This window comes from Streptomyces sp. NBC_00536, from assembly GCF_036346295.1.
Classification (GTDB): domain Bacteria; phylum Actinomycetota; class Actinomycetes; order Streptomycetales; family Streptomycetaceae; genus Streptomyces.
This window is the reverse complement of record NZ_CP107819.1, coordinates 8,563,410-8,664,208: the sequence shown is the minus strand read 5'-3', so window position 1 is coordinate 8,664,208 and position 100,799 is coordinate 8,563,410. Positions and strand designations below refer to the sequence as shown.

At 69.3% G+C, this 100,799-nt stretch carries 86 protein-coding genes and 5 pseudogenes (1 of these 91 only partly in view); 59 read left to right on the top strand and 32 right to left on the bottom strand.

Features of this window, described 5'->3' with window-relative positions; translation table 11 throughout:
* Positions 1-797: 797 nt before the first annotated feature.
* On the top strand, positions 798-3,332 hold the full coding sequence (locus tag OHS33_RS37325) for a DEAD/DEAH box helicase (RefSeq protein ID WP_330328278.1): 2,535 nt from the start codon (positions 798-800) through the stop codon (positions 3,330-3,332).
* Between the two features lie 187 nt (positions 3,333-3,519).
* Here OHS33_RS37325 and OHS33_RS37320 read toward each other — a convergent pair whose 3' ends face one another.
* Positions 3,520-5,835, bottom strand: coding sequence for a DEAD/DEAH box helicase (locus OHS33_RS37320; protein ID WP_330328279.1), 2,316 nt, complete (start codon positions 5,833-5,835; stop codon positions 3,520-3,522).
* A gap of 202 nt (positions 5,836-6,037) precedes the next feature.
* On the opposite strand from OHS33_RS37320, the gene OHS33_RS37315 reads away from it, so the two are divergent.
* The 4 genes from OHS33_RS37315 to OHS33_RS37300 all read left to right on the top strand — a co-directional run bounded on the left by OHS33_RS37315 (position 6,038) and on the right by OHS33_RS37300 (position 11,645).
* Positions 6,038-7,159, top strand: a complete 1,122-nt coding sequence (locus tag OHS33_RS37315) for a TniQ family protein (protein WP_330328280.1) — start codon at positions 6,038-6,040, stop codon at positions 7,157-7,159.
* Between the two features lie 125 nt (positions 7,160-7,284).
* On the top strand, positions 7,285-8,046 hold the full coding sequence (locus tag OHS33_RS37310; RefSeq protein WP_330328281.1) for a TnsA-like heteromeric transposase endonuclease subunit: 762 nt from the start codon (positions 7,285-7,287) through the stop codon (positions 8,044-8,046).
* Positions 8,047-8,056: 10 nt separating this feature from the next.
* Positions 8,057-10,432 (top strand): transposase, encoded by a 2,376-nt coding sequence (locus OHS33_RS37305; RefSeq protein WP_330328282.1) that lies wholly within the window; start codon positions 8,057-8,059, stop codon positions 10,430-10,432.
* A gap of 88 nt (positions 10,433-10,520) precedes the next feature.
* Positions 10,521-11,645 (top strand): TniB family NTP-binding protein, encoded by a 1,125-nt coding sequence (locus OHS33_RS37300; protein WP_330328283.1) that lies wholly within the window; start codon positions 10,521-10,523, stop codon positions 11,643-11,645.
* 111 nt (positions 11,646-11,756) lie between these two features.
* Here OHS33_RS37300 and OHS33_RS37295 read toward each other — a convergent pair whose 3' ends face one another.
* A complete protein-coding gene (locus OHS33_RS37295; protein WP_330328284.1) occupies positions 11,757-12,626 on the bottom strand; it encodes a DUF6414 family protein in 870 nt (289 codons plus the stop codon).
* 640 nt (positions 12,627-13,266) lie between these two features.
* Positions 13,267-13,419, bottom strand: coding sequence for a hypothetical protein (locus OHS33_RS37290; protein ID WP_330334845.1), 153 nt, complete (start codon positions 13,417-13,419; stop codon positions 13,267-13,269).
* An 897-nt stretch (positions 13,420-14,316) separates the two neighbouring features.
* On the opposite strand from OHS33_RS37290, the gene OHS33_RS37285 reads away from it, so the two are divergent.
* The 4 genes and pseudogenes from OHS33_RS37285 (at position 14,317) to OHS33_RS37270 (ending at position 17,052) form a co-directional block, all read left to right on the top strand.
* Positions 14,317-15,479, top strand: a protein-coding gene (locus OHS33_RS37285; RefSeq protein WP_443065222.1) for an IS3 family transposase whose coding sequence is annotated in 2 segments (ribosomal slippage) — positions 14,317-14,601 and positions 14,604-15,479 — 1,161 coding nt in all. Because the reading frame shifts where the segments join, the coding sequence is not laid out codon by codon here.
* Positions 15,480-15,618: 139 nt separating this feature from the next.
* Positions 15,619-15,705 (top strand): annotated as a pseudogene (locus tag OHS33_RS37280) (DUF6192 family protein); the annotation flags it as partial.
* A 4-nt stretch (positions 15,706-15,709) separates the two neighbouring features.
* A complete protein-coding gene (locus tag OHS33_RS37275) occupies positions 15,710-16,138 on the top strand; it encodes a RacP protein (protein ID WP_330334844.1) in 429 nt (142 codons plus the stop codon).
* Between the two features lie 59 nt (positions 16,139-16,197).
* The gene (locus OHS33_RS37270) at positions 16,198-17,052 is read left to right on the top strand and encodes an IS5 family transposase (RefSeq protein WP_330334843.1); all 855 of its coding nucleotides are present in this window, start codon (positions 16,198-16,200) and stop codon (positions 17,050-17,052) included.
* 229 nt (positions 17,053-17,281) lie between these two features.
* Here the strand turns inward: OHS33_RS37270 and OHS33_RS37265 are convergent, their stop codons facing one another.
* Positions 17,282-17,677, bottom strand: a complete 396-nt coding sequence (locus OHS33_RS37265) for a hypothetical protein (protein ID WP_330334842.1) — start codon at positions 17,675-17,677, stop codon at positions 17,282-17,284.
* A 197-nt stretch (positions 17,678-17,874) separates the two neighbouring features.
* Positions 17,875-18,207, bottom strand: a complete 333-nt coding sequence (locus tag OHS33_RS37260; RefSeq protein WP_330334841.1) for a GreA/GreB family elongation factor — start codon at positions 18,205-18,207, stop codon at positions 17,875-17,877.
* A 264-nt stretch (positions 18,208-18,471) separates the two neighbouring features.
* Between OHS33_RS37260 and OHS33_RS37255 the strand changes: the two genes are divergently transcribed.
* Complete coding sequence (locus tag OHS33_RS37255) at positions 18,472-18,672, top strand: hypothetical protein (RefSeq protein WP_330334840.1); 201 nt, start codon at positions 18,472-18,474, stop codon at positions 18,670-18,672.
* A 201-nt stretch (positions 18,673-18,873) separates the two neighbouring features.
* On the opposite strand, the gene OHS33_RS37250 is transcribed toward OHS33_RS37255, so the two are convergent.
* Entirely contained in the window at positions 18,874-20,817 is a 1,944-nt protein-coding gene (locus OHS33_RS37250) for a protein kinase domain-containing protein (protein ID WP_330335343.1), read from the bottom strand.
* 435 nt (positions 20,818-21,252) lie between these two features.
* Here OHS33_RS37250 and OHS33_RS37245 point away from each other — a divergent pair, with 435 nt between their 5' ends.
* Positions 21,253-21,753 (top strand): hypothetical protein, encoded by a 501-nt coding sequence (locus OHS33_RS37245; RefSeq protein WP_330334839.1) that lies wholly within the window; start codon positions 21,253-21,255, stop codon positions 21,751-21,753.
* A gap of 98 nt (positions 21,754-21,851) precedes the next feature.
* Here the strand turns inward: OHS33_RS37245 and OHS33_RS37240 are convergent.
* Positions 21,852-22,595, bottom strand: a pseudogene (locus OHS33_RS37240) (transposase); the annotation flags it as partial.
* A gap of 328 nt (positions 22,596-22,923) precedes the next feature.
* On the opposite strand from OHS33_RS37240, the gene OHS33_RS37235 reads away from it, so the two are divergent.
* Positions 22,924-23,433, top strand: a complete 510-nt coding sequence (locus tag OHS33_RS37235; protein ID WP_330334838.1) for an RICIN domain-containing protein — start codon at positions 22,924-22,926, stop codon at positions 23,431-23,433.
* 613 nt (positions 23,434-24,046) lie between these two features.
* Here the strand turns inward: OHS33_RS37235 and OHS33_RS37230 are convergent.
* On the bottom strand, positions 24,047-25,357 hold the full coding sequence (locus OHS33_RS37230) for an AlbA family DNA-binding domain-containing protein (RefSeq protein ID WP_330334837.1): 1,311 nt from the start codon (positions 25,355-25,357) through the stop codon (positions 24,047-24,049).
* 626 nt (positions 25,358-25,983) lie between these two features.
* Between OHS33_RS37230 and OHS33_RS37225 the strand changes: the two genes are divergently transcribed.
* The gene (locus OHS33_RS37225) at positions 25,984-26,988 is read left to right on the top strand and encodes a hypothetical protein (protein ID WP_330334836.1); all 1,005 of its coding nucleotides are present in this window, start codon (positions 25,984-25,986) and stop codon (positions 26,986-26,988) included.
* A 210-nt stretch (positions 26,989-27,198) separates the two neighbouring features.
* On the opposite strand, the gene OHS33_RS37220 is transcribed toward OHS33_RS37225, so the two are convergent.
* Together OHS33_RS37220 and OHS33_RS37215 are read right to left on the bottom strand one after the other, a co-directional pair.
* Entirely contained in the window at positions 27,199-28,464 is a 1,266-nt protein-coding gene (locus OHS33_RS37220; protein WP_330335356.1) for a hypothetical protein, read from the bottom strand.
* Positions 28,465-28,906: 442 nt separating this feature from the next.
* On the bottom strand, positions 28,907-29,185 hold the full coding sequence (locus OHS33_RS37215) for a hypothetical protein (RefSeq protein ID WP_330334835.1): 279 nt from the start codon (positions 29,183-29,185) through the stop codon (positions 28,907-28,909).
* A 492-nt stretch (positions 29,186-29,677) separates the two neighbouring features.
* Between OHS33_RS37215 and tpg (OHS33_RS39940) the strand changes: the two genes are divergently transcribed.
* The gene (gene tpg / locus OHS33_RS39940; protein ID WP_443065396.1) at positions 29,678-30,265 is read left to right on the top strand and encodes a telomere-protecting terminal protein Tpg; all 588 of its coding nucleotides are present in this window, start codon (positions 29,678-29,680) and stop codon (positions 30,263-30,265) included.
* Positions 30,266-30,295: 30 nt separating this feature from the next.
* On the opposite strand, the gene OHS33_RS37205 is transcribed toward tpg (OHS33_RS39940), so the two are convergent.
* From OHS33_RS37205 to OHS33_RS37195, 3 genes are read right to left on the bottom strand one after another with little or no spacing between them, the layout of a single operon-like run.
* A complete protein-coding gene (locus OHS33_RS37205; RefSeq protein WP_330334833.1) occupies positions 30,296-31,405 on the bottom strand; it encodes a hypothetical protein in 1,110 nt (369 codons plus the stop codon).
* Positions 31,402-32,151 carry an ATP-binding protein gene (locus tag OHS33_RS37200; protein WP_330334832.1) on the bottom strand — a complete coding sequence of 250 codons (750 nt, stop codon included), beginning with the start codon at positions 32,149-32,151 and terminating at the stop codon, positions 31,402-31,404. Before OHS33_RS37200 ends, OHS33_RS37205 begins: the two co-directional genes overlap by 4 nt.
* Positions 32,148-33,800, bottom strand: coding sequence for a Mu transposase C-terminal domain-containing protein (locus OHS33_RS37195; protein WP_443065499.1), 1,653 nt, complete (start codon positions 33,798-33,800; stop codon positions 32,148-32,150). Before OHS33_RS37195 ends, OHS33_RS37200 begins: the two co-directional genes overlap by 4 nt.
* Positions 33,801-33,870: 70 nt before the next feature.
* Between OHS33_RS37195 and OHS33_RS37190 the strand changes: the two genes are divergently transcribed.
* Together OHS33_RS37190 and OHS33_RS37185 are read left to right on the top strand one after the other, a co-directional pair.
* Positions 33,871-34,422: a tyrosinase family protein gene (locus OHS33_RS37190; protein WP_330334830.1), complete on the top strand. Its 552-nt coding sequence runs from the start codon at positions 33,871-33,873 to the stop codon at positions 34,420-34,422.
* A 1,097-nt stretch (positions 34,423-35,519) separates the two neighbouring features.
* Complete coding sequence (locus tag OHS33_RS37185; protein ID WP_330334829.1) at positions 35,520-36,590, top strand: hypothetical protein; 1,071 nt, start codon at positions 35,520-35,522, stop codon at positions 36,588-36,590.
* Between the two features lie 37 nt (positions 36,591-36,627).
* Here OHS33_RS37185 and OHS33_RS37180 read toward each other — a convergent pair whose 3' ends face one another.
* Together OHS33_RS37180 and OHS33_RS37175 are read right to left on the bottom strand one after the other, a co-directional pair.
* On the bottom strand, positions 36,628-37,152 hold the full coding sequence (locus OHS33_RS37180; RefSeq protein ID WP_330334828.1) for a DUF6262 family protein: 525 nt from the start codon (positions 37,150-37,152) through the stop codon (positions 36,628-36,630).
* Positions 37,153-37,491: 339 nt separating this feature from the next.
* Positions 37,492-38,409, bottom strand: a complete 918-nt coding sequence (locus tag OHS33_RS37175; protein WP_330334827.1) for a tyrosine-type recombinase/integrase — start codon at positions 38,407-38,409, stop codon at positions 37,492-37,494.
* A 1,262-nt stretch (positions 38,410-39,671) separates the two neighbouring features.
* Between OHS33_RS37175 and OHS33_RS37170 the strand changes: the two genes are divergently transcribed.
* From OHS33_RS37170 to OHS33_RS37160, 3 genes are all read left to right on the top strand, one after another.
* The gene (locus OHS33_RS37170) at positions 39,672-40,004 is read left to right on the top strand and encodes a hypothetical protein (RefSeq protein ID WP_330334826.1); all 333 of its coding nucleotides are present in this window, start codon (positions 39,672-39,674) and stop codon (positions 40,002-40,004) included.
* Positions 40,005-40,446: 442 nt separating this feature from the next.
* Entirely contained in the window at positions 40,447-40,944 is a 498-nt protein-coding gene (locus OHS33_RS37165) for a hypothetical protein (protein ID WP_330334825.1), read from the top strand.
* Entirely contained in the window at positions 40,941-41,120 is a 180-nt protein-coding gene (locus tag OHS33_RS37160) for a hypothetical protein (RefSeq protein ID WP_330334824.1), read from the top strand. The genes OHS33_RS37165 and OHS33_RS37160 overlap by 4 nt, the downstream gene beginning before the upstream one ends.
* A gap of 110 nt (positions 41,121-41,230) precedes the next feature.
* Here the strand turns inward: OHS33_RS37160 and tpg (OHS33_RS37155) are convergent, their stop codons facing one another.
* Positions 41,231-41,788 (bottom strand): telomere-protecting terminal protein Tpg, encoded by a 558-nt coding sequence (tpg, locus tag OHS33_RS37155; protein WP_330334823.1) that lies wholly within the window; start codon positions 41,786-41,788, stop codon positions 41,231-41,233.
* Positions 41,789-42,092: 304 nt separating this feature from the next.
* Between tpg (OHS33_RS37155) and OHS33_RS37150 the strand changes: the two genes are divergently transcribed.
* From OHS33_RS37150 to OHS33_RS37140, 4 genes and pseudogenes are all read left to right on the top strand, one after another.
* Positions 42,093-42,485, top strand: a complete 393-nt coding sequence (locus tag OHS33_RS37150; protein ID WP_330334822.1) for a hypothetical protein — start codon at positions 42,093-42,095, stop codon at positions 42,483-42,485.
* A gap of 119 nt (positions 42,486-42,604) precedes the next feature.
* On the top strand, positions 42,605-44,920 hold the full coding sequence (gene fxsT / locus OHS33_RS37145) for an FxSxx-COOH system tetratricopeptide repeat protein (protein ID WP_330334821.1): 2,316 nt from the start codon (positions 42,605-42,607) through the stop codon (positions 44,918-44,920).
* 6 nt (positions 44,921-44,926) lie between these two features.
* A pseudogene (locus OHS33_RS39935) lies at positions 44,927-45,079 on the top strand (tetratricopeptide repeat protein); the annotation flags it as partial.
* Between the two features lie 206 nt (positions 45,080-45,285).
* Positions 45,286-45,990 carry an HNH endonuclease family protein gene (locus OHS33_RS37140; protein WP_443065498.1) on the top strand — a complete coding sequence of 235 codons (705 nt, stop codon included), beginning with the start codon at positions 45,286-45,288 and terminating at the stop codon, positions 45,988-45,990.
* A gap of 123 nt (positions 45,991-46,113) precedes the next feature.
* Here the strand turns inward: OHS33_RS37140 and OHS33_RS37135 are convergent, their stop codons facing one another.
* The 4 genes from OHS33_RS37135 to OHS33_RS37120 all read right to left on the bottom strand — a co-directional run bounded on the left by OHS33_RS37135 (position 46,114) and on the right by OHS33_RS37120 (position 49,718).
* Positions 46,114-46,719, bottom strand: coding sequence for a hypothetical protein (locus tag OHS33_RS37135; protein ID WP_330334819.1), 606 nt, complete (start codon positions 46,717-46,719; stop codon positions 46,114-46,116).
* Positions 46,720-46,936: 217 nt separating this feature from the next.
* Positions 46,937-47,797 (bottom strand): hypothetical protein, encoded by an 861-nt coding sequence (locus tag OHS33_RS37130; RefSeq protein WP_330334818.1) that lies wholly within the window; start codon positions 47,795-47,797, stop codon positions 46,937-46,939.
* A 110-nt stretch (positions 47,798-47,907) separates the two neighbouring features.
* Entirely contained in the window at positions 47,908-48,471 is a 564-nt protein-coding gene (locus OHS33_RS37125; protein WP_330334817.1) for a flavoprotein, read from the bottom strand.
* Positions 48,468-49,718, bottom strand: coding sequence for a helix-turn-helix domain-containing protein (locus OHS33_RS37120; RefSeq protein WP_330334816.1), 1,251 nt, complete (start codon positions 49,716-49,718; stop codon positions 48,468-48,470). Before OHS33_RS37120 ends, OHS33_RS37125 begins: the two co-directional genes overlap by 4 nt.
* 79 nt (positions 49,719-49,797) lie before the next feature.
* Between OHS33_RS37120 and OHS33_RS37115 the strand changes: the two genes are divergently transcribed.
* The 3 genes from OHS33_RS37115 to OHS33_RS37105 all read left to right on the top strand — a co-directional run bounded on the left by OHS33_RS37115 (position 49,798) and on the right by OHS33_RS37105 (position 52,540).
* On the top strand, positions 49,798-50,277 hold the full coding sequence (locus tag OHS33_RS37115) for a hypothetical protein (protein WP_330334815.1): 480 nt from the start codon (positions 49,798-49,800) through the stop codon (positions 50,275-50,277).
* 129 nt (positions 50,278-50,406) lie between these two features.
* On the top strand, positions 50,407-50,547 hold the full coding sequence (locus OHS33_RS37110; RefSeq protein ID WP_330334814.1) for a hypothetical protein: 141 nt from the start codon (positions 50,407-50,409) through the stop codon (positions 50,545-50,547).
* A gap of 310 nt (positions 50,548-50,857) precedes the next feature.
* Entirely contained in the window at positions 50,858-52,540 is a 1,683-nt protein-coding gene (locus tag OHS33_RS37105) for an IPT/TIG domain-containing protein (RefSeq protein ID WP_330334813.1), read from the top strand.
* Between the two features lie 411 nt (positions 52,541-52,951).
* On the opposite strand, the gene OHS33_RS37100 is transcribed toward OHS33_RS37105, so the two are convergent.
* A complete protein-coding gene (locus tag OHS33_RS37100; RefSeq protein WP_330334812.1) occupies positions 52,952-55,348 on the bottom strand; it encodes a serine/threonine-protein kinase in 2,397 nt (798 codons plus the stop codon).
* 744 nt (positions 55,349-56,092) lie between these two features.
* On the opposite strand from OHS33_RS37100, the gene OHS33_RS37095 reads away from it, so the two are divergent.
* Together OHS33_RS37095 and OHS33_RS37090 are read left to right on the top strand one after the other, a co-directional pair.
* Positions 56,093-56,308 carry a DUF397 domain-containing protein gene (locus OHS33_RS37095; RefSeq protein ID WP_330335342.1) on the top strand — a complete coding sequence of 72 codons (216 nt, stop codon included), beginning with the start codon at positions 56,093-56,095 and terminating at the stop codon, positions 56,306-56,308.
* A gap of 87 nt (positions 56,309-56,395) precedes the next feature.
* Positions 56,396-57,346: pseudogene (locus OHS33_RS37090) on the top strand (helix-turn-helix domain-containing protein); the annotation flags it as partial.
* A gap of 90 nt (positions 57,347-57,436) precedes the next feature.
* Here OHS33_RS37090 and OHS33_RS37085 read toward each other — a convergent pair.
* The 3 genes from OHS33_RS37085 to OHS33_RS37075 form a co-directional block, all read right to left on the bottom strand.
* Positions 57,437-58,201 carry an SAM-dependent methyltransferase gene (locus OHS33_RS37085; protein WP_330335341.1) on the bottom strand — a complete coding sequence of 255 codons (765 nt, stop codon included), beginning with the start codon at positions 58,199-58,201 and terminating at the stop codon, positions 57,437-57,439.
* A 263-nt stretch (positions 58,202-58,464) separates the two neighbouring features.
* The gene (locus OHS33_RS37080) at positions 58,465-58,923 is read right to left on the bottom strand and encodes a hypothetical protein (protein ID WP_330334811.1); all 459 of its coding nucleotides are present in this window, start codon (positions 58,921-58,923) and stop codon (positions 58,465-58,467) included.
* A 257-nt stretch (positions 58,924-59,180) separates the two neighbouring features.
* Positions 59,181-59,429, bottom strand: a complete 249-nt coding sequence (locus OHS33_RS37075) for a hypothetical protein (protein ID WP_330334810.1) — start codon at positions 59,427-59,429, stop codon at positions 59,181-59,183.
* Positions 59,430-59,869: 440 nt separating this feature from the next.
* On the opposite strand from OHS33_RS37075, the gene OHS33_RS37070 reads away from it, so the two are divergent.
* Positions 59,870-60,025: a hypothetical protein gene (locus OHS33_RS37070; RefSeq protein WP_330335355.1), complete on the top strand. Its 156-nt coding sequence runs from the start codon at positions 59,870-59,872 to the stop codon at positions 60,023-60,025.
* 468 nt (positions 60,026-60,493) lie between these two features.
* Here the strand turns inward: OHS33_RS37070 and OHS33_RS37065 are convergent, their stop codons facing one another.
* Positions 60,494-61,876 (bottom strand): helix-turn-helix domain-containing protein, encoded by a 1,383-nt coding sequence (locus OHS33_RS37065; RefSeq protein WP_330334809.1) that lies wholly within the window; start codon positions 61,874-61,876, stop codon positions 60,494-60,496.
* Positions 61,877-62,087: 211 nt separating this feature from the next.
* On the opposite strand from OHS33_RS37065, the gene OHS33_RS37060 reads away from it, so the two are divergent.
* The 8 genes and pseudogenes from OHS33_RS37060 (at position 62,088) to OHS33_RS37025 (ending at position 71,672) form a co-directional block, all read left to right on the top strand.
* Positions 62,088-63,386, top strand: coding sequence for an aminotransferase class III-fold pyridoxal phosphate-dependent enzyme (locus OHS33_RS37060; protein WP_330334808.1), 1,299 nt, complete (start codon positions 62,088-62,090; stop codon positions 63,384-63,386).
* A gap of 63 nt (positions 63,387-63,449) precedes the next feature.
* Positions 63,450-64,682 (top strand): hypothetical protein, encoded by a 1,233-nt coding sequence (locus tag OHS33_RS37055; protein WP_330334807.1) that lies wholly within the window; start codon positions 63,450-63,452, stop codon positions 64,680-64,682.
* 93 nt (positions 64,683-64,775) lie between these two features.
* Entirely contained in the window at positions 64,776-66,098 is a 1,323-nt protein-coding gene (locus tag OHS33_RS37050; RefSeq protein WP_330334806.1) for a UDP-glucose dehydrogenase family protein, read from the top strand.
* A 133-nt stretch (positions 66,099-66,231) separates the two neighbouring features.
* Positions 66,232-66,636 carry a GNAT family N-acetyltransferase gene (locus OHS33_RS37045; RefSeq protein WP_330334805.1) on the top strand — a complete coding sequence of 135 codons (405 nt, stop codon included), beginning with the start codon at positions 66,232-66,234 and terminating at the stop codon, positions 66,634-66,636.
* Positions 66,637-66,706: 70 nt separating this feature from the next.
* A complete protein-coding gene (locus tag OHS33_RS37040) occupies positions 66,707-67,540 on the top strand; it encodes an SDR family oxidoreductase (RefSeq protein ID WP_330334804.1) in 834 nt (277 codons plus the stop codon).
* Positions 67,541-67,876: 336 nt separating this feature from the next.
* On the top strand, positions 67,877-69,067 hold the full coding sequence (locus OHS33_RS37035; protein WP_443065493.1) for an IS110 family transposase: 1,191 nt from the start codon (positions 67,877-67,879) through the stop codon (positions 69,065-69,067).
* A gap of 979 nt (positions 69,068-70,046) precedes the next feature.
* A pseudogene (locus OHS33_RS37030) lies at positions 70,047-71,023 on the top strand (IS5 family transposase); the annotation flags it as partial.
* A 151-nt stretch (positions 71,024-71,174) separates the two neighbouring features.
* Positions 71,175-71,672 (top strand): hypothetical protein, encoded by a 498-nt coding sequence (locus OHS33_RS37025; RefSeq protein ID WP_330334803.1) that lies wholly within the window; start codon positions 71,175-71,177, stop codon positions 71,670-71,672.
* 341 nt (positions 71,673-72,013) lie between these two features.
* Here OHS33_RS37025 and OHS33_RS37020 read toward each other — a convergent pair whose 3' ends face one another.
* A complete protein-coding gene (locus tag OHS33_RS37020) occupies positions 72,014-72,247 on the bottom strand; it encodes a DUF397 domain-containing protein (protein ID WP_330334802.1) in 234 nt (77 codons plus the stop codon).
* Positions 72,244-73,104 (bottom strand): helix-turn-helix domain-containing protein, encoded by an 861-nt coding sequence (locus OHS33_RS37015; protein WP_330334801.1) that lies wholly within the window; start codon positions 73,102-73,104, stop codon positions 72,244-72,246. Before OHS33_RS37015 ends, OHS33_RS37020 begins: the two co-directional genes overlap by 4 nt.
* Before the next feature lie 339 nt (positions 73,105-73,443).
* Between OHS33_RS37015 and OHS33_RS37010 the strand changes: the two genes are divergently transcribed.
* From OHS33_RS37010 to OHS33_RS36990, 5 genes are all read left to right on the top strand, one after another.
* A complete protein-coding gene (locus OHS33_RS37010; protein WP_330334800.1) occupies positions 73,444-73,914 on the top strand; it encodes an ATP-binding protein in 471 nt (156 codons plus the stop codon).
* Complete coding sequence (locus OHS33_RS37005) at positions 73,911-74,321, top strand: DUF6415 family natural product biosynthesis protein (RefSeq protein ID WP_330334799.1); 411 nt, start codon at positions 73,911-73,913, stop codon at positions 74,319-74,321. Before OHS33_RS37010 ends, OHS33_RS37005 begins: the two co-directional genes overlap by 4 nt.
* Before the next feature lie 90 nt (positions 74,322-74,411).
* Positions 74,412-74,882, top strand: a complete 471-nt coding sequence (locus OHS33_RS37000) for a hypothetical protein (protein ID WP_330334798.1) — start codon at positions 74,412-74,414, stop codon at positions 74,880-74,882.
* Positions 74,879-75,298, top strand: coding sequence for a DUF6302 family protein (locus OHS33_RS36995; protein ID WP_330334797.1), 420 nt, complete (start codon positions 74,879-74,881; stop codon positions 75,296-75,298). The genes OHS33_RS37000 and OHS33_RS36995 overlap by 4 nt, the downstream gene beginning before the upstream one ends.
* Positions 75,295-75,963: a hypothetical protein gene (locus OHS33_RS36990; RefSeq protein WP_330334796.1), complete on the top strand. Its 669-nt coding sequence runs from the start codon at positions 75,295-75,297 to the stop codon at positions 75,961-75,963. Before OHS33_RS36995 ends, OHS33_RS36990 begins: the two co-directional genes overlap by 4 nt.
* A gap of 16 nt (positions 75,964-75,979) precedes the next feature.
* On the opposite strand, the gene OHS33_RS36985 is transcribed toward OHS33_RS36990, so the two are convergent.
* From OHS33_RS36985 to OHS33_RS36970, 4 genes are all read right to left on the bottom strand, one after another.
* On the bottom strand, positions 75,980-77,944 hold the full coding sequence (locus OHS33_RS36985) for an ABC transporter ATP-binding protein (protein ID WP_330334795.1): 1,965 nt from the start codon (positions 77,942-77,944) through the stop codon (positions 75,980-75,982).
* Positions 77,945-77,997: 53 nt separating this feature from the next.
* The gene (locus tag OHS33_RS36980) at positions 77,998-78,708 is read right to left on the bottom strand and encodes a lasso peptide biosynthesis B2 protein (RefSeq protein WP_330334794.1); all 711 of its coding nucleotides are present in this window, start codon (positions 78,706-78,708) and stop codon (positions 77,998-78,000) included.
* Positions 78,705-80,549, bottom strand: coding sequence for an asparagine synthase-related protein (locus tag OHS33_RS36975; protein ID WP_330334793.1), 1,845 nt, complete (start codon positions 80,547-80,549; stop codon positions 78,705-78,707). The genes OHS33_RS36980 and OHS33_RS36975 overlap by 4 nt, the downstream gene beginning before the upstream one ends.
* 130 nt (positions 80,550-80,679) lie before the next feature.
* Positions 80,680-80,835, bottom strand: coding sequence for a lasso RiPP family leader peptide-containing protein (locus tag OHS33_RS36970; RefSeq protein ID WP_330334792.1), 156 nt, complete (start codon positions 80,833-80,835; stop codon positions 80,680-80,682).
* A gap of 335 nt (positions 80,836-81,170) precedes the next feature.
* Between OHS33_RS36970 and OHS33_RS36965 the strand changes: the two genes are divergently transcribed.
* The 13 genes from OHS33_RS36965 to OHS33_RS36905 all read left to right on the top strand — a co-directional run bounded on the left by OHS33_RS36965 (position 81,171) and on the right by OHS33_RS36905 (position 97,210).
* Entirely contained in the window at positions 81,171-82,574 is a 1,404-nt protein-coding gene (locus OHS33_RS36965; RefSeq protein ID WP_330334791.1) for a transcriptional regulator, read from the top strand.
* Between the two features lie 220 nt (positions 82,575-82,794).
* The gene (locus OHS33_RS36960) at positions 82,795-83,529 is read left to right on the top strand and encodes a TfuA-like protein (protein WP_330334790.1); all 735 of its coding nucleotides are present in this window, start codon (positions 82,795-82,797) and stop codon (positions 83,527-83,529) included.
* Between the two features lie 236 nt (positions 83,530-83,765).
* On the top strand, positions 83,766-84,824 hold the full coding sequence (locus tag OHS33_RS36955; protein ID WP_330334789.1) for a conjugal transfer protein: 1,059 nt from the start codon (positions 83,766-83,768) through the stop codon (positions 84,822-84,824).
* Positions 84,821-85,138 (top strand): hypothetical protein, encoded by a 318-nt coding sequence (locus OHS33_RS36950; RefSeq protein WP_330334788.1) that lies wholly within the window; start codon positions 84,821-84,823, stop codon positions 85,136-85,138. The genes OHS33_RS36955 and OHS33_RS36950 overlap by 4 nt, the downstream gene beginning before the upstream one ends.
* A complete protein-coding gene (locus OHS33_RS36945; RefSeq protein ID WP_330334787.1) occupies positions 85,135-85,665 on the top strand; it encodes a hypothetical protein in 531 nt (176 codons plus the stop codon). Before OHS33_RS36950 ends, OHS33_RS36945 begins: the two co-directional genes overlap by 4 nt.
* The gene (locus tag OHS33_RS36940) at positions 85,665-88,238 is read left to right on the top strand and encodes an ATP-binding protein (RefSeq protein ID WP_330335340.1); all 2,574 of its coding nucleotides are present in this window, start codon (positions 85,665-85,667) and stop codon (positions 88,236-88,238) included. Before OHS33_RS36945 ends, OHS33_RS36940 begins: the two co-directional genes overlap by 1 nt.
* 32 nt (positions 88,239-88,270) lie before the next feature.
* Complete coding sequence (locus tag OHS33_RS36935) at positions 88,271-90,712, top strand: hypothetical protein (RefSeq protein WP_330334786.1); 2,442 nt, start codon at positions 88,271-88,273, stop codon at positions 90,710-90,712.
* Complete coding sequence (locus OHS33_RS36930; RefSeq protein ID WP_330334785.1) at positions 90,709-91,824, top strand: C40 family peptidase; 1,116 nt, start codon at positions 90,709-90,711, stop codon at positions 91,822-91,824. Before OHS33_RS36935 ends, OHS33_RS36930 begins: the two co-directional genes overlap by 4 nt.
* Positions 91,821-92,438, top strand: coding sequence for a hypothetical protein (locus OHS33_RS36925; RefSeq protein ID WP_330334784.1), 618 nt, complete (start codon positions 91,821-91,823; stop codon positions 92,436-92,438). The genes OHS33_RS36930 and OHS33_RS36925 overlap by 4 nt, the downstream gene beginning before the upstream one ends.
* A complete protein-coding gene (locus tag OHS33_RS36920; RefSeq protein ID WP_330334783.1) occupies positions 92,423-94,993 on the top strand; it encodes an ATP/GTP-binding protein in 2,571 nt (856 codons plus the stop codon). Before OHS33_RS36925 ends, OHS33_RS36920 begins: the two co-directional genes overlap by 16 nt.
* Complete coding sequence (locus tag OHS33_RS36915) at positions 94,990-95,925, top strand: replication-relaxation family protein (protein ID WP_330334782.1); 936 nt, start codon at positions 94,990-94,992, stop codon at positions 95,923-95,925. Before OHS33_RS36920 ends, OHS33_RS36915 begins: the two co-directional genes overlap by 4 nt.
* Positions 95,922-96,221: a hypothetical protein gene (locus tag OHS33_RS36910; protein ID WP_330334781.1), complete on the top strand. Its 300-nt coding sequence runs from the start codon at positions 95,922-95,924 to the stop codon at positions 96,219-96,221. Before OHS33_RS36915 ends, OHS33_RS36910 begins: the two co-directional genes overlap by 4 nt.
* Positions 96,222-96,661: 440 nt before the next feature.
* Positions 96,662-97,210: a hypothetical protein gene (locus OHS33_RS36905; protein ID WP_330334780.1), complete on the top strand. Its 549-nt coding sequence runs from the start codon at positions 96,662-96,664 to the stop codon at positions 97,208-97,210.
* A gap of 403 nt (positions 97,211-97,613) precedes the next feature.
* Here OHS33_RS36905 and OHS33_RS36900 read toward each other — a convergent pair whose 3' ends face one another.
* Positions 97,614-97,814 carry a hypothetical protein gene (locus OHS33_RS36900; RefSeq protein ID WP_330334779.1) on the bottom strand — a complete coding sequence of 67 codons (201 nt, stop codon included), beginning with the start codon at positions 97,812-97,814 and terminating at the stop codon, positions 97,614-97,616.
* Between OHS33_RS36900 and OHS33_RS36895 the strand changes: the two genes are divergently transcribed.
* The 4 genes from OHS33_RS36895 to OHS33_RS36880 form a co-directional block, all read left to right on the top strand.
* Positions 97,813-98,076, top strand: a complete 264-nt coding sequence (locus tag OHS33_RS36895) for a hypothetical protein (protein WP_330334778.1) — start codon at positions 97,813-97,815, stop codon at positions 98,074-98,076. The genes OHS33_RS36900 and OHS33_RS36895 overlap by 2 nt on opposite strands.
* Before the next feature lie 152 nt (positions 98,077-98,228).
* Entirely contained in the window at positions 98,229-98,864 is a 636-nt protein-coding gene (locus OHS33_RS36890) for an SAF domain-containing protein (protein ID WP_330334777.1), read from the top strand.
* Positions 98,864-99,685: a hypothetical protein gene (locus OHS33_RS36885; protein ID WP_330334776.1), complete on the top strand. Its 822-nt coding sequence runs from the start codon at positions 98,864-98,866 to the stop codon at positions 99,683-99,685. Before OHS33_RS36890 ends, OHS33_RS36885 begins: the two co-directional genes overlap by 1 nt.
* 22 nt (positions 99,686-99,707) lie before the next feature.
* Positions 99,708-100,799, top strand: partial view of a CpaF family protein gene (locus tag OHS33_RS36880; RefSeq protein WP_330335339.1) — the 5' portion only. Its footprint extends 435 nt past the window's final position; 1,092 of the gene's 1,527 nt are visible here — the first part of the coding sequence; it begins with the start codon at positions 99,708-99,710; the stop codon falls past the right edge of the window.

The following is a 100,799-nucleotide window of genomic DNA, read 5'->3' as shown; positions in this document are numbered from 1 at the left end:
ACCTGAGCGCTGCGCGCTCAGGAGAGAACCGCTCCGCTTCGCGGAGCAGAGCCGCCCTTTGGGCCGGGGTCCTACGCTTCGCTTCGGACTGTCCGGATTCCGCTGCGCTCCATCCGGACTGGCCCGCTGCGCGGGCCCAGAGAACTCCCTTGCTTCGCGCGGGAGCTGACCTCGTTTCACGGGGTGTAGACCTTCGGCTTGTTGGGGTGTTCGCTTCGCTCCCACCCTGGTCCTTCCGGCTTCGCCTTCAGGACCATAGGGGCCCGCTTCGCGGTCCCCTGCTGGCAGCAGCGGGAAGGCCGCGGCCTCTCTTCGGCTGACGGCCAGTGAGAGCCAACCGAGAGCAGGGACCTTGGATCCCCCACTCAGGTGCGTCCCCCCGGTAGGGCTCGTGGTTGGTTTTGGGATCCCGCTACAGTCCATGACTCTTCCAGGCCCGAGAGGCCGTCCAACCGGCCCGGGCTTCGCTCTACCCCACCTGATTCATTATAGAGCCAGGATAGATATGGGAACGGATCCGTTGCAGCGCTCCGAGTGCAGCGGCCGGGTCCCCCGTGTGCGGCGAATGCGGACACGGCCCAGTAGTGCACGGTAGTTGGGCGAATTTCACCGCATCGTGTGGATCGGCGCATCTGCGCCCCGCACCAATGGGTAGTCCCTTGGTGGCTCTTCATGGGGCCAATATGACCAGGTACCCAGGCCATCCATCGCCCTCACGTCCCATCACCTTTACGTACGGGTCGACCGTCCCCGCCTCCTCGAAATCGACCGGCCCACCCAGGAGGAGACAGGCCAAAATGCCGATCACAAACCGCGTCGACCAGCGCGAGGCCGCTCAGCGAGAAGCCATTGACGCAGTTCTCCGCGCCCTGGAACCGCCTACAAGAGCGCACGCGCCCGAGGGAGGGCTCCGGACACAGGTGATCATGGCGACCGGATCGGGAAAGACCCGGGTGGCTATCCACAGCGCGGAAAAGCTCCATGCCAGCCGTGTACTGGTCCTCGTCCCCTCGCTGGACCTGCTCGCCCAGACCGAGGCCGCATGGCGCGAGGGCGGCCGTCGAGGACCCATGATCGGGATCTCCTCGCTACGCGGTGAGGAAGTCCCCTTCCCCAACACCACGGACGTGCACGAGCTGGTGGAGTGGACGCGAAGCCTGGACAAGGTCACCGTCTACGCCACGTACGCCTCCCTCGGCCTGGGCACCCTGGAGAAGGCCCACAACGCCGGCCTCTCAGCTTGGGACCTGATCGTCGTGGACGAGGCGCACCGGACGTCCGGGCGGATCGGAAAGCCGTGGGCGGTGATCCACGACAACACCCGGATCCCGGCTTTGCGCCGACTGTACATGACGGCCACGCCGCGGATGTGGCAGCTCGGGGACGAGGAACAGGCCGGCTCGCCGGGCGAGCTGGTCGCAAGCATGGACGACGACCCGGACGGGCCCTTCGGCAGCCGCTGCTTCACCCTGACGCTCGCGGAAGCCATCGACAGGGGAATCTGCGCCCCCTACCAGGTCGTATGCGTGGACATCACCGACCCCCAGCTCCAGGCCGCACAACTCCTGGGCGCCGAAGCCCGCTCCGAGGAGATCCGCGGGGCCCGGCTCGCCGCTCTGCAGACCGCCCTGGTGAAAGCATCCTCAGAAGAGGACTTCCGCAGAACGCTCGTCTTCCACCACGTCGTCAAAGAGGCCGAAGCCTTCGCCGCAGGCCTCCCCGACGTCACCGCGCAGCTGAACGACACGGACCCCAAGCTGTACCCGGCCACGATCTGGGCGGACTGGCTCTGCGGCGAGCACAGGCCACTCCACCGGCGCCGCGTCCTCGCCGAGTTCGCGGACGGCACCGCCACGGACGGCACCGCCGTGGAGAAGGCCTACCTGTCCTCCGTAAAGGTCCTCGGGGAAGGCGTCGACACCCGCACCTGCGACTCCGTCTACTGGGCCGACGTCCGCGGCTCCATGCCCGACCTCGTCCAGGCCCTCGGCCGCGCCCTCCGCATGCAGCCCGACGAAGGGAAAGTCGCCTCCCTCGTCGTGCCGATCCTCCTCGGACCCGGCGAGACAGCGGACAACATGCTCACCAGCCGGGCGTACGACGGACTCGCCAAACTCCTCGAAGCACTCCGAGCCCACGACGCCCGGATCGTGGAGACCCTCGCCGAGCAGCAAGCGCCGAGCCGCTACAAGCCCGTCAGCGAACGCGGCAGCAGCAAGAACGGCAATGGGTCCGGCAGCGGCTCCGGGAGCGTCAGCGCCCCCGCCAAAACCCTGCTGAAGTTCTCCACACCGCGCGACCCGGCCGCGCTCGCAGCGTTCATCAACCTGCGCATCCTCAACCCCGAACACGAACACTGGCGCCGCGGGGTAGAAGCCACCGTCATCTACGCCCGCACCCACGGCAACCTCCGTGTCCCATCCACCTTCCGCGTTCCGGACGCGGACAACACGAAAGCGTCCGGTTGGCCAGCCTCGCTCGCCAACTTCCCCCTCGGGCAATGGACCGCCGACGCCAGGAAGCGCTACACCCGCGGACACATGAACGCCGAGCGCGTCACCCAGCTGGAGAAACTCGGCATGATCTGGTCCCACCACGACGTCGCGTGGGAAGAAGGCCTGGCCGCCGCACGCGGCTGGGCCGCCGAACACGGCCACCTCCTGGCCCCGCGAGACGCCACCTACCAGGGCACGGCAGTGGGAATCTGGCTGAAGAACGCCCGAGTCGCCGCCCGCAGAACGGCGGAGAACGAGCAGCGGCACTCCGAGGGACTGCCCCTCCAGCCATCGGCCTGGACGATGACACAGGACCGCCGCAAGCAGCTGGAGGACATCGACCCCTCCTGGTGCCCGGACTGGCCCGTGACATGGCAGCGCTGCTTCCACCTCGTCCGACTCCACCTCAACACCGGCCAGGCACTACCAACCGCGGCAAGCAAGGTCATGCGCCAGGGCGAGGACCTCAGCCGGTGGGTCACCTCAGTCCGGCGCGGATGGAGCCAACTCACCAACGTGCAGCAGTGGATGTGCACGCAGATCCTCGGCATCACACCCGCGACCGAGAACAAGAAACCGAAACCCCGTACCAGCCAGGCCAACAAGTGGGCGATGCACTACGAAGCCGCAACCCAGTTCTTCGAGCGCGAGGGGCACCTGGCTGTGCCCCGCAAGCACATCGAGACGATCACCATCGGCGGCGACAGCGAGGACCAGAAGCAACAAGACGTGGCGCTGAAGCTCGGCGCGTGGATCGCCAACCAACGCGCCCGGGCCGCCACCCTCGCACCGGAACGCGTCGAGCAGCTGTCCAAGGCCGGGATGCGGTGGGCGTAGCCGCGCGCAGTGGTGGATATCAGGGGGACCTCGGCCCGCAGCCAGACGCAGGGGTAGCTCAATAGCAGTTCTGTAAACAACGGCCTGTCCGCATCGCCGACCGTACTGCCGCGCAACCCCAGCACGCTGGCATCCAGAACCCCGTTGCCCGCCACCGCGGGGCGTCACCCGGGGAACACAGGAGCCATCAGCACCATCGCATGTCCAGGGCCTCCAGAGCGTTGATCTGCCGCAAAGTGAGCCGGGCGGGATCGCGGCGCCGTTCGCACAGCCAGCGGCGCAGCAGGAGCGGGTCGCCCGCATCGTCGCCGCGGTAGGCGGTGGGGACAGCGAGGTGCTGATGGGTGCGCCAGAACAGGTAGGCCTCGCGCAGCCCTCTGTGGAAGGCCCAGGCCGAGTATCCGCGAGGCCGGTCCAGCAGGTGGGCGAGGGGGTGGCGCAGAGGGATCTGGCCGAGGAGTTCGTGCTGGGTGGCGGTGAGGTGGGGCAGAGCGGCTATCTGATCGGCCAGCCAGTGGCTGTAGGGGTTGGTGGCCTGTTCGGGACCGAGGTCGGGGAAGGGAACCTTGTTCCGGCGTGCGGCACTGAGGACGGCCGCGTAGGTACGGCGCCACTGCCCGCCCGGGTCCCAAGGGCTGTTCCACCAGGGGTAGATCTCGTTGAGGGCGCGGTGATAGCAGTAGGGCAGGGTGTGGCGGTCTGCTTCGGCGCGGCGTCGGGAGAGCCACATACCCAGACGGACCCCGTGATGGGTTTCGGTGCGGGCGGGGGCAAGGTGGCCATGGCGGCCGGTGTAGTCGCGTGCGATGTCGAGAGTGAACTCGATGCTGGTGGGCGGGTGTTCCCACCGGATGCCGAGGCGTTCGAGGTCTTGGGCGCGCTGTGGCAGGAGCATGCCGTGCTGTTTCATGGAGCGCTGCCTGCCGACCCACCAGCCCAGGTAGAAGCCGTCCGGAGCCTGGTGGCGGCTGGGAACGTTCAGATGGTGGTGGGTGTCGTAGTAGGCCTGGGCGTGCTGGTAGGCGGTGTCCCAGATCTGGTTGGGAGCGGACACGTGCCGGGGGCGGAGCAGGCCGATGAGTTCGTCGGCCCGTAGCGGCCGGGCAAGGGTGTAGGGGCGCTGGGTGCGGTCGCCACTGTGGAAAATGACGCGGTCGAAGACGAGTTCGTCCCACATGCTGAGGCTGATGAGGATCTGGTGCAGCAGGTGGAAATTGGTGCCTTTGACTCCGTCTTCGATTTTCTGGTTCGGGCTGAGGTAGACGGGGACGATGATGCGGGCGATCTTGCCCTGTCCGGGGATCTGGCGAAGGGCTCGGCCGATGGCCTGGAGGATCTGGACGGGGCTGCTCTTGGGATCGGCGAACAGGACGGAGTCCAGAGCGGGGATGTCGACGCCCTCGGTGAAGCAGTTGCAGTTGCTGAGCACCGCTCTGCGCGGAAGATCCTCTCCCGCGGGGCCATGCGTGGGGGTGTCGATGAACTCCTGGAGTGCCGTGCGGCGGGTGATGGCGCGAAGGTTGCTGTGGACCACGTTGCTGGAGAGACGGCAGCGCATGTACGGGGGCATGTACTGCGCGGTCTCGGCGAGGGTTTCGGCGAAGACAGAGGCATCGGCGATGTAGGTGTGGAAGGTAAGGGTCCGCCTGAGGTCGTAGAGGTGCTGGGCCTGCAGGAGGGCGACTTGTGCGGCTGCCAGGCGCAGTCCCTCACTGGTGGCGTCGGTTCGTCCGGGATGGCGCAGGGCTCGTCTGAGGTCCTCTTCTGTGACTTCGACGGCGACGATCTCGTAGTCGGCCAGAAGGCCTTCGGCGATCGATTCGGCCAGGGAGAGACGGCAGACGACCGGCCCGTACAGGCGTGGGTCATCCATGGAGGCGATGACGTCGGTGCCCAGGGTGTCCCCGTCCGTGCCGGGGGCGAGGACGCGGGGTGTGGCGGTCATGTGCAGGCGCCTGCGGGCGGGAAAGAGGGCGTCGTCAAGGACACGGGCCCAGGGCCGGTTGCCGTCACCGGCGGTACGGTGGGCCTCGTCGCAGATGATGAGGTCCCAGCGGGCGAGGTGGTGGTCGCGGTGGGCCTCTTCGATCTTCTCCTGTGACTGGTAGGTGCAGAAGACATTCAGGGGGCCGAAGGCCGCAGCCCTGGCGGCGTGGTGGGCCAGTTCCGCGGATGATCCGACCCGCAGGACACCGGCGGGCAGGGTGCTGCCAGCCTCCTCGTGGCAGATGATCAGGTAGAGGCCCCGGCGGCCTTCACTCTGCCAGGCCTGCGCGGTCTGGTAGAGCAGTTGGATGTTGGGGGCGAAGAGCACCACGTTGCCGTGCGGGGCGATCCGGTGGGCGATGTGGAGGGCGACGAGGGTTTTGCCGGTGCCGGTGGCCATCACGACGCTGATGCGGGCGTGATGGTCGAGGAACGCGGAGACGCTGTTGTCGACGGCGACGGCCTGGTGGCCGCGCAGCGGGGTGGCGAGCTGTTCTTCGGTGACGGTTCCGGGCACCGGTGGCTCCCTTGCGATCGCATGCCTGGAACCTCATGGTCCGCGCAGGAAACCGTGCCCAGTTTCCTTTTCGCCGACCGGTTCACACTTTCGGGCATATCCGACGGGCAGGCAGGTTTCGGCGGCACGGTGCGGAGCAGCATGAGGCAGCCGTGCTCTCGACAGCGGTGTCGGCAGCGGGGCAGCTCCGGAGAGGGGAAAGGTGAACGGGCAGGGAGCGGTGCCCTGGCGGTTCGGCCCTCGCCGGCCGCTGCCGGTGCGGGTCGTGCCGGTAGAAGGCGAGTCGACGGGCAGTTTCGTCGGCCGGCTCGCACACGGCCAGGGCCTTCAGCTGGAAGAGCTGCTGGAGCGCGTGGGCTTCGGACAGGCCTCAACCGATCCGGTGCGGGTTCGGGCCTATCCCTCCACCACCGAGATGTACGTCAACGAGCAGGGACTTGAGTACCTGGCGGTACTTGCCGGGAGCACCGTGCGGGCGCTGCAGGAGGCCCTGCCCAGCACGGCGGCCGCGCACCTGCTCAAGGCCGAAAGCACACCGGTGTGGAAGTGGCCGTGGCTGGTGCGCGAGGGTCACCTGGTGCCGCTGTGCGGGGCTTGCGCCGCCGACCGCGGGGTGCGGGAGAGGGTGTGGATGCTCAGTGCGGACCGCTGGCGGGTGTGCGGGGAACATGGGCGGTTCACCGACAACGACAGCACCGGGGGCGAGCGCGGGCTGTCGCTGAAACTGCTGCCGGAGACGGCACGGGCGCACCAGGAGCGGGAAGCCCTCCAGCGTCGGTACGGGCCAGCCGGCCGGGAGCTGTTCGCCGACGCCTTCCAGATCACGGTGCACTGGTGGACACACCTCCCCGGCACCCCACGCTGGATACAGCGGGCACGGGAGGCGGACCTCACGGCGCGGGCGGTGTCTACCGCGCCGCTCGTGCTGATGCCGGAGGCCGCGGCCCTGGCGGAGCGGCTGGCCGCTTTCGAGCAGGCGGACCGGCGGGACGGGCAGGCCCGTACGCGATGGCTGGACAGGCTGCGGGACGAGATGGACCGGTGGGGCGTCGACTTCCCCGTCGGCCGGCTGGCGCTGATGGACTGGCTGCAACGACACAGCACCCCCACCGCCCGGGCGCCGGACACCACCGGCGGGCTTGCCGTGGAAACGGCACCGCCGGTGCGACCTGGTCGTGCCGGCGGACCGGCCGCCGGAGAACCACGGCAGGTGCCGGACCTGCGACTGCCAGCCGGACACACACGAGCGGCACAATCCACCGGGGTCCTTCAGGCGGCATCGTGCCTCCCCTGGCAACTGGGACAGCCCGCATGCGAGATGTGAAACCCGGCGGCGCGACGGCGTCCTCTGCGGGCGGCGATGCCGCGGAGGATACGGGAACGGGCAGTGGCGTTCCCCGGCGGTCTGGTGTGCGCAGCGGCGCGACACTTCTGCGGGAAACGGGCGGCATGAGCGCGGTGGAGAGTCCCGGCGGCCTGCCGGAGAGTGAGACGGTCCGGGGCCTGGAGCGGGATGTCGTGGCCTGGTACCGCGAACCGTACGGACCGGCGCGCGTCTGCGACGCGGCGGGGCTTCGAGAAGTGGCGCTGGAAGAGTTCGGGCCGGTGAGCGAGCCGGTGCCCTACCGGGGCCGCAAAGGCATCATCACCTACTGGCCCCTCGCGAACGGGCGGACGGTGATATGCGGGTCGCTACGCATGTGGCACATCGCGCTCGCGCTGGACTTCGACGAGCACATCGATGCGTTCAGCTGCGAGCCACTGGAACTGCGCTGGCGAGCCGGTCAGCGGTCAATGCGGTGGCGGCCCCCGTTCGTAGCCCGTACCCGGGACGGGGAGCGCCAGGTCCTGCTCCTGTCGTTCCCTGCAGGGGCGCCGTCCGCGGTGCACACCGACCGGCTGCGCGTGCTCGGCGAGGTCGCCCAGGCAGCCGGGTGGCAGATCAGGCACGTGCCAGACCCCTCCACCTTTCAGACGCAGAACCTGCGATGGCTGGCCGGCTACCGCTTCCCCTCCCCGGCAGCAGCAGGTGAACGCGAGGCGCTGCTGGGCGCCTTCGGCCAGCCCATCGGGCTGCGGCAGGGATGTGCGGCCAGTGGTCTGCCTGCACTGGCCGCGCTGGACTTGGCGTACCGGATGATCTGGCAGCGAAGGCTGCACATCGACTGGCAGCGGCTGCTGTTGCCCGATTCACTCGCCTGGGCCGGCTGAGGAGCACTCCATGGCAAAGCGTGGAGCGGACCGAGGCACGGTCGCGGTCCTGCGTCTGGGGACGCGGGTTCGGTGGGAGGGTGAGCGCTGGACGGTGGTCACGTTGGCAGGGCCCTTGGTCACGCTTGAGCCGTTCCCTGGCGCCGGTCTGCCGCAGGCGGTGCTGTACCGATGGTTGACGGGCGCGGCTGACTTTGCGTTGCTCGACACCGAGAATGAGCCGATGTCTCCCAGCAAGGTCACAGCTCCGGGGGCGTTGGAGGGACTGTCTCGTGCTGACCAGGAGCAGGCCCGGATCTGGCATGAGCGCCTGGTGGAGATCGATACCGGCTTCGCTCCGGGTGCGGCCCGGGCGCGGCCCGAGTTCGACCCGGGCACCACCAATCTGGGCCAGCGGTGCGCCGCCATGTCGGTGCGGCTTGGCGACGCCGGTGTCACCGTCTCTGCCCACACGCTGGCGGACAAGCGACGGGCCTGGAAGGCCGCCGGAGAGAACGCGGCGGTGCTGCTGCCGAAGAAACGCGGGCGCGTTCCGGGAGGCCGCACCGACCGCAGGGTCCTCGCAGCCATGCAGGAGGTGGTGAGCAGCTACGCGCGCAAGTCGGACGTGACCGAGGACGCCGTCTTCGAGAAGGTGATCCAGCTTCTGAAGGCTCGCTACCCCGGCGAAATGAAGGATCCCGTCCAGGCGAAGGCCCTGCTGGTTCCGCGCACGACTTTCTACGTGCGTATGAAGGACACCGGGCTCGCGGAGCAGCTACGCGACACCACCCGCCGGCGTACGGCGAGGGCGGCCAAGCCCGCCCTCCCCCACGGCAGCACTTTCATGCGCCCCCGACGGCCGGGCGAAGTGACGCAGATCGACACCACGCCGCTGCGGATCGTGGCCCGGGGCGACGACGGGAAGCCGGTGAGCGTGGAAATGACCACGTTGGTCTGTGTCTCCACCCGCTCCATGTGCGCCCTGATGATCACTCCGACGGCGAGGAAGGGCGAAACCGGTGGCGGCCGGGCGACGCGAGCGGTCGATCTGACGCTGCTGCTGGCGCAGTGCTATGCGCCGTGGCCGGTGCTTCCCGGATGGGACCCTCTTTCCGCGGCCGCGCTCTCCCGCCTCCCGTTCGCCTCCCTCCAGGCCGCCGACCCCCGCTTCACCGAGGCGACCGCGGCACGCCCGGTCATCCACCCCGAGATGATCGTCTACGACCAGGGAAGCCCCTATGCGAGCAGTCACTTCCATGAGGTGTGCGCCCGCCGGCGGATCGCCCTTCGCCCTGCCCGCAAGGGCACCCCGACGGACAAGCCACTGGTGGAGCGCTTCTTCACTACCCTGGCCACCCGATTCAGCCAGCACGTGACGCACGGCTGGCAAGGCCGCAGCCATCACACCCGCGGCCGGGGAGTGGAACGCAAAGCGCTGTACACCATCGACGAGCTGCAGCACATGGCCCAGGAATGGGTCGCGTTGGAGTACCAGCAGTCCTTCCACCGGGGCCTGCGCAGCCCCTTCCTGCCCAGGGTGCACCTGTCCCCCAACGACATGTATGCGGTACAGGTCGCGCGCTGCGGCTATCGGCCGCTGCCGCTGGCACCAAGGGAGAGCCGCAAGTTCCTCCTGGCAGCCTGGGTCAAGCCCAGCACAGAGGGGTTCACGGTCGGCCACCGTACTTACCAGCCCACACGGAAGGACCTGGCGCGCTACGAGGAGATCCTCCTGCGCGGCCCCTCCGGCCGCCCCGGCAAGAACGGCCGCTGGGAGTGCCGGTACAACCCGTACCGGCCCGAGCGGGCCTGGCTGTATGACCACACACGTGACGGCTGGGTCGAGACCGACTTCATCCACCGGTCCTTGCTGACCTGCCAGTGGACAGCGGACATGTGGCAGGAGGCCGCTGAACGCCACACCGGGGCTGGCGGCGATCCAGGTGAGGAGGCCGCGATCGCCCTCGCGCTGGAGCAGCGGCGACGGCGCACTCGCAAGCCGCCCCCTCAGCGCCGCACGTCCGACGAGCCGTTTCAGGGTCTGCCTCTCCAGGTCGACGATCACAGCCCTGGGGACCGGTACGTCGATCTACCCGTGATCGACCTGTCGACGCTCAGGCCGTACCCGTCCCTGCCCGTTTCCCCCGCCTCGCAGACCTCTTCGGTTCCCGCTCCATCGTCCGGCAAGGAGACCGGTGAGGGGGCGGGGGCCGACGCGCTCTCCATGCTGGATGCGCTGTTCGCCACCGAGGGGGCCGCGGACAGCGATCAGGAGGAAGCCAGCTCCCTGGATGCATCGCTCGGCTACGCCAGCGAGATCTTGGACCTGGAAGAACCGGAAGACACAGACGTGTGGGACGCCGACGTGTGGGAGGGCGAGGAGGAAACAGGAACGCCCAGCTGACCGCCCCGCCGCCACCGATCCCGCGCCGCATGCCCACCAGTGCTCGGCACGGCCGCCCCCTGCACGTGAACGCCCCGAAAGAGGAACCATGAAGGCCACCGTGGAGTCGCAGAAGAACCGCGAGCAGCGACTGCAGATGCAGATGCGCGCCACCCCGATGCGCCCGCTCAATCTCCTCTACCGCAGCGGGTGGGACGAGTTCGTCCGCGAAGAGGTCAACCGCCCGCACGACTCCCTGGCCCCTGGCGCTGACGCCCTGGCGGATTCCGAGGAAGTACGGGCAGCTCGGATCGCCTACCACCGGCACATGCGGATGGTCCTCACCACCCCAATGGAGAAGGTGATCAATGAAGTGGCACAGGCGGTCCACCTCAACAGCGGGCGCCGTGACGGACTGCTGGACCGTGTGATCGACGGCCCGCATGGGACAGGCAAGAGCGCGCTGCTTCGCGCGGTGGGCCGACGGGTGCAGCAGGACGTGGAGAAAGGCCAGCGCGGGCACGACGCGAACGTCGTTCCGGTGGTGCACATCACCGCTCCCGACGAGGCCGAGTCCAAGACGGCATGGGTCTGGGAGATCGCCTGCTTCCTCGGCCTGAACCCGGCCCCCAAGAACAAGACCGAGCTGCTCGACTGGCGCAAACACCCCGACCTGTCCCAACCGGTCAACTACGTACTGGAAGTTGTGCAGACACGGCTCCTTCTCGTCGACGGCCTGGACACCGCCACCCCCGACCAACTGATCTGCGTACTCCCGTACTTCGACTACCTGCGCAACAAGCTCGGCATCACCACGATCTTCTGCGGCACCGGTGCCAACGCCCGCATCCACCAGGCCCGCCACCGCGCCGACAACCAGGTCCGCGTCCACACAGCACCCCTGCGCGCGGCCGAAGCCCCCCGCGGCATGCCGGATACTGCGGCATACCGCTCCCCTGGCCTTCCTGTCGCGTGGATGCTCCCCCTCCCCCTGGACAAGGACGATCCGGAGACCTTCCGCCGGGTCCTGGCCGGATTCCAGGAAGACCTCAGCCTGTACAAGCTCGACGACCACGCACTCACCCGCCATGCCACACAGCTCCACGCGATCACCGACGGCCACATCGCGCTCCTGTCCCAGCTCATCTGCACCGCCGCCGTCCAGGCGATCGTGTCGGGAACGGAGAACATCACCCTCGCCGACCTCAGGGCCATCAACATCAGGGCCCGGTAACCCGCCCAACCACCCCCGGCATGCCGCCGCCACGCGAACACAACGATCCGCGAGTCCCCCCGGACGCCGAACCGCACAAGCATCCCGCAGCGGACAGCACACGACCCGGGCTCAGTACAAAGCGATGGCATTCACCACAACGGCAGGTCCGCTGATGTAGGCGTTCACATCGCCGCTCGGCAAAGCAATGCCCACATCGGCCCAGGCCCTGCGCAGCTCCGCCAAGACGTCGTCCACCTGCGTCATGACCGTCCGCCGGAACATGTACTCCCAGCCCGACAGGAGCCACTCCTCCGCGCTCAAATACCCGTCCGGGGAACCATCGATGATCCGCGACACGGTACCGAGCACTCGCAGACCGCCCTCGACACGATCCGCCGAGGCATCGTCAATGAAATGGTTCGGGTCCACGTTGACATACACCTTGCATGGCAGCCCGGAACGTTCCAGCTCAAGCAGGACCGGCACAGGCGGAAGCTCGTTGTGCAGATACACCCGCTTCATCTGCTCCTGAAGACGGGGGTCCGTCCCACTGAGCGTGGCAGGCAGGTTGCCCAAGTCCTCCAGGTTCGCGTCCTCCAGGACCCGGCGCAGGATGAAAAACAGCTTCCCGAAGTGACTCGCAGCCGTGATCCTCGTGATCCCCTCGACCTCCACGAGGTCATCCCGGGCCAGAACACCGTCCGCTCCCGGCCGGGTCCTGACCGCGCCGTCCGCGATCAGAGTGTCGATGACTCTGCTGACCTTCGCCTTGAGGCTGGGATCAAGACTGTAGGTGCTCTGCCGCTCGACATCGCTTCCCCGCGAGGCATCGACACCGGCGGCCGCCGCTCCCACACCGAGCTTGAGCTTGCCCCCGCCCGAACGCCGCCGGGTCGTCTTCTCCACGATCTCCTCGCGCTGCGGCACATCGATCTCGTGGTAGTCCGCCTCAGCGAAGAGAGTATCCGTATCCAGGTAGATCGGTGTACGCAAGGCCATATCCAGAGTGTCCCATCCCCCACTGACACCACACGCTCCTCCAGCCCAGGCCCCGCCCGTGCCGTCCCCGGGCGCTCCCACTTACCGCCCAAGGCCCGCGCCCACGACCCCTGTCAACCATCACCACCCAGCGACGGCGGACACCATCAAGCGCCGAGACGCCCACCGACAACCAGACGCCCCGTACCCGCACAGCAAGATCCAACCCAGGCTCCCCGTCCGCGCTGCAGCCCCACGCAATAGGAATCCCGATATCTCCACAACTTTCCACACCCGCACCTACACCCACAGGCCAGAGCCACCCCTCCCCCAGAACCCCCAAACCACATAGCCCCTGACAGCGCACCAGCAATCCCGAGATCCCCACAACCTCAGCAGATCAGAGACCTAGAAAGACAGCAGCAAACCCAGGAATCCACATAGGGCCCCTCAGCCCGAGGGCCGATGCATCCCGGACCATCACCCGCCCCCGAACAACCCTCCACGAGGCGGGTGAACCAGCGAGAGCCCCCACCGGCACCCCACCCCGCAACAGCCGGTCACCCGGCAGACAGGACGCCCCCCGCCCGAGCCGCGGTACGTCCTCGACACCTGCATCGACGCACAGCTGCAGACAGGCAGCCCCGATCAGCCGTCCGGTTCACACACGCGGGTATTCGTGGCCGGGCGGCGGGTACTCCTGGCCGGGGAGTTCGGCGACGCCGTAGAGGACGATCCACTCGAACTCCGACAGCTCCCCGCCCCGCCCGGACCCGTCGTCGGCGGCTTCGTCGATCGCCTTCAACAGCCGCATCGACCGGCTCCCGGTCCGCCATAGTCCGCGCCAACGACGGCCGGGGCAGACCGGCCGTGGTCTGCGGACACTCGGACCGGATGCCGGGACTGCCCGCAGACAGCCCCAAACGCCCACCGCAATTCTCAATACATTTGCGGGACTCTCATCCAACTTGCGGGACCGCAGGTCAAGACCCCTCCGACACCGGAAACAACCCATCACGGACCGCCTCATAGACCCACAGCCTCACAGGTTGTGAACGTTCTCGTTATTCGGCTCTGTCGGGGATCTTGTGGTGCTCCTTCAAGGGCAGGGGCGGCGAGTCACTTCGCAGCCCGTTCTGCCGGCACTGACTCAAGACGGAGAAGTTCTTCGGCGGAACAGTCGGAATCAGGGTCTTCTACCAAGCAGAGATTGAGTCCTCGCTCGTCCCGCCGGACCAGAGCCGACAAAAGACAGGAGTCCTTCGGATCGTCGATGCGCAGTGAGACGGTGTCGCCGCTGGTGAGCGCGTCGTCAGCGAAGGAGGAACCCGCGTCGTCCGGCGAGCTGAAGAAGCTCCAGCGTCCGGTTGCAGCGTCCGGTTGCAGCGTCCGGGCACGATGTGCCTCCCAACATCGCACTGGTCAGGCTTTCCCCCGTCATACCGCGGTCCGCCCGCAAATGAAGAAGAGCGCCGCCTGGACTACTCCACTCGCCCGCAAGCGCCGACTGATCAACGCGAGCCGCGTCTCCACCCGCAGCGGTGCAAGCAACGCAGGCCCACGCCAACGCAGCGACCAGAGCCGACCACCGTCTCACTGAAGTGCTCATCCACATCCCACCCACACCCGACTGAACGCGTTCGGGTCTGCCGCACGATCGGGTGACATCTGATCTGGCTTGCCCTGTGGGGTAGGTGGGAAGGATGTCGCTGTGCCCAAGCCTTATCCGGAAGAGTTCCGTCAGGATGTCGTGCGGGTCGCGAGGAACCGCGGCCCGGGCGTGACGGTCGAGCAAGTGGCCGCCGACTTCGGAGTCCATGCGATGACGCTGTGGAAGTGGATGCGCCGGGCGGACATCGACGACGGGGCCAAGCCCGGAACAACCAGCCAGGAGAGCGCGGAGCTGCGCGAAGCGCGTCGGCGCATCAAGCTGCTGGAGCAGGAGAACGAGGTCTTGCGCCGGGCCGCGGCCTACCTGTCCCAGGCGAACCTTCCGGGAAAAGGATCTACCCGCTCGTGAAAGAGCTGGCCGTGGACGGGGTGCCCGTCACGGTGACGTGCCGGGTCCTCAAGCTCGCCAGAGCGCCCTACTACCGGTGGCTGGAGCGGCCGGTGACCGATGCCGAGGTCGAGCGGGCCGCTCGCGCGAACGCGTTGTTCGACGCCCACCGTGAGGACCCGGAGTTCGGCTACCGCTTCCTGGCCGACGAGGCCCGCCGCGCGGGATCCGGCATGGCCGACCGGACCGCGTGGCGGATCTGCCGGGACAACCGCTGGTGGAGCGTGTTCGGCAAGAAGCGTGGCAGGAACAAGAAGGCCGGCCCACCGGTGCACGACGATCTCGTTCGCCGCGACTTCACCGCGACCGGCCCGAACCGGCTGTGGCTCACCGACATCACCGAACACACCACCGGCGAGGGGAAGCTGTATCTCTGCGCGATCAAGGACGTCTTCAGCAAGCGGATCGTGGGCTACTCCATCGACACGCGCATGAAGTCCCGCCTGGCCGTCGCCGCCCTGGACAACGCCGTGGCCCGGCGTGAACACGTCGCCGGATGCATCCTGCACAGCGACCGCGGATCGCAGTTCCGGTCCCGGAAATTCGTCCGGGCGCTCGACCGGCACCGCATGGCCGGATCGATAGGGAGGGTCGGGGCGGCCGGCGACAACGCGGCCATGGAGTCCTTCTTCAGCCTGCTGCAGAAGAACGTCCTCGACCGCCGGACGTGGACCACCCACCAGGAACTGCGGATCGCGATCGTCACCTGGATCGAGAGGACCTACCACCGCCGCCGCAGACAAGCCGCACTCGGCCGGCTGACCCCCGTCGAATTCGAGACCGTCATGACGACACCGGCCCTCCAGGCCGCGTAACCGAACCTGTCACCCAAACCTGCATCAGACCCTCAGACCCGTGTTGGCATGACGCATAGCTGCATCCTTACGCGGCGAACGCCCAGCTGCCAGCGGTTTACCCAAGGGCCAGCAGAGCAGCGATCGCTAGTTCAGAGAAGCGACGCTCGACTGGATCGAGACGGCCGTTGACACCGGAAGGGTCGACGTCGACGGCGAACTGGCCCGCCTGCTGCAAGGCGAGTAGTGGGATGCCGCCCGCCTCACGGCGCCGGTCCCCGGCAGCCCAGCGGCACGCCGACACCCTCCGGTTCGTGCTCTTCGAGGCACGGCCTGCTGGGCTGGCCTTCAAGCAGCTGGTCAGATCCAGCGAACTCTCAACCTCACAAGCCCGCTCAGGCCTGGCATGCCTGCGGGACACCATCACCGAACACGGCTGGCCACCGCTGATCTGGACCATGGCGGACGGCTACAAGTTCTGCTCCGACCCCGCCGAGCTCCAGGCCTACGAGGTCGCGGTCATCCGCGAAAAACTCACCGAGATCCGCCGGTTCATCACCGGCGTCGTCGCCCCGCACGCGGCCCTGCAGCCCAAGGGCCGCTGGGTCAGGCATCTGAACACCCAGCTCAACTCCGTCGAGTCCACCCTCGACGTGATCGCCGACTACATCGACGCATAACCCCGGTGGGGGCCGGCCGCTTCGCGGCCGGCCCCCACCACTCGTGAAGGAAGCACAAGTTGACCCGGCGCCGCTGCTACCCCTCGGACACCTACAACGACGAGTGGGCCCTGATCGAACCCCTGCTGCCGATCCCGGCCTGCGAGACCCCTCACGGCGGACGGCCGGAGAAGCACCCGCGGCGCGAGATCGTGGACGCGATTCGCTACCTCGTCGATACGGGCTGCAAGTGGAGGGCCCTGCCCAAGGACTATCCGCCATGGCGGACCTGCTACAACGCCATGGCCCGCTGGGCCGCCGCTGGAGTGATCGGCCAGATCCGTGACCAGCTCCGCAAACGCGTCCGCCGGGACATGGGGCGTTCACCGGGAGCCGTCGCCACCATCATCGACTCGCAGTCCGTCAAGGCCGCCGAGACCGTCGGCAAGGACTCGCGCGGCTATGACGCCGCGAAAAAGATCAACGGCAGGAAGCGGCACCTCGTGGTCGACACCAAAGGCCTGCCGCTGTTCGTCATGGTCACCCCGGCCGACATCACCGACCGCGACGCCGCCAAGGAAGTCCTGTTCAGGCTGCGGCTCATGCACCCCGAGATCACGATCGTATGGGCCGACTCCGCCTACGCCGGACAGCTCGTGACCTGGGCGAAGAAGTACCTGGACCTGACAGTGAAGACCGTCAGCAGGCCGAAGAACGCGGTCGGGTTCGTCGTCCTGCCCCGCCGTTGGGTGGTCGAGAGGTCGATCGCCTGGGTCATGCACGCCCGCCGGCACGCCCGCGATTACGAGCGTCTCGTCCAGCACTCCGAATCGCTGATCACCTGGGCAGCGATCACCTTGATGACCAGGCGTATCACCCGTCGGCAGTCTCGCCGGGCCAGCCAGCCAGTCTCTCGGGAACACACACGGGACTGACGCGGTCACCACCGCGACCGCCAACCGCACTTCCACACACACCCTCGGGCCGCTGGCGTTCTGCGCCCGCTGCGTGACCCGGACGCCCCGGAGCTGGACGAGGGTGGGGACGGGTCGGCCGCCAACTAAAACGTGCCCAGGGTGTGCGGGGCCCCACGGCCAGCCGGGGGTCGGCACCGGTGGGGCACCCGATCCGGTTTGTGCGACGGGTACCCCCAGGCCGGTGGGGTTACTTGGTCAGGCTGAGGGGCTTGCAGTCGGGGGCGGCACAGATCAGATCGTTCTGGTCGTCCGGAAGCCGTCGGCTCGCGATGCGCGTCGGGGCGGGGCGCGCCTCGTACTCCGCCAGGACGTTCCCGAAGCCGTCCACGACGGTGATGAGGGAGGGGACGATCGTTCCGCCGGTGAGGACGAGCGTGGGCACCAGCCCCTTGTACCGGACGCTGAACATGCCCACGTCCTCCACCTTGACGTCGGCGGGCGCGACCACGGTCAGGCTGTTGTCGGCCTCCGGGTGAATCTCGGTGACGGGGAACGAGCCCGGAGCAGGTGCTGCGAGGCTCTCTCCGGATCCGGGGATCGAGCCGAGGTCAGTGACTTCGGGATGGGGTGTGGCGTCGGACATGATCTCTCCTCACAGGAACGGCACGCTGCCTTCCTGTTCAGAGCGTTTCACAAGATCATCACCGGGAGGGCAATCCCGTGTGGTCCAGGGTTACACCCTGGGCGTCACCGCCACCCCTCTCCGTCCACCGCCGACTCCTCGACCTCTGCCAGCCGCTCGACGGCTCCGCAGCGGATCCGGCTCAGCGGGATATGAGGTCAGATGTATCGAACCTCCGTGACTTCCTTCTGGGCGGGGTCCGGGAGGGCCGCAATCATGTCGCCCACACTCTTGCCGAGCAGTGCCTTCCCCAGCGGGCTGAGGTAGCTGATGGTTCCCTTCTTGATGTCTGCCTCTTCCTGACCGACGATCTGGTAAACCACCTGCTCATCGGTCTCGGCGTTGACGAGCGTGACCGTAGCCCCGAAGCTCACAACGTCCGAGGGCGCGACCGTGCTGGGGTCGACGATATGGGCGTTCGCCAGCGTGGTCTCAATGGCAGCGATCCGGCCCTCCCTCAGGCGACGTGTCTCCTCGTCGGTCTCGGTCAAGGTCTTGAGATACGCCAGTTGGTCCCTCAAAAGCTGAGCGCTCTTGGCCGTAATTTGCGATGTCGCCATGATGCGTTGCCCTTCAGTTCGGTAGGCATGATGATTCCCGGCATTCCTGCCGCCCGGAGCGGTCGCTCTGGACGGGCGAGCCCTGGTTGACGGGCCGCCGCCAGCAGATGACCTGCTGTCACATGATCAAGATACTGAGGATGCTGCGGATGCCGCAGGCGCTTACGAGATCGCGTAAGACACCGTCATCTCCTTATGCACTACCACCCGCTCGACAGCAGCGAAGGCGTCCCCGCAACCCTGCACATCACCGCCGCGACCGCGATCCACCGCCGACTCCTTGACCTCTGCCAACCCCTTGAAGGCATCCCGGGGACCTCGGCAGTCCCGGCGCAGCGCAAGGCTCGCCGCGAGTACGAGAACCGAGTCAACGCCCTCGCGACCGACACCCTGTAGCGAACTCCCCATCCTTCAGCCGCAGTTGTCATGCATGGATCAGGATCAGGTACTGATGCTCTCTGCGCCTCGGCCGCAGATCAGTTCGCCACTCGACCCACCGCCGGCCGGACGGTCACTAGGGAGGATGCAGCTCCGCCCGGCGGCGCCCCTGGCGACCGTCCCCGGCGGAACAAACGCTCTCTTCAAGGCCACGGGCGGTCAGGTGAGTTCTTTACCCGTGTCTACATCGAGGGCATAGAGATTTCCGTCGCCACCACCCCCGACGTACACCACGCCTTTTGCCACGGCGGGTGATGAGAATCTAGCCTTATCGCTACCACTGAAGGTCCATTTCTTGATTCCGGTGGTGGCGTCGATCGCATAGAATTTGCTGCCGCCGCCGCCGAAAACTAACCCGCCGACCACAGCGGGGGTGAAAGAAGAGGCTATGCTGTAGCCGACGGAAGCAGTCCATTTCATGGCACCGGTTACGACATTTATCGCATAAAGATTTCCGTTACTGCCGTAAGCGTATGCCGCCCCGTCGATCACGGCGGCCGAGCAGAAAAGCACGTCGTCACCGGTAGGAATGTCCCACTTCTTAACGCCGCTGGCAGCGTCGATTGCAAGGAAGCGGCCTTCGCGATCGCCGACATAGACCACACCGTCGGCCACGGCCGGAGACGCCTCGATTTGCTGCTGCTCGTCGACGTGGTTGACCCACTTTCTGGCACCGCTGGCAGCGCTGATTGCGTGGACGCCGGTACCGGGCGAGCCTCCGGTGATGAACACCACGTCATTGGCAACAGCCGGACAGGTCGGGTCGTGGCTACCGTTGATGAAGTAAGTCCATTTCTTGGCACCGCTTGCGGCATCGACCGCGTGGAGGCGTTGGTCCCTGCTGCCGACGTACACCACGCCGTTGACCACGGCTGGCGTTGAATCGAAGATTGCACCGCCTGTGCTGTAAGTCCACTGCGTGGTGCCGGTGGCGGCATCGACTACGTAGAGGCGGCCGTCGGTGCTGGCCGCATATAGCCTCCCGCCGGCCAATGCGGGCCCCGCCATGAAGCCGTCGCTGATGTGGGACACCCACTTCCGGTCACAGCTGATGGCGTCGAGTGCATAGAGACTGCCGGCGCCGTCACCGACATACACCACCCCGTCAGCAACGACCGGAGTTCCGTACACCACGCCGGACGCGTGGAAGGGCCATCGTCCCTGAAGCCTCGAAACCACCGTGGCGATCCCGATGCCAGCTCCGACGGTGGCGACGGCAGCCGATCCGAGCTGGATGAACCGTCGCCGACTCGTGTCCTGCTTGCCTGAACGCTCGCCCAGGGTCACCGTGTCGGATCGCCGGTCAGGTTCGGTCCGAGGTGGGCCCGGAGCGGCAAGGGACTGCAGGCGGTGTTGGACTTCGAGGGCGGTCGCGGGCCGGTCCCGGGGATCCTTGGCGAGCAGGGCCAGGACGAGATCGTCAAGCGCTGGCGGCACGCCTCTTCGCGATTCACCAGGCCGCGCGGGGGCCTTGCCCAGGTGGGCATTCATCATGGCGACCGGTCCGCTTGCCTGGAATGGCACCTGACCTGTGAGCAGTTCGTTTAGGACGCAGCCGAGTGAGTACAGGTCGGAGCGGGCGTCGCCGGGCTGCTCCTGGAACCGCTCTGGCGGCATGTAGGCGAGGGTGCCCATGACCCGGCTGGACTTGTGAGATGTCTCGACAAACCGGGCGATTCCGAAGTCCAGGATGACCAGGCGGCCATCGACCGTCAGCATGAGGTTGGCTGGCTTCAGATCTCGGTGTACGACTCCGGCGTCGTGGGCCGCCGCCAGTGCCGCAGCGGTCTGGGCGCCCCACTCCACCGCCACCTCTACAGGAGGGACGCCTTCATGCAGAAGCAGCTTGCCCAGATCCCGGCCGTCTAGCAGCTCCATGACCAGGAAGAGCGATCCCTCCGCCGCGTCTTCGCCCAGGTCGTGAACCGTCACCACCCCCGGATGATGCAGCGCACCGGCAGTGCGGGCCTCCCGGAAGAACAGCTCGATTCCCGCACTGTTGGCGCGCTGGTACGGCAGCAGTTTGATGGCCACAGAGCGTTCGATCACGCGGTCGTGAGCCTCCCAGACCTCCCCCATCCCGCCCCGACCGACGAACCGCACCAACTCATACCGACCGGCCAGTACCCGCTCCCCCGCCAACCGCCCTCCCCTCGACAGCGACCCACACGCTCAGGCCGCGAACCAGCACCGGGCTCACACATGTGCACACTCACGATGCCACCACTGGCTGTTCCGTACAGCCGAGTTACTCAATCGCTGCCCTGGTCAGCGGAGCGACTCGCTTCCACCGTCTGACCGGCGACTGCGTTGTCCATCCGGCGCTCGGATCGCTGCCCCCTAGTGCCGTGACCGCGAACGTTCACCGGACTGGTCGCGATGACCTCGACCGCCGAATGGTTGGATAACCCAGCGCGTACGGCGATTGAGCCCTCCTCAGGTCTCCCCTCAGCGGGCCGCGCCCTCATCCGCAGGGCGCATACGGTCCGCCCTAGCGGATGAAGCGGGGCTGTCGTGTCCAGGGCCAGCATGTACGTCATGACGACAGAGACCACCCCGCTCCGCGCCGCCTCCGCACCTGCGCCCGTCTGGGCTCGCCGCGCCGCCCACGCCATCGCGCTGTGCGCCGTCCCGTCCGGCCTGTGGCGCATCGCCATGGCGTCCGGTGTCTACGTGGGCTACAGCGACCAGGTACTGCGCGACGTCTTCGACATCCCGGGCTGGGGCATCGCCTACGTCGTCGGGCTCTCCGTCCTCATCGAGCTGGGGGCCCTGTTTCCGCTGCTGCTCGTCAGCGACCGGTGGCTGCCGCTGCGCCCCAGAGTCCTCGCCCCGCTGGCCTGGACCGCCTCGGGCATCCTGGTCCTGGTGACACTGTGGCAACTCGTGGTCGCTTTCACCGTCGAGAGCCAGACGTACATGTCGAGCGGTACGGCACATACCGTCTGGGGCTTCGTATTCGCCCCGCTGTTCGCCATCCCGGCCCTGATGACCGCGGTGACATGGTCGTACGCGAAGCGGCACCGGGCACGAACGTAACCGCTATCACGCCCTCGACATCGGCTACCCGCCCAGACACCGTAAGGCACGCGATCGGACTCGTGCTGTAAACCGGGAAGGTTCGCTGGGCTGGGTGGTCAGGCTGCCATTTGTAGTGGTCTGCCGCCCCAGCGAATTCCTTTCTCGCTGCGGATGCGGGCGCGTACGCGTCGCTGTGCTGCGAGGACGTCGGGGTGGCGGGCGTTTCGGTTGCGCCAGCGCAGGTAGGCGTGCAGGGCCCGGATCTGGGCGGTGTGGTTGGGGCGGTTCGAGTTGGCGAGGGTGAACTGTCGTAGCGGCCCGAAGCGGACTTCGATGGGGTTGGCCCAGGAGGCGTAGGTCGGGGTGAAGCACAGCTCGACCTTGTTCTTGGCCACCCACCGCTTCATCCGCCAGTTCGTGTGGGCGGAGAGGTTGTCGAGGATCACGTAGATCGGGGCGCCGTCCGGGCGGGCGGCCCGGATCGTTCTCAAGGCCGCCCAGGCGTGGTCGATGCCCTTGCGGCGCCGGTTGACGCCCCACATCTGGTCGTCACCGACCGAGCAGCACCGTGGAAGTAGGTGATTCCGTAGGTGCGGCGCTAGGTGGCCGGCAGCCGGTCGGGGTGGTTTCCCTCAGCCCAGGAGCCGGCTGTCGGGCGGATGCCCAGCCGGCCGAACTCGTCGAAGGCGAACGTGCGCGCACCGCTCGTTGATCGCGTACTCGATCCGCTCCAGCTTGGCGTCGAAGTCCGGATCCGGGGACTCCTTCCAGGTCTTCGTCCTCTGGAAGGAGATCCCCCGGCGGGCCCGTAAGCACCGCAAGGCCTCGCGGCCGATCCGGATCGGGCGGGCGATGCTGCGCTCGGCCGGGGGCCCTTCGGGCCCAGGCTCGGCGCTTCGCGCCGAGCCATAGCCGGCCCTTCGGGCCGGGGTCCTGCGCTTCGCTTCGGACTGCTCTGGTTCCGCTGCGCTCCACCAAACGGGCCGGCTTCGCCGGCCTAGGAGCGCCCCTCACTTCGCTCGCGTAGGTGACCCCGTTTCACGGGGTCCGGGCCTTCGGCCCGTTGGGTGGGTCCGCTGCGCTCCCCCGCCCTGGCCTTCCGGCTCCGCCTTCAGGCCGAGGGCCCGCTCCGCGGGCAGACTCCGCTGTATGATCTTCACTTTGTCAACGATGAACAGGGGTGGGGACATGAAGGCACTGAAGGCTCTTGGCCTGGTGACCGGCGCAGTAGCGGCAATCAGCCTCGGGGCAGGCACGGCCAACGCGGCCACCGGCTCGTACCTAGTCAACTACCACACCGGGCTGTGCATCGGGGTAGGAAACAAGCCCGGCAATGGCGCACCCGTCATCCAGTGGGACTGCAACCAGCCGGCTGCAGACATGCGCTGGAACTACGAGGCCACCACGGACAGCAACGGCGCTCAGGCCTATTTCATCAAGAACGAGTGGTCCGGCAAGTGCATGGGCGTCCAATCCAGCCTGACCAACGGGACCGGCATCATCCAGTACACCTGCAACGGCGCCTCGGACGAAAAATGGTGGTGGACCACCCCCAACAACGGCGTGGGCGCGGGGGTATGGAGGAACGTGTACTCCGGCCTCTGTCTTGGCGTCGGCTCCAACGCAACCAAGGGCACTCAGACCATCCAGTACAGCTGCAACGGCGCCAACGACGAATTCTGGTTCTCCCGTTCCTGACCAATGGGCTGCTCAGGACCTGAACAGCCCCTGATCCTCAACCGACCAACGCACGACACCATGTGCCCCCACCAGCCCGAGCGGTGGGGGCACACCCACACCCTGAATTCCCCAGCCCGAAACAAACTGGCGACCTCCGCCCTCACGAGATGACCCCTTGTAAAGAAATCCGGACACCTAACCACGCCACCACTCATGCAAACTGCAGAAACAGCTCCGGCCCCCCCTTCGGGGGCGCCTACCCGCCGAGCAGGCAGAGCCGGTCACCCCGGGGCCCGAAGGGGCCGCGGTGCCTCACTCTCCCGCCGGCGCCCCCTCGGCACCGGCACGGACCCCACCAGCCGCTGACCCGCCTCACCCCGCCGGCCCCCCAGCACCACGGCGTGAGGTCACCCCCCAGGGTCACCCAGCAGGCGGAAGCGACGCGGGGAAGGGAGGGTTCAGCACAGGTGACCATCACCTGAGCGTCAAGGCCCCGTGAGGACCCACTCCAGTGATCCACTTTCGTCGCGTGCTCTCCATGCACACAGGCGAGCAGCGGCGGTAGTCGCCTCCCCACGCGCGCCGCGCCCCGCCTCCGAGGAAGTCGGGCTGGGCGCGGCCTCGCCGTTCCTTACAGGACGTCTGTGCGGCGAGGACGTCGCGGTTGAGCGTCAGGGGAGGTGCCGTGGAGTTGTTCCAGGACCTTCTCCATACCGAGCAGGCCGGCGTCCTGGCTGATCTGCTGGAGCCAGCTGTCGACGAGCGCACGGCGCTCTGCAGGGTCGCGCTGGTCGACGCCTGGGTCGGCGAGCAGGTTGGCCCCTCGTGATGTGCCAGCATCCGGCACCGAGGTCAGTCCGTTCCCGGCGAGCAAGTCCGGCATGTCCGTGCTGCTGAGGAAGTCCAGACCGAGCGGCTGCGGCATCACGAGAGGGTCTACACCCGCCAGAGCGGCGAGAACTCCGGTGACCTTGTCATCGACCAGCGTGGCCGTCAGGGCGTCGACCAGCTCGTGCAGGCGGGCGACGGACAGGGGCGCCACGCGGCCGAAAGTGTGCCGGAAGCGCGCGACGACTTGCAAGGAGACCTGCACATGCGAGACGGCAGCCCCATAGGCATCTGGCAGGTCGATCCTGGCCACGGCCTGTAGCGGGAAGGCCGGCGCTCCGCCCGGGCCGCCCTGCCACAGCAGCCGGATCTTGCGGGCCCGGTTGAGGCCCGAGCGGTGGAAAGGGTTCATGCCGCCGTCACCGATCGATGCGCACCAGCGGAACAAGGCCTGGTGCAGCGGAGAGTTGTTCAGCGCGTCGGCGAATGCCTGCACGCCGCGCTCCGACAGCGGGCGCCAGGTGGCCGATGCGTCCACCGGAACGAACATCCCTGTACGCACGAGGAAGTCGACGCTCGGCTTCATATGTTCGTCCGTGGGCAGGTCGGCCAGCGGCAACCGCAGTCCGGCAGCCACAGCCTGGGGCGCGGCTTCGTTGATCAGCCGTGCGAGGCCTGCCCGGTCTGCTACCGCGTTGCGTCCGTGCAGCCGGATCGGGGCGGCACCTTGGACCAGAAGCGGGCGTGACGCCTTCGCCGGGTCCACGCGGACGACGAGGATCATCCGACCGTCGGTCTCAGGCAGGGGGACCGGGATGATCTCCGGCTCCCATGGTGGCTCCAGCGTCTGATGGCAGCCGTTGACGATCTGGACGATCGCATCCTCGGGCACGCCGATGATCCGGTCGTCGACGCTGCGCTCAGTGACGCCCACCAGGATGAGGCCGCCGTAGCTGTTGGCCATCGCCGCGACCGAGGTCGGAACCCTGGGGGTGTATTTCTCCTTGTACTCCAGGGTCAGGCTCTCGGGCTGGCCTATGGCAACCAGCTCGCGAACCCGCTCCAGGGTCACGTCCGCAGGACGGCAGGCGAACAGCGAGGCCGCAGATGTCATACGAGCCGTCCATTCGCTGGGCGTATGTGGATCGAAGGTGTCATCTGGTCAAGTTAGCGAAGACGAAGGGGACCGCGCCCCGAGTTTCCCTGCCGCTCGCGCAGCCGTACGCCGGGCCTGGCGCGCGTCCCGCCTCGTCTACTCCCCGTCGCCCAGCGGTCGGCGACGTCGGGTTAGCCGAAGTCAAGCGTCTCCTGTGCGAAGTCGGTCGGGGCCGGGCTGGGCGGGGCGGCGGCGGTGCGCCCTCCTGGCGTGCGGCCTCCCAGCGCTCGATCAACTCGTCCTTCCATCCCTTGGGCGGCGTCCGCGGCACGCCCCATTCGGCGAGCTGGGTAATCGTCCACGCCCCGTTGGACGTCTTGGCCGCTTCGATCTCGCCGGGCGACGGCAGGACGGGCATGTCTAGCGTCCTCCCATCATGAACAGGGACCAGGCCGGGTGGGACAGGCTCTCGCCAGCTGCTCGCTGTCCGCTGCGACGGCCCGAAGCACCGCGGCGGTCGTGGCCACCTCCGGCTTCGGGTCGCCCTGCTCCACCGTGACCTTGTCGTTGGCGGCCAGCAGCAGGCGGTCCGACCCTCGGAAAATGCGGGTCGGGGTGTCGGCCTGGGCGGCTACATTCAGTGGATGACCTCGGCTGACCAGATCCTGATGCTGGTACGAACCGCTCTAGACGAATTCGACGACCGCCCGCTTACTGTCTCCGTTCGTCGGGCTGTACGCATCGCCAGTCTGGCCGGCGACTCCCAGGTCGCGGTGCGGCTGGGGATGGAGTTGCGCCCTTCAGGTGGTGACCCGCACGCAAACGGCGAGGCGACGCGGCGTCTGATGGCCGACCCCGCCCTGTGGGCATCGGCGGACGGTCCCGCAGAGGCCGCGATGCGCGAGTACCTCAGCGACCGCACCCTGGACAGGAAAAACCCCGAGTCCCACATCGCAGGGCACTCTCTCAGCGAGATCGAGTATCTGCTCGGGGTGCTTGAGCCGGAACTAGCCTCCGACAATGTGTCGCCGGGGTCCTTCGAGAGCGCGGCAATGCTCAGGAACGTCCAAGAGCTGGCCAGGCATCGGACGTTCGCCTATCTGTGCGAGTGGGAGCGACGCTTCGGCTACAGCTCGATCAACGACTCGATCTTCGGCGCCTACAAGACCGTGGTGGACCGTCTGCTCAGCGTGCACGCGCCGGACCTCGTCGAACGGTTCAACACGGTCTACCGCCGCCTGAATGAGGCAGCCGACCAGGACAGTACCCGCCCGGCGGCCGAGGAGCTGTCGCAGGCACTCACCACCTGCCGCCGAATCCTGGAGGCAGTGGTCGGCCAGGTCCTCCCGGCTCAGGCAGAGCCCTCCGCCGCAGGCTACAAGCTCGACCAGCCCTCCTACCGAAGCCGCCTATTCGAGTTCATCAAGATCGTGAACGAGAGCGAGAACGTCTCCGCGGCGACGATCGCCATGGCCGAGGGCCTGCACGCCAGATTCGCCGCGTTCGACAAGCTCACCAGCAAGGGTGTGCACGCCGACGTCGCGCTCCGGTCAGCCAACATGTGCGCCCTGAACGTCTACGTCCTCTGCGGTGAAGTTCTACTCCTCAAGCAGGAGACCGAGGCCGACGCCACGACCGAAGTCGGATAGCCAGCGCACGGACCCCAAACGGCCCCGCCAGCGTGACCTCAGCACACCCTGCCGTGCAGGGGCCCATCCGGCTAGCTCGGGTCCAAATTTTCCGGGCGCGCAGACGGCGCCGACGGAGGCTTCGGCGCGCCCTCGCGTCGTCGCCAGCCGTGTGGGTTTGCCCAGACTAGCCCTGGGCTTGCCCACGCGGCCGGCGGAGGCTTGCCCGGGTCAGAGTCGGCGCGAGAACCAGCGGCCGGTCTTCTGCGCGGGCACGGCCTGGTCCTGCTCTTGCACACCGACCGAGCCCTCTGAGGCGGCGCCCCGTAGGCCGGCCGGCCATGCCAGGGTGAGGCGCAGGCCGCCCGAGCCGGAACGGAACCGGTCGATCACCCGCACCTCCCCCATGACCGCCAACGGCCCCGTGCCGGGCGCGTTCAGCCGCCGCAGCGACGCCCCGAACTCCCCGGCCGCGAGTTCCGCCAGCGCGTCGGCGTCCGTGTCGGTGGACCAGCCGGACACCATGTCCTCCCCCTCGGCGTCGTCGGCCAGGGTCAGCCATGGGTCATCGAGGCGGAACCGGCGCGTGGTGCCCCCGCCGCCAGCCAGCACAAGAGAGGCGACCGTCGGCCCCGTGGGGATCTCGATCTTGTCGTGGGCGAGGAGCCATGCGACTACCGCGTGGCGGTCGAACTGCGGGTGCACGGCCGTGCCGCCGACCGGGTCGGGGAAGTCGGGGTGCCGGCGGCGCCAGTTCACCACTGCCGCCCGGCCCACCCTGGCGATCCGCGCCACCTCCGCCAGAAACGCCCGATCGCTCCCCGGGGCGACCGGGTCGAGGCCGGCGAGCGGGGAGCGGCAGCCCGCCGCGACCGTGCGGACCGCCCGCCAGTCCACGGAGGGGCGGACCACCTCCAGGAGCGCGATGTCCTCGGCGGAGTACAGCGGGATGGTGGTCACCCCGCCCTGCCGCTTGTAGTCGACGTCCACTGAGCCCACCGGGGACACCCAACCGAGCCTCACCACCTGATCCCAATCCGTCCTCCGGACCCCGAGGCGTACCGCCGCCTGATCCGGGCCGAGGGGCACGTGGCGGTCGAGGAGGGCGGGCAGGTCCCGGCGCCGGGCGAGCGCGGCCACCTGGTCCGGGTGGACGTCGGGGAACTCGACGTCGCCGCCGAGGTAGACCAGGAGACCGGCCTTCACGAGGCGGCCGACCGCCGAGGCCCTCACCCTCGGCCGGAGAATCGGCAGCGGCACCCCCAAGGCCTCCGTCAACCGGTCCGCCGCCCACCCCGCCCCCACCGGGCCCCGCAGCGCCGCACGCACCGCCTCGGGGTCGGCGGCCTCCACCACCGCCCGCGACCACAACCCCGGACCGGCGTCAGCGGCCGGGACCAGGCCCGAGCCGGCCGCCCACCGCCAGGCCGCCACGGGCACCCGCAGCCGACTCGCAGCCGCGTACTCGTCGTACTCCTCACGAACCGAACGCGCCATGAAACGCACTCCAATCGCACACCAACCGGCCCGACCTCCGAACCGTGCCGGAAACATCCCGGAAGATCCTCGTTCGTGTCAATAGACCTGGTTTTGGGGCGAGTTGAGGGCACACCGCACAAGCCGCCTACGCGTACGCGAGGGCCGGATTCACTCCGGCGGGGGACATCGGCGGGGCCCATAGGCCCCGCCGACTGGTCAGCCGCGCGGCCGGTCGCCCCGGCCTCGGCGGAGCGTCATGAACGCCTTGCCGGCATGCAGCTGGCCGCCCGCGGCATCACCCCTGGCCGAGGTGTGGTCCGCACAGTGCGGGAGACAGGGGATAGCCCCGAAAGTCTCGACAAAGACGCAGGTCAGAGCGCGTATGGACCGAACTCGCGCACGCGGTACACCACCGCCCCCTTAGCCCCTCAAACCCTCGCGGACCGCGCCAAAAATCCGGTCAGCCCACCGCGGCGGCCGGACCCTCCCCGAACCGGGGAACATCGCCAAGGCCCACGTCCAGGCGCAGGCGCCGGAACCTCAGCGGATGGCGCCATACGCCACCCCGGTCCACGGAGCGATCGACGCTGATCTCGGCCACCAGCTCGGGACGGACCAAGCGCACGTCCAGGACGTCACGGCTTCCCCACGTCGCGGCGAACGTCACGCCCTCCCAGGGGTGTCCGGGACTGGCGGCCGTCAGGTGCTCCGCGACCAGTCGGGCCGCGAGTCCCGCCATGACCTCCCCCACCCCCACACCCCGGCCACAAGTCGTGACCTGGACGCCGAGCCAGACCGGACCGTGCGCTGCCTGCCACCGGCCGTGCGCGCGCTACGGCGCTCCTGCCAACCCCTTTTCTCTGGGGGTGCGCTGCCTGTGGTGTGACGTGGAGTGAGGTGGGTTCGTTGAGCTCCTGGGACTCGTTCTCGGGGGGTGTGGCTCTGCGGCGGGTTGTTGCACGACTCGATGCAGGAGTTGCTGATGCGGGCGTTTCCCGTGGTTGCGAAGCACCGGTTTCGTGACAGCGCCTGACAAGGCCGAACGCCACCCTGTGTCAGTACGCCTCGGCCAGGCACCACGTTCGTGTCAGCGAGCGCATCAGGCCTGAAGGCTCCGCCGACGGGAGTCAGTGCACCCCTACCTCAGTCCGGATGCCGACGTCAGCCGAATGCCGGATAACCGCCCACGGTCGCGGGGTGGTGGCAAGGGTGGCCCCTACTGAGGCTTGGGATGCGGTGTCGTCGAGGGGCTGGTGGGATGGTGCAGGCGATCGGTGATGGGCTGGAACGGCTCCTGTACACGCGGCCGTTACCTGAGACGACGGCGGATCAACTCAAGGCCCTGTTGCGGTGGGAGCGAGGTTCCACCCGGCAGGTCGCCGCGGTTGTGGGAGTGTCGCAGCGGACCGTCCAGCGGTGGGTGGCCCGTGATCCGGCCAGTCGGGGGCGTCCGAGTCCCGGTCACGAGCAGAGGATCGCGGACCTGGTGCGGGCTCGCTGGCAGCCGCTGATCCGTGCGCGACGGCGGGCCGCGGCCGAGGCGGGCGGCGTGGTCGTCCACACTCGCGCCCGGTTCGGGTTCAAGGCCGGGCACGCAAGCTCCGACGACCCGCGCCTGCGGCGCATCACGGGCCGCCTGAACGGGGCCGTGACACAGCAGATCCTCGCCGCCCTGGACGCCGGAGTGAGCGAGGAGCAGCACGAGCTGATCCTCGGCCGTGCGCTGGGACACCTGTACTTCCGGGAGGCCGGTCACCGTGCCCACGGTCTCCACGTCACCCTGACGGATATCGATTTCATCGAGTTCGCTCTCCAGTGACATGAAGAGGGCGCCGGCCTGTGGTGGGGGTCAGCGGATGGTTGGGGGCGCGTAGTAGCCGTGGGCTTCTTGTACTTCGCGCCAGTCCCACACCACGGTGCCCTTGCGGCCCGCACGCCCGGCATCGGGTGGCTGAGGCGGTCGCAGACGGGCTGCCTCGGCCAGGCGCAGGACGGCCGGGCGCTGCCCGGGGCCGGCCAGCAGGTGGGCGGCCTGGGTCAGGTGTGCGTAGCGGGCCGCGGCGCGCAGGAACACCTGAGCCCAGGGTGGGACGGCGTGGGTGGCGCAGCCGTCGGTGAAGCGGGCCTGGTCGTGGAGTGCGAGCAGGGCCGGCTTGTCGTGGAAGTCGTCGCTTCGGGCGGTGGCCAGCTGCTGGAAGGAAGCGCCCGTGAAGAGGGTGGATGCCAGTGCTGCGGCCAGTTGCGGATGCGCGGTCACGGCATGGATCCGGCGGGTGGCTTGCTCTGCTTGGGAGGGGGTGAGGGGTATGGGGGCAGGGCGGTGTTTCCAGTCGATCGGGCCGGGGGTGCAGGGGCCCGTGCACGGGCTGGGGCTGTCGTAGGAGACGAGCCGGTCCAGGGAAGACAGGGTGAGCCAGCGGCCCGGCTCCTTGCCGGGCCGGGCCGCGTCCTCGGGAGGCGGCCCGGCGTCGGTCTGGGGTCGGGGTTCCTTGCCGTAGAGCGCGCGGGCTGCGGCCAGGGTGGTCGTACGGGTAAAGGACACGTCGGCGAGAGCACGGTCCAGGGCGGCGGTCAGGCGGGGGCGGTGGACGACGAGGGTGAGGTGAATGCCCGTCTGCCGCCACAGGGTGAGGACGCGCTGCAGGCGGCGCTCGTCGAGGAGATGGGCGCGCAGAACCGTCAGTCGGGTGACAGCCAAGGCGGTCGTCCACGCGGCGGCCGCCTCCCACAGCGGTGGGCGGCCATGGGGGAAGCGGCCCGGGATGTGTGCGGGTTTGCCCAGGGCGAGCAGCAGGTCATGGGCCAGGGCGGTATCGCTCGTCGTACCCGGGCCGGGATGAAGGGTGACCCGGCCGGCCGGGGGGTGGTGGGCGGCCAGCGCGCTGTGGGTGAAGGCGGCATCGTCCCCGGAGTCGAAGACGATCGCCAGACCCGGCTGGATGGTGGTGGGCGGGTTCATGCGAGGCGGCTGAAGGCCCAGCGCAGCAGTTTGCGGTCCGGGCGCGGACAGTCCATCCGCTCCATCCCCGTGCGTAGGTGGGCGGTCAGCTGTGCCCAGGCCCGGAAGTTGCCGTGCGCGGCCCGCTCGTCGGCGTAGCGGATGTCAGCTGGGGAGGCGTCCTCCCAGACGGGGTGGAAGAGGGGGACGGTCTCCAGAACCTCGGCGCGCGAGAGGCGGATAAACCGCTGCCAGATGAAGATCCGGGAGGAGAGCATCGGCTCGCGGCGCAGGACCGTGTGCGCGCCGGCGCCGCCGACGAGCACGATCGCGATACGGGTGGCGGGCTCGTCCCACAGGTAACGGAAGTACTCGAAGGCCTCCCCGTTGAGCCACTGCGCCTCATCCACGAGGAAGGTGCGGGGCCGCTCGGCGAGGACCGTTTTCAGGAGGCGGTCGAACTCGCTGGGGTGACGGGGAGGCTCACCGGGCAGGCCGAGCGCGTCGAAGAGCTCGTACCGTACCGCGCGGGCGGTGGGACGGGCCCGGAACATCACCCGGCACACCTCCTCGCCGTCCTCGGACTCCAGCTCACGCAGACAGGTGTTGACCGCGAGGGTCTTCCCGAAGCCGGCATCACCGTGGATGCACATCATCGCCCGCGCCGCCACGGTGTCCTTGATGTTCTCCCGCGCGGTCAGCAGCGCCTTCGTCGACACGATCGACGCACCGGGCAGATCGACATACTGGTAGGTGGGCGCGGTCACCGGACACCACCAGCGCGCTCGTCGCCCTCACCTGCGTCTGCTTCGACCCGGGCAGGGGCCCGGTCTGCAGCCGGCCCGCCGACAGGCATCCCCTCGTCTTCACCGGCGGACACCCTGTCACCGGACAGTGGGGCAGACGCCGGGCGGGTACGGGCCGCGAGCGAGGCCGGAGTCCGCCAGTGAGACGGCGGCGCAGCCGGCGGGATCAGGTCCGGCAACGCGAGCTCCGACAGGTCCCCGCGGTCCGCCTCCGCCAGCTCCAGACCCGCCTGAACCCCGGTGACCGAACCCAGCCTCCTCGGCTGCTCAGCCCTGGTGACCGCCGCGTAGCGCTCGCGCTGCGCGGCCGAGAGGTCCTTGCGCAGCTGGCGGGTACGGGTCGCCCTTGCGGTGCGCACCGCGGTGATCTGCTCGGCACTCGCCTCATCGGACAGGGCGGCGGGGCCCAGGTAGCGGCCGGTGTCCGCGTCAAAGACCTCGATGCGGTGGTCGTGGTGCGGCATAAACCGCACCCGGACCCTCAGACCCCCGTGGCCGCTCATCCAGGCACCCACGTAGTCACGGTTCCTGAACCGGATGCCCCGTGTGGACAGGACCCGGGGCCGGCCGTCATCTTCCAGCGTGAACGTCCACAGCTCCTGTCCGCCCACCTCCCGCAGCGGGGTGGGATCGTCCTGCCAGGCCTCAAGCGGGGTCTTGCCGCCCAACGGCGCCGGCCGGTGGACGGTGTTCCACCACATCACCCACTCCAGCAGGCGGGCCGTGAAATCCTCGAAGCCGAGCAGCACCTCGTCCTTGGGGCGGGCGGGGCGCTTCCCGGGGCGCGGCTGGCGGACGTAGCCCGGCAGAGCGGCCAGGAACATCCTTTCCACCGACCGGTTCAAGCCCTCCACGGTGCCCTTGAGGTGCGGGGTATAGGCCGGTAGGTCTTCCACGGTCACCACCAGAACGTCGAACGCCGCGGTCACCGTCTTCGACAGGAAGTCCTTGCCCCGGTCCACCCGGACCCGCTCCGGCAGGCCACCTTGCGGCCCGTAGGGTTCCTCGCGCAGCACGGCCGACCGCAAGGCGGCGAGCACCGATTCCCGTGAGGGATGGCCCGGGGTGACCGCCACGCCCATGATCGTGTTCGACGCGCAGTCCGTGAACCAGGTGATCCACGGCCGGCGTGCCACGCCCTCGACATCGACCCGGACCGGCGCCTGGACGTGATCGGCCTCCCACACCTGGTTGCGCCACCCCCGTGGCCGGGCCAGGAACACGTCATGTTTCCGCGCGGCCCTCTCCCCGCCCGCGAGCCCCGCGCGCTCCCCCGCCGACAGATCACGGCGCAACGCACGACGCAGCGTCGTCAGCGACGGCACGACACCCGCGGGCGACCGGCCGGCCGCACGCGAAGCCAGATCACGCTGGACAGCCGCCACGTTCCCGCCCCACAGCGCCAGCAGCGCCCGGACCTCACCCGTCACAACGAACCGGTCCTCCCTCACCCCCCGAGCACCCGGCACACAGGCCACGCCGTCAGCAGGCAACGGGGCCGCAAGCCAACGCCACACCGTCCGCTCCGACACCCCCAACGCCCCTGCCACCACCCGCACATGCGACGACGTCAACGAGCCCGCCGCCCGAAGCTCCAGCAACCGGCCCACCGCCGTAACACGCATCCCCACCCGCGCGGCCTCAGGCGACCCGCCCCGCTCCCCCACCACGCACCCCACCGTGCCCTACTGGGACGTCAGCAAGGACGCGGCGAACCCGGCCGCGTCTGCTGTCCTCACCCCGGACTACGCCGGCGGCAACGGGGACCCCGCCAAGGGCCACCAGGTCGCCACCGCAGGGCGCTTCGGCCCCTGGGTGGTGACCTACCCCGCCAGGCACACCCTGACCCGCCGCTTCAACAACGGCGACAAGATCAGCCCCTGGAGCAGCAGCGAGTTCGTCGCCAACGCCCTCCAGATCAGCACAACCTATGACAGCCTCCGCCGGAACCTGGAGTCCACCGTCAACGGCCAGGTCAACGCAGGCATCGGCGGAGAGATGTCCACCGGCGCTGCGCCCAACGACCCGATCTACTGGCTGCACACGGCCAACCTCGACCGCCTCTGGGCCCTCTGGCAGAGCAGCACGCCCTCCCGTGCCCAGGCCTACGACGGCGCGAGCAACGGCCGGCCGGCCGCGCTCACCGACAACCTGCCTGCCTACGACGTCACCGTCGCGAGCGTCATGGACACCACTGCGCTCGGCTACCGGTACTCCGAGCAGAGCTCCTGACAGGCCCGGACCAGCCTGTACCGCTGAGGTGCAAGAGATGCGGCCGGGCCACCTGCCCAGCCGCAGCTGGCTCGCATCGGCTACTCGCTCAAGGCGGGGCAGCGGGGCTGATGCCGAGGAGTCGTTCGAGGACGCCCCTGGCCATGCGGCCAGGGGTGCTTCATGTGACCCCGCAGGGAGGGATACCTCTGGCCTGCGGGTACGCCCGTGCTCAGACTGGCCAGCTATCGCGCTCACTGGCCAACTGCAACGCTCAGTCACAACACCCCTCAAGGACCACAAACCCCCACTCGCACAAACATTCGAACAGCTGGTTCAATGAGTAGATGCCGCACTTCCACTTCCCCGACGATCTGCTCCGGCTCCAGCACGACTGGACCCGGACCTACAACCGACTCGCCTACCGGCCCGCGACGGGAGCGGCGGAGCTGCGGGCCGACCTGTTCGCCCTGACCCTGCGGATCGACTCCCACCCCCACTGGCGTACCGCCGACTGGAGCCGGGGGGGGCAGGACCCGGTTGTGGACGGCCGCCCAGGAAGGACCCGGTGGGGTGCGCGAGGTGAGCGGGCGGCGAGTTCGTGGTCACCGAGCCGGAGTGTGGTCCTGATGAGTGAGCTGGAGACGCGCCTGGAGAGCTGGCGGGCGGTACGGGCGTGGCTGACCTGGCAGCAACGGCAGGCCGCGCAGGCCATCGCGTCGCTGGAGGCGGAACTCGCCACCGTCCAGGCGCGCAGGCCGCAGCCACCCCCGCCGGAGTGGAAGGTGGAGTCCATCCGGACCGCGAGCGGGCCCAAGGCACTGCCTTTCTCTCGGGGTTGCCCGGAGTGTGAGCTCGGGAAGCCTGACGATCGCCCAGTTCAGCGGCATACACCCGTGGGTGGTGGGTGCGCGACAGGTGTTGCGGACCGAGGCGGTGGCTGCCTGATGCTGACGGTGCACCTGGCGATCAACACAGCCGCCCTAGCGTGGTGGGGGTGACGGTGATGGAGCGAACCGGGAGCGAAAATTGAGGGGAGGGGCCTACGTTCGGATCGACTCTGATCAACATCTCGTCGTGCTCTAGACGGCCTGTGTGCAGTGATGGATCCTGCGTGAATGTGGAGACGTCAGAGGGATGTAAGGGTTCAGAGCCCTGAAGTCGCGAAGCAGATGAGGAAGTTCTTCAGGAAACGCGGTATCACTCGCCTTGATCCTGAGAGCGTAGCCCGCAAGTACGGGATGTTCTTTACGCGGGGAGACGGTCTATGGGGGCCGTGGCAGCCACCAGGCGGAGGGGAGCGGTATTCCGTACACGTCTCCTCCCGGCAAGGAGAAGACCTTGCTGCTGTTACTAAGCGAGTGACGCTGATATCCGACACGTTGCTCATGTCCCATAGCCCCGGTGCTGGTCTTCATGAGATCGGAACAAGGAACTTTGTGGCCATGAGTGATGTTGACAGTGCTGAGAACTATCGCTCCATTACGTACGGGATGCACTGCCCGGATCTCGCGTCCCTGGGACGGTGGATTCTTGACGCGGAGGGGCTGCTTCGCATGGGCCTTACGGCGTACCTACCTACAATTTCCACTCTTTCGATCGTCGACGGTGAGTGGATAGAGCCTCCACACGTGCAGTCGTCGGCGGTCGATTACCTTTTGCGGGATGGTCGATTGGTCGAGGTTTCACAGACACGGCCAGAGATGAACCGGATGGTCCGCCCAATTGTCGCCATGGACATCCCCTTCATTGAAGGGGTTTCTCTGGGGGAATTTAGTAAGATTACGGAGGGTGAGTTCAACTCATTTCGCGGGTTTCGTACGTTTCTGCGTCGCGAGTTCAATGCCCTGGATGAGGCTGTGGATGCGGAGCAGATGGACCGCGCTATGCGGGATGTGGGTTTTGAGATTGAGGAGGGGGTCCGCGAGCTGGAATCCACCATGCGCGTGTTGAGTCGACAACGCGCCTTTGCAACAACGGGGGCCGTGGTGGCAGGTGTGACGGTGGTCCTGGCCGCGGTGTACGGGGCCGTCTTCAAAGAGTATGTGACTGGACTTGTGGGTGGGGCTGGTGGAGGTGCCGTGGGCTGGGCGCAGGCAATGCTTGCCGACAAGTCAAAGGGCCCGGTGGAAGACAACAAGTGGTACTACGTGTGGTGCCTACAGCGGCAGAGTGAACGGCGGCTCTGACCGAAATCACGTGCACACGCTTTGTCAGTTTAGGGAATCAGCGGTTGATCTGGTTCATCAGTTCGCGGTTGGCCGCCCGTGCCGCGGTGAGGTCCTCGTCGCGTTCGGCAAGTTCCGTGCGGAGGTCGAGGCTCTGCTGTTCCAGCTCGGTGACCCGGCGGGTGAGCGTTTCGACGTCTGCCGGGGCGCCGAGGCCGGAGGCTTCCCAGGCCGCCTGCCCCAGGGCCTCGGAGAGGCATCGTTCGAGCCGGGTGATGTGTGCGGATAGGCGGCTGTTGCGGGCCGTGAGGTTCGCGACGTCGGCCAGCAGTGACTGGCGGCTGACCTGCGTGCCCGCCGTTGTGCCGGGCGGGGGCTCGGCCACGTGGGCGAGAACGGCCGCGTGCAGGTCGCCGTGACGGTGGATCAGGCTGCGGTGAACGCCGGCCGCGCGGGCGACCGCGGAGACGCTGATCTCCTCGCCGTTGGCGGCGAGTCGGTCGAGGGCCTTGAGGACGCGGGACCGACGGCGTTCGGAGTCCGCGGCCCGCGCCTTGGCCAGGTGGTCCGGTGGTGTGGTCACGCTTCGCGCTCCAGCCGCAGGTTCGGCTCCGGGGCCCGGACGCCGGGCATGCCGAGGGAGACTGTGCGGGTCTTGCGCAGGGTCCGGGTGGCTTCCTTGATCTGCTCACGTTAGTCGTCGGTGAGTCCTTCGAGATCGGTCTCGACGCGTCGGATCAGGGTGCGGATGCGCTTGATCTCCTCTTCGGACGGGGTCGATTCGGTGCGGGCTCAGTCGTCCAGTTCGGTCGCCGCGGCGAGACGTTCGCGGTCTCTCAGCAGCGTGTCGAGGTAGGCCCTCAGCTCCGGCAAGTACGACGGGGCGGCGTGTGAACGACGGCGATATTCCCCACCCCCAGCGTCACGGAATGGGCCATGGGGACGGCGGAGTTGCACCTTCGTCCCCATGGGGATGCCACACCTCCCCGGGCCGCCCGATAGCCAGCCGAGGTTCAGGGTCGGGGCGGGCCGTCAAGGATGAGCGCAGCTCATCGCCTTGGCGACGCCGAAGGCGTCCTTGACGGCCCGGCTCGGCCCGCACACTTCGAGATCGGGCGGCCCCCTCAGTCAGCACCGCCACTTCGAGGCCGGCGGGTGGGGACGAAGGAGGCCGGGATGAGGAATTACGTGAACGCTGACAGGGATGGACGCCCTTGGGCAGCCCTGCCCGGCGCGACAGCCGGCCGAACAGGTCGTTCAAGGCCGCGGGCGGTATGGGCGCCCCGAGCGGCTGCCGGAACAGGTTCACCATGACGAAGTCGCTGTCGCGTGCCTCGCGGCAGGTGTCCCGTTCGACGGCGTACTGGTCGTAAGCCTGGACCAGCAGGAAGTCGACAGGGACCGTGCTCGAGCGCCTCGACTTCGCCCAGGCGCCGTTGTCGTTGTTGCGGCGTACCACGTGCAGGTGGGAGCCGGGAATCCGGCAGCCCAGCCCGCTGGCGTCCAGGACGAAGTGGATGTCTTCCCGGCGCAGGCCCACGGCCTCGCTTCGGCGCAGTCCGGCCCTGGCCAGCAGCAGCACGATGAACCGGTCCCGGGCGCTGCGGCAGGCTCGCAGCAGGGCCAGGGCCTCCTCGTCCGTGGCGCGGCCGACCGGCTCGTTCGGCTCGGCGGCCCGGTGCCTGGCCTTGGCGAAGTAGCGCAGCCCGCTGCCCTCGCTGCGGGCCTCGGGCGGCAGGTCCCGGTCGTCGGCGATCTCGTAGAGCTGGGACAGCGCGAACATCGGCACCGTGCCCAATGTCGTGCCGTGTGCGAGGAACTCGCGTACCCCGGCGAGCACGGTGTTGATCCGGCGCGGCCCGCGGACCGGCGGAAGGCAGCGGCAGCGGCAGCGGCAGCGGCCAGCACACCCAGGCCCCGCCGGGGAGACTCCAAGGCGTCCTCCACTCCTGGCCCGGAACCAAGGACGTGAGGGCGGAGGCCCGCGACTCCTTGCCGGGATAGCCGGGCGCAGGCCACACCCCCCGTACTGCCGGATGGCCCGCCCGTGCCCCGAGGAAGGGAGCCCAATTGGCCGCGCAGGCAAATCTCCGGAGGGCGGCGGGGCCCGTGCTCGGTGCTCCGGCGGCATTGGCGCTCGTCGGGGTGGAGCTGCGAAACCTGCCCTCCTGGTTTCGCGTTCCCGGAAGTATGGAGCGATGACAGCGCGATCACGATCGGGGTCCGGGGACACGAGAGAGCCCAGCAGGCCGGAGGCCCACAGGCGCTGAGGCCGGTGGGCTTCCGCATTCAGTGGCACGCATCAGACCTTGGAGACGATCCAGGGCAGGCCCATAGTGACGACCAGACCGCCGAGGCCAGTTGCTGCACCAAGCACCACCCGCCAGACCACCTGCTCGACCCGGCGGCGGCTCCGGGCTAACCCCACAGAGGTAACCGGCAGCTCCTGCCGCCCAGGACGGGGCTTTACAGTGTTGGACATGTCGTCTCTCCCCTTACGGTGACTCGACTGCACCAGAGCCACCGCTCAACCCTTCAGCGTTCAACTCCAGGGAGGAGCGGTGGCTTTCACATGAAGGCTACACCTTGGTTTCAAAGGCCATGCGCTCATGAGACATGCAACCTTCGGACAGAATCATCCGTTACCTTGATTTCCAAGGATCTTGGGTTGTCTGTGGTCCACGTTCAACGGCAGTCGCCCATGAACTTCCCAGACAAAAAATTCTGACCAAGAACCAGACGGCCACGTCCAGGGGAAGGCCGACGCCGCCCGGGATATTCAAGACCGTGCACCCTCCTCGCCGCCCCCGGTACTCCCCGAGGCCGACCACACCCAGGACCGCCAGCTCCGCCCCCACCGCCGCAGTCATATGAGCACAGGGCCATCACGGTCAGTAGCAGTTCGAGAGCTGGACGGACCAACACGAGACAGTTGAATAGGCGAGCCCACCAGTATCAGCCCCCGGATCGTCCTGCTGGCGACGCCGGAGGGCTGGCGCTTCATGATCCAACCCGTGGACGGCGGAATGCTCTGCGGGCGCACGCACGCGATGAGGTCCACCCCGCGGTGATGAACCGCAACTGGTCCAGTTGAATGGATGCATGAGAGAAAACCCGGGACTGAAGAGGGGTCCGTACGGCATACCGAAGGACATCGTCCTCCTGGCAATACCGAGCGGCTGGCGCCACAGCACCGCCACCGTAAGCGGCACGCTCATTTGTGGGCGGCTGACCAGGGTGCCCGTCACGGCTACCGCCGAGCAGGCCAAGGATGGCGCCGCCGCGATGCTCATGGAACTCGGACGCGAGTTCCACGGGACTGCCCTCGAAGTCACCTGGGAACCCGATCAGGTGCCCGGATCTTGCAGCGGCCGCATCCGCCCAAGCCCTGAATCGGAGCACGCGGAAGGCGACCAACTCATGACCGAAAGTTAAACGTCAAGGTTTCGTTCACGCGACACCACGTCCGCACCGCCTCATGCGGCGACGCGCCGAGGGGTCGCGTCACCGCGTACAACGGCGACCTTCGGCAACGGACACGGGTGTGACTGAGCGCTTCAGTTGGCGGGATTCGCCATGTACGGCGCTCACTACAGGCGGATCTGGGACCAGCGGTGATGCGATGACCTGTCCGGCGCATCATGGCGGGGGCCGCGGCGTCTGGCGCGGCACCTCGCCGCGTTGCCGAAACGTCCCGACAGCCACGTTCTCGCGGATGCCGCGGGGGCCCGGGCCGAGAATGACGCGGTCGGCGACATCGACTGGCTGGTGTCGGTCGACTCGACCTTCGTGCGAGCCCACCAGCACGCCATGGAGGGCTTCCGACCGTGCTTCGGATCGGTCACCATGGAGGTCCGTCGGCGATCCGAGGGTGGGAATGAGCGAGGGTGGGGACGTTCTGGACGGGCAACCGCAGCAGGTCGGACCCGCGCCGTGGCTGGCGCTGGCCTGTCTGGTCGGGTTGTTTCTGGCCTACGTCGTGCTGACGATCTTCACCGGGGAGTTGCGGGCGGCGCTGTGGGGCGAGCCCGGGACGGTGACCGAAGCCGGCTGCCGGACGTACGACAACACCGTGGCCAATGCGGGAACGTCGACGTCCTGCTCGGGCGCCTTCACCCCGGACGACGGCGGCTCATCGTTCGACGTCCCCGTCGAGGGCGACATCGATTCGCAACCGGTCCGTGCGTGGCTGGTGGACGGTACGTCCGGCACCGCGTACGTCTCACCGACGGTGTGGGCGGGGGTGCTCCCGGTGGGGCTGTCCCTCCTCCTGGCCGGTCTCCCGGCGGCGGTGACGGTGAAGCATGTGCGCCGCGTCCACGCGCAGCGCCCTAGTGAGCCTCTTCAAGGATCAGACCCAGAGTCGAGTGCGTGATCGACAACGAGCACGACGGGTACAGCGAGCACGTCACCTGGCTCGACATCGACAAGCCGTGCCTCTGGCTAGGGGAGCGGCCCGCGGCTGAGGGCCCGGTTCCCTCCGCGCGCTCCGTAGCGGCGCCGGCCTGCGACGAGTCGTCCGCCATCTACGCTGCTCAGCCCGCCAAGTAGCAGGCTCATCCGCCAACTGAAGCACTCAGTCACAACGGGCGCGCGGCCGGAAGAACAGCCGCCTCGGCTCGCACCGCCGGGGCGAAGAACCTCGCACACCGGCGCGGGGGTCAGTAGCCGACGTCGAGGTAGTCGATGTCGGTGAACTCGACGACGAGGTCGCCCGCGCGGCGGCCGCTGTCCTTGAAGTACGCCTCCTGCAGCGCTTCGGCCGCGATCCGCTGGAGCGCGGCCTCCGCTGCTCCGGATTCCTGGGCAGCGAGCAGGCGGGACGCGTACTCGGGCGGGACATGCTGGGTGATCCGCCGCATCCGCCCGTCGTCGGTCGTGCCCGGCGCCGCGGTGAAGCCGAACCGGGCTCGGGTCTCGATGACGAGGCCGGTGCGCTTGGCCGCCTGCTCGCGGGCGCGCTTCTTCACCAGGGGCTGCCAACGCCGGGTCACCTCCGCGGCCAGGCGTTCGGCGAGTTCGGGGCGCGGGGTTTTGATCTGGTCCTTCACGTACCGCTCGACGGTGCGCTGAGAGATGGCCAGGAGCGTGGCGACGGCTTTGGTGGAGCCCTTGTGCTGCTTGACGAGGTAGCGGATCTGGGCTCCGGCGGACTTCGGGATGGGGCGGGTGCCCGTCTTTGCGGCGGCCCGGTCCAGACTGTCCCCGACGATGCCCACCGTTGCTACCCCCGTTGTGTGCGTGAGGAGTCACGCTAGCCGTCGGACTGTGCAGCACAGCGAAAGGTGCTGGCCCGTAGGCCGACATGCCCGGGGTGTGTCCGTCCTGTGGGCGTTCGCTTCGGTGGGCCTGGTGCAGAACCCGACTGCGGGTCCGGCGGAGTTGGGGACGGGTGGGCGGTGAGCGTCTAGCCTGCGGGCAGGAGACAGCGAAGGGCCGTCGTACTCGCGGCGGCGGGGAGATCTGGGGGATGCGATGGCTGGGCTTTCAGTGGGGGCGCGGTGGATGGTACGGGGGGTGGGGGTGGTCGCCGCTCTGGTCGCGGTGGGTCTGCTGGTGGTGCTGGTCGTGGCCGATCTTGATACTGGGGACAAGGTCGCCAGCATCGTGGGTGCCGTTCTCGCGGGTGCGGGGCTGGTGGTGGCGGTCCTCGCGCTGCTCCGGGAGAACACCTCTCCGGTTGGGCAGGAGGTGCGGGCCGGACAGGACGGCGTGGCCTCTGGCGGGAGCATCATTGGCAGCGCTCTGGGCGTGAACGCCCGCGCGAGCGCGTCGCCTGCGGTGTCGTCCGCACCAGCGGGCGGGGAGACCGTTGGTCCGCCGGTCATCGGGAGTGTGGTGGCCGAGCCCGGCGGGATCGCGGCAGGAGGCGACATCAGGGACAGCGCTCTCGGTGACGGCAGCCAGGTTCAATGACACCGCGGTGGCCGTGGAAGAGGCGCAAGAGGGTTCCCGCGGAAGAGGGCACTGCGGGCCCGGACGCTGGTTCTGTCAGTGAGCAGCTGCCGCCTGAGCGGGTGTCCACGCTCGGGTCGGTGAGCGCGGGCCCCTACGCGACGGCTGCCGGGCGCGACATCATCAACAGCGCCATAGGGACGGGAGCCACCGTCACCAACATCAACATTGCGCATTCGGCGGTGAGGGTGTCATGGCCTGTGCGCGTGGGGACGCCGCCTCCGTGCGCCTCGGCCTTCCAGCCCCGACTTGCGCTGCGCGCGGCCATCGATGAGGCGCGGCGTGCGGGGGACGACGTGGTGCTCGCACAGGTCCTGTCCGGGGGCGGGGGCGTGGGCAAGTCCCAGCTCGCCGCCGCCTACGCCCATGAAGCGGCCCGCGTTGGCAGCGGCATCGATCTGGTCATGTGGGTGAGCGCAGCGGATGTCCAGCAGGTCATCGCTCTGTACGCCCACACAGCCAGGCTCGTTCAGGCCCCCGGAGCCTTGAGCCAGGATGTTGAGGCCGATGCGCGGGCGTTCCTCGGGTGGCTGGCCGCGACCTCGCGCAAGTGGCTGGTGATCCTGGACGATGTCACCGACCCGGCGGCGCTGGCGCCGTGGTGGCCTGCGGTGCACTCCGGAACGGGGTGGGTCCTGGCCACCACCCGCCTGAAGGACAGCCGGCTCACGGGTCAGGGGCGCAGCAGAGTCAACATTGACGTCTACACGTCAGCCGAGGCTGCGGCCTACGTTGAGCACCGGCTCACCAGGGATGCTCTCGCGTATCTCCTCGATGGGTCTCAGGAGCAGCTGGCCCTGGAACTGGGCTTTCTGCCGCTTGCGCTCGGGCACGCGGTGGCCTACCTGATCAACCAGCAGATGGCGTGCTCGGACTATCTCGAGCTGTTCCGGGGCCGGGAGCGGAGTTTGGAGGAGATGCTGCCCGGCTGGGCGGATGCCGAGAACTACGGCCGCCAGGTCACCGCTGCTCTGCTGCTCTCCCGTGCCGCGGCCGAGGCCGCCTCACCGCGCGGGCTCGCCCTTCCAGTGCTGCAACTCGCCGCGTTCCTCGACCCCGCCGGCCACCCCGCCGCCCTGTGGGACAGCTATCCGGTGCTGAGCTACCTCGCCGGGCTCGACGTCGACGAACATGGTCTCTCCGTTCCCGTATCCAGAGATCAGGTACAGGAGAGCCTCCGGGTTTTGAACCGGTACGCGCTCATCACCTACGACCCTCAGAGCACGGGGCAGGAGGTCCGGATGCATGCGCTGACCGCCCGCGCAGTCCAGGAGACAACTCCCCACGTCGTACGGTCCCGCCTGGTGCGGACCGCCGGTGATGCTCTTCACGCCATCTGGCCCGACGGACCTGGACCTGGACCTGGCCGCGAAATCTCCGAGATTCTGTGCGCCAACACCATCACGCTCACCCGCCACATTGGCCGCGCCCTTTGGGAAAAAGGGACCCACAAGGTGCTCTTCCAAGCCGGCGAAAGCATGCTCTCCAACGGGCTGCTCCATTCCGCCCTCACCCACTTTGAGGAACTGCTCGCTGTCACCGAGGAGAAGTACGGGGCGGAGCACGCCGATGCGTTCAGGGCACGCACCTACCTCGCTTCCACGTACAACCTGCTCGGCCATTACGACAAGGCACAGGCACTTTACGAGCGGCTCCTCGCCGACACCATCCGTCTCCACGATGGAGATCACCCCAGCGCTCATACAGCCCGTGCCTTCCTCGCTGCTACGTATAGCCACCTCGGCCGCTACGACGAAGCCCTCCGGCTGGAGGAGAAGATCCTGGCGGCGTGTATCCGTATTTTCGGTGACGACTACGTCGACACGGATTGGGCCCGCGCCAACCTCGCCGTCACCTACAACCAGCTCGGCCGGCACACCGATGCCCTCCTCCTGTGCGAACACGTTCTCGTCGAACGCATCCACGCCCATGGCTCCGACCACCCCGATACCCACCTGGCCCGCAGCAACCTCGCTGCCACGTACGGAAGTCTCGGCCGCGACGACGATGCGCTAGCGCTGTGCGAACGAGTACTGGCCGGGTACGCCCACTTCTACGGCGAGGACCACCCCGACACGCAGCTGGCACGCGCCAACCTGGCTGGCGCCCACAGCCGCCTCGGCCACCACCATCACGCGCTGCTCCTGGAAGAACAGGTCCTCGCAGCACGCATCCACCTTCTCGGTGACGACCACCCCGACACCCACCGAGCCCGGTCCAACCTGGCCGTCACCTACAACCAACTCGGCCGCCATGGCGATGCCCTCCCCCTGGCCAAGCAAGCTCTCGCCGCACGAGTCCGTCTCCTCGGCGACGGCCATCCCCACACCATCCGCTCCCTCGCCATCCTTGCCACCACTCGTCGCTTTCTCAGCCCTTCCGATGCACCGGAGTAGGACCTCCCCCTCCAAGAAGCCGTCCACGCCGACTGCGAACGCCTCCTCGGACCCGACCACCCCAACACCCTCCACGCCCGCGGCAACCTCGCCGCCACCTACCACCAGCTCGGGCGCCACCACGACGCTGCCCGCCTGCGGAACGAGCCGGCTCCGTAGCACCAGTGAGGACGACGTACAGATCCTCGACCACACGGGCGTCAGCACGGGTTCTGGAGAAGGTGGCTCTCACGGCCCTGAAGAGGCAGGGGGCGCAGGGGCGTTTCTGCGGTGAATTCGGCCACCCGCGCGGGTGAGGTGGCTGCGCGGGGGCTGTCGCAGCTGGTCTCCAGGCAGCTACACCCACCTATGTGATCAAGAACCTGATGCGCCGTGGTCTGCCCACGCTCGCCTTCTGCGCCCTCCCCCTCCTTGCCTCCGCGCCCGCCGCGCACTCCGCCCCCGCGCCGCTCCCCGCCTCCGCCGGGGCCGCCGGCACGGCGTCCGGGGCGCGGGCACCGCTGTCGTTGTTCGAGGCGATCGATCGGCTTCCGGTGGCCGTCGAGCACCGCGAGGGCTACAAGCGGGACCTGTACAAGCACTGGAACCGCGGGCTCAACGCCACGGACGGGTGCGACACCCGGCGGGAAGTCATCCTGTCCGAGGCGGTGGTGGCGCCGCAGGTATCGGCTGGCTGCAAGCTGACCGGCGGGTCCTGGCGAAGCCCCTACGACAACCTGGTCATCACCGACGCGGGCCGTCTTGACGTAGATCATTTTGTACCGCTCGCAGAAGTTTTCGACTCCGAACGGGCGCCCTGGTCAGCAGCCCGCCGGGAGGCGTACGCAAACGACCAGGACAGCCCCGACACCCTGATCGCGGTCTCCGCCGCCTCCAACAGGAGCAAAAGCGACAAGGACCCGGCCGAGTGGCTGCCCTCGGACGGCGCCTATCACTGCACGTACGCCGCGAGCTGGGTAGGTACGAAGCTCCGCTGGGATCTGGCCGCCGACGAGGCGGAGGTCCAGGCGCTCCTCGGGCTTGCCAAGGACTGCCCGAACACAACCGTCGTCTACGAACCCGCCCCTTAGCCAGCCCGGTCAGGCCCGAGACACGCTCGGGCCTGACCGGCGTCTCGGCACAGACGAGAACGCCCCCCAGGCTCGGGCCGCGCTCGCGTACGGCTAGCCACCCGCGCCTGCAGGAGCGGGTGGTCAGCCGTAGTGGCTCCAACCGCCGTAGCGGGCCAGGAGCGCCTGGGAGTCGCCGAGGCCCAGTCCCAAGGCAGCGGCCACGTTCTCCTGGTCTTCGCCTCGGGCGTCGTGGGCGGCCCCGTGCGCGGTGCGCGCGGGGAGCAGCTCCAGGGAGCGGGCGGCTTTCAGGGCGGCGGTCGGTGCGTCCTGGCCGAGTCGCTCGATCGCTGCGGCAACATCCTGGAGGCGCGTCTCCAGTTCGGCGGGCAGGGGGACAGTGGTGGCTCCGACGGCTGTGATGTGCCGGTCCCAGTCGTTCTGGCACTCCCCGGCTGTCTCCCAGCCGTACTCGCGGAACGGCAGGTCGCCGACCGTTGTCCGGTCCACGATGCGGGGATCGCCCCGCCAGCCACACGAGCACTCCCCCTGCAGAGCGTTCGTCTGGGGGCGCTGCGGGTGGGTACCGCCGTCGTAGACGGACCAGTGGCTGACCTCCCAGCCGAAGCCGCCAGAGTTCGAAGCGAAGTACACCGGCTTGGGACTGCTTCCGTCTTCCAGGAGCGCCCCCACCCGGCCCTCGTGCGACTTGCCGTACTCCTCGGACGTCCAGATCTCGTCCTTCTCCACCAGTACCTCCCACACCACATCATGAGCGGGATCCCGCCCCTGGAGAGACGATCTCGCACCCGCGAGGCGGCTGTGGGGAATCGGCCGAATCTGCCTCACCCGAGGGGTTGCTTCGATACGACGACGCGGGCACCGCGCATGCGAGCACCCCGGATCGGCACTGCTCCCTGCAGTCAGCCACCCCACCGCTGCGGAACCCGGCAGGGCCGGGCGCCGGTCAGCGCCAAACCGTCCAGAGGCGCAGGAGCCGATCGAGGTCTCCGGCCAGAGCGTTCTGGAAGGCCAGGGCGTAGATCCGGGCCCGGTACTCGTCGGGTACCCCTGTCACGGCCGTCGCGGCCGTGGTGCTTCCTCCCCCGAGCCCGTCGCCCTCGCGAACCAGCCGTGCAACGGCTTGTCCCAGGATCCGCGTGACGGCGAGATGGGGTCGGAATCCGGGGTCGGTGTCGGGCTGCGCGTATACGCACCAGCCACGGTCAGTTCGGCTGATGCCGACGTAGACCCGCCCGGCGGCCCGCGCTGCCTCCACGGCCGCTGAATGGGCTGCCGCATCGGTCGTGTCCGGTACCTGTTCCAGTTGGTTGAGCAGGCCCCGTGCCCGGGGAAGCGGCGGCGTATACACCGGGAGCAGGGGTGCAGGGGGCGCGGCGAGGGGCGCGGCCATGGTGCGTTCTCGGTGCTGTGCGACGGTCAGCACGGGCGGTCGCTGCTCGGGCGGCAGCGCGTCGCGCATTTCGTTCCATGCGCGGTGGGCTGCCTGCTCGGCTGGCGGGAGGTTTACGAACTCCTCCGCGGTCATAATGTAGGGCTGCCGGTCGTCGCATTCCCGGGCATGCGCCTTCGATTCCGCCCGCAGCTTGACGTGCGAAGGAGACTCGCCCTCCCACGTGCAGAGGCGGCAGGTCGCTACGTATTTCGCGCGTCCTGGACATCGCGGGTCGCGCGGACGCTGGGTGTGGCGGCCCTTGCCGCTGCGGGGGCAGCGGGTTCCGTCGGCGTGTACCGCCCGGATGACACCATCGAAGTAGGTGTACGTCTCCTCTGTCCCGTCGGCGCGGCACAGGATGCTGGTGGGCATGGTCGTGACCTCGTTGTCGCAGTTGACCTGCCTAACGGCCCGGAGGGCCCGCTGTCACCAGCGGGTATCAGCGGCTGATCGCTCGGGGCTTCCGCTCCGTGATGTCGCGGTCAGGGCAGTTGGTCGAGGGTGTCGAGGGCGAGTGCCCAGGGGTAGGTGTCGACGTTGCCGTGCTTGGGCTGGTGGGGGCGGAAGCCGGGGCCGTTGCCGTCGTCGAGGAGGTAGTGGACTCCCGCGCCGCGGAGGGTGGCGATCGCGGGGGCGAGGGCGGGGTGCCGGGCCTGGGCAGCGTTGATGTACGGGAGGGCGACGACCGGCCGGTCGGGCATGCCGAGGGCTTCGGTGATCAGGCCGAGGGCGAGGGTGTCGGCGTGGCCGGCGGCCCACTTCGTGGTCGTGTTCAGGGTGACGGGGGCGACGAGGAGAGCATCGGGGTCGGGGAGGACGTCGCTCTGGGAGGGCAGTTTGTAGGTGTGGCGGACCGGGTGTCCGGTCAGCTCCCGCCAGGCGTCGAGTTCCGCCTCGCCTCCGGCTTCTTCGACGGACCAGCGATGGGCGGCGGGGGTCAGGACGAGCGCGACGTCCCACCCGCGGGCCTGGGCGGCTTTGATGCCGGTGGTGACGTGGCGGGCGGGCGGCGCGGCGCAGGAGATGACATACAGGGTTCGGGTCACGCGGGTAGTCCACAGCGCTCGGCGAGCGCGCGCAAGCGCCCCTCGGCGGATCCGGTCCCCAGGAGCCGGAGGTCTTGGACGAGTTGGTGGGTGCGGGGGCGTCCGAGGACTTCCTCGGGGGCTTCGCGTTCCGCGTCCAGGAGGGTGTCGACGGCCTTCTCGCGTTGTCCGGCCTGGGTGTAGGCGTGGGCGAGATCTGTGAGCAGGTGGGCGCGGCGTTCGCGGGGCAGGGCGGCGCGTTCGTCGGCGGTGATGGCCTGGGCGACGGCGGCTCCGGCGGCGCCCTCGTACAGCCTGACGTGCGTGGCGACACGGTAGAGGGCGACGTTCGTGCTGCTGAAGGCGGTGAACAAAGCGTTGCCGTCGGCGTCGGGCGGGAGCTGTGCGGCGTGTTCGTCGGCCTGGTCGAGGAGGTCGGGCACTGCGCGGGCGGCGGCGGGTGCGCGGCGGTCGGTGAGGGTGGCGGCGGTGGCCTGGGCGATGGCGGCTTTGAGGTAGAGCATGCCGAGGGTGGAGAGTCCGGCCGGGCCGCGGGTGGTGAGGTCGTCGGCGAGGCGGGTGGCGGCGGTTTGGGCGAAGGCGGCTGCGGCGTGGGGTTGTCCGTCGGCGGTCAGGGCGTCGGCAAGGTGGCGGGCCGCGCTGGCTTGGATGACGGGGTCGCCGGAACGCTCGGCCGCCAGGACCGCGCGGTGGCCGGCCAGGGCGGCGACGTCGGGGGCTCCCGCCTTGATGGCGAGGGCTTCGGTCAGTTGGAGGGACATCGACAGGGCACGGTAGGCAGCGAGCTGGTCGTCGCCCCGGTGGAGGGCGGCGGCCTGGGTCGCGTCGGTGAGCAGGCCCGGCATGCGGCCGCCGAGGCTGGTGAACGCGGCGCTCGACTGGAAGAGGCGCCAGGCATGGTGGACGGCGCGGCGCAGGGTCTCCACGTCGAGCGGGTCAGCTGGATTGGTGTCGGGGGTGCCGGTGACGATGTCGTGGCGGGCAAGTACGGCCCGGATCGCTTCCATCTCGTTGGCCTGGTCCTCGGGTTCGTCGGGGGTGTCGGCGAGGAGGACGGCGAGCGGGATCGTGAGGACGCGGGCGGCGGCTTCCAGGACGGATAGGCGGGGGTCGGCCTGGCGGGACCCGGCTTCGAGGTCCTGGACCCATCGTTTGCTTTTCCCCATCAGCGCGCCGAACGCGTTCTGGGTCAGGCGGCGCCTCCCGCGCCAGCACGCGATGTTTGCTCCGATGCGTCGGCTGTCCATGAGCGCGGCTCCCAGGCCCGAGAATATGGCACGCACACTGCGTGCCTACTTACCGTTGTACTCCCCTTACGGTCCGTCCATGGCCAACTCCATCAATGGTGCCCGGACATGGGCCGCCCTCCTAAACCCCGCCCCCGAAGTCCTTCACGGCCTCCGCACCGGCCGCTGTGTGTGGGCGGCGTGCGGATGGTCCTGGGACGCCGTCGCCATCGCGCCCCTCCAGCGAGGTCTCGAAGCCCTCGACGCCCTCCCCCTCCCGCTCGACGCCGGGTACACGGTGATCGCCGACCACGCCCGTCAGGAACTCATCGTCTACATCCCGTGCGGCACCGGCGGCGCACTGGACGCTCTCCAGGGTGTCCGGGTCCTCGGCCGGGGAACCGAACTCCTGGTCCCGGCCAGCCGGTATGGCACCTTCACCGCGGCCTGGCTCAGCTGCACCCACGACGACGAAGAAGACCACCTCATCGACCCGGCCCAGCTCCAGACCGCCCTCCTGGCCGTCGACACCAGGCACCTCACCCAGACGGATACCGCCGAGCACGCCTTCGCCGAGTGACAGACCCGCCCTTCCCTAGCCGCCTCCAGGCCCCCGTGCGCTGCCCTCACGAGCAGCAGGCGGGGGTCTCTTCTGTTCAAGCCAGGCACGCACACTGCGTGCCCACCGCCGCGGCTGTGCGGTCCGGGCATGACGAGCCTGATCATCGTCCACTGCGCGCACAATCTGGACGGATGGGAAGAGAACTGGAGCGTCTCGCTCGAAGAGCTCAACCGAGAAGCAGTCGAGGCGCCAACCATTCCTGAGCAACCCGTGTGGGCGGTCACGTAATTCCCCAGCCTGAGCTCCTTCGTCCTCGAACACCCCGCCTGCCGTCGCCCCGCCACCTCGTGTCGGGCAGATCCGGCCAACTTCGGCCCGCAGGAAGCCGGTTCATCCGATCAACCCCGGCCGATGTACGCACCGTGCCACCGTGAACGCGGAGGGTCCTCTCCGCGCGGGTGCCGGTGACGCGTGATCCCCACCGCCGCATCCCGCGAAGAGGTCTGTCCGGTTCGGTAAGGCCGCGCTTTCCGACGGGCGCGGGATCCGTCCGGATCCCGGCCGCGGCGGCGCGTTCCCTGGAAGGAACGACGCTCGCATGAGATCAACCGCACCTGCCCGGCCACGCTCCACCGCGCTCCACCGCAGGGCCACCGCGGTGATCGGCTCCTGTGCCCTGGCCCTGACCGGTCTGCTGGCCGTCACCGCCCCGGCCGCGCAGGCGGTCCAGCCGGGTCACACCACCGCCTACGTCACCAACTTCGCCGGCAAGGCGGTCTCGGTGGTCGACACCACCACCGGCGCGACCACCGCCTCGGTCCCGGTCGCCGGCTACGCCCAGGACGTCGAGGTCAACCCGGCGGGCACCGTCGCGTACGCCGCGACCGCGATCGCCAACACCGTCGCGGTCATCGACACCGCCACCGCCACCGTCACCGCGACGATCCCGCTGGCCGGGATCCCCAACGCGGTCACCGTGAACGCCTCCGGCAGCAGGGTCTACGTCGCCGACAGCTCCGCCCACAGGGTCGACGTCATCGACACCGCGACCAACACGGTGACCGCCACCGTCCCGGTGCCGGGCAACCTCCAGAGCATCGACGTCAACCCGGCCGGCACGACCGTCTACGTCACCACGTTCTCGCCCGGCGCCCTTGTGGCCATCGACACGGCCACCAACACGGTCGCCTCCAGCCTGCCCGTAGCCACCCCCACGTACGGGCTGGTCATCAACCCCGCGGGAACCGCGGTCTACGTCGCGACCGGCGGCGGCAACGCGCTGCTCAAGGTCGACACCGCCACCAACACCGTCACCGCCTCCATTCCCGTGACGGGAGCCGTCAGTCCGGCGATCACCCCTGACGGCAGCAAGATCTACGTGACGGCGGCCACGACAGGTGGCGTCACGGTCATCGACGCGGCCACCAGCACCGTCACAGCGTTCGTGGGCGGCCTCGGCAGCCCCTCCGATGTCCAGGTCAATTCCACCGGTACCACCGCCTACGTCGCCGACCAGGTCAACCCCAGCGGCACGGCGGGCAACATCTACGCCCTCGACACCACCACCAACGCCGTGACCACCGCCGCCACCGGCGTGACCGGCACCCGCTACCTGTCCCTGCACACCATCGCCGCCCCGGAGATCACCTCAGTGAGCCCGAACAACGGGCCCCTGGCCAGCGGCACCGTGGTCACGATCACCGGCACCGACCTGGCCGGACCCACCAGCGTCACCTTCGGCGGCGTCCCCGCCACCGGCGTGAGCTGCACCGCGACGTCCTGCACCGCCACCGCGCCGGCCGGCACGGCCGGAACCGTCGACGTACGGGTCACCACCCCCGGCGGCACCAGCACCATCACCCCCGCCGACCAGTACACCTACGTGAACCCGCCCGCCGATATCGACGTCAACCTCACCGCACAGCCGCACCTGGGCATCCTGCTGCCGTACCTCACCTACACACTGACCGCCCACAACACCGGCCCCAGCGCGGTGACGTCGGCGACGCTGACCGCAACCCTGCCGCCCGGAGCAGCCGCGACGAACCTGTCCACCGGATGCACCACCGCCGCCACCACGGTCACCTGCACCTACGGCGCGATCCCCAACGGGACCAGCGTCGACAAGACCTTCCGCGTCCCGCTGAGCCTGCTGACCCTGGGCCACGTGACGGTCACCGGTGTACGGACGACCTCCTCGCCGACCGATCCCAACCCGGCCAACGACAGCGCGAGCGTCACCTGCACCGCGATCTCCATCGTCCTAGTCACCTGCCCCTGACCTGAAGAAACCCGGCCGGCCCGAAATCAGGGCCGGCCGGGAGGGCACTCTGCTCAAGACGGCCGGCGACACCGGCCGTACGCACACCGCCCAGCCACTGTCGTGTGCTGGGCACCGGCCGCCTCCCTGTTCCGGCTTCGCCCTTGCCGTGTTCCGGCACGGGAGGCCGGACGGGGAGGTGTTCGAGGACGAAGAAGCTCAGGCTGGGGAATTACGTGACCGTCCACAACCCGGGCACGAAGACCAGCACTGACCTGCAGGTCACGCCGAGCCGAGCATCACCTCGAAGGGTCCGCACCCAATCAAGTTGGGTGCGGATCTGGCATGAAGGCTGATGCACTTGGCAGCCCCGTGTTTCGGCTGACGAGGCTGCGCCTTCCTCACAGTCGAGAGGCCCTGCGTACGACAGGGTCAGAGCGGTGAGGCGTGTTGGCCCAGGAGGACGTTGGCGATGTCCGCCAGCGCGGTGGCCTGGTACGTCAAGGTGAGAGCGGCCAACCACCGTTCCGGCTGTCGGGGCTCGGTGAGACTGCGGGCCAGCTGTTCGGCCGCTGCCGGGTCCACCTTGGCCATCGTCTTGGCGACGGCCGCCAGAGCTCTGGGCCGGGTGTAGGAGCCGGCAGGGATGGTGCGGGCGAGTCGTTCAGCGTCGGCGGGGGTGTGCTCAGCCAGGGCTTCGGCGACAAGCCCCAGCACTTCGCCCTGAGAGCGCGGGTCATCGATGCGGCGGGCCACCCGTTCGGCCTTGGCGAGCAACGTCTGGGCTTTGACCGGGTTCTGTCCCCCCACGATCTGGGCGATCTCCACCATGGCCTCGGCCTGGCGGCGCGAGGACTCGTACGCGGCGAGCAGCGTCTCGGCCAGGGCCGGGTCCCGCGCGAGCACCACCTCAGCGATCTGCGTCAACGCTTCGTCCCGGTCGGGTGGGCTGATGCTGAAGGCGAGGCGCAGGGCGGCAGAGGAATCGTGCCCGGCCATCACTCGGGCGATCCGCGTCAACGCTTGAGCCCGGCGGGGCGGATTGACGATCCTGCGGGCCATCGGTACGGCGCTGCGGGCGAGGCGCAGGGCGGCAGCCGGATCATGCTCGGCCACCACTTCGGCGATCTGCGTCAACGCTCCGGCGGTGGCGTGACCAGTGCGCTGGACAAGGTCTTCCGCGGCGGCGGGATCGTGCTTGGCCACCACTCGGGCGATGCGCACCAACTCGGTAGCCTGGTCGGGCGGATAGTCGATGCTGCGGGCCACAGGTACGGCGCTGTGGGCGAGGCGCAGGGCGGCAGCCGGATCATGCTCGGCCACCACTTCGGCGATCTGCGTCAACGCTCTGGCCTGATCGGTGGGGTAATCAATGCTGCGGACAAGGTCTTCCGCGGCGGCGGGATCGTGCTTGGCCACCACTCGGGCGATCTGCGTCAACACTTCGGCCTGGTGGGCGGGGTCGGTGATGGCACGGGCGAGGTCTTCTGCGGCGGCGGGATCGTGCTCGGCCATCAGCGGGGCGATGAGGCCCCGCACCCGCACCCATTCTTGGGATTCGGGGTCATCGACGCGGGTCAGACGTTCGGCGTCGGCCAGCAATTTCGCGGCCCGGGCGGGATTCCACACCGTCACGACCTTGGCGATCTCCACCAGTGTCATGGCCTCCTCGTAAGCGTGCGTACGGGCCAGTTCTTCCGCGTCGGCAAAGACCTCCACGGCGCGCGCGGGATTCCCTGCCCCGACCACCTTGGCAACTCTCTTCAGTTCCCTGAGCTGGGCCGAGCGGAGATGCTCATATTCCGTGAAAACGACGGTGCCCGGCTGCGTGGCGTGGGCAAGGCGCTGGGCGTCGGCCAGCAGTACCTCAGCGCCGGCGGGATTACCCAGCCGCACCACCTCGGCGATCTTCGTCAGGGCTTCGGCCTGGTAGAACGGATTGAGGATGGTGCGGGCCAGGCGTTCGGCGTCGGCGAGCAGCAGGGCGGCCCGGTTCGGGCGGATGGTGGGGAGGGCGCGGAGGCTGGTGGCAATGGTGTGGGCGGGGGGCCTGGCGGAGGGGTCTTTGGCCAGGAGGGTGAGGAGGTAGGTGTCGAGGGCTTCGGGGATGGCGGGTCGCAGGCTGCTGGCCGGGACCGGGGGCGTGAGTATGTGGTGGGCTATGACGGCGGGCAGGTTGTCGGCGGGGAACAGCAGCCGGCCGGTGAGCAGCTGGAAGAGGGTGGCGCCCAGGGCGTAGACATCCGCGGCGCCGGTGACGGGCTCGCCCCGCAGTTGCTCGGGGGGCATGTAGGCGACCGTGCCCATGCCGACGCCGGGGACGGACAAGCCGGCGGTGGCGTCTTGCAGGCGGGCGATCCCGAAGTCGCAGAGCTTCAGCATGCCGTCGCCGGTGAGCATCAAATTGGACGGTTTCACATCGCGGTGTACGACGCCGGCCTCGTGCGCGGCGGCCAGGCCCTCAGCGGCCTGCGCGCCGTACTCCAACGCCTTCTCGACCGGCAGCCCCTCGGGATGACGGTCCAGCAGGGTGGCCAGATCAGGGCCGGGCAGTAACTCCAGCACCAAGAACGGTTGGCTTTCGTGGGCGCCGGTGTCGTGAACGGCCGCGATCCTAGGGTGGTTGAGCCGGGCGCCAGCTCTGCCCTCGCGGCGGAACCGGGCCAGCATCTCCTCGGCCTGATCCTCAGAGACCTGGGTCAGCAGTACCTTCACCGCGACATCCCGATGCAGCTCCAGATCGAACGCCCGCCACACCTCACCCATCCCACCATGGCCCAGCCGTTCGGCCAGCCGATACCGGCCCGCCAACTCCTGCCTCGGCTTCATCCCCACCCTTCCCCCCGGACCGCCCGCCCTGCACGGCATGCGGCACGTATCCACCGCCGCGCCGCCAGCTTAAGGTGACACCAACGATCACACGCGCCGCATCAGCAACTCCACACGGACAGGTCCGAGGTCAACCAGCAGAACCAGGCTCTCACCGCCGGATCCCTGACCTTCACCCCGGAGGACCCACACCCTTCCGAGTTCGTGCCGCCGGGCCATCGGGTCGCTCACCTGCCACAGACCGGCAGCCGAGCCGCACCGGCCGATCTGGAAATACTGGGATGTGGGGCCAGACCTGCTCACCCTGGCTCCCGACCCCGCTCTCGCCGGGGCCACAGCGGGGTCGCTCCTCGTGGCAAGCGCGGCGTATCCGCGCTGCATGCTGAACAGGAGCCGGGGAACACCGTAGACCGCGTCGGGCGCTGGCTTGTGCCGCTGGACGGGAGACGCCTTCGCTGCGCCCAGAGGAGTGGCCTTGCCCGCAAGGTATTCGCGCGGCATTTTCCAGCTGTCTGGAACTAGATTTCCCAGTTTCCATCCATCTGATAATCAGATGGAAAAGTTGCCCCTTTAGAGGGACAGGAAGCTCTCGGGAGCGGCGCTACGCTCATCACCACACCCCGAACCGCGAGGACTTTTCCGTTTTTCCGTGTTTTCCCAACACCGGAACTAGGTGGGCGCTTCCGGGCGGACGGGGTGGGCTTGCAGGTGTCACTACAGCGCGAGGGAGCTGGCGTGGACGGGATGGACCAGGCGGGTGCAGCGGGAGTGGCGTGGCAGAAGTCGGCGGCGTGCAACGGGTACGAGGGCTGCGTGGAAGTCGCGCGGCTGAAGAATGGGAATGTGGGGTTCCGGAATTCGCGGTTACCGGACGGACCGATGGTGGAGTTCACCGGCGTCGAGCTGGCCGCGTTCCTGGATGGGCTGAGCAAGGGTGAGTTCGACTGGATGACCAGCTAATACGGCGATCCGGTTGCGGACGGCCGCGCGAGGAATCCAGACTGCGACGGTGGTGAGGGTTCACCACCATCCGCAAAGGAGACTCGCGTGGCCGATCAGCCTGCTCGCCCGCACCGGCGGCCGGCGCCCAGGGCTGGGACCGACAGGGACGAATCCGTATGGACCCTGGAACGGCGCCTGTGGGGCCACGAGTTGCGGGAGATCCGCGACAGCATGGGCTGGACCGGCGCTGAAGCCGTCGCGCGCGGCGCTGTGAGTTCCCAGGCCGTCCTGAGTCGCCTGGAGTCGGGGCTGACCCGGGCAAAGATCACTGATGAGGTGGTCGACGCTCTGGTGCGTGGCTACGGAGTCGATGACCGGACGGCCGCGTCCTGGCGGACCCAGGCCGCGGAGATCATGGTCCCGCGGGCGAGGCCCGGAGGGGAGTCAGTAGGTCTGGGGGGCAGGGGCACGACATCCGAGGCGTTCGAGCACGTCCTGCGGCTGGAGCGGCAGGCATCGCAGATCGTGTCGTTCTCCGGCGTCTTCGTCCCCGGCCTGGTGCAGACCTGGCAGTACAGCAAGGTCGTGATGGAACGTGCTTGTGACGGGCGGCCTGAGCGGCTGGAGCAGGTTGTCGAGCAGCTGCGGCGGCGCCGTGGGCGTCACGAGCAGCTGGAGTGGGGCACCCTGACCGAGTATTCGATGATCATCTGCGAGCACGTGCTGGCGACCCCCATCCCGGGCCTGAAGCCGATGCTTGAGCAGCTGTACGAACTGCAGAAACTGGCCAAAGTCCGGGAGTGGATTCACCTGCGCGTGCTCCCTCGCAGCCAGTGGCAGCATGAGGTGCCGAAGGCCATGACCATGTCCCTCTTCCGGTTCCCGGCGCAGGAAGGAGAGGACCCGGAGGCGGTCGTGGCACCGCCAGCGATCCTGTACTTGGAGGGCAGCACCCCCGAGGTGAGCCGTCTGTACACGGATCAGGCCACGGTCGATCTGCACGACGCCAACCTCAACGAACTCTCCAATCTTTCCCTGCCAAGGGACGAGAGCCTGAACTTCCTCCAGGACCAGATCAGCCGGCTTGAGGCAGAGATCCGGGGCGGCGGCGGCCGGAGCTTCCGGCCGCCGCCGGGTCCGCCGATGTCACGGTACGCGGGCCACTCCTCCGAACTGGACCCAGCCGTCCCCGGTGTCCTGGGCGCAGGACGTGGAGGGATGACCCGGGTGCCAATGGGCCACGTCGCCGGGAGCGTCCTGTCCGACCATGTTGAGGCCGCTGAAGAAGCGGGCGACCTCATGCCGGGAGCGGACGTTGCCCCATTGCCGGCCCAGCGTCTGCCGCAGGAAACCACCGACCTCGGCACGGACGTTAGGGTCCTCGTGCGTGAGGTGGGAGATGACGAGGTAGCTGCCGCTGGGCAGTCGGCCGGTCACGCCGCGGACCAGGGCCCAGGGATCCTCGTCGTCGGGAATGCATTCCAGAACCCATCCGAACAGCGCGCCGACAGGCAGCGCCGCTTCGAATAGCCTGGTGACACGGGGGTGTCGCAGGATGCCCGGGGTGTCGCGGATATCGGCACTCAGGACGGTGGCGGCAGTGGGGTCCTCGGCCAGGATCAGGCGGCTCTGGCCCAGGGCGACGGGATCGTTGTCGATGTAGACGACGTGCGTGTCGGGACGGGCCTCGCGGGCGATCTCGTGGACGTGTGGCCGGTGCGGAATACCCGATCCGTGGTCGAGGTAGCGCCGGACCTCGTGCTGGCCAGTCAGGTGGCGGACCGCCCGGCCGAGGAAGTCCCGGTTGATGAGCGCGAGTTCACGCAGACGCGGCGCCAGGCCCAGCAGGTCCGCGCAGGCACGCCGGTCGGAGGCGTAGCCGCACTGTCCCCCGAGTAAGTGGTCGTACATGCGGGCCAGACTGGGCTTGGTCACGTCGATCGGCACAGGCTCACTCCCCTGAGGCACGGCGGCCGGGCCCGTTCTGCCTCGCGCTCTGCCTCGCGAGGTCGGCGGGGGCTCGGACGGAAAGGGATTGATGATAGGGGATTGGTCCCTAAGAAAATACCTGCCCGTGCCCCGCCCGGTCCCGTTCATCGGAAAACCGATGCGATCTCAAGGGGTTCGTGTTTGTACTGGTGGGGGCGCATACGAGTGCGCCGGTCCCGAAATTATCAGCCGAATATGCCGGAGGGATTTCCGTGGCCGGGGCGGGGTACGACGCACCGGTAGAGCGATTCGAACACAGCCACGTCGACGCCCATTGTCTCGGCCGCCCGATCCGGGTCAAGGCCCAAGCAGTGCCGCAGGAGGAACGTGTCCACAGCCGGACGCGGCAGCCGGTCCAGAGGGGACCGCGGCCGCACCGGGCAGTCCTCCACCGCCCGGGCGAGCAGCGCCCAGGCGCCTTCAGCCGGGGAGTGACACCGCAGCAGGCCGGACCAGCCACGCTCAATCTGCGCCCACACCGCCTCGGCGACCGCCTCGACCGCGTCCTGGCTTCCCAGTCGCACCGCCGCGTACTGACGGTAGGTGGACTCGAACCGGGCCCTGAACGCTGTGCGGGCGACCTGCTCGACGGCCCGGGCATCTGCGCACAGCATTTGGTCCGCCCCTGTGCCTGCGGCGACCACCCCCGGAGCGTTGTGACCGGGGGTCGGCCGAGATGGTGCCGTGGTCATGGAAAGTCCTCGCTGCGATGTCAGGGGGGCGGTCCGGACATCGATCACGAGGTGACCGCATCGCGTTGCGCAGATGCGGGGGCACAGCCCCAGTCACCGCAGGAGCCCAGACCGGATGAGAAGCCGGAAGAAGGAAAGAAGGCCGGGCCCGTTCCAGAGGCCCGGCTCTCCCATCGGGTCCGACCCCCGCACGGAGGCGGACCCGGACATCAGCGGCGCAGGAGCGCCGCGAAGACCAGCCCTGTCCGGTCACTGAAGACCAGCGGCGCGACGGCGAAGACCGTAGCCTCGTCCACCTCGCCGACAACCACACCGACGACGAGCAGCGTCGTCAGCACCGACGACCATCGGGCCACACCTGAAAGGATGGTGTGGAACCGTGTTTCGGGTGCGGGCGGGATCGGAATGATAATTTCCGGGGTCATCGGCCGCAAAGGCCGACCTACGCGTTCGATCATGCCGTGTCCTTCGGTCAGAAGAGGGCGAAATGGTCGGACCCCCGCGGGGCTCCGGGGCATGGCCGCCTCGGAGCCCCGCTCACCGGGGAACCGCACTCAGCGAAACACCCCTCCCCCACCCGTCCAAGCGCTGCCCCCGGTGGAATAGCCGACAGGCGGTCCAGCCGAGATGGCGTCGAAAGCCCCGAAGAACAGCAAGGGATGGACCAAATCGATCCAGTTCGGTCACGGTGCCCTCACATCCGCACTTCACCGCGCGGAAACCAGCCTCCAGGACAGGGAAAACGCTCACACCACCCGAGTGGCGGTCACTCTTTCGAGGGACGCGTTTCCCCGAGAGTTCACGTAGGTGCCAATTTCCGGCAAACGCCATCCTGAGATGAACTTTCCTGCGTCGGCACAGGCTCCGAGGGATTGCAGCTCCGGAATACGAGCGGCCGGTGGTGGCGGACGCTGCCCGCCTCGGCCCGGCCGACGACACCACCGCGGTGACCGCAGCGCAGCTCCGCGGCGTCATCGAGCGGCTCATCGCGGCAGGCCTGTGGGCACCGGGTGAGCCGGACATCATCATCGTGACGCCTGGCACCCCGCTATGACGTGGGCAAAATCGTCCGCCGCGAGAAAACACTCATCTCCCCGCAGCGACCGGGAGGAAGAAGTGGAGAGCGAGCATCGCGCTGATGCGGCCGACACTCCGCCGCAGCGTCTGTAGTCCCGATCAGCCATGCTCTCTGCCCGCAGGGACGTGCCGAAGCATTGGGTATGCGTGACAGCACCTGGACCATAGTGAGGTCCAAGGACATCCACCAGGTTAAGGACACGCTGAAACGGCGCGGCAACGCCACCACCCCGATGACCGCCGTGCCGACGGCAACACCCAGCACCGCGACGAGCAAACGCGGCTCGCGGCGCGGACGGCCCTGAACCTCGCCTACCGTCTCGCCCCCGGTCTCAGTACCCCAGCCGTGCCGCCGTCACGACAGTCTCCAACCGCCCACTCACGATTTACAGGTGTTCAGCATGCCCTCCAGGGCGAACTTCTCCCCTCGGTCACCGACAGCGGCCTAGCTGTGCAGAACTCCGGTGCGGGCGGCAATGCCTCGGAGTTCGGGTGTGGTGCGCCCGGAGAGCAGCAGGCCGGAGACGAGGGTTTTCACGGCGGGGCGGGCGTGGGTTTCCTGGGGGGCCCAGTACTCGGCCTGGAGGAGGGCGCGGATGCAGTCGTCGCGTCGGCCCCATTGAGCGTAGGCCTTCGCGCGGTCGGTGAAGTAGAGCGCGCGACGTTCCGTGGTGGGGAGCGCTTGGGGGGCGAGAGCGTCGGCGGCGGCGATGGCGGCCGAGGGATCTCCGGCGGTGTTCTCCGCCGAGATCAGGTGCAACTGGACGGTGGCCCAGCTGAACCCACCGTTCGTGTCCCGGAGGTGGGTGACGGATCCCAGAGTCTTGGCGATGGCGGTGGCCTCGCTGGTCAGCTCGCGCATACCGGCTTGATCGCGCAGGTGGGCGACGGTGTAGGCGGCGCACTGGACAAGCAAGCCGCGCTGGGCGGCCCCGGCATTGCCGAACTCCCGCAGAGCCGGGTCGTCGGCGGCGTTCAGGGCGAGGGCCAAGGCCTGGTCGTGCCACCCGGCCTTGCGGGCGAGGACAGCCTGCTGGCGGGCCGCTTCCGCGACGGCGACCGGGGCCCCGCCGACGGTGGCGAACTGCCGGGCGCGGTCGGCTGCCATCCAGCCGAGTTGCGGCTCGTCGAGCTTGATGAGGATGCGCGTCGCCAGGAGGTAGGCCTGTGCCAGCAGGGCGAAGTTGTCGCCGGTGGACTGGTGCCCAGCGAAGATCAGGCGCGGGAGCCGTAGGGCGAGGCTGGAGTACGCGCAGTCGTTGAAGTCCGCAGAGGCCCTATGCAGTTCCACCGAGAGGCGGTCCGGGGGAAGCGTGTCGGGGGCCACGCGGCCGAGTCCGAGCATCGCGTCGCGCAGCCCCGCGACGAGGGTCTCGCCGAGTCGCGCCTCCTCGGTCTTGGCCGGGGCGGCGCCGGCGAGGGGGGCTCCCATGGCAGCCGCCGCGGTGACCGCCAGGTTCGCGAGCAGCTGCCTTCGCGTGCGCACCGGGTCCTCTCCGTCGTCGCACCCTGAGGTTCCCAGAGTAGGGGCGGGCAGGCCGGGATACGGCCCGGTTCGCGGACTCAGCGGATCCGGATGGGCATCCGGAGCCGGGGCGAGGCCGAGCACCTGCGGCGGGATGTCGAGCGCCTGGGCGAACCTCTGGAGCACGGAGAGGTCCGTCATGTTCGACTTCCCGCGCTCCAGGCGGGATACCTGAGCCGCCGAGTAGCCGGTCAGCGATCCCAGCTTTCCCAGGGTCATGCCCTGGGCTCTGCGCGTTGCACGGACCACCTCGCCCGGCGTTGGCGCTGCGGGTGTCACCTGTGGCTTTCGAACTGCATCCATAACCCCGTCCCGGTGTCGCCGAGGCTGCGCGGTCCCCGTGGAGCAGGGGCTCGGACGCCGCCGTCCGTACTTGCACGAAGTGCAAACTCCTTGCAGCCCAATGGCTACTGACTGTTGTACCGCGTCCTGGTGCGGTGGTCTTGGAGTTGCGGCGGTTCACCAACGCCGCGCAATCCCACCCCTGTGAGCACTCCCCAGAAGGGACTTCTCCGTGGATCAGTACTTGCCGCAGCGCGACCGTCTCCTGACGTCGTCAAGGCCGCTGCCGGGCTTCGAGGCCGTGGGCGCGAACGGGCCCTGGCTGCACCGTGCCGACGGCTGCCGGATCCTCGACGGATCGAGCGGCCTGCTCTGCGCGAACGTCGGGCAGGGCAGCCCCGTGGTCTTCGCCCGCATCGAGAAGCAGTTTTCCCGCTACTCGTTCGGCGGTGCCGCCGTCGTCCAGCCCCACATCCAGATGGAACTGATGGACCGGCTGTGCCAGGCGGTGGGCCGGCCGGAGGACTCCGTCGCGCTGACCACGTGCGGGACGCTCGGCGTGGAGGTCGCGGTAGGCCTGGCGCGGAACATCGTGCGGGTCCGTGACGGGAAGCAGCGCGGGGACATCCTGGCGTCCAGCCTGTCGTACCACGGCAACAGCATGTTCACCCTTGGGATCGCGGGCAATCAGATCCGCAGCCCCCGGCCGGAAGACCGGTACGGCCTCGGCCCTGCCTTCCCCGCGCCCTACCCGCCGACGCACGGCCACGCCCATCAAGGCAACGAGTGCGACGCCTCGTGTGCTGAGGAGGTGGCGCGGGCGATCGACAGCCGGGGCTCGGAGAACGTCGCCGCGGTCCTGATCGAGCCCATCAACGGCACCACGGGCGGCGCCTTCGTTCCCCCGGCCGGCTACCTGCGGCGGGTGTCGGAGATCTGCCGCGAGCGGCACGTCCTGGTCATACACGACGAGGTGCTGACGGGGCTGTGGCGCACCGGCACGCCCCTGGCGAGCCATCACTGGGACGGGTGCGAGCCTAACCTGGTCATCCTGTCCAAGGGCCTGGGCGCCGGCTACACCGGTGTGGGCGCGGTTCTCGTGTCGCCGCAGCTCGCGTCACTGCTGCGGCACAAGGACGTGGACCCGCTGCCCGCGATGGGCACCATGGCCAACCACCCCCTCCAAGCGGCGGCCTGCCTCGGCGTCCTGGACGAACTGGAAGCGATGGACTTCGACGCCTTCACCGCACGTGGCGAGCGTCTCGGAATCGCACTGCGGTCCCTGACCGGCTGGGCGCCGGTGCGGGAGGTCCGGGGCATCGGCCACCTGTACGGGGTGGAGATCGCCCCTGGGCTGCTCTGGCCGCTGATGGAGGAGTGCGAGCGGCGCGGCGTCTTCTTCTACCCGTTCACCGGAGCTGGTGACCCGCGCAGCGAGGGCCTGGTCGTCGCGCCCCCGCTGAACGCCGACGACGAGGACATCGGCTTCCTGACCGCCGCGCTCACCGAAGCGGTCGCCGCCCTCAGCTGACCCGCCCCGCCGATCCCCTGCCGTGGGGACGGACCGTCTCGAAGCAGAATCCGAGGACACGTCATGCAGTTTCCCGTCACGGTCATCGACCAGCTCGATGAGGCTCAGATCCGTAGGTGGCACGACTTCTACGGGGTGAGCGCCGACCGGCCCCGTTTCGAGGAGGAGGGCATCTGGCGGCGCACCCAACAGGAGGAGACCGCCGCGAACTCCGGTTGGACGGGCGAGGGCGACGCTCGGCGCCGCATCGTGCACTACTGGCACCAGTACGGGCTCGTGGACACCACGGCTGCTCCGGCCCTCGCCATGACGCAGATGTACCTGTACCACTCGGTGGCCGCCCCGCTGGCTGAGATCGAGGAGGCGTGGGAGGAGAACCACGCGATGCTGACCGAGGGTGGTTGGAAGAAGGTGGGGCCGGGCCGGTTCGAGCTGGGTGACCTGCGCGTCCACATGATCCGCGTGGAGGAACACCCGGAGGATCTTCGGGCTGGCCGCCGGCTTCCGGCGGACTACGAGGTCATCGACACCGCGTTCACCTCCGTCAACACCTTCCCGTCGCGGGCGATCCGGCGTCGGCCATGGGAGGTTCTGACCCACGGGGTGCGGGTCAAGGACACCCCTGGGCAGCCGATCTACGTCGACGACCTGGCTCAGCTCACGGACTTCCTGCCGTTCCAGGTCGAGGTCGGGTGCGGCGTCTCCTACGAGGCCGGGATCCCGCCACTGCACCGGCTCCACGAGATGTACCACGTCAACGAGATCGAGGACGAGCAGCTGCGCAAGGGCTTCACGTTCATCCTCGCGCCGGGGCGGGATCCGCTGCTCGCGGAGATGTTCCTCGACACCGAGGACAAGGTCGGCGAGCTGTCCGGCATGTACCGGGCGTGCTTCGAGGCGGAGGTCACCCCGGCCCTGCACGCGCTCAAGCGGATGGAGGAGGCCGGACACCTGGTCGGCCCGTTCATCACGAACAACTTCGACGCGCTCGGCGCCCGCGCCGGGTTCGAGGAGCAGTTCATGCGCCGCTACGACCAGCGGATCCCTCCGGTCACCTTTCACCCCGACGCGAAGGCCCTGGTCGTGATCGGGTTGCATGCCGACCGGCGGTGGGTGGCCAAGCGGGCCCGCGCGGCTGGCCTGAAGGTGTTCCTCGTCGACCCAGAGGGATTCCCCCGTCCGGACGGTTCCTGGTTCGCCTACCCGCTGGAGGCACCGCAGACCGGCGACGTCGTCGTACGGCAGACGGCCGCCGACGCGATCAACGGTCTGGAGCGGCTGCTGAACCCCGCGTGACCAGCACGTGAAAGTCGGGGTCGGGGAACGGCGCTAGCCTCTGGGCTCGTTCCCCGGCCCCGCACGGGCCCCTCCCAGGATGAGAGTCAAGGAATGCGCGTTTCAGTAATCGGCTGCGGACATCTCGGCATCCCGCACGCGGCGGCGATGGCCGAACTGGGTCACGACGTCATCGGTGTGGACGTCGACCAGGCTAAGGTCGACCGGCTCAACGCCGGCCAGTGCCCCATCTACGAGACCGGGCTCCCCGAGCTCCTCGCCGCCCACACCACGAGCGGACGCCTGCGGTTCACCACCGACATCCGCGAGGCGGCCGAATTCGCCGAGCTGCACTTCATCGGTGTCGGCACGCCGATCGACGCGGACGGACGCTCCTACGACACCGGGCAGGTGTACGGCGCTATCCGCCAGCTCGCCCCGCACCTGACCCGGCCGTGCACGATCGTCGGTAAGAGCACGGTCACCGTCGGGACCACCGTCCAGGTCACCGCCCTCACTCAGCGCCTCGCCCCCGCCGGCACCGCGGTGGAAGTGGTCTGGAACCCGGAGTTCCTCCGCGAGGGACACGCGGTCGAGGACACGCTGCGCCCCGACCGGCTCATCGCAGGCCTCACCACCTCCGAAGCGGAGAAGGCGATCCGCGCCGTCTACGCCCCCATCCTGGACGCCGGGGTCCCGCTGTTCGTCACCGATCCGCAGACCGCCGAACTCGCCAAGGGTGCCGCGAACACCTTCCTCGGCCTGAAGATCAGCTACATCAACGCCGTCGCCGACATGTGCGACGCGGCGGACGGCGACATCTCCCAGATCGTGGAAATCCTCGGCATCGACCCTCGAATCGGGAGCGGCGGCATGCGGCCCGGCATCGGCTACGGCGGCGGCTGCCTGCCCAAGGACGTCCGCGCCTTCACCGCCTCCGCCCGCCAGCTCGGCGCCGACCGGGCCGCCACCCTCCTGCGCGCCGCCGAGGAGATCAACGAGTCCCGCACCGACGTCGCCATGGCCCTCATCCGCAACGCCCTCGGCGACCGCTCGGTCAAAAACACCAGGATCACCGTGTGGGGTGCCGCGTTCAAGCCCGGCACCAACGACGTCCGGGAAAGCCCCGCACTCGCGCTCGCCCACGCCCTCCAGCAGGTCGGCGCCACCGTCACCGTTCACGATCCGCAGGCCGTAGCCACCGCCATGACCCGCAACCCGGAACTGGACTACACCGACGACCTGCCCGCCTCCGTCAACGGAGCCGACCTCATCGTCCTGGCCACCGAATGGCCCGAATACGGCCAGGCGGACCCCCAGGACCTGGCAGGCCGCGCGGCTATCCCCCTGCTCGTCGACTGCCGCACCACCCTGGACCCCGAGCCCTGGCGCACGGCCGGCTGGACCGTCCGCCAGCTCGGACGCCCCGGAAAGTAGCGCCGCGGCCTTAGCGACAGCCCTGCACCACGTCACCATCCCGCCCCTGGATCGCCGGAGGTACCGCACGACACACAGCAACGACGTTGTTCTCCGCCGCGCAACCGGTACCGACGCCCACGCCGCGGCCAACGTGTGGCTGCGTTCCTTCGCCGCCGCGCTGCCGACCGTACGCTTCGCGCACGACGAAGTCGACGTACACGACTGGTTCGCACGCGTACTCGTCCCCCAGTACGAGACCGGGGTCGCGGTCACCGGGGGCCACGTCGTGGGGCTCATGGTCCTCAACGGAGAGGAGCTGAAACAGCTCTACCTCGACCCCACGTGGCGCGGACGCGGCCTCGGCGACCGGTTCATGTCCCTCGACAAGAAGCAGCGGCCAGACGGGCTGGCACTGTGGACGTTCCAGGTCAACGAACCGGCCCACCGGTTCTACGAACGGCACGGCTTCATCGCGGTCGAGGAGACGGGCGGGATGCGCAACGACGAGCGCGAGCCGGACATCCGATACATCTGGCAGCCCCTACCGGCACGCTGACGATGAAGGCGGTCACCCGAAGTCCCGGGTGACCGCCTTCATCGCTGTGGAGCCGGTCTACGGTGTCGCAATGACAGTTCTGATCGTCGGCGGCAGCGGCTTCCTCGGGACCGAGCTGGTCCGGCAGGCGAGCACAGCGGGGCACACGACCGTTGCGACGTACGCGACCAAGCCCGGCGCCGCCTTCCCCACCTCGTGGTGCCACCTCGATCTGCGGGACGCAGGAAGCCTGGACGCCCTAATGTCCGAGGTGCGTCCGCACCTCGTCCTCAACGCATCGAGCGGATCCGCCCACTGGCCGACCACAGCAGAGGGCCCCATCCGGCTCGCGATGGCCGCAGCGACGTACGGCACCCGCATCGTCCACGTATCCAGCGACGCCGTGTTCTCCGGTACGCACGTCCACTACGACGAGTCCAGCCTCCCGGACCCCATCACCCCCTACGGCGCGGCCAAAGCCACGGCGGAGACCGGCGTCCTCGCCGTGCACCCGAAGGCCGTGGTCGCCCGCACATCACTGATCATCGGTCACGGGCAGTCCGTACACGAGAGGATCGTGCACGAACTCGCCGACGGCACGCGCGCCGGCGTCCTGTTCACCGACGACATCCGCTGCCCCGTCCACGTCACAGACCTGGCCGCCGCCCTCCTGGAACTGGCCGACACCGACGCGACCGGAATCCACCACCTCGCCGGCCCCGACGCCGTGAGCCGTCACGAACTCGGCATCCTCATCGCCGAGCGGGACGGGCTCGACGCCTCCCAGCTCCCCACGGCCCTACGGGCCGAAAGCACGCTCCCCGGCGCCCTCGACGTACGCCTCGACAGCCGGACCACCCAGCGAGGTCTACGCACCACGCTGCGCGGAGCCCGGCAGTTCCTGCGGCCCGGCATCGCCATCTGACCCGACGGGTCCGTCAGCCCTCGGGGCGGATTCTGGCTGCGGCGAGCAGCCTCTGCGCCGTCCGTTGGCCGACCTGATAGCGCTCAGCGACGTGCTTGAGCCTGTCCTACCTTCTAAGCGTGGGTCTGAGGCGGTCATTCGTAAGATCGTCGGGCCCGGGGGTTCCGGGTATGGCTGTGAGCTTGTCGCCGTTGGATGGCTCAAAGAACTTGGCCGCCCGGAGCCCCGCGACGACTCGACCGCTAATTGGGATATGCGACTCGATCGCTGTGTAGGACAACGTCGGCGAGGTCGTCTGCTGGGCTGCTGTTGGACGACGAGCTGGCGGAGGTGACCGTGCCCCAGATCTGGGCCGGCGTGGACATCGGCAAGGAACACCACCACTGCGTGGTGATCGACGCGGAAGGCGAACGCCTGCTGTCACGGCGTGTCCTCAACGACGAGACAGCGCTGCTTGAGCTGATCAGCGACGTACTGGCTCTGTCCGAGGATGTGCTGTGGGCGGTCGACATCAACCACGGCGGGGCCGCCCTGCTGATCGGTCTCCTGCTCGGCCATGATCAGCCGATGGTCTATCTCACCGGTCTGGCCGTTCACCAGGCATCGGCCGCCTATCGAGGCCAGGGCAAGACGGACGCCAAGGACGCCTTTGTCATCGCCGACCAGGCCCGCATGCGCAAGGACCTCGGTGCACTCCGGCCAGGCGACGAGATAGCCGTCGACCTCAAGATCCTGGTCAGGCGCCGCACCGATCTCGTCAACGACCGAACCCGCCAGATCAACCGGCTCCGGGAACAACTCCTGGAAATCTTTCCGGCGTTGGAGCGGGCACTCAGCCTGACGAACAAGGGACCGGTCATGCTTCTGACCGGCTACCAGACCCCGGCCGCGATCCGCCGCAGCGGTGTCAAGCGGATCGAGACCTGGCTGAAGAACCGCAAGGTCCGCGGCGCCGAGACCATCGCTCGGGCCGTCGTCGAGGCGGCCCAGGCCCAGCACACCGCCTTGCCCGGAGAGAAGCTGGCCGCGTCCATGGTGGCCCGGCTCGCGAAGGGGGTGATGGCCCTCGAAGAGGAGATCGGTGAACTCGACGCACTCATCGAGGCCAGGTTTCACGAGCACTCGCATGCCGAGGTGATCCAGAGCATGCCCGGTATGGGGGCCACGCTCGGCGCCACATTCATCGCCGCCACCGGTGGGGACATGGAAGCCTTCGGCACCGCTGACCGCCTCGCTGCGTTTGCCGGCCTGTCCCCGGTGCCACGCGACTCCGGCCGCGTCAGCGGCAACATGCGCCGGCCCCGCCGCTACCACCGCGGCCTTCTGCGAGCCTTTTACCTATCCGCCATGGCCAGCCTGAGATCGTGCCCAGCGTCACGCGCGTACTACGAACGCAAACGCGCCGAGGGGAAGGGACACAAGCAGGCAGTGCTGTCTCTCGCCCGACGTCGAGCCAACGTTCTATGGGCAATGATCCGCGACGGAGCGTGCTACCAAGCCGCACCAACCGTCACCACGACGGCTTGACTTCCTCATTGGGAAGTTCCTTAACATCTGGCTTGATCATCAACATCCGCCAGGTCGCTCGTCCGGGTGATCGCCGGACATGGGTACGGCCAGAGCTTCGCCCGCGTGTCGAGCGCGTCGGCCCCGTCCCGGCGAGCGGCATGAGGGCACGCTCGAACGGGATGATCGGACGGCTCGTAGGGCTCGCCCCGTTCAAGCCTCGATCACGAATGGTTCAGAGGGGATCGTTGCCCTTCCCCCACATCATGCTGGCCAGGTCTTCACAGTCAGCCAGCCATTGCGATCACCGCGCTACGATCCCCGACCCAAGCCACCGCCCAGACCACCTGCACGCCACCACAACGTCCCTGAACGCCAAGCAACTCAAACCCAGGAAACCCCATCACCCATCACCCAAGCCCTCACACAGCCATACGACCGACCCCTCCCACCACCGAACCCCAACCACCTCAACACCCATCACCAAGCCCTACGCCACCACGGCCGAACCCTCGCCTCCTTACCCCTCTCCCCCCACCTCCATATATAAGTCTGGCTGGTCACCACCTCGAAAACCGGCACTGAGCAGCAAAAATGCAAGGCAGCGCCCAGAGGGGCCTCCCCCTCGGTTTCCCCCTCGCACTCCCCCTCATGTACCCCCGTGAGTTTCCCCCTCATAGTCCCCTCCAGTCATCCACCCCTCCTGGCCGAGCCAAGGCCGGGAGCTGCCCGCTCCGGCTCCCTCACGACGCCAGGCCCACCCACCCGGACGCTGTCGCAGGGGCGTGAAATCCTCTGCGAGGTACCGAGCAGTCGGTACCTGCACAGCAGGCGGCGCGGGGGCGCCGCCCTGTTCCAGATACAACCCAGGGGTGGGAATGAAGATGAACAGAATCGCCGCGGCCATCGTCACGGTGGGCCTCCTAGGGCCTGTGTGATGTCGTGATCAGCTGCTGGGTTTTGCCCTCTTCGTGGGGTGGAATCCGGTAGGACTGGGGTTGTGACACGTAGGCAACTCACCCATGCCCAGTGGAAGTTCATCGAGCCGTATCTGCCTATCGGCAGATACGGGCCGTACCCGGAGCGGCTGCGGGAGCAGTTCGAAGGTGTGATCTGGCGGTTCCGTTCCAGTGGGCAGTGGCGGAAGATGCCTGCCGAGTTCGGCCCGTGGGCCACCGTCTACGGCCGCTTCCGCGTTTGGCGGGACGCCGGTGTCTTCACGGCCCTGTTGGAGGGCCTGATCGCCGAGGGTGCCCGGGTGGGCAGGACGGATTTGTCGCTGGTCAGCGTGGACTCCACCACGGTCCGCGCTCACCACGACGCCGCAGGGATGCGGGTCAGCAAGCACCTCATGAAGGCCCTGGAAGAAGCCGTGCAGGAGCAGGAGACAGCCCGGCAAAAGGGGGCGGCACGGAGGAACAGAACGGACAGGAAGAACGCCGGCGCATCCGGCGCAGACGCAGGCTCCGCCTGAAGGAAGCTTTGCTCGGCAGGTCCCGGGGCGGACTCACCAGCAAGATTCATCTCGCCGCGGACCGCAGGTGCCGTCCACTCGCGCTGGTTTTGACCGCCGGGCAGGCCGGGGACAGCCCGCAGTTCATCCCGGTGCTCGCGAAGGTGAGGGTCCGCCTGCCGGTCGGCCGTCCCCGCACGACGCCCGGCGCGGTCGCCGCAGACAAGGCGTACTCGTCCCGCGGCAACCGCTCCTACCTGCGTAAACGCGGAATCAAGGCCGTCATCCCGGAGAAACGGGACCAGGCCGCCAACCGCAAGAAGAAGGGCGCAGGAGGCGGCCGGCCCCTCAGCCACGACGCCGACCTCTACAAGGAACGGAACACCGTCGAACGTCTGATCAACAAGCTGAAAGCCTGGCGAGGGATCGCCACCCGCTACGACAAAACCCCAGACAGCTACCTCGCCGGCCTCCACCTCCGCGCCGCGATGATCTGGATCGACGACCTCCTCAAAGCCGCCGACAGATCTCGACATCACACAGGCCCTAGCGGGAGGCACCGCCGGGTGCTCCACGGACACGACCGTCAAGGCCGCCAACGCGGCGGTGTCCGCCGCGCTGGCCCAGGCGTCCGCTACGACATCGAAGGCAGGATCCGCCGACATCAGCACGACCATGAAGAGTCCGAAGACAGGCGGCAAGACCCTGACGACGACCGGGCTCTATTCCTGGGGTGACGGCAAGGGCATGGCGATGCAGACCGAAATGCCGGCCGCGGACGTACGGATGGAGAAGTTCGTCGCGGACGGGACCGTCACCGTCCGGCTGGTCGACGCCGTCTACTCCTACCACATCGACCCCGTCACCGAGGGCCCGCTCATGGCCAAGAGCTGGGTACGGATCGACGCCTCAGCAATCCTCGGCGAGGCGGGCGCTGCCGCCATGAAGACCGGCAACGCCGACCCGATGGCAGGCCTCAAGACGCTCACGTACGCGAAGGGCGCCACGAAGGTTGGCACCGAAACCCTCCGCGGCAAGAAGACGACCCACTACCGGGCAACGGTCCGCACAGACAAACTGGGTCAGGCCGGCGACGCGTACACCAGCATGGGTATGACGGGTGATCTCGTCACGGACGTCTGGCTCGACGACAAGGGGCCCCGTCCCGCCTGAGCCAGTCCATAGGCGGCACCGACCTCAGCATCGACTTCCTGTCCTTCGGGAATAGCCAGCCCATCGAGGCCCCGCCCGCCGCCGACACTGTCGACCTGACGGAGAAAATCAGGAAGAAGCCGGCCGGGGCAGCCTGACACTCACACCCACAGTTCCCCTGACCGTCTGTCTCCAGTCGAAGCAGGCCGCGAAGGCAACTCAGGCTGGTGCATCCAACGTGTCCGTCACCCTTGGCCCAGCTGGTCGGCGGGTACGAAGGAGGCCGCCGGGGTGCAGTGTACGAGAATGGCCTGCGCCCCCCGGATACGAAGTGGGGGACACAGACCAACGCTCTACTGAAATCAGGCGGCCGTGGAGGTAAGCCTGGTGCTTCGGATGAACGCCGAGAAGGCGGGCGGCCCCACAAGCAGGGCTGGCCCGTTCAGGTGTTTCGAGTCTCGTACCGCGATCCCCGCGTGAACCGTCCGCCTGAGGTCGGCCACCTCCACGCACTGCTCGCCGCCGTCGCTGAATGACGACTTGAACCATGCCGCTTCGGTCAGCTCGAAAGCGTGGAGCGTCTTCTTGCTGGTCATGACGAGGTCTCCTCCATGATGGATCTGATCTTCTCCCGTGAGTCGTCTACGGGAAGGGCAGCGGCCTGAATGAGCCCGAAGGCCGCTTCGTAGACCTTCACGTCATCGGTCTTCTCAGTGAAGTTCCCGCCTCGAAGGTTCTCGAGGTTGATCACCGTGGGCCAGGGATGCGGGAACCTGACGACGTGGAAAGCCCCCACCATCCCGGGGTGTGGGTTGGCGAGTATCGGCATCACCTGGATGTGCACGTTCGGCAGGTTCGTCATGTCGATCAGGTGGCGGAGCTGTTCCCGCATGAGCGTGGTGTGAGTCGCCGATCTGTAGTGCAAGGTCGACTCGTGGATCACGGCCCACAACTCAAGCGGACCGCCAGGGCGGCTCGTATCGGTGAGGATCGCCTGCCGCTTCTTTCTCATCTCAACCAGGGCGTTGACCTCGCTCGCAGTTCGCGTGATCGCCGTCGCGGTGATGATCTCGCGGGCGTACTGCGGTACTTGCAGGAGGCCCGGGAGCAGACCTGGCGTGTAGACGCGGGTGGACTCTGCGTCCTCCTCCAAACCGATGAAGTCCCTGTATGCCGTCTCAGGCAGCTCACCGTAGCTGGCCCACCAGCCGACCTTGTTGGCGTCCCTTGCCAGCTCCTCCATCGCCGTAACCACCGTCGTGTCAGTGACTCCGTATGCCTTGAGTAGCGGGGACACGTCCTTGATCGGGAGGTGGGCTTTGGCGTTCTCGATCCGATTGATCTTGCCGCCGTCCCAGCCCGTGGCAGCGGCCGCCGCATCTGTCTTCATGCCGGCCTGGACTCGGAATTCTCTGAGAGCGCTACCGAGGCGTCGTCTGCGGACGGTCTGCACGAGCGGAGGTGTGGGCACGGGAAGTTGAGCCTTTCTGTGGGCGGGCGGGGGTAATTCGGGTTGGGCTTCCCTCTCCTCGGGGTGTGACGACCTCGCTCCGGGCCAGTGTGCCCGGATCTGGGGTCTGAAGTCGACAGAACATCAGTACACCCATTGGGAGTTCAGTCGCAATGGTTGTAGGCATCGATACAACGGGTGCATCCTTCCAGGAGCGGCCATACATGACTGCAAGTCAGCTCACGCCCCTTCGTCACTTTGAGTGAACTGGCCAACCTTGTACGAACAGCACCGCCTGCCGCTGCGCCCTGCCCACTCCCCCGCTTCACGGAGGACTGCGCCATGCCGATCGCTGCACCCCCGCTTGATACCGCCTTACGTCTCGTCGGAGTACCGCACCCGGCGCCGGTCCTGGACCGCGCGGAGGCCGTCTTCGAGCGGACAGGTATGCCGGATACCGACAACCGGCGCATCGGTGAGGTACGCCGACTCGTGAGCGCCCGGCTGGGCCTCTGGGGTCTGCACGAGTTCACCGACGCCGCCACGCTCCTGTCGTCGGAGTTGGTCACCAACGCCCTGACGCACGCGGACGGTGAGATGATCCGTGTCCGCCTGTACTGGACTGAGCTGTACCTCTGCCTAGAAGTTCACGACGGGGGCGACGGTGACCTCCTCCTGCGGCCCGCCGCGCTCCTCGATGAGAGCGGCCGCGGTCTGGGCATCGTGGACAGCATCGCGACCGGCTGGGGCAGGACCCAGGACCACGCAGGTGTCTGGTGCACCCTCTCCCTCTGCGACGAGGAGGCGATGTGAGCGGGATCGCCCAGGATCCGTCGTCCCTCAAGGGCGGCTTCGATGCGAGCGTGGAGACCCTCCAGCGGGTCCTCGCAGCGCTGGACCACCCGATACACGCGTCGACGCTGAACGGGATCCTTGACGACGTTGACGCTGCGCTCGGGGACGGCCCCGTCCCGGACGACCAGGAGATCCACGCCCTGGCCCTGCGACTGCGCGGGCACCTGATGCGGCTCCTGGCCGTGATCCCTGAGCACGAGCAGGATCCGGATCAGATCGCTGCACTGGCGGGCCCCGGGCAGCGCCTGCTGAACCGGGAAGTCCCCGGTGACTGCATGGGCACCCGGAAGCTTCTTCGGGCAATGGCCCTGGCCGCTCTCGCACTCCTCGACTTGTTCAGCCCCCTCCCTGTACCGGCCAACTGACTGCCCCGCGCCTCCGCGCGGTGAACTCAGCAGGCGGCCGGGCGCAGGGAGCACCCCATTCGGATGCCCGTGAGGAAAGGAACCTCCATCGTGACCACCCCTGAATCCGAGGCCAGCCCGTATCAGCAGGTGCTGGCCCGGGCCCTCCTTGCGGATGGCGGCGGAGCCGTCAGGACCGCCTTCGAGGAGGAGTCGCTGCTCCTGCGGTGCCGGGCTGCCGCCGGCCGTCTTCGGCTCGTGCTCACCACGCGGCAGGTGGAGGCCGACGTGCGCGGTGACGCTGCGGGACAGGTCACGGTGGAGATCACGGACGTCGCTGACCTGCCGTCGGCCGTCAACTTCGCCCGGGCCTTCGGCACTCCCGTCCCGGCTGCGTTCCTGAGCCTCGACCTCGTCGAGGACCTGTACGCATTTGGAGACCGCCTGCAGCTGTTACTGACTGGCGCACTGGGTCCCGGCGTGAGGGTGGTCTCGGTCCCCGGCAGCGAGGACAGCTCGAGCCGGATCGAGGTAGGGCTCACTGTTCCTCAGGCGCTGATCCTCGCCGGGAGGCTCACGTGAACGCGCTGGCCGCTATCACGCTCCGGCCATCCCAGGAGGCCGTCGGCTGCGAGTGGTACCGCAGTCGCCTCGCGGGAGCCGGCCTGGCCGATCCCGGTGTTTCCCTGCCCGCCTTCCGTCTTCCCATCCTGGCCGTGCCCGTCGGCGGACGGCGCCTGGGCGGCTCCTGTTCCGCGGCCGAGCCGTTCGTCACCGCTCACGTACACCGCACGCTCGAACGGCTTCCGGGCTTTCCCGATGTCCGGACCGGCCCGCATCGCGACACGAGACACACCGGGGAGTGGGGTGCCACCCCGTCCGGCGGCGACGTCGCCCGCGGCCACTTCCACGGCGACAGCGACAGCGACAAGGCGATCAGCGCGTTGCGGACCGTCGTCGCGCGGCACCCGCTCTGCGGAACCGGAGGAACCCGGTGAAACCCGTCCCCCAGCTCCTCTCGAACGGCCTGCCGGTGCCCTTCATCGCCCCCTGGTCGGGAGAGCGGTCCCTGCCCGGCGAGATCGTGCACCGCCGGGGCCCGGGCCGCGGGATCGGATACGCGGACGAACAGATCGCCGGCGACCGCTGGAACGACGTGCTGTGGATCAGGTACTCCTTCACGCCCGGTCGCGGGCGTCCCGAGCTGGGCGGGACGCATCCGATGCGGCAGCGGCAGGCGATCAGCCACATGCTGTGCCAGGTCTGCGGCACGTCGACCATCAGTACCAGCGGCGGTGACGAGCGGCACCTGTTCCTGGTCGCCGCCCCCGACGGCGAACCCATCACCGAGGGAGAGAGGACCACCAGCCCGCCGATCCACGCCGCGTGCGCGGTGAAGTCCCTGCGGCACTGCCCGCACCTCAAGCGGGGACACACCGCCGCGCTCGTCGAGTACTGCCCACTCTGGGGCGTGGCCGGCATCACGCACGACCCCCGAACTCTCCTCCCTCTACCAAGTGGAGGGGACGGAGAGGGACTTGACTTCGTCTCCTACACCGACCCCCTCCTGCCCTGGACCCTCGCAGCCCGCCTCGTCATCACTCTGCACGGCTGCACCACGGTCGACCTGGCCGACCTCGCCGCCCAGACGGCTGTCGCCTAGGCCCGGGTGACACCGGTCAGACGCTGGTAGGGCTGGGACCGTATGCGCGGGCCTGGGTGGTCCACATGTCGCTGTACTCGCCGTTTGCGGCCAGGAGGCTGCTGTGGGTGCCTTCTTCGAGGATGCGGCCGTGGTCAAGGACGATGATGCGGTCCGCGTGCTGGGTGGAGCCGAGTCGGTGGGTGATGAGGATGACGGTCCGGTCGACGGCGAGTTCGCGGATGCGGTCGTACGCGGCCTGCTCGGCTCGGGGGTCGAGCGCACTGGTCGGCTCGTCGCAGATCAGAAGGGGCGCCTCCTTGCGGGCGTACGCGCGGGCGGCGGCAATCCGCTGCCACTGGCCGCCGGAGAGGTCCCGGCCGCCGGACTGGGAGGGCCGGATGTGGGTGTCGAGGCCGTCGGGGAGTGAGTCGATGACCTCGGTGGCACCGCTGGCGCGGGCGGCGGCGAGAACGGCGGCGTCGCTCTGATCGCCCTGACCGAGGGTGATGTTCTCCCTGACTGTGGCCTGCCAGCGGGCGATGTCCTGGGGCAGCATCGCGAGGCGGGAGAAGAGTTCGTCGGGGTCGACGGTGGTGAGGTCGGTGGTGTCCCAGGTGACGGTGCCGCTCGTGGGGGCGTAGAGGCCTGCGAGGAGCTTGGCCAGGGTGGATTTTCCGGCGCCGTTGTGGCCGACGATGGCGAGGATCTCCCCGCGGCGGACGGTCAGGGAGATGTCGGTGAGGACCGGGGTGGATGCTCCCTCGTACGTGAAGCTGACACGGTCGGCGCAGATGACCGAGGGGTTCGCGGGAACCGCTGCGGGGGCGGCCGGGAGGGTCGTGCGGGCCTTGGCGTCGGTGAGGAAGTTGGCCCAGTCCTCCAGGTAGAGGCCCATGCGGTAGGTGGTGGTCAGGCCGGTGGCCATGCCGTTCAGCAGTGCGCGGCTGGTCTGGACGGCGATGAGGGCGGTCGCGGCGTCCGCGGTGGGAATCCGTCCGTGGACGGCCAGCCACAGCAGGGCACCGTAGACGAGGAGGGTGGCAGCGCCGGCGAGGGCGTCGCCTGCAAGTTGACGGCGGGCGGTGTCGGCGCCGATGCGGGCGGTGTGGTTCTCCAGGCGGCCGCTGACGGTCTGGTACTGGTCGAGGAGCCACGGCCGCATGGTGCCGGCGCGGACATCGAGGGCGGTGCTGCGTCCGGCGGCGAGGTACATGAGGATGTGGCGGGTTCGGCGGTCGCCGACGGCGTGCCGGTCGGCGCGGTGGGCGGCCTGGGCGGCGCGGGCGGCGGCCCAGGCGCGGGGCAGGACAGCGAGGAGCAGCAGGGGCAGCAGCAGCGGGTCGAGGGCGGCCAGGATTCCGGCGGCGGCGGTGATTCCGAGCGCGGCTCCGGTGAGTGCGACGAGGGATTCGACGAGGGTGTGGGCGTCCTTGGCGGCGCGGTTGGCGGCTTCGCCGTGGTCGCACCAGGTGGTGTCGTCGTAGGCGGCGAGGGGGACGCGGGTGGCGGCGTCGAGATAGGCGAGTTCGGCGTGGCCGTCGACGCGGGGGCCCAGACGGGCGGTCGTCGCGACGGTTGCGGCGGAGGCCAGGGAGCGGGCGGCGGCGACGGCGGCCAGGGTCAGCAGGGCGAGTTCGGCGCGGTCGAGGCGTTCCAGGGGGGCGCCGGCGGCGAACAGCGCGGCGAGTGCGGTCCGGGTGAGGTGCAGGGCCGCGGCGGTGAGCGCGCCGGCGGCGAGTTGGAGTCCGAGCAGGCGCAGCAGTGCGGTGCGGTCGGCCTGCCAGGCCAGGGAGAGCGTGATCCGCATCAGGCGGGGCAGGGTGCGGACCATCGTGAGCAGGCCGTCGGTGCGGTCCTCGTGGCGTTCGCTGCCGAGCGTCCAGGCGGGGAGCGGTTCGGAGACCGGTCGCCGTCGACGGCGGAGGCGGTTGCCGAGCCGCTCCCCGAAGGGGGTGCGGGGGTGCGGGGTGGCCGGGGTGCGGGGTTGTGTGTCTGTCACATCTGGCGCAACGCGTCACCCATACGGGTGGACACGCAAACACCCCCGGTCCATCACGCGTTCGAATTGCTGACCAGGAGGACGGACAGGTACGGCCAGAGGCGGTCGTGTTCGTCCTGCCCGATCACGTGGCGGTCGGCCTCTACCCACGCGTGGGCGCCGCGCGGGGTGAACCGGGCTCCCAGCGCCCAGTGGACACGGTGGCCGGTGAGGGCGGCGGCCAGGTGGCAGGCCAGGGACTCCTCCAGGCAGGCGACGCGGCCCGGCCACCAGGCGCCGGCGGAGCGGACGGCGGAGAGGATGGCTTCGGCTTCGTGGACGCGGGCGGGGCGGCCGGGCAGGCGGGTTGCGGCGCGGGCGATGGTGACAACGTGCCGGGTCGGCAGGGCCCGCAGGAGCAGCAGGGCGCAGGCGAGGCCGATGCCTGCGGCGGCACGGTCCCGGAAGGTGGGCCGGGTGGTGGGGGCGAAGCGGACCGTCGGGGGCGGGCCGGGCGGGATGTACTGGACGGTGCGCCCGGCGCGGAGGTGGTCGAGGTCGGCGGCCGCGCGGGTGAGGTCGGCCCGGACCCGGTCGGGGTCGGCGCCGGTGGCGGCCCACCGTGTGGTGGCGCCCTCGATGGCGGCGGCCCGGTCGGGTGCGGCGGCCGGCAGGTCGAGGAGGGTGGCGGCGATGGGGTCCAGGACGGTCCACCGGCCGGTCGCGAGGTCGAGGATTGCCGCTCCGGCGGGACCGCGGGCGGCGTGGAAGCCGGGCTGGGTCATCGGCTGGTCTCCCGGGCCGGTGCCGACTCCCACCAGGTGGTGAACGCTGTCGGGAAGTTGAGCAGCCACACCTCGATGGCGACCAGGGCGTGCAGGCTCACCAGGTCGGCCGGAGAGCCGTGGATCGTCCGGTCCAGGGAGGCCAGGACGGCAGCGGTGTCGATGAGGGCCGCCTCGGCCAGCGCCGATCCGGTGAGCAGTGCGCGCAGGGCGGGGGCGTTGACGCGAAGGCCGTCGTAGATGCCGGTGAACGATGTCTTCGTACGGCGGGCCAGGACCGGAGCGTGGACAAGGCCGGTGAGGGCGGCGCGGGCCAGCGGTTTGAAGTCGGCCGGACGCCTTCGTTCCCAGGCGGGGACGGCATGGCAGATGTCGACGACCCGGGTGTCGAGGAACGGGGCGTGCAGCGGCAAGTCCCACAGGGTGCGGGTGAGGGTGTCGAAGTTGGCGTGCTCGGTGCCCGTGGCCTCCAGGGCGAGCCGCTCGCGGTGGGCTCCGGGGCCGATGGTGGGATCGGCGCTGTGCCCGCGGGCGCCGATGAGGTCGGCCAGGGCAGTGCGGCCGGCCGGGGTGAGCCAGCGGGCGGCGGTCAGCCGCCCGCACCAGCGGGCCACGTCGGCGGCGTCGGGAAGCCCCTGCGGGGCGGGGCCGCCGAGGACGGTGTCGGCGAGGCGGACCAGCGCCTTGGGGTAGGTGCCGTGTGCGGCGGCTGTGACGGCTCGCAGGACGGGGAGGGCGGAGCTGCGGCGGGTCCGGGCGAGCCTGCCCGCATCGCGCAGGGCCGCAGCGCGGGCGCCGGAGCGGTAGCGGTCCACTGGGGCGGCGAACGCATCGAGGACGTTGTCGCCGCCCCAGCCGTTGAGGTGCCCGCGGCTGCCGGCGGCGACCGCGGGCGCGAGCTGGGCCTCAAGGATGCCGAGCATCGCGACGCTGAGGGCGGGCATGTCGGTGATGGGGACACGGGTGGGGTCGGTGAGCCGGTCGAAGTGGCGGCTGCCGGTATGGCGGCCGTCGACCAGGTGCCGGGTGATGGCCGGGTAGGCGGCCGCGACCTCGGCCGCGTACCGGGTGTCGTCCTGGCCGGCCATCGCCGCGTCGGTGTAGGTGATCGCGGCCAGGTCCGCGTGGGCGGCGGCCAGGCAGGCGATGGAGCTGGAGTCGACGCCGCCGGACAAGTCGGCTGACAGCGGTCGGTCCATCAGGGCGCGGCGGCCAACCGCGAGGGGAAGTTCGTGGCGCAGCGCTTCGGCGGCCGTGTCGAAGGTGAGCACGGCCGGGCGCGGCAGCGGCTGGATCGCGGGCGCGACGTCGGGGGCGAGGGTCAGCGCGGCTCCCGGCGGGACACGGTCGATGCGCTCGAACCAGCCGGTCAGGCCTGGCTCCACGCCCCAGGTGGTGATCTCGGCCAGCAGCCGCACGGGGTCCGGGGCGGCCCCGGTGAGGGCGGCCAGGGCGGTGGCCGACGTCGACCAGGTCACCCTAGATTCGGCGGCGATCCAGTAGACCTGGACGGCGGCGGCACGGTCCCCGATGATCCGCAGAGTGCGGTCGACCCTGACGATCCCCAGGTACGAGCCGGGCAGACGGCCGACCTCGTGCCAGCGGCCCCGGCTGGCGGCTTCTGCGGCGTCCTGGACTTCCTTGGAGGTGGCCAGGCAGTCACCGACGAGGAGCACCTGCGCGGTGCCGTCCCGAGACGTCGCGCGCCGCAGTGCGTGGGAGTCATGGCCGACAGCCCAGGCGCGTAGGGTGCCGTCGTCGTGGATCTCGTGTCCGCCGCGCGGACGCAGATCCGCAGAGGGCGAGGGCGTACGGGTGACCATGCCTGCGACGTACCGCATATCAAGGGCTCCCTGCTGATGAGACATTCCGGAAGCGGCGACGCGCGCCCGGAACTGGCCAGCCTGTGAGGACCGGCCCGTTCCGGGCGCGCGTTCACCCAAGGTGGCGCCAGGCGGCACCGAGCGGTGGTCAGCCCTGGAAGTACATGGTGCTGTCGGGGTTGTTGAAGCCGCCGCTGCCCAGGGTGACCTCGGAGACGGCGCCGAGGTCGGTGACCTCGGGGGTGGTGAAGACCTCGGAGACGGCGAGGCTCTGGGCGGTCTGGATCTCGATGTTCTTCTCCATGACGGACTCCTTCGTGTAGGGCTGTCGGATCGGGTCCTCCAAGGCCAGTGCGACACGCTGCTGATCCTTGAAGCAGATCGGGAGGCCAGGTGTCGCGCCTCCCCCTTGCACTCGGCGTCGTGCTGCCGGGCTGGGAACAGTTGACCCCCTGCACCAGCTGCGTCGCCACGGCGAACCCCCTTGCGCTTGCCTGCGTCCGAGAGAGCGGCAGTGCTGCGTTGTCACTGCGAATCGCTGCGAACAGCGGTAGACCAGGACGGAGTTCACGCCCTCGGCGTAACCTTGAATCGCACCTCTGACCCGCAGTACTCACTCGCTCGGACCAGGTGGACACGGTGGCGCAGCCGGCAGCACGGCCCAACGAGGCCCTCGCACACTGGGTACGGATCTCCGGAGCCAGCTACAGCCGGATCGCGGCGGAAGTCGGCCGCGTCGCGGCCCGGCACGGACGCCACGACATCCAACCGGACAGCTCTCGCGTCTCTCGATGGATCAACAGGGGGGAACGGCCCCGCCACCCCGCCCCCGAATTCCTTGCCGAGGCGATGAGCAGCCTGTGCCGCGGACGCACGCTCACGCCGGCTGATCTGGGCCTGGCCTCCGCCGGACCGCCGCCCTGGGGAGGAGACGGGTGGTCCGCGCGCACGGTGGTGGCCGCCATACTCGACACCACCCGGAGCGATGCCGTGACCGACGACCGCACCCCGTCCCGCGCGCGCCCCCTATCCGGCGCCGCCCTGGTCAAAGCCGTCCAGCCCTGGCTACATCTCCACGACCTCGAACCTCTGCCCGCCCCCGAACGGCCCGGACCCCGTCTCGGACGGTCGGACGTGGCACGGATCGAGGCGACCACCGAAGCGTTCCGCGAACTGGACAACGCACACGGTGGCGGCCTGTCCCGCCTCGCGGTCGTCGGCCAGCTCCAGCACGTCACCCACCTGACCCGCACCGGCACCTACACCGAGGAAACAGGCCGTGCCCTGTTCGTCGCAGTCGCGGAACTCGCCTCCGTCGCCGGATGGATGACCCACGACGCCGGCGCCCACGCAGACGCCCAGAATTACCTCCTCCTCGGACTCCAGGCCGCCAAGCAGGCCGGCCGCGACGGCGCCGGGATCGGCGGCCACCTGATGAACTGCCTCGCCCGGCAGGCCAACCACCTCGGGCGCACGGACGACGCCCTCGACCTCGTCCAAGCCGCCCAGTACGGCACCCGCAAACTCCGCTCAGGCCGGCTGCGGGCCCTGCTGTGCTCGCTCGAAGCGCGCTCCCACGCGGCACTCGGTCACATCGACGAGATGACCCGCGCCAACGGAGCCGCCGAACAGGCCCTCGCCGACGAGGACACCGCAACGACTCCCGGCTGGGCCGCCTGGTTCGACCTTGCCGAATTCCGCGTCACCGCCGGCGTATGCGAATTCGAAGCAGCCGAGTACGCCCCCGACCGAGTCGGCAACGCCATCACCCTGATCGAGCGGGGCACCGCCGAACGGCCCGCCGAACGGGTCCGCAGCCGGGCCTTCGACCAGATAGCCCTGGCCCGCGCCCACGTCCGCGCCGACGAGCCCGAAGCCGCCGACACCGCCACCGCCGCGGCCCTGAATCTGATGGGCACCATCACCTCCACCCGCGTCAGCGACCGCCTGCGGGAGCTGGACACCGAACTCGGGACCGCCCCGGGAGGGACGGTCACGGCTGACAGCCGCGCACGCATCCGCGCCGCTCTTCAACCCCTCTGACTCCCACGCTTCCCCCGCTACCCCGACGCCGCGCACAAGTGCGGGCCGGATGCGAACAGCTCGCACCCGGGCCGCACCTGTATGCCAAGCCGACGGGGTCTTGATCAGCCCAGCACACGCCAGGGTTCCCGGCCATGCTCGTCGGGGCCGGGCTGGGCCCACATCCCCTGAACCAGCGCGCCGGACGGCGTACTCCCTCGCGTGGCACCAGAGCGCCCCCGTGCGGCACAAGGAGATCCTCGCCCTCCTGGCCGAAGGCGTCACCGTGGTCGGCGCCGCCGGCATGGGAGCCCTTCGTGCCGCCGAACTCGCCCCGTACAGGATGGTCGGCGTCGGCCGGATCTTCGAGGACTTCCGCAGCGGCGTCCTCGACGCGGACGACGAGGTCGCCGTTCTGCACACCGACGACGGCATCGCCCTGTCCGAGGCCCCGATGAACTTGCGGGCCGCCCTGATGCGGGCCGCCGCGGACGGCGAACTCAGTGACGCCGAGGCCGGCCGGCTCTCGGACCTGGCCCGGTCCCTTCCGTACACGTCCCAATCGTGGACCGCTCTGGGCCGCCTCGCGGCTGGGGAGGGGCTCGGGCCCGCGTTCGGCCGGGCCGACGCCTGGCGGTGCACCCACGCCTACGACGTGAAACGGGAGGACGCCGAACGCGCCCTCGCCTTGGTCGCCGCCGGGCTGCCCCCGGGCCACGGCCCAGGGTCGTGGGTGCCTGCGAGCCGTGGCAGACGAGCTTCGTCCGGTACTGGCAGGCCGCATTCAAGCCGGGGCGGTGAGCAGTGGAAGGCCCGTCTGCTTCCTCGCCCTGCTCCATCACCAGCAGTTGTACGACCCGGGCTTCGCGGGCCGTTGGCGGACACGAGTCCTGGCCGCGCTCATTCAGCACGGCGGTTCACAGGAGCCGTGGACTGCTCGGCGCCCCGACGACTCGCTAGCCGAAGGAACCGGTGAGTCTGGTGGTCAACTCCCGCCGGTCCAGCCGCAGAAGCCGGTGAGTTTCCCGCCTGCACCGCTGTGACCTGCACTGGGGAGGTTCACCGGGGTGGTGGTGAGTTCACCGGTGAACTCACCACGTGCCCTGTTGTCAGTCCGTGACCCCGGAGGACTGGTGATGGTGAGTCAGTAGGTGAGGACCGCGCCGTTTCGTGGAGTGCAGGCAGATCCAGCACTTCACGGAAGGCACTTCGATGACTCCAGATCCCCGCAGCAGTCTGCGGCCGGTCCCCCGTGCGGCGGCCGCGCCGCCCCTGCGCCGCTCCCATCCTGAGACCGTCCCGGTCCATGGTTCCGTCCCACGCGGTTTGCGGCTGGCCCGGATCGGGGTGTGGACCGCCCTGGCCGCGGGCCCCCTTGCCCTGGCCGGCGTCCTCACCGTCATGGCCACCCCGGGCAGCACCGCCCAGGCCGCACCCACCCCGCACACCACCACCAGCGCCCCGAGCCCGGCGGTCGACCCGGCCGGTACCGCCGCGCTGTTCGTGGAGCTGTGGCTGCGCGCCGACTCCGCCGCGCCCGATAGCCCCACAGCTGCGGCCGTCCACTCCATGGCCCCCGCCGCGGACCTGCCCACGCGCTCGCGCAGCGAGGCGGCGCAGCCGGGTGCGGTCAGCGTCGTCGCCCTGCGGACCGCTTCCACGCGCGACGGGTGGACGGTCCTGGTCGCCGCCCTCGCCGATACCCCGCGTGCCGCCCTCTCATCCCCTGTCCCGGCGTCGCCTGCCGCGGACGGCGCTCCGGCGGCGCGGTACTTCGCCGTGTCCGGCACCGGCGGCACCAACGACGGGCCGCTGACCGTGACCGGGCCGCCGGCCGAAGTCGCCGGGCCCGCCTCGGCGCCCGCTCCCGCCACGCCCTACACCAGGGCAGTTCCCACCGGCCAGGTGCTGGCCACAACGGTGGGTGAGTTCCTGCGGACATACCTCACCAGCGGACAGGGCGCAGGAGTGGAGCGCTACCTGTCGCCCGGTGTGCACCTGTCCGTGCCGGTGGGCGGGGCGTATGTGCGCGCGGACGTCGAGGAGGTCGCCGCCGACACCGAGCAGGCCGCCGCCAAGGACGTTCCCGGGGACGGAGTCCGTACGCGGGTGAGGGTCCGGGTGACGGGTGAGGACCGGGCCGGGACGCGGTGGCCGCTGGTCTACCGGCTGGAGATGACCGCGCGCGCCGGACGCTGGGAAGTCAGCGCCCTGGACACCGCCGCCCCCGCCGCTTCTCCGGCCCCCTCCACGCAGGCAGGTACACGATGAACCCGACGACGACGCTCCTGGCCGGGAAGCTCGACACCCTGGGTGATTCCCTGATCAAGACGGTCACGGACTGGGGCGGGGGTGCGCTGGTCGCGGCGCTGATCGTCCTCGTGCTCGTCACGATCGCCCGTCAGATGTCGATGAAGGCAGCGATCGGCGCGGTCATCGCGATGGTCATCGCGCTCGGGATCTACAAGGCGCGGGACGGGCTGGCGGATTCGGTGTCCGACGAGATCAACCATCCGGCGAACGGCGCCGGGGCCGTGGTCGTTGTCATCGACGAGCCCCGTCCGGGCAGCGGAGCCGTGCTGTGAGCGGGCAGCCGGGCGGGATCGTCCGCTCGTACACCGGTGCGCGGCGCCACCCGTGGGTGCTGGGCAAGCTCGGTGACTGGGTCATGTGGTTCGGCCCGTACACGCCCGCGCAGCTGGTGGTCCTGGGCGGCGGTGCGCTGCTGCTGATCCGGACGTTTTCGTGGTGGTCGTGGGCGGGGCCGGTACCGGTCGTGCTGTGGCTGGTGTCGGTGTGGGCGGTGCGCGGTGCGCAGATCGCCGGGCAGAACCCGTTCACCGCGCTGCTGGGTGCGGTGCTGGTGCTGACCCGGCATCCGGCGGGCCGGATCCGCGGGCGGGTGGCCCGGGACCGGGCGCCGTCCTACTGGGGCGGGCGGTTCGTCATCGAGCCCGCCCCCGCCCTCGCCGCGGCGCCGTCCGCCGTCCCCGTCCGCGAAGCCGTGGCCGCGGCGACGCAGGCGCGGGCCGTTGCAGGGGTGCGGGTGGCCGGGTCCGGTCTGGACCGGCTCCTCGCCGGTGCGGCCGGTGGAGGGAGGGCGGCGGCGTGATGCGGACACCTTTGCGGCATGTCGCCGGGCATCTGCTGTGGTCGCCGTCCGGCGGGGTGTGGGCGGTGTGGCGGGTGGAGCCGCTGGCCGGCGGATACCTCCCCGCCCAGGTGCGCCGGGAACTTCTGGGCCGTATCACCTCTTTGGTGCGGTCGATGCCCGGCCTGCAGCCGCGGGTGTTCGCGTTGGCCGCGCGGATCGACCCGGGTGAGGTCGCCGAGCGGATGGTGGACGGGCTCGACTGGGAGCGCCTGCCTGAGTGGGCGGAGGTCTGCGCGGCCGGTGTCGATCTGCTGGACGGCCGGGAGATCCACGAGCGGACGGTGTGGCTGGCCGTCCCGTTGCCCGGCAGGGCAGGCGCGGCCGCCACGGTCCTGGGCGCCATGTACGCGGAAGCAGCCGCGGCGTTGGGTCTCGCTCCTGTGGCCGTGCCGGTGGGTGAGGTGCGGGCGGCGCGTGGGGAGGCCGCGCGGCTGCAGGCGTCGCTGGGCGGTGGTATGTGCCTGCGCCCGGCCTCGCCCGCGGAGATCGTGTGGATGGTCCAGCATGCCGTGCACCGGGGCCTGGCCGAGGAGCCTTTGCTGTCGGATGCGCAGGCCAGCCCCCTGTACGGGAGCAGGGTCCACGACGGACAGCTCCTGTCCCCCTCCTACGCGGACCTTGGGCAGGTACGGCTGGCCGAGGGCGGCCAGGACCAGCAGACGGCCGGGACCAGCGGGCGGGGCAGGGGGCCGTGGTGGCGGTCGGCCGCGGCCGTCTCGCCGCTGGGCCGGCTGTGGCTGCAGACCGAATCCGAGGCCGGGACCGGCTACCAGGCCCAACTGGTCCTCGCCGAACTCCCGCCCGCCGTCGCCACCGAGGCCGCCGACGTCCTGGCCCAGCTCGAAGGCCTGCCCTTCCCCGTCGATGTCACCGTCGACCTGCGGATCGTGCCCGCGAAGAAGGCCAGGGCCCAGGTACAGCGCAAGAAGCGTGAACTCCTGGACCAGGCCGGGCAGTACGGGGCGCAGCCCACCGGGATGCCGTACTCGCTGCCGGAGGCGGCTGGGGACCTGGAGGAGCAGGACGCCCGGATGGCGCAGACATCGGTCGAGGTGGAAGTCCAGTCGGTGACGGTGCTCACCGTGTGGGGTCCGGACGCGGTCACGTGCGACGCCCGGGCGCGGGAGTTGTCGTCCGCGCTGGCGGCCGGGGATTACCGGGCGGTGCGTCCGATCGGTATGCAGGAGGACCTTTTCACGCTCGGTCTGCCGGGCGGGGTGCGGGCGCCGAAGCTGACCCAGTTCACGCAGCATCAGCTGTCGCAGGACTGGGCGGCGTGCGGGGCGCTGACGCTGCCGCGGGTCGGTGACCCGTCCGGGATCCTGATCGGCCGTGACCTGGACAGTGGCACCCTGCGCCCGGTACTCCTCAACCCGGCTGACGCTCCCCAGGTCAACGCCTCTGCGTCCAGCGCGGTGATCGGTGACCTCGGCGCGGGAAAGAGCGTGCTCCAGAAGCTGGTTACCGGGGCGGTGGTGGACCAGGGCGGGCAGGCCATCGTCATCGACCGCACCCCCGTCCGCGAATGGGCGAATTTCGCGCGGACGGCGATGGGGCAGCGGTGCCAGATCATCGATGCCGCCCAGGCGCAGGTGTCGGTGGATCCGCTGCGCGCGTTCGGCGGTGCGGTCGGCGCCCACTACGCCCTGTCCTACCTCACCCTGCAGCTGGGCGTGGGGCCGATGACAGCCGCCGGTGCCGTCCTCCACCACGCCGTCGAAGAAGTCAGCGCCGGACCTGACCCGTCCATGGGCAAGGTCCTGGACGCTCTGGTACGCATCGCGGCAGGGGAGGGGGCCCGCGCGGATGTGGCGGCCACCATGGCCGACCTGCTGCGCATCGTCGCGTCCAACCCACTCGCCGCGATGGTGTTCGACCCCGATCTGCCGGTGGTCAGCCTGGCGGGCGACCTCGGCGCGGACATGGTCGTGGTCACCACCGCCGGTCTGACCCTCCCCCCGCGCGAGGCCTTCGCCGACATGGAAGTGCTGCGCCAGCAGCCCCTGGAATCGCTGATCGGGCGTGCGGTGCTCTACCTTCTGGCGGCCATCGCCCGCCAGGCCGCCTTCACTGATCCCGAACGGTTCTGTCTGGTCTCGCTCGATGAGGTGTACTGGCTGACGTCGTCGGCGGAGGGGTCGGCGCTGGTCCACGAGATCCTGCACGACGGCCGCAAGCACGGCGCGGGGGTGTTCCTCGGCGCCCACAACCGGCGTGAACTCGGCCAGGACGCGGGCCTGATCGCCTACCGCTACCTCGCCCGCACCAGCGACCGCACCAGCGCCATCGAAGGACTGCGATTCCTCGGCCTGGATGGCGACGACGAAGACCTGCTGCGGCTGGTGACCACCGGACTGTCGCCCGTCGGCCAGGCGGGACGCGAGGGGGAGATGCTGCTGCGCGACCCGCGCATGCAGGTCGGCCGGATCCAGGTCATCGTGCCCGACGTGCAGCGGCTGCGCGCAGGGCTGTTCACCACCCCGGGCCGTGGCCGTACTGGTGTCACAACCGGGGCCGGGGGTGCCCAGTGACCGCCTGGATCCGGCGTCTTGACCGTGGCACCGTGCGTGCCGTCGCGTTCGTCCTGTTGTTCACCGTGGTGTTCCTGGTGACCAACACAGTGGTCGCGGCGGCCGCGGACGGCAACGCGGACAACAGCGGCGGTGGGCTGCTTGCCCCGTTCAACGTGGTGACGGCCGAAGGCGCACGGCTGGATGCCTACCAGGTCCAGGCCGACGACGGCGGCATGTTCGATGTCCTGTCGCAGCTCCAGGTCCTGGTGATGTCCGGGCTGTTCACGCTGGCGCGGCTGCTGGTCGGCATGTGCTGCTGGATGATCGGATTCGTCTTCCGCTTCCCGGTCCTGGCCCTGCTCACAGGCCCCTCCCAGCACCTCGCCGACGCCTACCAGACCCACGTGGTAGACGCGCTGGGGCTCAAGGGCATGGCCCTGGAATGGGGGTTCATCTTCGGTCTCGTCACGTTCATGCGGGGCAAGTCGGGCAGCGGGTTCGGACAGATCGCCGCGACGCTGCTGATCGGGGCGCTGGCCGCGAGCGCGTTCGTCCGCCCGGACTACCTGCTGGGCCGCGGCGGACCTCTCGATGCCATCCATCAGGCCGCGATCGAAGTCGCCTCCATCACGACAAACAGTTACTTCGGCACGTCCTCCGATCCGTGCGACCTGGTCACCGGGCCCGGACGCGAGGCCTGCACCTCCTCCGGCGTTCAGATCGCGCGGCCGGTCCAGGGCGCCCTGACCGACGCTTTGGTCGTCAAGCCCTTCATGCTCCTGCAGTACGGGCAGATCCTCGACCCGAAGAAGGACCCGGAGGCCTACCAGGCACACCTGAAATGGATCAAAGACGTCCGTGACCGGCGGCCCGACGCGGGCAAGAAGTGCGACAGCCTGCCCGATCCGGCCAAGGACTACTGCCATGGCAAGGAGGACGAGCGCTTCCAGCAGTCCCACGATCTGAACACTCTGCTGGCCGGCCTCGATGGGGCCGGGCCCACCGGCAAAGCCGCCGCCGCATACGCGAAGCAAGCAAGCTGGGACCGGAGTTTCGCAGCGCTGGCCCTGCTGGTCGCCTGCCTGGTCGTCGCCTCCATGGTCGTCTCGATGGCGACCCTCATGCTCGGCGCGCAGGGCGCGGACGCCGCCGCGGGCGGGGCGGGACCGGTGGTGTGGGTGCTGGCGATGCTGCCCGGCGCCACCCGGACCCTGCTGTGGCGGTGGACCGGTGTCCTGGTCAGCAGCGCGCTGATCACCTTCGCCACCGCCATAGGACTGCCGCTTTTCGGTATCGCGGCCGGTGCGCTGCTCTCGGACACCGGCCCCGACGTGATGGTCGAACACCTCTTGCTCCTCGATGCCCTGGCCGTCGCCTTCTTCGTCCTGCACAAGCGGATCGCCGGGGCAGCGACCTCGCTCGGGCAGCGCATGGCGCTGCGCATGCAGTACGCCCGCCTCTCCGGCATGGGCTTCCGCGGTGCCGGGCTCGCCCTCGGCATGGCCGGCCACCACGCAGGCCCGCCCTTCTCGCCCGGCGGCCGGGCCCTGGGCGAAGCACGCGGCGCGCTGCGGGCCGGACTCGCTCCGGCCGCTCTGGCGCTGCGCGGTGCCCACGCCGCGCTGGTCGGGCCCAAGCCCGGACCCCGCCACCCGGCCGCCCAGGCACTGCACGCAGTGCTGGGGGGAAGGGCCGGTGTTCCGGGGGCGCCGCAGGGTGAGATGCAGGTGGACCAGTGGACCGGCGAGATCCTGCACGACCCGGCCACCGACCGGCCCCTGCTCGCCTCCCGCATCCACGGCAAGGCATCACGGCTGCGCGGATACCGCATCGCCCATCGCATCGGGAAGACCGCGTACGGAGCGACCGTCGCTCTGCCCCGGACCCTGCACAACGCCCAAGTCAGGGGGAGCGAGGTCACCGAGGACGCCCGTACGCAGCTGCGGGTGAGCGCGAACAGGATCCGAGAGGACATCGAGGGGTGGGAACCCATGGTCGCCGGCACAGTGCGCGCGGGCCGGGCCGTGGGCCAGGGCGCGGCCGCCACCGGCCGCACCGTCCGTGACGCCGCGATCGGCGCCACCATCTACACCTCCACCGGCACCACAGGGCGCGCACCCGGCCCCCGCACCACCACCAGCCGGCCCTTCCATCCCACCGCGACGTCCGCTCCTGCGTCTCCCGCCATGCCGGCCACCCCCAACACCACTCACAGCCGGACGCGCACCCCGAACCCGGGCCCTGGTATCAGGCCTACGCCCCGGCGCACCACCACAGCCCGGCCCGGGTCCGCTGCCGGATCTGGCAGCGGACCGGGATCCGATGGCGGGCGCCCGACAGGGAACCGGACCGGCTCGAACCGCAACCCCGGCAGCGGCAGCACGCCTGCGGCTCCCGCCGCCGACCAGGGCGCCGCGAACACGGAGCGGCTGCGCGAGGCGATGAACCGGCGCCGGACCGTACGACGCAATCAGGAAGGAGAGAGCCCGTGAGAAAGCGGAAAGTCGGATGTCTGGCCATCCTGCTGATGGCGCTGGCGGCATGCTGCACGGCCCCGGTCCTGCTGATGTCCGCCGCTGCTGCCAGGCAGTCCACCGGGCAGGACCAGGTAGACGCGGCCGCGGCCGGAATCCCCGAGCGGATGCTGGCCGCGTACCTCACCGGGGCCTCCCGGGCCACCACGTACTCCCCTGACTGCAAGGGGATGCGGTGGCAGATCCTCGCCGGAATCGCCCGCGTCGAGTCCGACCACGCCGCCGGACACCAGATCGCCGACAGCGGGGACATCACCCCGCCGATCACCGGCCCACGCCTGGACGGCTCCGGCGCTGGAGGCAACACCACCGCCATCCCCGACACCGACCACGGCAAATGGGACGGCGACACCGCCTACGACCGGGCCGTCGGCCCCTTCCAGTTCCTCCCCGAAACCTTCCGCACCTACGGCAGGGACGGAAACGGCGACGGCGCGATCTCCCCCCACAACGCGGACGACGCCGCCCTGGCAGCCGCCATCTACCTCTGCGGTGATGGCCGCGACCTCACCAACCGCGAGCAACTGCGCGCAGCCATCCACACCTACAACTTGTCCTGGGCCTACGTGGACGACGTGACCAGCGGCATCTACCGCTACGACGCCCTCGGCAACACCCCCTCCACCGCCACCGGCACCGCGGGCACAGTCATCCAGGCCGCACTGGCCCAGACCGGCATCCCCTACTCCTGGGGCGGCGGCGGCCCCGAAGGCCCCAGCACCGGGGTCTGCTGCTCACCCGGAGGACAGGACGGACGCACCGTCACCGGGTTCGACTGCTCGGGCCTGACCCAGTACGCCTACGCCCAGGCCGGAATCAACCTGCCACGCACCGCCGCCGAACAAGCGGGCGCCGGTCGGCGGATTCCCGCATCAGCCGGATTCGGGGCGCTGCAGCCCGGCGACCTCATCTTCTACGGATACAGCCCCACCGCCGACTCCACCATCCACCACGTCGGGATCTACCTCGGCGACGGACAGATGATCAACGCCCCCAGACCCGGTCGGCCGGTCAGCATCGACCCCGTCAACGCGATGCCCGACTACGCCGGTGGAACGAGGCTGCTGTGAGCAGGCCTTGGTGGAGCGGTGGCCGTCTGATCGCCGCCGCGCTCGCCCTCGCCACCACCGGAGCGTTCCTCTCGTACACGGGCCTGCACCGCGGCCATCCCGGCCCGCAGGCCATCCCGGACCGGGCGACCGCGCCACGAGCGGCTGCGTCACAGGAGGCGACGGCCCATCCGGGCGCGCCGTCGGCCCCACCCGCCACGACGACGCAGACCGTCCGCCCGTCAGCCACGGCGGAGACCAGCCCGCGGTCGCAGCGCCCAACGCCCGTGCTGGGCAACGCGCGCGGTGAACTCCCGCCGCCGGACTCCGGGCCCGAGGCCGACCCCCTCATCCAGCAGGCCCTGGACCGGGCCAGCCTCCCTGATCTCCCGTCCCAGGACGAGCTCGCGCTGGTGGAAGCGGGGCGCAGCGCGTGGCAGGCGGAGACGGCCCGGTACACCCGCATGCGGATCCAGGCCGTCACCGCCCGCCGCGAACCCGGCACGACAGACGGCCAGGTGCGGGCGGTGGTGCGGCTGGTGTGGGCCGGAGCCGACCCCGCCGGAACATACCTCGACAACCGCCCGGCCGCCCTCTCCTACGTACAGAACGGACATCAATGGAACCGCACCTGAACCGGATGACCAGTGCGCACGCCCCCGTCACCGCGGTCCTGGACACCCTCACCGCACTGGCTGACTGGATCGCGGTGAACTCCTGGTGGCTGGTCCTGCTGGCCGTCGCCGTGTGGACGGGCTGGGAGTGCCTGCTGCGATGGGCTGCCCGCCGGGCCCTGGCGCGGCGTACGCACCTGGAGCTGGTGCCCGCGGCCGGGTTCGAGCCGGACAGTGAGCAGATCTGGCGCCAGGGCATGCAGCTGGTGCGGGCGGCCGGCTCGGGTCCGTGGTGGACACCGCGACGGGCCCGGTCGGTGCGGGTGCGGCTGCGCGCCGACGGGGTGAGCGCGCTGGTGTACCGGATCGAGGCTCCCGCCAGCGCACACGTGCTGCTGGCCCAGACGCCGTTCGGGCCGCGGGTCGCCGTACGGGAGGTGCCGCCGGTCCCGGTCACGGACCGCCCCCACGTTGTACGGGCGGTGCTGACCCTGCACGGCGAGCCCGGATCCCGGCTCCGGGAAGTACCCCTGGACCCGGATCCGCTGCAGCCGCTGCTGGACGCGGTCAGTGATGTGCGGGCCGACCTCGGCGACGTCGCCGAGGTCTGCGTAGACCTCTCCCCCGCCTCCCGCTGGCACCTCGCCGTGCGCCGCATGACGGCCATGCGCCGCGACCGGGAGAAGGCCCGGCGCGAGGCGCAGCGTGACGCCAGGTGGCTGACCCGCGCGAGCGAGGACAGTTTCACCTCGGCCATGGGCCGGCTGCTGGATCCGCAGGGCAGCCGGGGGCGCATGGTCATGTCGCCGCAGCCGCGCCGTACCGGCCGGGAAAAGGTCCTCGGAAAGCTCGTCCACACGCCCGGGCTGGTGCGGGTGCAGATCCTCATCCGGTGCGCCTCACAGGACGCCGACCGTGCGCAGCAACGCCTGGCCCGGGTCGGGGCGGCCATGGACGTCTACGCCGGCCCTTCACGGATGACGTCCATCGGCTGGTCCCTGGGACCTGTGCGCGTCGGGCCGGACCGGCGGCCGTGGCGTGGCCGGTTCGATGAGCAGTGGGAGCGCGCCCTCATACAGCCCGCCCGCGGCGGGTGGGCCCATATTGACGAACTCGCCGGATTCCTCAAGCCCGTGACCGCCGCCGCGCGGGTGCCGCTGATGGAGAGTGAGGTGCCCACGTACCAGCACGGGGCGGATCTGCTGCCCCAGGGCTGGTACCGGGGCCCGGACGGCCGTGAGCGTCTGCTGGCCACCCCCGAGGACGACACGTTGTTTGAAGTGCAGTCCGGGAAAGCGGGGTGGGGTAAGACCACCAAAGCCCAGGTCCAGGCGGTGGCCAGTGCCCACAACAGGCGCGGGCTGGCGTTCGTGGACCCGCACGGCGACTCCTTCGCCGACGTCGCCCCCTACCTCGCCCACGAAGACCTCATCGACCGCGTCGCCTTGTTCGACCTGACCGTCCATACCGCTACCGACCGGCTTGGCTGCTGGAACCTCCTGGACATGAGCCAGGACCACCGCGTGCCGCACGAGGTGTGCGCGGCAGTGGTCGAGGCCTTCGCCGGGGCCCTGGGGTGGGGGGACGTCACCTCGCCGCGTGCGCTGACCATCCTGACCAAGGCCGTCGAGGCCCTGGTGGCCGTCAACGTCCGCGCGGTCGCCGCTCAGCAGCCGAAAGCGCAGGCGACCGTCTTCCAGATCCGCGCCCTGCTCACCGGCCCCCAGTTCCGGAAGGCCGTGGTCGCGGTACTGGACGAGGAGGCACAGGGATGGTGGACAGAGCAGTTCCCCGATCTTCCGCGTGAGGGACTGATGACGGTCCTCAACCCCCTGGAACGGCTGGCAGCGTCCCCGGTCGTCCGCGCGTTCCTGGGGTGCCCCGTCAGCGGGTACGACATCAGGCGCGCGATGGACGACGGCCAGATCCTGTGGATCTGCCCGCCCGGCACCGGACCCACCGACCGGCTGCTGATCTCCCTGATCGTCCACGACTTCCTGCGCGCCGGTCTCTCCCGCCGCAATCTGCACGAGACTCAGCGACGGCCGTTCCGGTTCTACCTGGACGAGATGATCAGCCTCGACCAGGGCACGGTGCTCGCTGAGATCACCGAGCAGCTCAGGAAGTTCGGGTGCCGGCTGCACGGGATGACCCAGCTCCTGCACCGCCTCAACCCCGCAACGCGCGCCGCCCTCATGCAGAACGCATCGTGCTTGTCGACCACAGCGGGATCCGTCGAGGCGATTGCCCAGATCACCGCGCAGTGGCCCGGCACCACCGTCACCCCGGCCGACATTGCAGCACTGCCCCGCTGGCAGCACTACGCCAGCTTCACCATCGACGGCAGCCGCATCGGCCCACTCCCCCTCCGCGGGCCCACGCTGGAAGAGGTCTTCGGCCATCTCGCCCGGCCCCGCGAGGTCAAGGCCCTGTACAAGGCCGCGCACCGCGCCACTGGCGCTCTGTCCCTGGCACAGCGGACCAAGACCGCGGCAGCCCAGCAGGGGAAGGTCCTCGACTTTCTCACCGCCTCCCGCTCCGCAGCGGGCGCCAGGACAGGAGAGCAGTACGCATGACCACCACCATCACCACCCCCGCCAGCAACACCGCGGGCAGCATCGACGCCCAGCCAGCGACCGGCGACAGCCAAGCCCACCAGGCCGTGGCTTTGATCGCCCAGCACCGGCTCCTGACCAGCGCCCAGATCCGCACGCTGGTCGCCCCGCACCTGCCACCCCGCAAAATCCACAAGGTCCTGGTGCCACTGCGCGAGGACGGGCTGATCACCCACACCACCCTCCCCCACGGCATGCAAGCGCACTTTCTCACCCCGGCCGGGCACCAGACCGTCGCCGACTGGCCCGAGCTGCGTGGCCGGACAGCCACCCCCATCCACTCTCCGGCCGCGGCCCGGCTGCGCGCGGGGCACATCCTCACCGGAGCCCGCGCCCACCTCGCCTTCCTCACCGACGCACGCGCCCGCGGTGACGAGTACCAGCCGCTGGACTGGGTCCCCGAGGTCACCCACCGCCTCCCCGACACCGCGGGCGCGGACCGGCTGATCGCCGACGCCGTCTTCCACTACACCGCCACCAGCCCCCGCCGGCTCCAGTACCGGGCCTTCGTGGAAATCGACCGGGCCACAATGAGCAGCGAGCGCCTGGCCCGCAAGCTCATCACCTACGCACGCTTCCACAGCTACACCCCCCAGCCCACCGGACGCCGCGGCACCGTCGCGGACCAGGGAGCCATGCTCGCCTGGCAGCGCGTCTATCCCCGCTTCCCGCGGATCCTGTTCATCCTCACCGGCGCCTCCCGACCCTCCCTGGCCCACCGGATTGCCGACCTGCGCAGCATGGCCGCCGACCACGAACTCGTCGCCCGCGTGGCCACCCGCGTCCCACTCGGCGCCGCCGTCCTCGAAGACATCGAAGAACAGGGGCCACAGGCACCGGTCTGGACACCGCTGACCGGGAGCGCAGAGCCGCGTGGCTGGACCGAACTGTGAACGGCCGCCCGCCCGCGGGTCTCTCCCCTGCCGACCTCGCCGACTACCACGCGGCCCAGGCCGACCACGACGACCTGCTGCGCCAGGTCCACGACCGCGAAGCCCAGTACGAGACCGGTCTCCTGACCAGTTGGACCGCCTACCACTTCACCTGGGACCGGCACGAGACCACACCCGCCACCCAACCCGCGCCCTGTTCCAGAACCTCTCCGGCGCCAACCGCCGATGCCTCCGCCCGAACAGCAGACGCCCGCCTCCCACCAGGCACCGACGGGGCAGACGAATCACCGTTCTAAGCACGAGACGGTCACAGCCAGGGCCCCAGCCGGGGCCCGGACGGCGGAGCCGACGCCACCAGCGGCGGGCACCACCAGGAATCATTACCACTAGCAAAGAATCAGCCATAAGCGGAAGTTCCAGCCACACCTGGCCTCATCCCGTCAACACCACGCACCCGTCGCCCCTCTCAGCGATTGCCGCACCTCACAGCCCCGCCATCACATTCCAGGGCAGCAATCCCGGGCAAAATCAACCACGTTCGATCGACGACACCCCCAAGAACCCGATAGAGCCTGGACCGTTGACCTCGTATGGTGCCCTCTACGACACAGGCCAACAGGCATTGCACCAGCGATTTCCATCCTGGAGAACACACAGTCCATCCGTCCAACGCACCCCGGGGATATCCGTGACACCAGCACGACAGCACCACACCCGCACCACCCGGCTGCTCACCATGGCCGCCACCGTGGCCGCCATCGTGCTGACAGGCGGATGCACCACCGAAGCCAAGGACAGCAAAAACGCGACGACAACACCCAGCCCTTCCGCCAGCCCGTCGGCGTCGCCGACACCTTCCGCCGACCCGCTGGCCACCGATAAGGCTGACGTCCAGACCGCCTATGACCGCTACTGGGGCGTACTCACCGCTGCCTACGCGAAAGCGGACTCTTCGGGTACGGACTTGAAGATCGTGGCTTCCGGTTCCGCGTACGCACAGACGGAGAGCGGCCTGGCAAACCTGAGGAAGGCAGGCCAGGTCATCACCGGCAAGACGCAGCACTCGGGCACTGCCGTGGACTTCAAAGACGGACAGAAGTTGAAGACGGCAGTCATCACGGACTGTGTTGATGTCTCCCAGTGGAAGCCAGTTGACAAGAAGACCGGCCAGGAGGTCGTTCTGCCGTCCCAGCGGCTTTTGCGGTACATCACCACGTTGACTGCCGAGAAGTGGCCGAGCGGCTGGGTGGTCATCGAGGAAAAGTTCCAGGACCAGACATGCTGAGACGAAACGCTGCCGTCGCAGTGTGCAGCCTCGCGCTCCTCAGCGCAGTGTTACCCGTTGCCTGGGCCGACGGCCACGTCGGAGGCTGCGCGGATCAGCGCGTGTGCGTGGGCATTGAGATTCCCGCAGACCCGGGGCGGGGAGGTTCTACGCCCAGCAGGCCGGGAACAGGCAGCGGCACCAGTGAGCCGGGGCCTGACGAATCCAAGTGCGCTGTTCGTCTGCTTGAACCGCAGCCCCCCGCTGGCAGCGCACTGTGGGAGGGACATGCTCCTGGTGACGGTGCCATCTACGTCAACCCGTGCGTCTCGGGCGGCGCTGGATCGTCCAATACCGATATTCTGGGCTTGGCCTTCTGGGCGAAGGACGCTCCGGCGCAGGCCGTTGACCCGGCCGTTCTTGCTCAGCAGGCGGTGGACAGCATGCTGCTGACCGGGCCCTCAATCGCCAGTCCGCGGGCGGACGGCCTGTACACGGTCGGCGTGCCGATGTGGCTGTGGGTGAACCAGAGTCCCACCACGTGGGGCCCGAACACCGCGTCGGCGTCGGCGGGCGGGATTACGGTGACTGCCACCGCGAGGGTGTCGTCCGTGGTGTGGGCCATGGGTGACGGGTCCAGCGTCAGCTGCACCGGCCCCGGCACTCCGTACACCGCGGCGCGGGGTATGACGCCCTCGCCGGACTGCGGGCACCTGTACCAAACTACGTCGGCCAAGCAGCCGGGCAGCTCCTTCAAGGGCACGGCGACGTCCACCTGGAGCGTGGACTGGGCAGTGACCGGCGGTGGCCGGACCGGCCAGCTGGCCGAGGTCCGCCAGTCCGCCTTCACCGTGACCGTGGGCGAAGTCCAGGTCGTCGGCCAGTAGCAGCCGCGGCCCTTCACCTCCTGCTCTTTCTCTCCTGCTCATCCCCTTTTCTGGAGGCACAGCACGTGAGCACGTCCACCCCGTCGTCGCCGGCCCGTACGGCGCTGCCCGGGCCCGCCGGTCCCCCGGACGGTCCGGCCGCCGCTCCTCGCGTGGTGCGCCAGCGGCGCCGCCGCCCCGGTCTGATCGCCCTGTCCATCGCGCTGATGGCGGCCGGAGGCCTGTCGGGCGCCTTGTTGTTCACGGTGTCGGGGCAGCGCTCCAGCGTGCTGGTGGTCGCCCGCGACATCCCCGTCGGCAACGCGATTACGGACGCCGATCTGGCACCGGCCTCGCTGGCCCTGGACCCGGCGGTCAAGGTGGTTCCCACGGCGAAGAAGAGCGCCATGGTCGGCCAGCGGGCCGCCGTCACCCTGAAGGCGGGGGCGCTCCTCTCTCCTGGACAGGTCACATCCGCGTCGCTGGTGAAGGCTGGTGAGCAGTTGGTGGGTGTGGCGTTGAAGCCTTCGCAGCTTCCGGCGTCGAGGTTGTCGCCGGGGCAGAAGGTGCTGATCGTCTCGACGCCGGATCCGGCTCAGGCCAGTGCGGGCGCGGCGAAGCAGGCGGATCCGGCAGCGGCGCCGCAGACGCTGGCGGCGACCGTCGTTGCGGTCGGTGTGGCCGCGCCTGCCACCGGAGTTGTGGTGGTGGACGTGGCGGTGCCCTCCGCGAGCGGTCCGACGCTCGCCGCCCGGGTGGCGACCGGGGCGGTTGCACTGATCGTGGCCGCGCAGGATGGGGGTAGCTGATGGCGGTCATCGCGTTGGCGGGCGGGCTGGGTGCGCCGGGGGTGACGACGTCGGCGATGGCGTTGCTGATGACGTGGCCGATGCCGCCAGGGCACCGGGTGGTGCTGGCCGAGGCCGACCCGGACGGCGGGGCGATCCTGCCCGGCGCCTTGCAGGGCACCCTCGACAACTCGCGGGGGCTGCGCAATCTGGCGGTGGCGAGCCGTCAGGGGCAGCTGACCGAGGCGTTCTGGCGGCAGCTGGTGGACATCACCGATGCCGGGACCCGCGACCGGCTGGTACTGCCCGGACTGTATGACCCGGCGCACGCTTCGGCGATGGAACCAGTGTGGAGGCCGCTGGCCAGGCTGTTCGCGGGAATTGAGGCGCACCAGCACGACGTCATCGTGGACCTCGGGCGCCGTGGCGCCTTCGGCCCCTCCGCCGTTTTGGCTCAGAAAGCAGACGCCGTACTGGTCGTGGCCCGCGGCACCCTGCGCTCCCTGCAGAGCGCCCAGGTACGTCTGGAGGTGCTGCGCGAGGCGCTGGGCGGGACCACTGAGCTGGGCATCCTGCTGATCGGTGACGGGCCGTTCTCCAAGGAGGAGGTCCGCAAGAACTTGGGGTGCCAGGTGACGGCGGTGCTGCCGTGGCGGCCGAAGGAGGCTGCGGTGCTGTCGGACGGGGCCGAGCAGCCGCGCCGGTTCGAGTCCGGGGAGCTGATGCGTTCGGCGCGGTCTGCTGCGGTGCGGATCCAGGAGCTGGTGGCCATCCGCCGCTCGCGCCTGGCCCCGCCCACCTCCGGCCCGGGCGGAGCACCGGTGGTGGCCGGTGCGCGCTAACCCCCTGCACGACAACCCCCAGATGCCCGCCTCCTCGCTCCAGGCGCGGCTGGCTGACCCCCGCACCGCTCCCGTTCCCACGCCTGCGGTTCCGCAGGGGCATCGTGGGGCGCGACCGGTGAATCCGTGGGCGGCGGTGCCGGCCGCCGCGCCGGTTGCTGTGCCGGTGCCTGCGCTGGTCATCGACTACCGGGCCGTACGCCTGATCAAGAAGGAGGTCGGGGAGCGGCTGACCGATCTGTTGCGGGCCCGGCCGGGTATGAGCGGGGCGGCGCAGGAGCAGCAGGGCCGTCATCTGATCAATGAGCAGGTGGCGGTGTGGTCGGATGCCGAGGCCGTCAAGCGCGGCGCCGCGACTTCTGCCGCTGAGGATGCGGCCATCGCGCAGGCCGTGTTCGACCTGCAGTTCCGGGCGGGCCGCCTGCAACAGCACCTGGATAACCAGTTGGTCGAGAACATCTTCATCAACGGCTTCCAGCAGGTGTGGCTCGACTTCACCGACGGACGTCGGGTGCAGGTGGCTCCGGTCGCGGACTCTGACGAGGAGCTGCGCGAGCTGCTGCGGGATCTGGCCCGGCGGACGACCGGGCAGGCTGAGCGGAGCCTGTCCACCGCCGCGCCGTTCCTCGCGCTGCGCCTGGCGGACGGGTCACGTCTGCAGGCGGTCATCGACGTCACCCCGGGCACGTATGTGACGATCCGCCGTCACAGCATGCGCCACGCGGACCTGCCCGAACTGGTCGGCCGGGGCATGCTCGACACCACGCTTGAGCAGTTCCTGCGGGCGTGTGTCCGCGCGGAAAAGAACATCATGATCGTGGGAGGTCAGGCGGCGGGAAAGACGACGCTGCTGCGCGCGCTCCTCAAGGAGATCGATCCGGACGAGCGGTTCGCGACGCTGGAAACCGAGTACGAACTCTTCGCGCACGAGAACGGGCACCACCGCCAGGTGGTGCCGATGGAGGCCCGGGAGTCCAACGGCGAGATCGTCGCCGGGGCGGCGGCCGGTGAGATCACGCTCATGGACCTGATGTACCGGGCGCTGCGGATGACGCTGACCCGGATCGTGGTCGGTGAGGTCCGTGGCCCCGAGATCGTCGCGATGCTGCAGGCC

What these genes read in the sequence shown, in the direction of transcription:
- OHS33_RS37215 (WP_330334835.1), bottom strand. Translation starts at nt 29,185, where the DNA reads ATGGCGGGACTCGCGGCCCGACTGGTCGCGGAGCACCTGACGGCCGCC.
- OHS33_RS36940 (WP_330335340.1), top strand. Translation starts at nt 85,665, where the DNA reads ATGCGGACACCTTTGCGGCATGTCGCCGGGCATCTGCTGTGGTCGCCG.
- OHS33_RS37220 (WP_330335356.1), bottom strand. Translation starts at nt 28,464, where the DNA reads ATGGCGCGTTCGGTTCGTGAGGAGTACGACGAGTACGCGGCTGCGAGT.
- OHS33_RS37115 (WP_330334815.1), top strand. Translation starts at nt 49,798, where the DNA reads ATGGCCAACTCCATCAATGGTGCCCGGACATGGGCCGCCCTCCTAAAC.
- OHS33_RS37230 (WP_330334837.1), bottom strand. Translation starts at nt 25,357, where the DNA reads ATGACATCTGCGGCCTCGCTGTTCGCCTGCCGTCCTGCGGACGTGACC.
- OHS33_RS37105 (WP_330334813.1), top strand. Translation starts at nt 50,858, where the DNA reads ATGAGATCAACCGCACCTGCCCGGCCACGCTCCACCGCGCTCCACCGC.
- OHS33_RS36920 (WP_330334783.1), top strand. Translation starts at nt 92,423, where the DNA reads ATGGAACCGCACCTGAACCGGATGACCAGTGCGCACGCCCCCGTCACC.
- OHS33_RS37085 (WP_330335341.1), bottom strand. Translation starts at nt 58,201, where the DNA reads ATGTACGACCACTTACTCGGGGGACAGTGCGGCTACGCCTCCGACCGG.
- OHS33_RS36970 (WP_330334792.1), bottom strand. Translation starts at nt 80,835, where the DNA reads ATGGAGAAGAACATCGAGATCCAGACCGCCCAGAGCCTCGCCGTCTCC.
- OHS33_RS37100 (WP_330334812.1), bottom strand. Translation starts at nt 55,348, where the DNA reads ATGAAGCCGAGGCAGGAGTTGGCGGGCCGGTATCGGCTGGCCGAACGG.
- OHS33_RS37075 (WP_330334810.1), bottom strand. Translation starts at nt 59,429, where the DNA reads ATGATCGAACGCGTAGGTCGGCCTTTGCGGCCGATGACCCCGGAAATT.
- OHS33_RS37040 (WP_330334804.1), top strand. Translation starts at nt 66,707, where the DNA reads ATGACAGTTCTGATCGTCGGCGGCAGCGGCTTCCTCGGGACCGAGCTG.
- OHS33_RS36950 (WP_330334788.1), top strand. Translation starts at nt 84,821, where the DNA reads ATGAACCCGACGACGACGCTCCTGGCCGGGAAGCTCGACACCCTGGGT.
- OHS33_RS37255 (WP_330334840.1), top strand. Translation starts at nt 18,472, where the DNA reads ATGCACTACCACCCGCTCGACAGCAGCGAAGGCGTCCCCGCAACCCTG.
- OHS33_RS37165 (WP_330334825.1), top strand. Translation starts at nt 40,447, where the DNA reads ATGAGCGAGGGTGGGGACGTTCTGGACGGGCAACCGCAGCAGGTCGGA.
- OHS33_RS37025 (WP_330334803.1), top strand. Translation starts at nt 71,175, where the DNA reads ATGAAGAGTCCGAAGACAGGCGGCAAGACCCTGACGACGACCGGGCTC.
- OHS33_RS37055 (WP_330334807.1), top strand. Translation starts at nt 63,450, where the DNA reads ATGCAGTTTCCCGTCACGGTCATCGACCAGCTCGATGAGGCTCAGATC.
- OHS33_RS37095 (WP_330335342.1), top strand. Translation starts at nt 56,093, where the DNA reads ATGGACCAGGCGGGTGCAGCGGGAGTGGCGTGGCAGAAGTCGGCGGCG.
- OHS33_RS37275 (WP_330334844.1), top strand. Translation starts at nt 15,710, where the DNA reads ATGCCGCCCGCCTCACGGCGCCGGTCCCCGGCAGCCCAGCGGCACGCC.
- OHS33_RS36905 (WP_330334780.1), top strand. Translation starts at nt 96,662, where the DNA reads ATGGCCGCCACCGTGGCCGCCATCGTGCTGACAGGCGGATGCACCACC.
- OHS33_RS36975 (WP_330334793.1), bottom strand. Translation starts at nt 80,549, where the DNA reads ATGCGGTACGTCGCAGGCATGGTCACCCGTACGCCCTCGCCCTCTGCG.
- OHS33_RS37300 (WP_330328283.1), top strand. Translation starts at nt 10,521, where the DNA reads ATGAAGGCCACCGTGGAGTCGCAGAAGAACCGCGAGCAGCGACTGCAG.
- OHS33_RS36895 (WP_330334778.1), top strand. Translation starts at nt 97,813, where the DNA reads ATGGGTGACGGGTCCAGCGTCAGCTGCACCGGCCCCGGCACTCCGTAC.
- OHS33_RS37310 (WP_330328281.1), top strand. Translation starts at nt 7,285, where the DNA reads ATGAGCGCGGTGGAGAGTCCCGGCGGCCTGCCGGAGAGTGAGACGGTC.
- tpg (WP_443065396.1), top strand. Translation starts at nt 29,678, where the DNA reads ATGCGGTGTCGTCGAGGGGCTGGTGGGATGGTGCAGGCGATCGGTGAT.
- OHS33_RS37235 (WP_330334838.1), top strand. Translation starts at nt 22,924, where the DNA reads ATGAAGGCACTGAAGGCTCTTGGCCTGGTGACCGGCGCAGTAGCGGCA.
- OHS33_RS37325 (WP_330328278.1), top strand. Translation starts at nt 798, where the DNA reads ATGCCGATCACAAACCGCGTCGACCAGCGCGAGGCCGCTCAGCGAGAA.
- OHS33_RS37065 (WP_330334809.1), bottom strand. Translation starts at nt 61,876, where the DNA reads ATGGATGCAGTTCGAAAGCCACAGGTGACACCCGCAGCGCCAACGCCG.
- OHS33_RS37305 (WP_330328282.1), top strand. Translation starts at nt 8,057, where the DNA reads ATGGCAAAGCGTGGAGCGGACCGAGGCACGGTCGCGGTCCTGCGTCTG.
- OHS33_RS36885 (WP_330334776.1), top strand. Translation starts at nt 98,864, where the DNA reads ATGGCGGTCATCGCGTTGGCGGGCGGGCTGGGTGCGCCGGGGGTGACG.
- OHS33_RS37185 (WP_330334829.1), top strand. Translation starts at nt 35,520, where the DNA reads ATGTGGAGACGTCAGAGGGATGTAAGGGTTCAGAGCCCTGAAGTCGCG.
- OHS33_RS37290 (WP_330334845.1), bottom strand. Translation starts at nt 13,419, where the DNA reads ATGCGGCTGTTGAAGGCGATCGACGAAGCCGCCGACGACGGGTCCGGG.
- OHS33_RS37205 (WP_330334833.1), bottom strand. Translation starts at nt 31,405, where the DNA reads ATGAACCCGCCCACCACCATCCAGCCGGGTCTGGCGATCGTCTTCGAC.
- OHS33_RS36915 (WP_330334782.1), top strand. Translation starts at nt 94,990, where the DNA reads ATGACCACCACCATCACCACCCCCGCCAGCAACACCGCGGGCAGCATC.
- OHS33_RS37110 (WP_330334814.1), top strand. Translation starts at nt 50,407, where the DNA reads ATGACGAGCCTGATCATCGTCCACTGCGCGCACAATCTGGACGGATGG.
- OHS33_RS37120 (WP_330334816.1), bottom strand. Translation starts at nt 49,718, where the DNA reads ATGGACAGCCGACGCATCGGAGCAAACATCGCGTGCTGGCGCGGGAGG.
- OHS33_RS37050 (WP_330334806.1), top strand. Translation starts at nt 64,776, where the DNA reads ATGCGCGTTTCAGTAATCGGCTGCGGACATCTCGGCATCCCGCACGCG.
- OHS33_RS37295 (WP_330328284.1), bottom strand. Translation starts at nt 12,626, where the DNA reads ATGGCCTTGCGTACACCGATCTACCTGGATACGGATACTCTCTTCGCT.
- OHS33_RS37265 (WP_330334842.1), bottom strand. Translation starts at nt 17,677, where the DNA reads ATGTCCGACGCCACACCCCATCCCGAAGTCACTGACCTCGGCTCGATC.
- OHS33_RS37170 (WP_330334826.1), top strand. Translation starts at nt 39,672, where the DNA reads ATGAGAGAAAACCCGGGACTGAAGAGGGGTCCGTACGGCATACCGAAG.
- OHS33_RS36900 (WP_330334779.1), bottom strand. Translation starts at nt 97,814, where the DNA reads ATGGCCCACACCACGGACGACACCCTCGCGGTGGCAGTCACCGTAATC.
- OHS33_RS37140 (WP_443065498.1), top strand. Translation starts at nt 45,286, where the DNA reads ATGCGCCGTGGTCTGCCCACGCTCGCCTTCTGCGCCCTCCCCCTCCTT.
- OHS33_RS37245 (WP_330334839.1), top strand. Translation starts at nt 21,253, where the DNA reads ATGACGACAGAGACCACCCCGCTCCGCGCCGCCTCCGCACCTGCGCCC.
- OHS33_RS37225 (WP_330334836.1), top strand. Translation starts at nt 25,984, where the DNA reads ATGACCTCGGCTGACCAGATCCTGATGCTGGTACGAACCGCTCTAGAC.
- OHS33_RS36980 (WP_330334794.1), bottom strand. Translation starts at nt 78,708, where the DNA reads ATGACCCAGCCCGGCTTCCACGCCGCCCGCGGTCCCGCCGGAGCGGCA.
- OHS33_RS37010 (WP_330334800.1), top strand. Translation starts at nt 73,444, where the DNA reads ATGCCGATCGCTGCACCCCCGCTTGATACCGCCTTACGTCTCGTCGGA.
- OHS33_RS36955 (WP_330334789.1), top strand. Translation starts at nt 83,766, where the DNA reads ATGACTCCAGATCCCCGCAGCAGTCTGCGGCCGGTCCCCCGTGCGGCG.
- OHS33_RS37020 (WP_330334802.1), bottom strand. Translation starts at nt 72,247, where the DNA reads ATGACCAGCAAGAAGACGCTCCACGCTTTCGAGCTGACCGAAGCGGCA.
- OHS33_RS37130 (WP_330334818.1), bottom strand. Translation starts at nt 47,797, where the DNA reads ATGCCCACCAGCATCCTGTGCCGCGCCGACGGGACAGAGGAGACGTAC.